105 protein-coding genes, 1 other RNA gene, 1 riboswitch and 1 other annotated feature (2 of these 108 cut by a window edge) are annotated in these 115,343 nt (G+C 41.8%); of the genes, 74 read left to right on the top strand and 32 right to left on the bottom strand.

Annotated elements, in window-relative coordinates; genetic code table 11:
- The 13 genes from MHB50_RS06210 to MHB50_RS06270 all read left to right on the top strand — a co-directional run.
- A protein-coding gene (locus tag MHB50_RS06210) for an InlB B-repeat-containing protein (protein WP_340085042.1) crosses the window boundary here: on the top strand, positions 1–1,405 show its final stretch. The gene continues 2,006 nt to the left of window position 1, outside the view; only the last 1,405 of its 3,411 coding nucleotides appear in the window; the start codon falls outside the window, past its left edge; the stop codon is at positions 1,403–1,405.
- A 93-nt stretch (positions 1,406–1,498) separates the two neighbouring features.
- Entirely contained in the window at positions 1,499–2,590 is a 1,092-nt protein-coding gene (locus tag MHB50_RS06215) for a DUF4430 domain-containing protein (RefSeq protein ID WP_340085043.1), read from the top strand.
- Positions 2,591–2,752: 162 nt separating this feature from the next.
- Positions 2,753–4,873, top strand: coding sequence for a DUF4430 domain-containing protein (locus MHB50_RS06220; RefSeq protein ID WP_340085044.1), 2,121 nt, complete (start codon positions 2,753–2,755; stop codon positions 4,871–4,873).
- 29 nt (positions 4,874–4,902) lie between these two features.
- Positions 4,903–6,825 carry a prenyltransferase/squalene oxidase repeat-containing protein gene (locus MHB50_RS06225; protein ID WP_205179834.1) on the top strand — a complete coding sequence of 641 codons (1,923 nt, stop codon included), beginning with the start codon at positions 4,903–4,905 and terminating at the stop codon, positions 6,823–6,825.
- 15 nt (positions 6,826–6,840) lie between these two features.
- Positions 6,841–7,413, top strand: coding sequence for a DUF4430 domain-containing protein (locus tag MHB50_RS06230; protein WP_205179833.1), 573 nt, complete (start codon positions 6,841–6,843; stop codon positions 7,411–7,413).
- Entirely contained in the window at positions 7,410–8,324 is a 915-nt protein-coding gene (locus tag MHB50_RS06235) for an energy-coupling factor transporter transmembrane component T (RefSeq protein WP_340085045.1), read from the top strand. The genes MHB50_RS06230 and MHB50_RS06235 overlap by 4 nt, the downstream gene beginning before the upstream one ends.
- Positions 8,264–9,958 (top strand): ABC transporter ATP-binding protein, encoded by a 1,695-nt coding sequence (locus MHB50_RS06240; protein ID WP_205179830.1) that lies wholly within the window; start codon positions 8,264–8,266, stop codon positions 9,956–9,958. Before MHB50_RS06235 ends, MHB50_RS06240 begins: the two co-directional genes overlap by 61 nt.
- Positions 9,951–10,634 carry an ECF transporter S component gene (locus tag MHB50_RS06245; RefSeq protein ID WP_205179826.1) on the top strand — a complete coding sequence of 228 codons (684 nt, stop codon included), beginning with the start codon at positions 9,951–9,953 and terminating at the stop codon, positions 10,632–10,634. Before MHB50_RS06240 ends, MHB50_RS06245 begins: the two co-directional genes overlap by 8 nt.
- Positions 10,635–10,670: 36 nt before the next feature.
- On the top strand, positions 10,671–11,618 hold the full coding sequence (locus tag MHB50_RS06250) for a MoxR family ATPase (protein WP_205179825.1): 948 nt from the start codon (positions 10,671–10,673) through the stop codon (positions 11,616–11,618).
- Positions 11,619–11,724: 106 nt separating this feature from the next.
- Entirely contained in the window at positions 11,725–12,900 is a 1,176-nt protein-coding gene (locus MHB50_RS06255; RefSeq protein WP_205179824.1) for a DUF58 domain-containing protein, read from the top strand.
- Positions 12,901–12,913: 13 nt separating this feature from the next.
- On the top strand, positions 12,914–15,343 hold the full coding sequence (locus MHB50_RS06260; RefSeq protein ID WP_340085046.1) for a transglutaminase-like domain-containing protein: 2,430 nt from the start codon (positions 12,914–12,916) through the stop codon (positions 15,341–15,343).
- A 493-nt stretch (positions 15,344–15,836) separates the two neighbouring features.
- Positions 15,837–16,124, top strand: coding sequence for a hypothetical protein (locus tag MHB50_RS06265; RefSeq protein WP_205179821.1), 288 nt, complete (start codon positions 15,837–15,839; stop codon positions 16,122–16,124).
- Positions 16,087–16,458, top strand: a complete 372-nt coding sequence (locus MHB50_RS06270) for a multidrug efflux SMR transporter (RefSeq protein WP_205179819.1) — start codon at positions 16,087–16,089, stop codon at positions 16,456–16,458. Before MHB50_RS06265 ends, MHB50_RS06270 begins: the two co-directional genes overlap by 38 nt.
- Before the next feature lie 120 nt (positions 16,459–16,578).
- On the opposite strand, the gene fabZ is transcribed toward MHB50_RS06270, so the two are convergent.
- From fabZ to MHB50_RS06285, 3 genes are all read right to left on the bottom strand, one after another.
- Positions 16,579–17,010, bottom strand: coding sequence for a 3-hydroxyacyl-ACP dehydratase FabZ (fabZ, locus tag MHB50_RS06275; protein ID WP_205179817.1), 432 nt, complete (start codon positions 17,008–17,010; stop codon positions 16,579–16,581).
- On the bottom strand, positions 16,976–17,992 hold the full coding sequence (locus MHB50_RS06280; RefSeq protein WP_328799806.1) for a ketoacyl-ACP synthase III: 1,017 nt from the start codon (positions 17,990–17,992) through the stop codon (positions 16,976–16,978). The genes fabZ and MHB50_RS06280 overlap by 35 nt, the downstream gene beginning before the upstream one ends.
- Positions 17,993–18,062: 70 nt before the next feature.
- A complete protein-coding gene (locus MHB50_RS06285; protein WP_077114186.1) occupies positions 18,063–18,650 on the bottom strand; it encodes a lysophospholipid acyltransferase family protein in 588 nt (195 codons plus the stop codon).
- A 138-nt stretch (positions 18,651–18,788) separates the two neighbouring features.
- Here MHB50_RS06285 and MHB50_RS06290 point away from each other — a divergent pair, with 138 nt between their 5' ends.
- Positions 18,789–19,265: a DUF523 domain-containing protein gene (locus tag MHB50_RS06290; protein WP_077114184.1), complete on the top strand. Its 477-nt coding sequence runs from the start codon at positions 18,789–18,791 to the stop codon at positions 19,263–19,265.
- Between the two features lie 254 nt (positions 19,266–19,519).
- On the opposite strand, the gene MHB50_RS06295 is transcribed toward MHB50_RS06290, so the two are convergent.
- From MHB50_RS06295 to MHB50_RS06315, 5 genes are all read right to left on the bottom strand, one after another.
- Positions 19,520–20,743 carry an MFS transporter gene (locus tag MHB50_RS06295; protein WP_205179813.1) on the bottom strand — a complete coding sequence of 408 codons (1,224 nt, stop codon included), beginning with the start codon at positions 20,741–20,743 and terminating at the stop codon, positions 19,520–19,522.
- Positions 20,744–21,722: 979 nt separating this feature from the next.
- A complete protein-coding gene (locus tag MHB50_RS06300) occupies positions 21,723–22,646 on the bottom strand; it encodes a YafY family protein (RefSeq protein WP_205179811.1) in 924 nt (307 codons plus the stop codon).
- Positions 22,643–22,819, bottom strand: a complete 177-nt coding sequence (locus tag MHB50_RS06305) for a hypothetical protein (protein WP_205179809.1) — start codon at positions 22,817–22,819, stop codon at positions 22,643–22,645. The genes MHB50_RS06300 and MHB50_RS06305 overlap by 4 nt, the downstream gene beginning before the upstream one ends.
- A gap of 34 nt (positions 22,820–22,853) precedes the next feature.
- On the bottom strand, positions 22,854–22,949 hold the full coding sequence (locus MHB50_RS06310) for a hypothetical protein (protein WP_205179807.1): 96 nt from the start codon (positions 22,947–22,949) through the stop codon (positions 22,854–22,856).
- 909 nt (positions 22,950–23,858) lie between these two features.
- Entirely contained in the window at positions 23,859–24,461 is a 603-nt protein-coding gene (locus MHB50_RS06315; RefSeq protein WP_205179804.1) for a LysE/ArgO family amino acid transporter, read from the bottom strand.
- A 219-nt stretch (positions 24,462–24,680) separates the two neighbouring features.
- Between MHB50_RS06315 and MHB50_RS06320 the strand changes: the two genes are divergently transcribed.
- The 8 genes from MHB50_RS06320 (at position 24,681) to MHB50_RS06355 (ending at position 35,569) form a co-directional block, all read left to right on the top strand.
- Positions 24,681–26,099: a PLP-dependent aminotransferase family protein gene (locus tag MHB50_RS06320; protein ID WP_340085047.1), complete on the top strand. Its 1,419-nt coding sequence runs from the start codon at positions 24,681–24,683 to the stop codon at positions 26,097–26,099.
- A gap of 550 nt (positions 26,100–26,649) precedes the next feature.
- The gene (locus tag MHB50_RS06325) at positions 26,650–27,375 is read left to right on the top strand and encodes an MOSC N-terminal beta barrel domain-containing protein (RefSeq protein WP_077114172.1); all 726 of its coding nucleotides are present in this window, start codon (positions 26,650–26,652) and stop codon (positions 27,373–27,375) included.
- Positions 27,376–27,427: 52 nt separating this feature from the next.
- A complete protein-coding gene (locus tag MHB50_RS06330) occupies positions 27,428–27,661 on the top strand; it encodes a hypothetical protein (RefSeq protein WP_077114170.1) in 234 nt (77 codons plus the stop codon).
- A 341-nt stretch (positions 27,662–28,002) separates the two neighbouring features.
- Positions 28,003–29,400, top strand: a complete 1,398-nt coding sequence (locus MHB50_RS06335; protein WP_340085048.1) for a S8 family peptidase — start codon at positions 28,003–28,005, stop codon at positions 29,398–29,400.
- Between the two features lie 311 nt (positions 29,401–29,711).
- The gene (locus tag MHB50_RS06340) at positions 29,712–29,993 is read left to right on the top strand and encodes a hypothetical protein (protein ID WP_236017126.1); all 282 of its coding nucleotides are present in this window, start codon (positions 29,712–29,714) and stop codon (positions 29,991–29,993) included.
- An 80-nt stretch (positions 29,994–30,073) separates the two neighbouring features.
- Positions 30,074–32,035: a putative thiazole-containing bacteriocin maturation protein gene (locus MHB50_RS06345; RefSeq protein ID WP_340085049.1), complete on the top strand. Its 1,962-nt coding sequence runs from the start codon at positions 30,074–30,076 to the stop codon at positions 32,033–32,035.
- Complete coding sequence (locus tag MHB50_RS06350; RefSeq protein WP_077114160.1) at positions 32,032–33,975, top strand: TOMM precursor leader peptide-binding protein; 1,944 nt, start codon at positions 32,032–32,034, stop codon at positions 33,973–33,975. The genes MHB50_RS06345 and MHB50_RS06350 overlap by 4 nt, the downstream gene beginning before the upstream one ends.
- A gap of 22 nt (positions 33,976–33,997) precedes the next feature.
- Positions 33,998–35,569, top strand: a complete 1,572-nt coding sequence (locus MHB50_RS06355) for a SagB family peptide dehydrogenase (protein ID WP_340085051.1) — start codon at positions 33,998–34,000, stop codon at positions 35,567–35,569.
- 475 nt (positions 35,570–36,044) lie between these two features.
- Here MHB50_RS06355 and MHB50_RS06360 read toward each other — a convergent pair whose 3' ends face one another.
- Complete coding sequence (locus MHB50_RS06360; protein ID WP_340085052.1) at positions 36,045–36,917, bottom strand: GNAT family N-acetyltransferase; 873 nt, start codon at positions 36,915–36,917, stop codon at positions 36,045–36,047.
- A gap of 328 nt (positions 36,918–37,245) precedes the next feature.
- On the opposite strand from MHB50_RS06360, the gene MHB50_RS06365 reads away from it, so the two are divergent.
- From MHB50_RS06365 to MHB50_RS06390, 6 genes are all read left to right on the top strand, one after another.
- Positions 37,246–37,503, top strand: coding sequence for a hypothetical protein (locus tag MHB50_RS06365; RefSeq protein ID WP_339162716.1), 258 nt, complete (start codon positions 37,246–37,248; stop codon positions 37,501–37,503).
- Positions 37,504–38,829: 1,326 nt separating this feature from the next.
- Complete coding sequence (locus MHB50_RS06370; protein ID WP_077110433.1) at positions 38,830–39,666, top strand: deoxyribonuclease IV; 837 nt, start codon at positions 38,830–38,832, stop codon at positions 39,664–39,666.
- Positions 39,667–39,790: 124 nt separating this feature from the next.
- Positions 39,791–40,033 carry a hypothetical protein gene (locus MHB50_RS06375; RefSeq protein WP_139345586.1) on the top strand — a complete coding sequence of 81 codons (243 nt, stop codon included), beginning with the start codon at positions 39,791–39,793 and terminating at the stop codon, positions 40,031–40,033.
- A 431-nt stretch (positions 40,034–40,464) separates the two neighbouring features.
- Entirely contained in the window at positions 40,465–41,040 is a 576-nt protein-coding gene (locus MHB50_RS06380; RefSeq protein ID WP_253191863.1) for an HXXEE domain-containing protein, read from the top strand.
- A gap of 43 nt (positions 41,041–41,083) precedes the next feature.
- Positions 41,084–42,097, top strand: a complete 1,014-nt coding sequence (locus MHB50_RS06385; protein ID WP_077110437.1) for a DUF1835 domain-containing protein — start codon at positions 41,084–41,086, stop codon at positions 42,095–42,097.
- Positions 42,098–42,428: 331 nt separating this feature from the next.
- Complete coding sequence (locus MHB50_RS06390) at positions 42,429–43,994, top strand: Vga family ABC-F type ribosomal protection protein (protein ID WP_077110439.1); 1,566 nt, start codon at positions 42,429–42,431, stop codon at positions 43,992–43,994.
- Between the two features lie 142 nt (positions 43,995–44,136).
- Here MHB50_RS06390 and MHB50_RS06395 read toward each other — a convergent pair whose 3' ends face one another.
- The gene (locus MHB50_RS06395; protein WP_339162723.1) at positions 44,137–44,622 is read right to left on the bottom strand and encodes a GNAT family N-acetyltransferase; all 486 of its coding nucleotides are present in this window, start codon (positions 44,620–44,622) and stop codon (positions 44,137–44,139) included.
- A gap of 836 nt (positions 44,623–45,458) precedes the next feature.
- Between MHB50_RS06395 and MHB50_RS06400 the strand changes: the two genes are divergently transcribed.
- The 4 genes from MHB50_RS06400 (at position 45,459) to MHB50_RS06415 (ending at position 50,032) form a co-directional block, all read left to right on the top strand.
- Positions 45,459–47,201: an ABC transporter ATP-binding protein gene (locus MHB50_RS06400; protein ID WP_339162725.1), complete on the top strand. Its 1,743-nt coding sequence runs from the start codon at positions 45,459–45,461 to the stop codon at positions 47,199–47,201.
- Positions 47,198–48,946 carry an ABC transporter ATP-binding protein gene (locus MHB50_RS06405; RefSeq protein ID WP_339162727.1) on the top strand — a complete coding sequence of 583 codons (1,749 nt, stop codon included), beginning with the start codon at positions 47,198–47,200 and terminating at the stop codon, positions 48,944–48,946. Before MHB50_RS06400 ends, MHB50_RS06405 begins: the two co-directional genes overlap by 4 nt.
- A gap of 345 nt (positions 48,947–49,291) precedes the next feature.
- On the top strand, positions 49,292–49,690 hold the full coding sequence (locus MHB50_RS06410) for a MarR family transcriptional regulator (RefSeq protein ID WP_077110446.1): 399 nt from the start codon (positions 49,292–49,294) through the stop codon (positions 49,688–49,690).
- Positions 49,691–50,032, top strand: coding sequence for a DUF3147 family protein (locus MHB50_RS06415; protein ID WP_077110448.1), 342 nt, complete (start codon positions 49,691–49,693; stop codon positions 50,030–50,032).
- 49 nt (positions 50,033–50,081) lie between these two features.
- Here MHB50_RS06415 and MHB50_RS06420 read toward each other — a convergent pair whose 3' ends face one another.
- On the bottom strand, positions 50,082–51,488 hold the full coding sequence (locus tag MHB50_RS06420; RefSeq protein WP_077110450.1) for a dipeptidase: 1,407 nt from the start codon (positions 51,486–51,488) through the stop codon (positions 50,082–50,084).
- Positions 51,489–51,638: 150 nt separating this feature from the next.
- On the opposite strand from MHB50_RS06420, the gene MHB50_RS06425 reads away from it, so the two are divergent.
- The 6 genes from MHB50_RS06425 to fosM all read left to right on the top strand — a co-directional run bounded on the left by MHB50_RS06425 (position 51,639) and on the right by fosM (position 57,933).
- Positions 51,639–52,007, top strand: a complete 369-nt coding sequence (locus MHB50_RS06425) for a hypothetical protein (RefSeq protein ID WP_321189661.1) — start codon at positions 51,639–51,641, stop codon at positions 52,005–52,007.
- Between the two features lie 143 nt (positions 52,008–52,150).
- Positions 52,151–52,402: a hypothetical protein gene (locus tag MHB50_RS06430; protein WP_339162733.1), complete on the top strand. Its 252-nt coding sequence runs from the start codon at positions 52,151–52,153 to the stop codon at positions 52,400–52,402.
- A gap of 408 nt (positions 52,403–52,810) precedes the next feature.
- Positions 52,811–52,919, top strand: a riboswitch (SAM riboswitch).
- 167 nt (positions 52,920–53,086) lie between these two features.
- On the top strand, positions 53,087–54,280 hold the full coding sequence (locus MHB50_RS06435) for an acyl-CoA dehydrogenase family protein (RefSeq protein WP_077110453.1): 1,194 nt from the start codon (positions 53,087–53,089) through the stop codon (positions 54,278–54,280).
- Positions 54,277–55,662, top strand: a complete 1,386-nt coding sequence (locus tag MHB50_RS06440; RefSeq protein ID WP_077110455.1) for an LLM class flavin-dependent oxidoreductase — start codon at positions 54,277–54,279, stop codon at positions 55,660–55,662. The genes MHB50_RS06435 and MHB50_RS06440 overlap by 4 nt, the downstream gene beginning before the upstream one ends.
- A 466-nt stretch (positions 55,663–56,128) precedes the next feature.
- Positions 56,129–57,010 carry an aminoglycoside 6-adenylyltransferase gene (locus MHB50_RS06445; protein ID WP_077110457.1) on the top strand — a complete coding sequence of 294 codons (882 nt, stop codon included), beginning with the start codon at positions 56,129–56,131 and terminating at the stop codon, positions 57,008–57,010.
- 500 nt (positions 57,011–57,510) lie between these two features.
- On the top strand, positions 57,511–57,933 hold the full coding sequence (fosM, locus tag MHB50_RS06450) for a FosM family fosfomycin resistance protein (RefSeq protein ID WP_077110458.1): 423 nt from the start codon (positions 57,511–57,513) through the stop codon (positions 57,931–57,933).
- Positions 57,934–58,119: 186 nt separating this feature from the next.
- Here the strand turns inward: fosM and MHB50_RS06455 are convergent, their stop codons facing one another.
- From MHB50_RS06455 to MHB50_RS06490, 8 genes are all read right to left on the bottom strand, one after another.
- Complete coding sequence (locus tag MHB50_RS06455) at positions 58,120–59,313, bottom strand: chromate transporter (RefSeq protein ID WP_077110460.1); 1,194 nt, start codon at positions 59,311–59,313, stop codon at positions 58,120–58,122.
- Positions 59,314–60,027: 714 nt separating this feature from the next.
- Positions 60,028–60,525: a hypothetical protein gene (locus MHB50_RS06460; protein WP_077110462.1), complete on the bottom strand. Its 498-nt coding sequence runs from the start codon at positions 60,523–60,525 to the stop codon at positions 60,028–60,030.
- 12 nt (positions 60,526–60,537) lie between these two features.
- On the bottom strand, positions 60,538–61,188 hold the full coding sequence (locus tag MHB50_RS06465; protein WP_139345588.1) for an ATP-binding cassette domain-containing protein: 651 nt from the start codon (positions 61,186–61,188) through the stop codon (positions 60,538–60,540).
- A 17-nt stretch (positions 61,189–61,205) separates the two neighbouring features.
- Positions 61,206–62,006, bottom strand: coding sequence for a hypothetical protein (locus MHB50_RS06470; protein ID WP_171973843.1), 801 nt, complete (start codon positions 62,004–62,006; stop codon positions 61,206–61,208).
- Positions 61,957–62,622 carry a hypothetical protein gene (locus MHB50_RS06475; protein ID WP_339162740.1) on the bottom strand — a complete coding sequence of 222 codons (666 nt, stop codon included), beginning with the start codon at positions 62,620–62,622 and terminating at the stop codon, positions 61,957–61,959. Before MHB50_RS06475 ends, MHB50_RS06470 begins: the two co-directional genes overlap by 50 nt.
- A 145-nt stretch (positions 62,623–62,767) precedes the next feature.
- Positions 62,768–63,556, bottom strand: a complete 789-nt coding sequence (locus MHB50_RS06480; RefSeq protein ID WP_339162742.1) for a hypothetical protein — start codon at positions 63,554–63,556, stop codon at positions 62,768–62,770.
- Positions 63,557–63,637: 81 nt separating this feature from the next.
- The gene (locus MHB50_RS06485; RefSeq protein ID WP_077110471.1) at positions 63,638–64,054 is read right to left on the bottom strand and encodes a DUF2712 domain-containing protein; all 417 of its coding nucleotides are present in this window, start codon (positions 64,052–64,054) and stop codon (positions 63,638–63,640) included.
- A 1,120-nt stretch (positions 64,055–65,174) separates the two neighbouring features.
- Complete coding sequence (locus MHB50_RS06490) at positions 65,175–66,764, bottom strand: long-chain-fatty-acid--CoA ligase (protein WP_077110710.1); 1,590 nt, start codon at positions 66,762–66,764, stop codon at positions 65,175–65,177.
- 191 nt (positions 66,765–66,955) lie between these two features.
- Here MHB50_RS06490 and MHB50_RS06495 point away from each other — a divergent pair, with 191 nt between their 5' ends.
- From MHB50_RS06495 to MHB50_RS06510, 4 genes are read left to right on the top strand one after another with little or no spacing between them, the layout of a single operon-like run.
- Positions 66,956–67,213 (top strand): hypothetical protein, encoded by a 258-nt coding sequence (locus MHB50_RS06495; RefSeq protein WP_077110473.1) that lies wholly within the window; start codon positions 66,956–66,958, stop codon positions 67,211–67,213.
- Complete coding sequence (locus MHB50_RS06500; protein WP_205179936.1) at positions 67,210–68,661, top strand: hypothetical protein; 1,452 nt, start codon at positions 67,210–67,212, stop codon at positions 68,659–68,661. Before MHB50_RS06495 ends, MHB50_RS06500 begins: the two co-directional genes overlap by 4 nt.
- Positions 68,662–68,715: 54 nt before the next feature.
- On the top strand, positions 68,716–69,417 hold the full coding sequence (locus MHB50_RS06505; protein ID WP_077110477.1) for an RluA family pseudouridine synthase: 702 nt from the start codon (positions 68,716–68,718) through the stop codon (positions 69,415–69,417).
- A 1-nt stretch (position 69,418) separates the two neighbouring features.
- Positions 69,419–70,258, top strand: a complete 840-nt coding sequence (locus MHB50_RS06510) for an SDR family oxidoreductase (RefSeq protein WP_077110479.1) — start codon at positions 69,419–69,421, stop codon at positions 70,256–70,258.
- Positions 70,259–70,702: 444 nt separating this feature from the next.
- Here MHB50_RS06510 and MHB50_RS06515 read toward each other — a convergent pair whose 3' ends face one another.
- A complete protein-coding gene (locus MHB50_RS06515) occupies positions 70,703–71,872 on the bottom strand; it encodes an alanine--glyoxylate aminotransferase family protein (RefSeq protein ID WP_077110483.1) in 1,170 nt (389 codons plus the stop codon).
- Positions 71,873–72,087: 215 nt separating this feature from the next.
- Here MHB50_RS06515 and MHB50_RS06520 point away from each other — a divergent pair, with 215 nt between their 5' ends.
- The 3 genes from MHB50_RS06520 to MHB50_RS06530 all read left to right on the top strand — a co-directional run bounded on the left by MHB50_RS06520 (position 72,088) and on the right by MHB50_RS06530 (position 74,532).
- Positions 72,088–72,519, top strand: coding sequence for an acyl-CoA thioesterase (locus MHB50_RS06520; RefSeq protein ID WP_077110485.1), 432 nt, complete (start codon positions 72,088–72,090; stop codon positions 72,517–72,519).
- 375 nt (positions 72,520–72,894) lie between these two features.
- Positions 72,895–73,977, top strand: a complete 1,083-nt coding sequence (locus MHB50_RS06525) for an NCS2 family permease (RefSeq protein WP_339162753.1) — start codon at positions 72,895–72,897, stop codon at positions 73,975–73,977.
- On the top strand, positions 73,978–74,532 hold the full coding sequence (locus tag MHB50_RS06530; RefSeq protein ID WP_077110489.1) for a phosphoribosyltransferase family protein: 555 nt from the start codon (positions 73,978–73,980) through the stop codon (positions 74,530–74,532).
- A gap of 374 nt (positions 74,533–74,906) precedes the next feature.
- On the opposite strand, the gene MHB50_RS06535 is transcribed toward MHB50_RS06530, so the two are convergent.
- On the bottom strand, positions 74,907–75,134 hold the full coding sequence (locus MHB50_RS06535) for a hypothetical protein (RefSeq protein WP_077110493.1): 228 nt from the start codon (positions 75,132–75,134) through the stop codon (positions 74,907–74,909).
- Between the two features lie 4 nt (positions 75,135–75,138).
- Complete coding sequence (locus MHB50_RS06540) at positions 75,139–75,459, bottom strand: YbjQ family protein (protein WP_077110495.1); 321 nt, start codon at positions 75,457–75,459, stop codon at positions 75,139–75,141.
- Positions 75,460–75,884: 425 nt separating this feature from the next.
- On the opposite strand from MHB50_RS06540, the gene MHB50_RS06545 reads away from it, so the two are divergent.
- The 3 genes from MHB50_RS06545 to MHB50_RS06555 all read left to right on the top strand — a co-directional run bounded on the left by MHB50_RS06545 (position 75,885) and on the right by MHB50_RS06555 (position 78,860).
- Entirely contained in the window at positions 75,885–77,849 is a 1,965-nt protein-coding gene (locus MHB50_RS06545; RefSeq protein ID WP_077110497.1) for an aconitate hydratase, read from the top strand.
- 146 nt (positions 77,850–77,995) lie between these two features.
- Positions 77,996–78,169, top strand: a complete 174-nt coding sequence (locus MHB50_RS06550; RefSeq protein ID WP_171973844.1) for a hypothetical protein — start codon at positions 77,996–77,998, stop codon at positions 78,167–78,169.
- Positions 78,170–78,257: 88 nt separating this feature from the next.
- Positions 78,258–78,860 (top strand): phosphatase PAP2 family protein, encoded by a 603-nt coding sequence (locus MHB50_RS06555; RefSeq protein WP_077110499.1) that lies wholly within the window; start codon positions 78,258–78,260, stop codon positions 78,858–78,860.
- A gap of 22 nt (positions 78,861–78,882) precedes the next feature.
- On the opposite strand, the gene MHB50_RS06560 is transcribed toward MHB50_RS06555, so the two are convergent.
- The 3 genes from MHB50_RS06560 to MHB50_RS06570 form a co-directional block, all read right to left on the bottom strand.
- Positions 78,883–79,158 carry a YqhV family protein gene (locus tag MHB50_RS06560; RefSeq protein WP_077110501.1) on the bottom strand — a complete coding sequence of 92 codons (276 nt, stop codon included), beginning with the start codon at positions 79,156–79,158 and terminating at the stop codon, positions 78,883–78,885.
- Between the two features lie 433 nt (positions 79,159–79,591).
- Positions 79,592–80,440, bottom strand: coding sequence for an MBL fold metallo-hydrolase (locus tag MHB50_RS06565; protein WP_077110505.1), 849 nt, complete (start codon positions 80,438–80,440; stop codon positions 79,592–79,594).
- Between the two features lie 41 nt (positions 80,441–80,481).
- Positions 80,482–80,868 (bottom strand): DUF2512 family protein, encoded by a 387-nt coding sequence (locus tag MHB50_RS06570; RefSeq protein WP_077110507.1) that lies wholly within the window; start codon positions 80,866–80,868, stop codon positions 80,482–80,484.
- A gap of 175 nt (positions 80,869–81,043) precedes the next feature.
- On the opposite strand from MHB50_RS06570, the gene MHB50_RS06575 reads away from it, so the two are divergent.
- Positions 81,044–81,217, top strand: a complete 174-nt coding sequence (locus MHB50_RS06575; RefSeq protein WP_171973845.1) for a hypothetical protein — start codon at positions 81,044–81,046, stop codon at positions 81,215–81,217.
- A gap of 60 nt (positions 81,218–81,277) precedes the next feature.
- On the opposite strand, the gene MHB50_RS06580 is transcribed toward MHB50_RS06575, so the two are convergent.
- Entirely contained in the window at positions 81,278–81,373 is a 96-nt protein-coding gene (locus MHB50_RS06580; RefSeq protein WP_077110509.1) for a YjcZ family sporulation protein, read from the bottom strand.
- Between the two features lie 203 nt (positions 81,374–81,576).
- Between MHB50_RS06580 and MHB50_RS06585 the strand changes: the two genes are divergently transcribed.
- A complete protein-coding gene (locus MHB50_RS06585) occupies positions 81,577–82,077 on the top strand; it encodes a spore coat protein (protein WP_077110511.1) in 501 nt (166 codons plus the stop codon).
- 303 nt (positions 82,078–82,380) lie between these two features.
- Complete coding sequence (locus MHB50_RS06590) at positions 82,381–83,181, top strand: ABC transporter ATP-binding protein (protein ID WP_077110712.1); 801 nt, start codon at positions 82,381–82,383, stop codon at positions 83,179–83,181.
- A gap of 77 nt (positions 83,182–83,258) precedes the next feature.
- Here MHB50_RS06590 and MHB50_RS06595 read toward each other — a convergent pair whose 3' ends face one another.
- Both MHB50_RS06595 and MHB50_RS06600 read right to left on the bottom strand, forming a co-directional pair.
- Positions 83,259–83,876, bottom strand: a complete 618-nt coding sequence (locus MHB50_RS06595; protein ID WP_077110513.1) for a DUF1054 domain-containing protein — start codon at positions 83,874–83,876, stop codon at positions 83,259–83,261.
- A gap of 569 nt (positions 83,877–84,445) precedes the next feature.
- The gene (locus MHB50_RS06600; RefSeq protein ID WP_077110516.1) at positions 84,446–84,853 is read right to left on the bottom strand and encodes a hypothetical protein; all 408 of its coding nucleotides are present in this window, start codon (positions 84,851–84,853) and stop codon (positions 84,446–84,448) included.
- A 276-nt stretch (positions 84,854–85,129) separates the two neighbouring features.
- On the opposite strand from MHB50_RS06600, the gene ruvA reads away from it, so the two are divergent.
- From ruvA to yajC, 6 genes are read left to right on the top strand one after another with little or no spacing between them, the layout of a single operon-like run.
- On the top strand, positions 85,130–85,750 hold the full coding sequence (ruvA, locus tag MHB50_RS06605) for a Holliday junction branch migration protein RuvA (RefSeq protein WP_077110518.1): 621 nt from the start codon (positions 85,130–85,132) through the stop codon (positions 85,748–85,750).
- Positions 85,751–85,772: 22 nt separating this feature from the next.
- Complete coding sequence (ruvB, locus tag MHB50_RS06610; RefSeq protein ID WP_077110520.1) at positions 85,773–86,774, top strand: Holliday junction branch migration DNA helicase RuvB; 1,002 nt, start codon at positions 85,773–85,775, stop codon at positions 86,772–86,774.
- On the top strand, positions 86,771–86,977 hold the full coding sequence (locus tag MHB50_RS06615; protein ID WP_077110522.1) for a DUF2905 domain-containing protein: 207 nt from the start codon (positions 86,771–86,773) through the stop codon (positions 86,975–86,977). The genes ruvB and MHB50_RS06615 overlap by 4 nt, the downstream gene beginning before the upstream one ends.
- Before the next feature lie 3 nt (positions 86,978–86,980).
- Positions 86,981–88,009, top strand: a complete 1,029-nt coding sequence (gene queA, locus MHB50_RS06620; RefSeq protein WP_077110524.1) for a tRNA preQ1(34) S-adenosylmethionine ribosyltransferase-isomerase QueA — start codon at positions 86,981–86,983, stop codon at positions 88,007–88,009.
- A gap of 29 nt (positions 88,010–88,038) precedes the next feature.
- Positions 88,039–89,178 (top strand): tRNA guanosine(34) transglycosylase Tgt, encoded by a 1,140-nt coding sequence (tgt, locus tag MHB50_RS06625; protein WP_339162766.1) that lies wholly within the window; start codon positions 88,039–88,041, stop codon positions 89,176–89,178.
- Between the two features lie 31 nt (positions 89,179–89,209).
- Positions 89,210–89,470 carry a preprotein translocase subunit YajC gene (gene yajC / locus MHB50_RS06630; protein WP_339162768.1) on the top strand — a complete coding sequence of 87 codons (261 nt, stop codon included), beginning with the start codon at positions 89,210–89,212 and terminating at the stop codon, positions 89,468–89,470.
- Between the two features lie 67 nt (positions 89,471–89,537).
- On the opposite strand, the gene MHB50_RS06635 is transcribed toward yajC, so the two are convergent.
- Positions 89,538–89,930 carry a TIGR04086 family membrane protein gene (locus tag MHB50_RS06635; RefSeq protein WP_077110529.1) on the bottom strand — a complete coding sequence of 131 codons (393 nt, stop codon included), beginning with the start codon at positions 89,928–89,930 and terminating at the stop codon, positions 89,538–89,540.
- Positions 89,931–90,820: 890 nt separating this feature from the next.
- Between MHB50_RS06635 and MHB50_RS06640 the strand changes: the two genes are divergently transcribed.
- Positions 90,821–91,483: a DUF421 domain-containing protein gene (locus MHB50_RS06640; RefSeq protein WP_339165623.1), complete on the top strand. Its 663-nt coding sequence runs from the start codon at positions 90,821–90,823 to the stop codon at positions 91,481–91,483.
- A gap of 445 nt (positions 91,484–91,928) precedes the next feature.
- Here the strand turns inward: MHB50_RS06640 and spoVB are convergent, their stop codons facing one another.
- A complete protein-coding gene (gene spoVB / locus MHB50_RS06645; protein WP_077110531.1) occupies positions 91,929–93,473 on the bottom strand; it encodes a stage V sporulation protein B in 1,545 nt (514 codons plus the stop codon).
- Positions 93,474–93,590: 117 nt separating this feature from the next.
- Here spoVB and MHB50_RS06650 point away from each other — a divergent pair, with 117 nt between their 5' ends.
- The 7 genes from MHB50_RS06650 to dtd all read left to right on the top strand — a co-directional run bounded on the left by MHB50_RS06650 (position 93,591) and on the right by dtd (position 103,350).
- Positions 93,591–93,905, top strand: a complete 315-nt coding sequence (locus tag MHB50_RS06650; protein WP_339162772.1) for a post-transcriptional regulator — start codon at positions 93,591–93,593, stop codon at positions 93,903–93,905.
- A 91-nt stretch (positions 93,906–93,996) separates the two neighbouring features.
- Positions 93,997–96,264: a protein translocase subunit SecDF gene (gene secDF, locus MHB50_RS06655; RefSeq protein WP_339162774.1), complete on the top strand. Its 2,268-nt coding sequence runs from the start codon at positions 93,997–93,999 to the stop codon at positions 96,262–96,264.
- Between the two features lie 87 nt (positions 96,265–96,351).
- Positions 96,352–97,269, top strand: coding sequence for a cation diffusion facilitator family transporter (locus tag MHB50_RS06660; protein ID WP_339162777.1), 918 nt, complete (start codon positions 96,352–96,354; stop codon positions 97,267–97,269).
- 77 nt (positions 97,270–97,346) lie between these two features.
- Positions 97,347–99,713: a single-stranded-DNA-specific exonuclease RecJ gene (recJ, locus tag MHB50_RS06665; protein ID WP_339162778.1), complete on the top strand. Its 2,367-nt coding sequence runs from the start codon at positions 97,347–97,349 to the stop codon at positions 99,711–99,713.
- Positions 99,704–100,216, top strand: a complete 513-nt coding sequence (locus MHB50_RS06670) for an adenine phosphoribosyltransferase (RefSeq protein WP_077110540.1) — start codon at positions 99,704–99,706, stop codon at positions 100,214–100,216. The genes recJ and MHB50_RS06670 overlap by 10 nt, the downstream gene beginning before the upstream one ends.
- A gap of 472 nt (positions 100,217–100,688) precedes the next feature.
- Complete coding sequence (locus tag MHB50_RS06675; RefSeq protein WP_077110542.1) at positions 100,689–102,878, top strand: bifunctional (p)ppGpp synthetase/guanosine-3',5'-bis(diphosphate) 3'-pyrophosphohydrolase; 2,190 nt, start codon at positions 100,689–100,691, stop codon at positions 102,876–102,878.
- A gap of 16 nt (positions 102,879–102,894) precedes the next feature.
- The gene (dtd, locus tag MHB50_RS06680) at positions 102,895–103,350 is read left to right on the top strand and encodes a D-aminoacyl-tRNA deacylase (RefSeq protein WP_077110544.1); all 456 of its coding nucleotides are present in this window, start codon (positions 102,895–102,897) and stop codon (positions 103,348–103,350) included.
- A gap of 765 nt (positions 103,351–104,115) precedes the next feature.
- Here dtd and MHB50_RS06685 read toward each other — a convergent pair.
- Entirely contained in the window at positions 104,116–105,381 is a 1,266-nt protein-coding gene (locus MHB50_RS06685; RefSeq protein ID WP_083717377.1) for an N-acetylmuramoyl-L-alanine amidase, read from the bottom strand.
- 160 nt (positions 105,382–105,541) lie between these two features.
- Between MHB50_RS06685 and MHB50_RS06690 the strand changes: the two genes are divergently transcribed.
- From MHB50_RS06690 to MHB50_RS06710, 5 genes are all read left to right on the top strand, one after another.
- Entirely contained in the window at positions 105,542–105,715 is a 174-nt protein-coding gene (locus MHB50_RS06690; RefSeq protein WP_171973848.1) for a hypothetical protein, read from the top strand.
- A 55-nt stretch (positions 105,716–105,770) separates the two neighbouring features.
- Positions 105,771–105,999 (top strand) — a binding site (T-box leader).
- A gap of 77 nt (positions 106,000–106,076) precedes the next feature.
- Positions 106,077–107,345 (top strand): histidine--tRNA ligase, encoded by a 1,269-nt coding sequence (gene hisS / locus MHB50_RS06695; protein ID WP_077110546.1) that lies wholly within the window; start codon positions 106,077–106,079, stop codon positions 107,343–107,345.
- 17 nt (positions 107,346–107,362) lie between these two features.
- Positions 107,363–109,192, top strand: coding sequence for an aspartate--tRNA ligase (aspS, locus tag MHB50_RS06700; RefSeq protein WP_339162781.1), 1,830 nt, complete (start codon positions 107,363–107,365; stop codon positions 109,190–109,192).
- A gap of 106 nt (positions 109,193–109,298) precedes the next feature.
- A non-coding RNA gene (gene ssrS, locus MHB50_RS06705) (6S RNA) lies at positions 109,299–109,485 on the top strand.
- Between the two features lie 289 nt (positions 109,486–109,774).
- Entirely contained in the window at positions 109,775–110,539 is a 765-nt protein-coding gene (locus tag MHB50_RS06710; RefSeq protein WP_077110550.1) for a tRNA threonylcarbamoyladenosine dehydratase, read from the top strand.
- Between the two features lie 42 nt (positions 110,540–110,581).
- On the opposite strand, the gene MHB50_RS06715 is transcribed toward MHB50_RS06710, so the two are convergent.
- Positions 110,582–111,850 carry a replication-associated recombination protein A gene (locus MHB50_RS06715; RefSeq protein ID WP_077110718.1) on the bottom strand — a complete coding sequence of 423 codons (1,269 nt, stop codon included), beginning with the start codon at positions 111,848–111,850 and terminating at the stop codon, positions 110,582–110,584.
- 119 nt (positions 111,851–111,969) lie between these two features.
- On the opposite strand from MHB50_RS06715, the gene MHB50_RS06720 reads away from it, so the two are divergent.
- The 4 genes in view from MHB50_RS06720 to mnmA are tightly spaced (at most 21 nt apart) and all read left to right on the top strand, a layout consistent with a single transcriptional unit that may run on beyond the window.
- Positions 111,970–112,638, top strand: a complete 669-nt coding sequence (locus MHB50_RS06720) for a hypothetical protein (protein WP_077110552.1) — start codon at positions 111,970–111,972, stop codon at positions 112,636–112,638.
- Entirely contained in the window at positions 112,635–113,054 is a 420-nt protein-coding gene (locus MHB50_RS06725; RefSeq protein WP_077110554.1) for an Rrf2 family transcriptional regulator, read from the top strand. Before MHB50_RS06720 ends, MHB50_RS06725 begins: the two co-directional genes overlap by 4 nt.
- A 21-nt stretch (positions 113,055–113,075) precedes the next feature.
- Positions 113,076–114,224, top strand: coding sequence for a cysteine desulfurase family protein (locus tag MHB50_RS06730; RefSeq protein ID WP_077110556.1), 1,149 nt, complete (start codon positions 113,076–113,078; stop codon positions 114,222–114,224).
- 14 nt (positions 114,225–114,238) lie between these two features.
- Positions 114,239–115,343: the 5' portion of a tRNA 2-thiouridine(34) synthase MnmA gene (mnmA, locus tag MHB50_RS06735; protein ID WP_077110558.1), read on the top strand. The gene runs 11 nt beyond the window's last position; only the first 1,105 of its 1,116 coding nucleotides appear in the window; the start codon lies at positions 114,239–114,241; its stop codon lies off the right edge, out of view.

Genomic DNA, 115,343 nt, shown 5'->3' on the forward strand with positions numbered 1-115,343 from the left:
AAATGCCCGTTTGGCTTATGACAGTTTAACAGAAGTACAACAAAGTCTTGTCACCAATGTAGAAAAGCTTGTTGAGACAGAGGCAAAGCTGAAAGTATTGCAAGAAGCAGCAGATAAAGAAGCGGCACAAGCTGTCGAACAAATCATTGCTGAATTGCCTGAAGTCGAAGAATTGACATTAGACCATAAAACAATCGTTGAAAATGCGAGAACAGCGTTTTATCGTTTAACAGCATCACAGCAAGATTTAGTGGCCAATAAAGCAAAACTCGACGAAATTGAAGAAAAAATGTTTGAATTGGAACAAATCGAGGCGGATAAGGCCGCTGCCGATATCGTTGAACAGATGATCGCCGGGCTTCCAAATGAATCGGAAATCCGTCTAGATGATAAAGCGTCTGTTGTCAAAATAAGACAAGCCTATGATGGCTTAACAGAGGCCCAACAAAAGTTAGTGCCGAATATTGAAAAACTCACATCACTTGAAACGAAATTAAGTCAATTGGAACAGGAAGCACTGGACAAACAAGCGGCCAAAAAAGTGGAAACGATGATTGACATGCTCCCTGAAGTGTCGCAACTATCACTAAACCAGAAGGCGCTGGTCGCGGAAGCGCGCAAGGCATATGATCAATTAACGCAGGTCCAACAAACATTAGTGGCTAATACCAATAAGCTCGTTGCACTAGAGGCGAAACTCAAAGAATTACAAATAGCGGCCGAATTAGCAGATAAAGAAGCTGCTAAAAAGGTGGAGGACATGATTCATAGGCTTCCGAAAGAAGCCGATATCAATTTATCGGATAAAGAATCGGTCATAACAGTACGGCAAGCTTATAATCGTCTTACAGAAACGCAGAAAAAACTAGTTTCAAATGTAGCGCAATTATCTGCATTGGAGTCTAAAATAATCATTTTGGAACAAGAAGCCAAAAACAAGGAAGCAGCTGAAATCGTTGAAAATATGATCCAAGAACTTCCCGACCTGGACAAATTGACTGTCGCGCATAAGGAAGCAGTAGCCGCCGCCCGAGAAGCATATGATCACTTAACGGCAGAGCAAAGGCAGTATGTTTCAAATATGAGTAAGCTTGAAGCGCTGGAGGAAAAATTAACCGAACTAGAAAAGGAGAATCAAGCACAAGATCCGGAAAATGAGGGCATTGTTGGTTCACCCGCAATTAAAACGGCCGAAGATGAAAATAAAGATAAAAAACGAGAGCGTCCTTCTGGTGATCATGCAAATGCCAAACAGAACCAAGAATATGGAAAGAAAAAAGCTTCCAACGGCGCCAAAAAATTGCCAAACACAGCGACCAATATGTTTAATTTGCTGATCATTGGTCTAGTTTTCATCATCGCAGGTATAGCCATTTACTTCGTCCGTAAAAAAAGATCAGTTTAAATGGAAGTCCAGCTCTAAAATCGTGAGGTTGCTCACGGTTTTAGAGCGCCCACTTTGTAGTACGTCCATTAATAAAAGAAATGAGGCGAAGGTGTGAATACACTAAAGAAACGTTGTTCTTTATTATTCATTTTGTTCATCCTTTTAATGCCTTTTATGACATCAGCGGCAAGTGCCAACTCGGTAGTTGACGGCATTAACACAATAGAATCAACCGAAGTGACGATTACAACTAGTTTGGAAGATCGTGTAACGACGAAAGCGGATAAACTTACGTTTGATCTATGGGCAAAAGACAGTGACGGTAATAAGATCGAAGCTTCACATGTAAAAGTAACGAATAACGGTAACCCGGTAGCGGTTAATTGGGATGATTCGGAAAAGACGAGCTATACATTACAGCTCGAGGTCGGGGAAAACAAAGTTGAAATTGTTGTTGATTATAATGGGAAAACGTATTCCGCACAATATACGTTAATTCGTGAAGAAGCGGAAGATGGCGATGTAATTGGCAGTTTCACGTTCAGTTTAGAGGCGTTCACCATCGGTCTCGGTTATGTCATTGAACCTGTACAAGTGGATATTACGAAAGGAAGACGGGCATCACACGAATTAGACGCTTTAATAAAAAAGTACGGGTACGATTACGACCATACAGGAACACTTGAGAATAGTTTCTATCTTTCCTATTTGTTGGATGGAACTAACAATATTTATAAGTCACCTCCTGCCATTCCCCAGGTTTTGAAAGAGGCATTGAATGGTCACTATGACGAGGAAAACTATCATGATGGGGCATTGGGAGAATTTAATTTTAATAGTTTATCGGGTTGGATGTATTCAGTAAATAACATCTTTCCCAATGTCGGCTTCGCTGATTATTATCTGAGTGACGGCGATGTGATGCGTGTGCAATATACAATCGCTTTGGGTAGGGATATTGGAGGCGGTTGGGATTACAACTTTTTTGAGTTGGTCAATAAAGATGCACTAACGAAAAAGATAGCGGAAATTAATAGCAGTAGTGAGAAAGAAGAATATTTATCTGTAAAAGAATTGAAAGAGGCCTATGATCATGCGTTAAATGTTCTTCAAACAGTCGATGCCACTCAAGCAAATATAGATGAGGCTCTTCGTCAAATAGAATTGGCGGAAGAAGAACTGACTGCTCAGAAAGCCGCCTAACAAGCAGCAACATATCGTTGTAAAAGCTTATATTTTCCGGCTTTTACAACGATTCATTTCAAGCCGTTCCTTTTCTTGTAGTGACCGAAGGAGGACAATACTCTTGACTGCTTCGATGAGTACAGGAATGAAACAATGGTAGTAAAAGGCAGGCGTATTTTTATGGGAAAAATAATGAATAAACTGAAAAGGGCTTTTCCAAAGCGACAAACAATGTTTAAAGTGTTAACCGCATTTCTCATTGTAAGTTTTTTCATGACGTATGTCGGTTACGCTCTAAGTCATCAAAAGACCGTGCTTCCTGATAATCCTCTTAAAGATACGTCAGACAACAGTTCGCGTGTTCCTTTAGTAAGCGACCATAAACATTTAGTCCATGCGGAAGAGACAAGAGACAGTCAAAGTGAACGAGAGAATAAAGAAAATATAGACCGCAAAGAAAACGAGGAAGAAAAAAACGATCAGCAAGAGTTCCAACACGCTAAAAAAGAAAAGCAGAGTAAAGAGGGACAAGCAAATCAACAACATGGCCATAACAGTGACGGATACACAAAAGGTGAGAATGCTGAAGGCCAGGGAACTGGTGAAGATACTGGACATTCGGGTGAAGGCGATCAAGTGGACAACGATTCCCCGCATATTGAAATCAAAGATCCTGATCATGTAACCGATGGAAATGGCTTAAAAGACAACGACTATTTTACAACGACCATTGTGAATGGCGAAGTTGTAACAGATGAAGAATATTCGTTTCGCATTAAGCAAAAAGAACATGACTACATCGTGAAACAGACAGAGGTCTTTGTGAATGAGCAATTAGAAGAAAAGTTCAAAGGCTCGGTTACTTTGGCCGAAGGTCAAAATACAATCACCGTGAAAGTAACGTATGAAGATAAAGACGGCAAGATCTTTTCTGTCTCTAAAACATATACCGTTATTTTAAAAGTAAAAGAAATCATCATTTATTCTGATCTGGAAGATAAAGCTGAAGTCAATAAACAAGAACTATCATTTAAAGCGAGAGCTGAAGTCGATGGTGAAGAGATACTGCTAACGGTCCTTGTAAATGATGGCCCATTGAAAGAAGCAAGCACGCATCAATACGAAGCGGTTTTACATGCCGGGGAGAATCACATTGTTATTTCCGCAGAACATGAAGGAAAAAAAGCGGAAAAAGCATATAGCGTTATATATCAGCAACCAGAAACGGAATCAGAATTAACCATAGACACTAATTTAGAGGATCAAGAGGTCACTCACGCCGCATTTTCCTTTTTTGCGGTTGCTAAAGATGGAGACGAAAAAGCGGATTTATCTGTGACACTCAATGATGAATCGATTGAGGATGATGGAAAAGGAAACTATTCCGTAACGCTGTCAGAAGGCACAAACTTCTTCACACTAACAGCCAAAAGTGGTGAAAAAACACTTACCCAAGACTATACCGTTACTTACGCAATACCTCAAAGCGGTGAAGCAGAAGAGGAAGATGGCGATGAAGCGGAAAATATTCTGAAGATCATCGTACCGGATCTTGAAGACGGGCAAACGTTAAGAAACCCGAGACAAACCTTCCATGTCAAGGTGGTCGATGATAATGGCAAGCAGCTGCAAAGTAATCATATAGCGATTACCGTTACAAACAATGGGAAAAGGGTTCCTTATAATCATAGTAATGGGACACTAGTTAGTTATTCTCTCAATGTGCAAAATGGACCTAACCATATTGAAATAACAGCCATAGACCAAAAAAGCGGGAGTATCGGGACATACGAACTGACGGTATATGGGGAAATTGCCAACGAAGACGAAAAGATTGGGTCGATAACGTTTAGTCTTGAAGCGTCTACGATCGGACTGGGCTATATCATTCCGCCACAAGAAGTTGATCTTTATCCAAACGAACCCGGATCTAGGACGATTGACCGGGTGTTTAAAGAATATGGCATTGAGTATGACTATACCGGAAAACATGAAAACTCATTCTACTTAGAAGCCATTTATAAACCGGGTTTAGTGACGAATCCGGTCATTCCTGCAGACTTAGCTGAGCTCGTTGAACGAGATTTTGAATTAAATGATTACTATTCAGACTTCTTAGGTGAGTTTGATTTTTCGAGTGGGGCGGGGTGGATGTATAGTGTGAACGGCCATTACCCGAACGTCGGTTTTGCCGATTATTATTTTAAAGATGGTCAAGTCGTTCGAATTCGCTTTACGCTGGCATTGGGCGCTGATATTGGCGGAGGAAGTCCGGGAACGAATTATCATAAGGAATGGTAAAGTAGGATTTCGATAGTGAGGATGTAAGCATGCAGAATAATTATGTATCACGAATTGTGACAGTGTTCATCATATCGGTCGTTACTGTCGTCACGATGGCCGCTTCGGCAGATGCGGAAACTCCGCCCGTGGAACCGGAAGCTCTATTAGAAGATATAGAGAGGGTTATCAATTGGAAAAAGGGCAGTATCGGCTTGAGCGCGGGAGATCCATTACTGAACAATCCATTTTTGGAAAATGCCGGGGATACCACGGGAGACTGGTATCCGATCGGCATTGGCAGAATTGGCTATCCTGACGATTATGAAGCCTATTTGGCGGTCATTGGCGATACGGTTACACAACGTTATCAACAAAAAAATAAGTTGAGTGATTCAAAAGCGACGGAATGGCATCGGATCTCATTAGCGATTTTAGCGATGGGCGGCGACCCGACACAAATCGGAAAAGATGAGAAGGGACAGCCGATCAACCTCATTGCAGATGGTACGTATGATCGCGGCAAGACGAAATCGCTCGGCAAGCAAGGGATAAACGGTTGGATTTGGGGATTGATCACGCTTGACAGTATGCGTTATAAAGTGCCAAAGGATGCGTCTGCTGATCGAAATGATATGATACAAGCAATTTTACGCATGCAATTGCCTGATGGCGGCTTTTCCTTACATGGCCCCCAAACCGATCCGGATATGACGGCAATGGCTTTGCAAGCATTGGCGCCTTACTATAATAGCGAACAAGTGTATACGTATGAACAAAAGGCGGCAGAAGAAAAAGTAACAAAAACAGTGCGTCAAGCGGTTGATGAAGCGATTGAGACGTTGTCCACATTGCAATTGGATGATGGGGGCTATGCGAGCCAGGAAGCGGAAAATGTAGAAAGCATTGCGCAAGTGGTCGTCGCCTTAACAGCACTCGGGATAGACCCACTACAAGATGAAAGATTTATAAAAAATGGCAATACGTTACTTGATGGATTGAAGAAATATCAAATGAATGATGGCGGGTTTATTCATTCAGAGACATATGATCCCGAAAACCCGTCGTCTTTGCCGAATGAATCGAATCCGATGGCAAGTGAACAAGCGTTATATGCTCTTGTCGCACTATATCGCTACTATGGCGACTATCGAACACTTTATGATTTTCGCAGTGAAATGGATGCCCCTTTAAAAAAACAAATACATTCGCTTCAACATGCGATTGAGAATTTGCCAGAGCCCGTGTCAAATAAAGATCGTGAAAAAGTGAAGGAGATTTTTTCGTCCTATTTGAAGATTCCGATCGCTGAAAGGTCTTACGTATTTAATTACGCCAAACTGGCGGATGCGATGAATTCTTTACAGATAGAAAATACGTCAGAACGGATTGCTGAAAACATCGGCGAAACAAAAAGTGGAAATGGTACGATTACGCCTTTATTTAATCAAAACGCAGAAGTCTTTTCACCTGCTATTTTTACAAAAGAAGATGAAGATCAGGCCAAAAAATTACCGCAAAAGTTGACTACAGAACATTACGTAGAGGTCGTTAAACTGCTTGAGAAATTAGAAGCGGCAGAAAATCGCAACGAATATGAGCATCTTTTAGATGATTTACATGACAAGAAAGCGGCCATAGAAAAAATCAAGGCCGAAATCGAAGCCTTAAACAAGGATATTTTGGATAAGTTGTATCCTTTTCATCAGCTTTCGATCAAAGATAAGGATCATGTCGAGGATATTGTTGCCCGTTATGAACAATTGAGTACCTATGACAAACAGAAAATATTAAGTTATGAAGATGTTGAAAAGTCAAAAACACAAATCGATAATCTCATTCGCGCGCGCATGATCTCTATCGCCATTGGTATCATCCTTGTTGTAGCGACAATGGTATTCATATGGAGACGAAGAAAAAGGAAGCTGGAAAAGTTAAAACAGAAAATGCTTGTCACCGACGAGAATATGTAGCGAGGGGGAGTGACGTTGCGAAAAGATCTGTTACTGCTCGCTTTTATCGCTCTCCTCGTGGCAGTCTTAATCTCCGGGACAAAGATTCAATCTGTCGATGAGTATTACTTAACGCATATTGATGACATAAGAGAAGACTCAGAAACGGTTACGATCAGTATCCGGGCTGATACGATTTTACAGAACTGGGATAAATTATCTCCTGAACTAAGATCTGAAAAATATGTTCCGAAAGACGGTGTCATTTTAAAAGAAACAGAATATGTGCTGCGGCCAGGGGATACAGTTTTTGATATTTTGCACCGGACAGTTCGCCATAATCGCATCCATATGGAGTTTCAAGGTGCGGATGAAAATGCGTTTGGAAGTGTTTATATCAAAGGGATTCATCATCTCTATGAATTTTCCTGCGGTCCTTTAAGTGGTTGGATGTACGCGGTAAATGGGACATTTCCCGATTATGGTGTGAGTAAATATGTGTTGGAAGATGGAGATGTGATCGAGTTTCACTATACGTGTGATCTGGGGAGAGATGTAGGCCATGAATTTAAACGAAACATGAACGAAAACGAGGTGAAAGTAAAATGAAGAGCTTTTCCTCGTTTCATCCAGCCGTTTTATTTTTTTATTACGTGTTCGTTCTATTTATTACGATGTTTACGTTAAATCCCGTCGTTTTAGCTTGTTCTCTGATCGGGAGTTTGCTTTTTTTCGCGATGATGACACCATTGAAAACCTTTTGTAAGGATATCGGCTTTTATTTGCTCGTGTTTTTATTAATTGCGATAACCAATCCACTATTTAGCCATAATGGTGAAACGATTCTCTTTTTTATGAATGATAATCCTGTGACTTTTGAAGCGATCATCTATGGCGTGGCGATTGCAACAATGCTAGTGGCCATTATTTTTTGGAGCAAATCGTATAGTGAGCTTGTGACGGCCGATAAATTTCTTTATTTGTTTGGAAAAGCGGTTCCGAAATTGGCTTTAGTTGTTTCTATGGCTTTACGATTTATTCCGCTATTTAAATGGCAAATAAAAAAAGTGCACCAGGCGCAAAAAACACTGGGCTTATATACGAGTGAAAGTGTAACGGATAAAATGTTGAGCGGTATGCGCGTTTTCAATAGTATGTTGACTTGGTCTTTGGAAAATGCGATCCACCAGGCAGATGCGATGAAGGCAAGGGGGTATGGACTGAAAGGACGGACGAATTTTTCGTTGTTTAAAGTGGAGGCAAGGGATCGCTGGATGTTTGGCATTCTGGTATTACTGCTCATTTTGATCGTGATCGGCTTTCACAAAGGAGATTTTGCGTTTCATTATTATCCGTTCATATCTCCATTCGCCATCACTTCAGCAAACCTGATCCATTATATCAGTATTTTTTTACTCATGTTTTTTCCTTGTATTATGGAAGCGAAGGAGAATATCCAGTGGAGATTATTAAGGTCGAAAATGTCGGTTTCACCTATCCGCAGCAAAAGGAAAGTGTGATTCAAAATATACATTTTAATGTTCGACAAGGAGAATTTATTGTTCTGTTTGGTGAATCCGGCTCAGGCAAAACGACACTATTACGATTGCTAAAAAGGGAGCTGTCTCCTCATGGAAAACGGCAAGGGGATATTTATTACAAAGGGGTCAACATTGACGAATTGGACGAACGAACGGCGGCAAGTGATATCGGCTTTGTGATGCAAAATCCGGAACACCAAATCGTAACCGATAAAGTATGGCACGAATTGGCGTTTGGTTTGGAAAACATCGGTGTTCCTACATCTATCATTCGCCGCCGAGTCGGAGAAATGGCGAATTTTTTCGGCATTCACGGCTGGTTTCGAAAAAAAACAACGGAATTATCGGGTGGGCAAAAGCAGTTGTTAAACTTGGCTTCGATTATGGTGATGCAACCGCAAGTGCTGATTTTGGATGAGCCGACATCTCAGTTAGATCCCATTGCGGCATCAGAATTTATTGGCACATTACAAAAAATAAATCGAGATTTAGGTGTAACCATTTTGTTGGCAGAGCATCGCTTGGAAGAAGTCTTGCCGATCGCCGATCAAGTCATTGTATTGGAAAAAGGCAATCTCATCCTCAATGAACGCCCGGAATCGGTCGGGCAGCAATTAAAGAAAATCGACGCAACTCATAACATGTTGCAAGCTTTACCGAGCGCTGTCCGCATTTTTTATGGGGTAGGTGGGGAAGGGCAAAGTCCTTTGACGGTTCGTGAAGGCAGAGCTTTTTTACAGCATTTTCACAACGATATTGTCCGAGTAGATTGTGAAAACAGGGATCATGATAGCGAAGTAGAAACTGTCTTGCAGCTGAAAAATATTTGGTTTCGCTATGAAAGACATTTACCGGATGTATTAGCCGGAGTCTCTCTTGAAGTAAAAAAAGGAGAGATTGTTAGCATTCTTGGAGGAAACGGCTCGGGAAAAACAACGTTACTAAGCGTCATAGCCGGTCAAAATAGAGCATATCGCGGGGATGTTTTCATTCAGGGGAAAAATATAAAAAAATATAAAGGAAAGGAGCTGTATAAGCATCTTTTAGCGTTATTGCCCCAAGACCCGCAGACGGTTTTTTTGAAAGCGACTGTGAGCGAAGATTATCAGGAAATCGGCAAAGTAATGGATTATACAAAAGAATTGGTTGAAAAATATACAAACGAAGTTGCCGAAATGCTCTCGATTACGCATGTATTAGACAAGCATCCTTATGACTTAAGCGGCGGGGAGCAACAAAAAGTAGCACTCGGAAAAATACTTTTATTAAAACCGAAGATTATTTTATTAGATGAGCCGACAAAAGGAATTGATGCCTTTTCCAAGCTTGTTTTACGCGATATTTTACTGGATTTAAAAAAGCAGGGAGTGACGATGATTGTTGTCACACACGATGTTGAATTCGCCGCGTTAATTTCCGATCGCTGCGGTTTGTTTTTTGACCAGGAAATTGTGTCGATCGACAAGCCGGGACCCTTTTTTTCCAATAATCATTTTTATACGACGGCGGCGAATCGGATATCGCGGCATCGTTATGAGAATGCGATCACTTGTGAAGATGTGATTGAAATATGCCGGTTAAATGGTGTGAGAAAAGAGTATGCACATGTATAAAAAACAAACAACCTATTTGATGATCTTATTTCTCATTCCTCTTTTGATCGCGTTAGGTGTTATTCCTTTTCGTGATCGGAGTTATATGGTTATTTCTATTTTCATTGCCATTTTATCATTTGTCCCGATTTTTTTTACCTTTGAGCGCGGGAAAACGAATACGAGAAAAATGGTCATGTTAGCTGTCATGATTGCGATGTCGGTAGTGGGACGGTTTATTTTCGCGGCCCTTCCGGGGTTTAAGCCTGTTACTGCGATTGTTGTGATTACGGCGATGTTTTTTGGCGCGGAGGCGGGTTTTTTAGTCGGGGCTTTATCTGCTCTTCTTTCCAATTTTTACTTCGGACAAGGACCGTGGACACCTTTTCAGATGTTTTCATGGGGAATGATTGGTTTTATCGCAGGATTGCCATATATAAGTGAGCAGTTGAAAAGTCGGCGATTGCTTCTTATTTTATATGGGATCTTTGCGGGTATTGTCTTTTCTTTACTGATGGATATATGGACTGTGATGGCGTTGGATGGTACGTTTCATTTTTCTCGCTACGTGGCAACCGTGGCGCTTTCATTGCCTTTTATGGCGGTTTATGCGGTGTCCAATGTGATCTTTTTATTGTTGACGATTAAGCCAATCGGTGAAAAATTAGAAAGAATAAGAGTGAAATATGGCATGTAACCGTATTTGACTTAAAAAACGAGGGAGAATTTAGTGATGAACCATAAATCTCAAGAAGTGATCGATGAAATAAAGAAAGTGATGAAAGGGAAGGATGACGTTATCAAAAAAGCCTTTATGGCCATTTTAGCACAAGGCCATATTTTGCTTGAAGATATTCCAGGGGTAGGAAAAACAACACTTGCCCTCGCTTTTAGCAAGGTGATGGGGTTAGATTTTAATCGCATTCAATTTACACCCGATGTGGTTGCTTCAGATGTCACCGGCTTTACGATGTATGAGAAAGAGCAGGGGACATTTATTTTTCGACATGGGGCTGTTATGTGCAATTTGCTTTTGGCGGATGAAATAAACCGGACATCCAGTCGTACGCAGGCGGCCTTGTTGGAAGTAATGGAAGAAAAAAAAGTAACTGTTGATGGAAAGACATATCCTTTACCAGTACCTTTTCATGTCATTGCAACTCAAAATCCAGTCGGCTCGTATGGAACACAATTACTGCCTCAATCTCAATTGGATCGTTTCATGATAAAAATGAGCATCGGCTATCCAGATTTTCAAAGTCAGGTAGAAATTTTAAAAGATCGCCAGATTGAACAGCCGCTTGATCTCGTACGCGAAGTGATTTCCAGGGAAGAGCTCATTGAGATGCAGCAAGAAGTGAGCCGGATTCATGTATCAGACGCCATTTTAGAATATATTACGCACTTAACAGAGGCGACAAGAGAGCACCCGTTGATTGTCCAAGGGATAAGCCCGCGGGGAGCGTTGGCCATAAGTAAAATTGCGAAGGCAAATGCTTTTGTCACAGGTAGGGATTATGTGATTCCTGAAGATGTGATTGATCTGTTTATTGATACTTGTAATCATCGAATTATTTTAGACCAAAAGTCGAAAATCACCTATGAACGTTCACATCATGTATTAGAAGAAATTTTAGCAGAAATAAAAACGCCGGATATTCAAGGGATGGCCATGAATTAATATATGAATCCGGTCATGCGGCGAGGCACGCTCAATGGAAAGAACGGCAATAAGCGCATGAATGAACATGAACAGCCGCGGAGCATGTTGGTCGAGGGGGAAAAGGATGCTGCAATCAAGAATACAAATGGTTCTCTTGCTTTTATTTGTTCTTTTATTCTATGTATTTTCTGATTCTTATTTTGCGCTATTTTTACTCGTTGCTTCAATTGTGATCGTCCTTTTTTTAGGAATGAGCATTCTCATGATAAAAAATAGATTGGTGATCTCCATTGAAACAGTTGGAACTGTTCATAAACATGAAGAAGGTGCTATCTATTTGCGAGCAAAAAACCATTCCTTTTTGCCCATTGCAAAAGTAAAATGCACTTTATCGGTTCGCAATCTTTTGACCGGTGAAAACGAAAACCGGAAACAGCATGTATTTTTCGCGATCAATGCGAAGGCGCGGGAACGGATCGATTTAGAAATGGTTAGTGCTTATAGCGGTTGCATAGAACTGAGGATCGAACAAGTCACTTGTTACGATTTTATGGGTGTGTTTTCAACAAGAAGCGAGCCGAAGTCGATGGCCCGGCTGTTTGTTTTGCCAAACACTTTTTTGGCGGCGATCGATCTAAGTGAAGCGAATGTAGAACATCGAGATGGCGTCATGTCGGCCGCTGTAAAAAAAGGGAGCGATTCCAGTGAAATATTCGGCATAAAGGAGTATGTTCCCGGTGACAATGTGAAACAAATTCATTGGAAATTAACCAGTAAGTTCGATGATGTGATTGTAAAGGAACTAAGCGAAACGGTCGATCATTCGTTTCTCATTTTACTGGAAACTTCGATTTCTCCGGGGCGTAAAAGAGAAGCGCCCGCAGTAACAGATGCGATGATGGAAGCTTTTGTTTCGATTTCAAACTCATTGTTGCAATATGAACATGTGATTTCAATCGGTTGGTTTGATCATGAATCGAATCACTTATGTATAGAGGAAGTCTATTCTGTTGATCATTTCATTGGTTTATACAGCAGATTCCTACAGATACAAATGTTGGAAAGTGAACAATCTGTCATGAGGCATTATTTGAATATGGGAGAAGAGATATGTTCTCATATCGTCTATATCACTTCGGAACAGGCTGGTGGATTCGCCGAAGATTGGCCGAGTGAATTAGAAATAACGGTATTAAAGTGCGTAGAATCTTTACCGGATGATAGAGAACGGCTGACAGCGGAAGGAACGATCTTTACGCCAAACAATGTAGAAGAGGAATTACGCCAGCTTAGTATATAAGGGGTATGTAGCAATGAATGATCATTTGCAAGCGGTGGGCAGCCACATTCACATTTTGAACAGAAAAGCGGAAAGCGGCCAGGGAGCAACTCACTGGCGGTTTATGGGGAATGTGTTGATTTCGGGCTTATTATATACAGCACTTGTATTAAATATATTATCAATGTTTCGTCTGGAAGATGTGTCCTTTTTAGCCGTCATTCCCGGCTTCTTCCTGATTGCCTTTTTGAATAACGTTTTTGGGCGATCTACATTACGCTTCGCATTGCTTGCGTCTTTCCTGTTTCTGCTGATCATATTTTTGGTCATACAACATAAGCTGATGATCGCCGGCTTGTTGTTAATCAATAACCAAATAGCGGAAACGATAGGAATTCATACCGGATTTATGATGAAGCAGTATGCGATTTCGATTGACGCGGATCAATATCGGCTGGCCGCCAGTTCTTTTTGGAATTATGTTTCGGTCATGCTCGCATTCGGATGTCATGTCATCGTTCGATATCGTAAAGCTCTTTTGATGTGGATCGTTATTTTGCCCCTCTTTGTTTTTCAAATATATACGGGAATGACGCCCAGTATTTATCATCATGTTCTTTTGTTTTTTAGCGCATTATTCGTTGTCAACGACTCGTTTATACATCGAACAGACCGGGGGCCCTTATTCGGAAATCGTAAAAATGGCGTCGTTCTTTCCGTTTCATTGATTGTGCTTGTGTTATGTAGCAGTACTTTTCTTATATTGAATATGATTGAACCGATTTCGGGTTATTCAAAAAATGAAACAATTGCTGATTTACAATATGCATTAACGAATAAAGTGGCTGAATTTCGTTATGAAAAAGAGAAAACGAACACTTTTACTCAAGGAGACTTCAGAAACCTTGGCGAGCTTAAACTGTTGGATGTTCCTGCTCTTGAAGTCATTATGGATCAGCCGACATCGCTTTATTTAAGAGGCTATGTGGGTTCTGTTTATACTAAGGAACGCTGGACGGACTTGGATCAGCGTGTTTATTATGATTCACATGGATTATTTTATTGGCTGAACAAATCGCATTTTCATGCGCTTAATCAGTTAAATACTGTGTCCGATATGACAACTGTCGCTTCAAAAAAAAATCAAAATATCCAAATTACTATTCATAATGTAAATGCCAATAGCAAATATCTTTATGTGCCCTATGAACTGGCAACGAGAAAAGATCAGTTTGACAAAGTAAAAACGTTCGCTGATAGTAAGGTGATGTCTACCGCGTTTTTCGGTGAACGCTTTTATAAGTATCAATCTAAAGTTAATTTAGTAACAAAATATCCTGCGTTGGCAAGTCAATTGTATGAGGCAAAAAATCATGTGGCAGTGGATGAGTATTTAAAGAATGAAAGCCATTATAATGCGTTTGTTTATGAAAACTATACATCCATTCCGCGCGAAACAAGATTGTTGCTTCAGAACCATCTCGGGATGATCAAAGAGGAACAAGAGACTCGGCGATCATATGAGCAAGCGATTGAAGAAGTAAGAAGTTATTTAAGAAAGAATTTGACATACAACATGAATGTGGAGCCCGTTCAGAAAGACAAAGATTTTCTCATGCATTTTTTAGAAGATACAAAGGAAGGATATGCCACGCATTTTGCGACAGCGGCGACGGTCATGTTCCGCTACTTAGGTATTCCTTCACGATATGTGGAAGGTTACTTGATTACACCAAAGGACGTCAAAGGAACTTCACCATTTGAAAAAATGACGATAAATGGCACGAATGCCCATGCTTGGACAGAAATTTATATTGATGAAATTGGCTGGATTCCGATCGAGGTCACTCCGCCTTACTATCATATGATGGAGAAAACAGATCTATCCAATTATCCAACGGGAGCTGCGGCACCCGATCATCATCAGTCAGTGGCTCCATCTTCCAGTAACGCACCTTCCGGAAAACAAGAAGTGATAGATCGAGAACACAAAAAGACGAAAAAACAAAAACCGAAAGAAAAAATGTCTTTATTGGAAAAATGGACAATCGCCATCATCATTGTGATAGGGCTGCTCCTTGCAGGTTATATGTTATATTTAATGAAAAAAAGAAGAGACGTCCGAAAAAGAAAGGAAAGTTTTGAAGGGACAAATTATAAGGAACTCATTCCCAACCTATTTGCATATATCATGCTCTTGTTACATTATGACGGGATTCCCAAAAAGGGGGGCTCAACGTTTTCTTATGTGGAGGCCTTGGAAAAGAAGTATTCGAAAGAATATATACAACAGTTTGAACAAGTAGTGAAAATCAATCAAAAATCTATTTATAGTCATCATGAAATCACGGAAGAACAATATATCCAGGTGAAACATTTTATGAATCAAACCTTGTCTGATCTGGTGAAATCGAAAAATATGTTGCAGCGTGTAAAGATGAAATTCTATGACTTTATTTATTAATGAAAAAAACATTTATGGGGGATAGGCAAGGGTGTTCAATGCTTTGGATGCTATGCATGCGGAAGAACAGATGTCGGCCCCGCCATGGTTGAGCGGCCGATTTTGAAGGCTCGGTGTATAGGCTTCCTTGCAGAATTGGATGAAACCGGGATTTTCAATAGCGATATGATCGAAAAGAGATGAATGGAGACAGTACGAACTAACACCTTTTTGAGGAAAACGTGGGAAAATACGGCTTAGCCATCAAATAAGATGGCTGTTTTTTTTTGAATTTTATTCGCGCGTTCCATTGACGAATGTGGTATCTGAATAGTATAATCCAAACGCCAATAACCGTATTGGAGAACGTTTATGTTTGATCCCCGTTTTTAAAATCGTAGGTTAAAAGGTTGAACTGGCAATGGAATGATGTCGTGCGGAACAAGGGAACAGCAAAAGAACGATTATCGAAGCAACATGTGTTTTAGGCAATTGTAGGAGTGAAAGTTTTACAATGAAAGCAATGGCGGACTGCTTGATTGTTCCCAAAGCAGAGTTCAGAGCAAATGAACGGTTGGCTTCAGAGAGAATAAACAAAATGAACCACTTTGAATGGCTTACGACCCAACAGCTTCTGAAGCTTGGGATGGAAAGTGGAGAATTACGCTCACTGCCATTATTTTTATGCCCAGTCAATGAACTCACTAGAAGAAAATGTAGCAATGATGGTGGATGTGCCATCATTAACGACAAGGAGGAAGAATATGTCTTGGTTTTATTTGGCAGTCGCAATCTTATTTGAAATAGCAGGAACCGTCTCGATGAAGTTGTCCGAAGGGTTTACCAAAGTGACTCCTTCCATCTCCATGATTGTCTTTTACATACTTGCTTTTGCCAGTCTTACTTTTTCCTTGAAAACCATTCCGGTAAGTGTTGCCTACGCGATTTGGTCAGGGGTGGGCACGGCAGCTATTGCCATTATCGGATATCTTGTTTTCAAGGAGACATTAACGGTGACAAAGGGTTTTGCTATTTTATTCATTATCGTCGGGGTCGTCTTGCTCAATGTCAATTCGGAATCAAGCGATTCAAGCAAGACTCAAATGAATGCGGAAAAATATAAAATGGAAGTGTAAGGTGAAAGTCATTCAAACAGTGTCGCAGGTAATGGTAATGACACGCGAAATAGGAGAAAATGATCAGGGAAGCTTTACATTCTTTCAGGAAAGGGGAGGGGCGACTCCCCAGGCTGATTTTTACGGTTGATCACTAAATGCAATAATGAGTTCCAATTGGCAAACTAATTCCCCATCAACGGCAGCAATTCCTTTTCTCTTGCCAATAGAACCTTTTACTCGCATAATTTCAACTTCGAGCCGGAGCTGATCTCCTGGTTTTACCTGCTTTTTAAAACGGCATTTATCTATTCCTGCCAATAACCCAATGTTTCCCTTGTTTTCATCTTTAGATAGCATGACAATTGCACTTACTTGAGCCAATGCTTCTACAACTAATACACCCGGCATGACTGGATGATCAGGGAAATGACCATTAAAAAAGTGTTCATTTATGCTTACATTTTTGATTCCAATTGCTCTTTTTCCTTCTTCCAGCTCTATAACCTTATCAACCAATAGAAATGGATGGCGATGTCTAATTATATCCTTCACTTTTTGGGTGTCCAACATGATCAGCACCCCACTTCATAATCAGTCCTGCATGTGTAAGACCTCCGCCAAATCCATAAACTAACAGGGTATCCCCGGTTTTCAATTTGCCCTCATTGATCCCAATTTGTAATGCCAATGGGATAGAAACCGAAGATGTATTTCCCATATATTCAACGCTTGTCAATGTTTGATCCAAGGATAAGCCCGATCTTTCACATATAGATTCGACCATTCTCAAGTTGGCACTGTGGGGAACAAACCAGTCGATGTCATCCATTTGCATCCCTGCTTGTTTCAGCAACTCGTTTATACCCGATGGAAGTGTACGTGAAGCCCACTTATATATTTCTCTTCCATTTTGGACAATTTTCCCAATTTTACTGAGGCCATTTCCATGCATTTGCTTGGATAAGTTTGTTCGATATAAATGTATCCCGCCTGCTCCATGGGTCCCCATATGGCTTGCGATGAAACTTGGCAGTTCCTCATCTTTTTCCACTAAAACTGCTGCTGCGCCGTCTCCAAATAAGACGCATGTCGTCCTGTCTGTATAGTCCGTGATCTTGGATAAGGTTTCTGAAGCGACGAATAAGACTTTACGATGAAGGCCGGATGTAATGAGCCCATTGGCCACATGCAATCCGTACGTAAATCCGGCGCAAGCCGCATTCAGATCCATTGCGCCTGCTTGCTGAATGCGAAAATGCTCTTGAATTTGGCTAGCTACACTTGGAAATGTAAAGTCAGGTGTTGTGGTTGATACGAGGATACAATCCACATCAGAAAGATCTTTGTTGTATTGTTGAATTAAATGTTCTATCGCTTTGAATGCCAATGTGGATGTAAATTCGTTTTCATTGGCAATCCTTCTTTCCTTCATGCCTGTTCTTTGTACAATCCACTCATCGCTCGTATCTACCATTTGTTCTAAATCATCATTTGTCAGTATTTTTTCTGGCACATAAGTTCCTAATGCGGTTATTCTTGCTTTGGATGGGATGTTATTCATATAATCGCTCCTTTAGATCAGTAGATATTATGACCTGGTAACATTCTCAACCATATAAAACTCAATTTTGTTTGCTTATTTGGCTTTGCAAAAAATGTGTTTTTTCGGATAGAAGATTAGTAAAAGCATTCAACTCATCTTTACTATTTGTATTGACATGGAAGGGTTCTCCAAAAATGACTGTAGCTTTTCGCGCTTTTACGAGTTCTTTTAAAGTAGCAGGCCCTTCGTATGCTGCGGGAACGACTGGAACCTTCGCCAAATTGGCGATCGTAACGGCTCCTCGCTTTAAGGAAACATCTTCTACCGTCCTTGTTCCCCCGGGGAATATTCCGACAACTTCTCCGGATTTTAATTGTTTAACAGGTATCTTGATGCTGCTGGGTGAAGGGGTTTCGCGGTTGACCGGAAAGGCATTGATCGCAAAAAGAAAACGGGCAATCAACTTGTTTTGGAACAGTTCTTGTTTTGCCATAAAGTGGATCGGGCGTGGCGTGCAAATGGCTAGAACGACAACATCCAGCCATCCTTTATGAGTACAAGTTAAAACATAGCCCCCTTTACGAGGGAGTGTTTGTTTATTTTGAACTTCCACTTTACCAAGAGTTCGAATTATGATCGTTGCCAAGATTAAAACGAATGAATACATAAAATCACCCTTATTTGTCACCAAGTTTTAGTACCTGGTTCTAATTATATAGAAAGTGTAAAAAATATTCAATGAGAAATCATAAGTATCTTACATATAGTAAAATAGGTAGAGAATCAAGAAAAAGGGGGCAGTTGAATGATCTTGGTCAGTTCATGTCTGGCAGGACTTGAAGTTAGATATAATGGAACACATTGTTTAAATAAACAAATCCATAGATTGGTGGCGGAAAAGAAGGCGGCCATGATCTGCCCTGAATTATGCGGTGGGTTGCCGATTCCAAGAGAACCAGCGGAAATTTTAGCCGGTAATGGTTTTGATGTCTTGGATGGCAAGGCAAAAGTCCTGACAAAATCAGGCGCGGATGTAACGGATTTTTACATAAAAGGGGCTTACGCCATTTTGGAAAAAGCGAAGGAAATCAATGCGTCCATTGTTATTCTGAAAGAAAACAGCCCTTCTTGCGGAAGTTCCATGATCTATGACGGAGAGTTCAAAGGTAATCAAGTTGTTGGGGACGGAGTTACTTCCGCATTATTAAAAAGAAACGGATTTCGGGTCATTTCTGAGGAGCAACTGGATGAGGAATTGATTGATTCATTGATGAACATGTAACTAAATAAAGTGGGATAAACGGTAAGACCATAGGCGATAACAAAAAAAGGGCGTGAAGTGGTAGACTTATGTTCGCAAGAGGATGCAGCGGGAGATGGTTACTATTTATTATTTCGGGGAGCGATCAAGATATGAAGGGAATATCCAAAACAATTCCTTTGGTTTGTGATCAATGTTGAGACCGACCTTCAAATAAAAAAAACGCTTATTTTCATCTTAAAAATGGATAAGCGTTTTTCATTTTCGTCTAAAGATTAAGCTGTTTTTCCCTTTACTTGCTTTATTCCCGTTTGTAGCAACAAATAGGCGATAACAAATGTAAGAGCGGCAGTGTAAAATAATGCTGGATGTCCGAATAAGTCCATTGTTAAACCGAGTGTCGCGGGTGCAATGACAGATGCTGACATAGAGAACAAGTAATACATTCCAGTAAAAAAGCCAATTTTTGTCAGTCCTCCCAGATCGGCAACGAGCGGATAGGCCTGCACGTTAATGAACGCCCAAGCGATTCCGCCAATAAATAGGATTATTTTCAGAACGAACATGGAACTGAGCCAAGGCATGATTAAAAATACAATAGGTAAGAAAACCAACCCGAGTAACATCGTCTTTCCTTTGCCAAGCCGTGTTCCAATGATACCCGCAGGAATTGCAAACACGACAAATGATAAACTAAAAAAACCAAGTGTCAACCCCGCATCTCCGGGACTTGCTTGTAAATGTTCAGTGGCGTACACAGTAAATTGCGCTTCTAGCCCACTATAGCCTATAAAGTATAAAAAGATTGCTAGTAAAATAAATAAATGCCCTCGAAAATCTGTATGGAATAATTTAGAAGCACTTTCCTTTAATGCTTGTAACGCCTTCACCTCTTCGTTTTCTTCTTGATGGACAGCAGCATACTTTGGATTTCGTTCAACAACAAAAAATAAGAGAACGGCAGCTAGAAATAATAATATACCACCTATGGAAAATGGATAATAAATTGATTGATCATAAAGTGGGGCTAAAATGAAAAGAGCGATTAAAGCGCCGATCCCGCCCATGAAATTGATATAACCGTTTGCTTTTGAACGATCGTCCTTTGGAGTGTGATCGGGCATTAACGCAATGACTGGCGCACGGAAAATAGTCATCGCCAATAAAAAGATGATATCAACAATAAGCAAGATGAGAAGAGTCGTTTGACTGGAAAAAGGAAGAATAATAAAAAATAAGGCTGCTAATGGCATTCCAACGAGTAAAAATGGTAATCGTCCGCCAAGTGGCGTTTTCAGTCGGTCCGACCAAGCCCCAATGATGGGAATCAACAAGACGGCCAGTAAATTGTCTAGTCCCATAATGGAACCGCGGATTGCTCGACTTTCAATAAAGTCTCCCAAGATGATCGGCATATATGCGTTATATACTGTCCAAACGAGTGTTAAAGCAAAAAATCCGCTTCCAATACTTGTATATATAAAAGTAGGTTTCCTCATATTCACACTCCTCAATAAAAATTACTTATTCTTGACGAGAATCTATTCGCACTCGAGAAATAAATCAAACGAAAGGCCATACAAAATGGATTGATTTAGGCTTTTTGAAAAATTACTAACGATTTGTATTCCCCCTTTACTTTTAGGGCTGGTGCGCCTCTTTGCAGTGAAAGAAGAGCGCTGGTTCTATGTTATGCTAAAACCAACTCGATTTATATGAATATTTCATAATTTTTATAATGCCGTTTCATATTAAGCTTCAACATTTGCATGACGAGCTTGCTATTTGTGACGATTCAACGATGTTTTCTGGATTTCTTCCATGAGGATATTAATAATAGCTGTACCCTTTATCCCTGGAATTTTAAAAGAAGTGAATGGCATTTCTGGCTTGGACAGTGACATCCGCTATCGTGTAAGACATACGGGACTGATTCGTTCATATTTCGTATCAAAATAACCGATATGAGGTCCCTTTTTCTAAATCATATCATATGAAAACACAAACCCACACTATAAATAGGGAATATGTGAAACCTGTCTTAAGGGCTTCGGAAAAACGCAATTCATTTTCGGAAGAGGAGATAGCTGTTGGAGTCATAAAAAAAGTAGTATAGGGCTTGCTCTATAAATGGAAGCGATTGAGCTGCAATTGCTGGCAAAAGAATGAGCATTTTAAGTGCTCTTCTCCCGATATTTCAGATGGTCCAAGGAGATAAAGCAAGTCAGTTTTGAAAGAGACAGAACTGTTTTTCATATTGCTATGAAATGTAGACTGATGAAGGTGGAGAGTAGGATCGCTAAAAACCGATGATCCTACTGTTTGTCTTTGGTCCCGCCCTGATTCATTGATATGAGAGAGGACCGTCCATTAATTGGGAATTTCATATTGGTTGTTCAGCCGTCTGTCAATCTAGTTAAGGAAAAATGTATAATGTTATGGCATGAAGGTTTCTTGGTTTTCCATTTCATGGCGATTTTATTCTTTATATATGTTTTTCATGTCATCTAAACAAGTTATAAACTTGTGAATCAATTCTTTCGGATGCAAGATACGGACTTTGTTTCTATAACTGATAATGTGGGTAAGGGCTTGATCAATGGTGTAATATTCTTTCGTTACACTTATTGTCCCATCTGGATGATTCATTATTTCGTCTTCCCTGAAATTATCCAGCACTTGTGCTCTCGCCTCTTGACTAAACTGGAGGCGCACTGTGAATGGGATTGCGTTGTTTTCCGATTTCCCATTCTTCTTTGCGTCTATATCCTCCATTGTATAAGGACGTCTCGTAAAATAGCGATCTGTGTTAAGTGTTTCGATGATACGTGTGAGTTTGAATACCCGAAGCTCATGTCGCAATAAACAATAAGCCCAAGTGTACCAGTTGTAATCTTTTAAAAAAATAGCCATAGGTTCAATATATCGCTCTGTTTCATTGCCGTTATAGTCAACATATCGTATTCTGATCACTCTGCTATGTTGAATCGAGTGATAAATGACTTGAATATGATGCTGCGTAAGATCACTTGACTGCGAAATTTGAAAATGGACACAATGATCCTGTATTGATTCTGGATCAATTAACTGGTTGACTTTTGCAAGCAAAGACTCAATATCTTTTAAGCCGGTTGCGTTTTCTACGCTTTTCAATGCCCATTGTATAGAAAGCAGATCGTCTAACGTCAGGTATTTTTTATCTAATCGAAATCCCTCCATTAATTCATAACCGCCCTCTTGGCCGGGAAGTGACAGGATGGGAATCCCTGCACGGCTTAGAGAATTGATATCTCTGTAGATCGTTCTCTCCGATACTTCAAAGTACCTGGATAGCTCTGCCGCTTTCATTCTTTTTCGATGGATTAGCAAGACAGTGATTCCAAATAGACGCTCGATTTTCAATGTTCATCCCTCTGTTGAAAATCTTTTCTTATATATTGTGCGGTTAGGGAGTTGCTCTTTGTTGTGAAATCATATGGTGTACCAGCAAACATGATTTCTCCTCCTTTCTTTCCGCCACCGGGTCCAAGGTCAATGATCCAACCCGCTTGTTTGATCATATCTATTGTGTTCAATGGCAATAACTACTTCCATTATCAATCAAACGATTCAAGATAGCTCGATATCGGACATATGAAGTCCAGTTGTCGGCTCGTCAAGCACGTAGATGTTTCCGGTTCGATGCAACGCGCTTGCCAGTTTCACTCCCTGACACTTTCCACCAGATAGTGTATTAAGCGGCTGGCTTAATTCGCTAGGAATCTTTCTTCACCCGGAGAATGCCCTCTCCACCAGATAGTGTGTCAAGTGGCTGGTCCAATGTCATGTCGTCTAGGCCCACTTCCGATAATGTTTTTAAATTGCCAACGATCTCTTTACTCCGAAAAAAATGCACATGCATTCATCACTGTCAGATCTAAAACATTCTATATGGATTTGCCATTTAATGTATACTGGAGAACTGCTTCTTTAAACCGTTTGCCATGACATCTCTCATAAGGAGCTCTAACACTTTCGGGGAATGCGAGATCGATATAAATAAATCCGTTCCCCTGACATTCGGGGCAAGCTCCTTTTGAGTTGAAACTAAAAAGCTTGGGCAAAGGAATCTCTTATCGTATCCATTATACCTGTATAGGTTGCCGAGGGCGACCGTCCCTTTTGGATGATTGAATGAGAAAACATCGGATTCTTCCATGCGGGAAAATAATAATCGTAAGAATGAATCAATATCTGTGATTGTACCGAGCGCTGAACGACATTTCCTCCTAATGACTACCGCAGGGGAAAGATTCTCGATGGACAATGTGTTTGGTTGACTGGGCGTCGGCAATCTATTTTAAATATATGTCGTAAAAGTTTGATTCAACTGACCCTTACTGATTGTATCGAACTGCCTGATCCGGAAACGCCGGTGAACACCGTAAGCTTCTTCTTTGGAATCGTGAGTGACACATTTTTTACATGATTTTCTTGCAAACCAACCAATCGCATCATTTGATATTCAGCCATAACGGTTCGTTCCTGCAGTCAATATATAAAAGACTATACAGCAACTCCTTGACAGCATTATGTCAGGGATGCAAAAAATTATTTTCAGCTTGAAGGGGCTGTTCAAATAAAGTCAAGCATGAGATAAAGCGCAGTTCCCCATATAAACAGCGCTGAGCACTTGTTGAAGATGTTCATTAATTTTCCTCCGCCATCCAGTTGCTTCATGATCCGGCCCGCCGCTGTTAATCCAAAGAACCAAATCCAGGACACTGAAATGCAGGAAATTGTAAAAAGAATTTGTTCCCATCCGGTATATTTTAAAGCGCTTGTCCCAATGACGCCGATGATATCCAAGATAGCATGGGGATTTAATAAAGAGACGGACAAGGCAAAAATGATTTGCTGGCGGATTGGCAATGCTTTATTCGTCTCAGTTGTTGCGGGTTTTGCCCTCCAAATTACGTACCCCATGTAAAGTAAAAATAAAATGCCTGCAGCCATGAGGCCCATCCGCAGCCATTCAAATTGCAACACAATGGCGGATACTCCTAAGATGGCCAAAAGAATCAACAATGTATCGCATAGACCGGCTGTAATAGCCGCAGGCAGGGACCAAATCCATTTTGGCTGGGTGGCCCCTTGTGAAAATATAAATACATTCTGCACACCTAAAGGCAAAATGAGGCCGAATGCCAAGATGATTCCGTGTAGAATGCTTTCCAAAACGATCAGCTTCCTTTCTAATTCTAGCGCACTATGTTACAACTAAAAGAAAACGGCCAATTGGATGGTTTTTAGCCCAACCATTTAGGGATGGTGAGGCGAATGGGAAACCGAATCGGCCTACTCTTTTTTTCTTTCTAATTCTAGCGTACTATGTTACATCTAAAAGAAAACAGCCAATTGGATGGTTTTCTATCCATCCAATTTAGGGGTGATAGGATGAGTTGGAAACCGAATCGACACTCTCATTTGACGATTCATGAACAAATTGTTGAATGGATCAAGTCCAGAATTGAGAGAGGGGATTGGACAGTTGGTACGAAACTTCCGACACAGCGTCAGCTTGCGGCACAGTGTGAAGTGAATCGCAGTACGGTGCAGCTCGCTCTTGATGAATTACGGGCGGATGGGTGGCTGGAATCGAAGGTCGGATCAGGCGTATACGTGGCGAATAATGTTTGGAACATGCATTTGAGAAAAGCCCAGCCGAATTGGAAGAAGCATATTGAATCAAGTATCTATAAACCGAACTATCATACGATTCAACTGATCAATGAGTTTGAACAAAATGATCGGATCATCCGGCTTGGAACAGGTGAATTATCACCTGAATTGCTGCCAACAAAACTGCTGGAGCAGTCTTTACAAGAAATATCACTTGAACAAAAGGCAATCGGTTATTCCTCGCCGCAAGGAAGCGAAAAGTTGCGCGGCATTTTATGTAAGTATTTAAAAGCCAGGGGAATCGAAACCGCTCCGGAAAACATACTGATTGTTTCCGGTGCGCTTCAAGCGCTTCAATTAATTGCCATGGGCCTATTAGAACAGGGCTCGATTGTATTCCAGGAACAGCCCTCATATTTACATTCCGTCCATCCTTTTCAATCAGCCGGCATGCGTATGATATCTGTTTTACGAAATAGTCGCTTGGCTGGCCATTTGCGAAAAATTAAGAGAAACAGGCAATCTTTATTTTATTGTGTGCCGACATTAAACAATCCGACGGGGCATAGTTGGTCTTTGGAGGAAAAGAAACATTTGTATGAAGTGTGCAAAGAGCTGCAAATTCCCATTATTGAAGATGATGTATACCATGAATTATTATTTCAGCGGCCATCTCCTCCTATCAAGTCGTTTGACACATCAGGACAAGTGCTATATATCGGCAGTGTTTCCAAGACACTAAGCCCGGGTTTAAGGATTGGTTGGGTAGTTGCGCCTGAACCTGTTGTGAAAAGATTAGCAGATATTAAGATGCAAACAGATTATGGTTCAAGCGCCTTTTCCCAAGAAATTGTTGCTCACTGGATATCGACCGGTTTATACGACATTCACTTGGAAAATCTCCGTACTCAATTGAAGAGAAGAGCGGCATTTGTAGAAGGATTATTAGAACAGCACTTTCAGAAGGTGGCCAGTTGGAAAAACTCGGAGGGCGGTTTTTACATATGGCTCAGGTTCCATGAACCGGTCGTCAACAAGGCTCTTTTTTTAAAATTGCTTCACTATCATGTCTTAATTAATCCGGGCTACATTTATGAAACAAGGGATTTACATCATATTCGCCTTTCATACGCCTATGCGTCGTTGGAAGAATTAAAAGAAGGGTTGCTTATTTTATTGGAGCTTATAAAGTGAAACTTCATTCAGTAGACGTTTTCTTCCCTCTCCTACTGAATGTTAGTTTGTTTTCTCCCACTTAGACCTTTTGTATCAACTCAGGTCTTGAAGTGGTGTATATGGCACCTTACATGCGGGATAAAGTGAAACTTCATTCAGTAGGCGTTTTCTTCCCTCTTCTACTGAATGTTAGTTGAACGAATCGGGCATTTAGGTGCCGTTATCTCCCACTTGGACCTTTTGTATTCACCCAAAATTTTGAAGTGGTAGTCTTACGGCACCTTACATGCTGGATAAAACAATAAGTTGGCAGAGGAAAGATATACATATTTTTCAATTTGATATAAAAAGCCGGGATTCCTTCCCGGGAAATCACCGCCTAGCAAAAGTTCAGAAAGTTCACTAACTAGAATGTACAAACGTATTTTCATTCGGTGCGATCACTTTTACCAGGCTGCTATTTTCTTCATTTTCAAGGATTTATCTTATCAGCGGAAAATTAGTAATATAGTGTTGAAGCTGTTACCGGCATGTTACCATTGAATAAAACAGATGCGGGAGGAATACAATGCTGATCGGCCATATCAAGGAAATTGTTCGTCATCCTGTAAAATCTTTTCACGGAGAGAGCGTTAATAAGACAAAAGTAATGGCGTATGGCTTATACGGTGATCGAAGCCACGCCTTTTTAGATAAAAAGCGCCCCGGGAAGTTTTTAACCATTACTCAATTTCCGGGAATGGTCCGCTATAAAGCGAGATTTGCGGGAGAGGAATCGATGACGCGGTATCCTAGAGTGGAAATAACGACCCCAGCTGGAAAAGTGTTTAACTGGGGAGATGAAGATCTGATAAAGGATATTGAAAATAGAGCAAACAGGGAAGTAGCGTCAATTGTTTATACACCCGAGCAAGTTCCTCTCGGGGCTATAGAAGAGGAGCATATTCAACTTGTAACGGATGCCTCCGTCGAAAAACTGCAAGAAATATGGGGGAAATCGGTCAATTATCGACGTTTTCGTCCCAATCTATTGATTTCTTTAAAAGATAAAATCCCTTTTATCGAAGAGGAATGGTTTGGCCAAAAAATAAAAATAGGCAAGCAAGTTGAAATAGAGCTAAAAAGACATTGTGAAAGATGCATGATCATCACGGTCGACCCCAATCATGCGGAACGGGACCCCAGCTTGCTCAAAACAGTTGTTAAAGAAAGGAATAATCATTTTGGTGTTTATGCTTCTGTCATAAAAACCGGTGACATCCAGGTGGGAGATGAAGTATTTCTTATGGATTGATCTGCGTTAAAACGATTATAATAGAAGAATGAACATGATAGGGGGCATGCTGATGAATCCAGGACAACAGAAATTCAAGTCGTTTATTTTGGAAAGAGTAAAAGAGGGCGAGCAGGACAAAGCCGAAGTGTTACTTTCCGAAAGCTTTCAGAAACTGGATGAAAGAAGTTTTGACCAAAGCTATCTCAAGAGCTTTATGCCCAGAATGAAAAGCTTGTTAAAACCGGAACATGTTGAAGAGGTTGAAGCGATCATGAAAGAATTCGGCGCGAAGTTTTCCGGATAATGTGCAAGGACAGGGGGAGAAAGCCTGTCCTTGTTTTTTTTTCGAAAAAAGCTTTCCAGTTTTTAATGGGAATATGATTAGAATGAAACAGCCAAAAACCAAAAAAAGCCAGACGGCCACCTCCCAAGTAAGGAAGGGAAAACCGAATATCTGCTTTGTCAGGGCTGATTTTTATAAAAATTTGGCTCCTTTTATCTTGATCCCTGAGTTGATGGTTTATCCGTCAACTCATTTTTTTATGGGCTGAATTTGCCCATTATAAAATAATTCATGTTGGACAGGATATACGGTAAACAGGGATCATTTGCTCCCATTTTCATGTCACAATTTGAGGTGCAACTATGCGAAGAAAGGCCATTATCATTACTTTATTCTTTATTTTGGGGTTTGCGGCTATTATGGGAGTGAATTTTCAAAGGCAGGCGGAACAAGAGCCTTTTCACTCCAACGAAGAGCAGAGTGTCAGAAATTTACAAGTGAATAACTTACAGCAAGAAAGTTCCCGTATTCAAAAAGTAGATATGCTTTCTGTCGGCAACAATATAAAAATGAAATTGAACAGCAACCCCTCTATCAAAATCATCCGCCATAATGAGAAGGATCAAAGTCATTACTACGATAAAGAAGCCGTTGTGGATTTTAAAGGTCCTCCTACTGAAGCGGAAATCCATAAAATAGTCCGGGAAATTGACGGGGAACTGAAGAAAAAACTCGATTCCGTCTATATTTTTCAATCAAATAGCCAATCCACGGCTGAATTGATACAATATTTTACCCAAAACGATCAAGTTGCGTTTGCTGAACCGCATTATATTTATTTGCAAAATGAAGTGAACGATACTTTTTTTCGCAATTATCAATGGAATCTGCCGGCGATCGGAACAGAAAGAGGATGGAATGTCACGCGGGGTTCGGAAGATGTAAAAATTGCCGTAGTTGACACAGGTGTGGATTTGGATCACCCTGATTTATCCGGCCGGTTGGCAGAGGGGTATAATGTTCTTGCTCAAAATGACAATCCGGATGACGATAATGGACATGGCACTCATGTAGCCGGGATTATCGCGGCGGTGACGAATAATGCCGAAGGGGTGGCGGGAATTACATGGTATAACCCGATTATGCCGGTAAAAGTGATGAATGCCGAAGGAATTGGCGGTTCCTTTGATGTGGCTGAGGGCATTCGCTGGGCGGCCGATCATGGGGCTAACGTCATCAACCTGAGCTTGGGGAATTATCAGCCCTCTGTCATTTTAAAGGACGCCATTCGTTACGCATTGGAAAAAGATATCATTGTCATCGCAGCGGCCGGAAATGATAATACAATTCAGCCGAGCTTCCCGGCAGCCCTGCCGGGGGTCATCAGTGTAGCTGCGGTCGATTGGGAAGGAAAGCGGGCTCATTTCTCCAACTTTGGGGATCATATTGACATAGCGGCGCCTGGAGTTTATATTCCCAGCACTTTTACGGACGGGCAGTATGCAAGTCTCAGCGGCACATCTATGGCTGCTCCCCATGTCAGCGCTTTGGCTGGCCTCATCCGTTCTGTAAATCCGGATATGAAGAACACGGAAGTGCTGGATATCATCACACAAACAACACAAAATATTGGAAGGAACGGCCCAGACATTTACTACGGGAACGGGATTATAGATAATACGAAAGCATTGCGGGTAGCCTATAATAGAACAAGGCCTTTTGGACGGGCCCGAGAGTGGTTTAATCAATTTGGCGGCTGACAGCTGATTCGAGTGTTTGCTCAGCCGCCTTTAGAGCTGATGATTGATCTTCTTGCTATATGAACAGTTGTACGAATACTCATAAAAAATAGGCATTGGAATCAGTAACAATACCCACCCATCGTTCATAATTTGTGAGTATTGAAGTACAGGTGGACTTAAAATCAGCAGTTACACATTTGTAATTCCATTTGGTTTTGTTCACCTTTCCATACTTCTGGAAGATCTTTTCATTACATTTTCGGAGGCGGCAAAAATGAACGATTTCCAAAACGAACTACAAATGTTAAATGTGGGTGATTTCCAAGCAAGTGAGGCAATTCCTTGGGACTATAGCCAGTACAATTTGGATTCCTCTCGACAATTCGGCGTTTTTGGCGGCTATGGCGGTTGTTTTCGATGTTATAGTTGTTTTAATTGTTTCAATTGTTCTAACTGCTATAGTTGTTTTAGTTGTTACCGTTGCTATAGTTGTGGTGGCGGCTGTGGTGGTCGTTGTGGCGGTCGATGCGGCGGCCGTTGCGGTGGTCGATGCGGTGGTTAAAAAAAATACCAAAGGTCCCTGTATAAGTTGTGCGGGGACTTTTTTTTAAAAGATTAACATAAGAAACAAGTTCCTTTACATAACATTATATTGATAATGATGATTCAGTTAAGGGTAAGGAGGAGCGGAATGCCAAATGTGACCCCTGATATGCGCTTGAAGGTGAAAAGAGATACGTTTTTTCTCCCTGATTCAAACAATAGTGTGTATTTCCGAAATAACGTCAGTTCTTTCCGCATGGAAGGAAGCGCAATCGATCAGTGGATTGAAAAGTTATTGCCGATGTTTAACGGTGAGTACACGCTGGAAGATTTAACGGAGGAATTACCAGGTTCATACCGGGATCGTATCTATGAAATTGCTGAAGTACTGTACCGGAATGGATATGTTCGGGATGTGAGCCAAGATCTTCCGCATCAGTTGATGGATCAGGTTGTTAAAGAATATGCTTCTCAAATTGAGTTTTTAGATAGTCTGGGAGGTTCTGGTGCGAACCGATTTCAAACCTATCGTCAGTCCAAAGTGTTGGCAGTCGGCTCTGGTCCTTTTTTCGTCTCGTTGGTATCCTCGTTGCTTCAATCCGGTTTGCCAAAGTTCCAAATGTTAATGATGGATACTGTACCGACCAATAGACAGCGATTGAAGGAGATTGTGGCACACTCTTGTAAAACAGACAGCGAAGTGGAGGTAGAAGAGATCCGCTTTCAGAAGGAGGGGATAAGTGCTTGGCGAGAGGTTGTTCAACCGTTTGATTTCATATTGTATGTATCTCAAGAGGGAGATATAGAGGAATTGAGAGTTCTTCATACGATTTGCAGGGAAGAGAAGAAGACTTTTTTCCCAGCTATTTGCCAACAGCATGTGGGACTGGCAGGTCCGTTGGTGCGTCCGGACTCTAAGGGGTGTTGGGAGTCTGCGTGGAGGCGCGTGCATAGAACTGTATTTTCTGGCGAACAGCAGGCTCCCGGTTTCTCTGCTACAGCATGCGCAATGTTGGCTAATGTAATGGTGTTTGATTTGTTTAAAGAGATTACAAGAGTGGCCGGAACTGAACCGAACAACCAATTCTACCTGCTTGATCTGAATACATTGGAAGGGAACTGGTATTCTTTTTTTCCCCATCCGTTGGTGGCAGGCCGACGTTTATCTGCTGAATGGGTAAGAGATTTAGAATTGCGTCGCGAACGAAAACCAGACATAGATGTTCAACCGGATGAATTACTTCTTTATTTCGATCAGTTAACATCAGAGGAATCCGGGATTTTCCATATTTGGGATGAGGGGGATTTGAAGCAACTGCCTTTAGCTCAGTGCCGGGTTCAGGTAGCCGACATATTGTCTGAGGGACCTGCGGAGGTGTTGCCGGAAATCGTTTGTACCGGTCTGACGCATGAGGAAGCACGCAGGGAAGCTGGTCTGGCCGGAATTGAAGCATATGTTTCGCAAGCAGTCGATTTGCTTGATATGACTCCTTCATTTCACGAAGTAGAGGAAAGCGCGGCAGTACAGGAATTCATTGGCGTTGGTGCGGGTGAAACGTTTGTTGAAGGTGTTTGCCGGGGATTGCAAAGGTGTTTAGATGAGGAACTGAACAAGCAGCGGTTCCATAAGAAAATGACTTTTACCCGATTGCAGTTGGCTAAGATAGAGGATGAACGCTGCCGGTTTTATCTGGAATCACTGGCCACCATGCAGGGAATGCCAATTATTGGTTTAGGAGAGGAAGTGGCCGGTTTCCCTTTGGTATGGGTCGGTACGAAGGACAACTGGTTTGGCAGTGTAGATTTGAATATCACAATGGCATTAAGAAAAGCTTTACAACAAGTGCTTATGAAGGCCCAAAACAAAGAAGCTTCACTCACGTTGAAAACATTGAAGGCTTCGTCCATCTTAATGGAAGAAAAGATTCCCTTAAGACTTGAAATCCCGGCTTGTGAAAAGATAACTGGACCAGATATTCGTTCCGCTATGCAAGTTTTGGAGCGTAACAACAAGAGGCTCTTAGTCTTTGATTTGGCCTTGGAACCATTTTTGAAAGAAGGAATCGCAGGCGTATTTGGTGTGCTGTTGCGGGAGGAGGGATCACGATGAGTGCTGTAGTGGCGGTTGTAGGAGAAGGGTTGCTTGCAGACATTATGTCAAAAGAACTGTGCGCTCAAGACATAGTAGTTCGCCGTATCAATCTTGAGGCGGGGGTACCGGAAACAGCTGATCTTGTTCTAGTATTACATGATATGTGGCATCCTTCCATTCATAAAAAGGCGGAAGAAGTGTTGCGGACAAGCGGGATCCCGTGGCTGCGAGGCTTTGTTTCATTTGGAGAGGGTGTGATTGGACCGCTTGTACGTCCTGGTACACCAGGATGTTCCAATTGTGCCGATAAGCGACGCTTTATGGCTGGGCGAGACCGCAATGAAATGTGGGAAATAGAGAAGGGACTGGAAGCGTACGGAGAAGTGCCGCGTGACGCATGGGCATCGCGCACGGGACTATCACAGCTGGCCTGCCTTCTTGAGGCGGAGGCAAGGAAAGTATTGGAGGGCGCTCAGGCTTACTCGGAAGGCCGCTTATTTTTAGTGAATCTGAAAACGTTGAAGGGTTCGTGGCATTCGTTTCTTCCCGACCCATCATGCCCGTTTTGCGGCCATTTACCCAATGATTCACCTGCAGGGGCCAGCATTTCTCTGCAGCCCAGTCTTAAGATCCATAGCGACAGTTACCGCTGCCGTTCGATGGATGAGCTGAAAAATGTACTAATCAAAGACTATCTCGATCATCGGACTGGTTTATTAAATGCTAAAACGTATGAGCTTGTTCTGCCATTTGCCGATGTAAGTGTCAATCTGCCATTGTTCAGCGGGGACGAAGGAGTGGCTGGCAGGACTCATTCATATATGATTAGTGAGTGCACAGCTATTTTGGAAGGATTGGAGAGGCATTGTGGTCTGTCTCCCCTTGGAAAACGAACAGTCATTCATGACAGTTTTCGTCATTTGGAAGACCGGGCACTCAATCCCATCAAAGTAGGCGTTCACTCTCAAGAACAGTATGCACAGTCCGATTTTCCTTTTAAAGCATTTCATCCCGATCAACCTATTAATTGGGTGTGGGGCTATTCATTTTTGCTCGAACGACCTATTTTGGTTCCAGAGTTGCTTGCTTATTACAGCTTGGGCTGCGGAGGGGGTTTTGTCTATGAAACTTCCAATGGATGTGCAGTAGGCGGAAGTTTAGAGGAGGCCATTTTTTACGGTATTATGGAAGTCGTTGAGCGTGATTCGTTTCTGATAACTTGGTATGCCGAGCTGACACTCCCGCGCATAGACCCTTTCTCCACTGATGACCAAGAGTTAAAGCTGATGATTGAACGTGTGCGGACAGTGGGTGGATATGATCTGTATTTTTTTAACTCAACGATGGAAAACGGAATTCCAAGTGTTTTGGTGTTGGCGAAAAACAGAAAAAAAGAGGGGCTAAATATCATCAGTGCTGCTGGTGCTCATCTGGATCCGATAAGAGCTGCGAAGAGCGCGGTTCATGAGTTGGCTGGCATGATGCTGATACTCGATGAGCATTTTGAGACTAATAAGCAGGAGTATATGCGAATGTTGCAAAACTCTTCCCTTGTGCGGAAGATGGATGATCATGGCATGTTGTATGGGTTGCCGGAAGCGGAAGAACGCTTGCATTTTTTGCTGGCAAATAATCGTCCATTGCGAACGTTTGGAGATGAATTCAAATGCAGGGAAGGGCATGCAGATCTTACTGATGAACTGCGGGATGTTCTTAAGGTGTTTAGCCGATTGAACCTGGATGTAATAGTAGTCGATCAAACGACACCGGAAATCAGACGAAACGGACTGTTTTGTGTGAAAGTACTGATTCCAGGGATGTTGCCGATGACATTCGGGCAACATCTTACCCGCTTAACAGGGCTGGATAGAGTGCTCAAGGTACCAATGGAACTCGGTTATGAGAGACAACCGCTCACATTGGAACAACTCAATCCATATCCACATCCATTCCCGTAACCGATGGCTAGGAGGCAGGAGGATGAGTTTAGAGGAATTTTTATACAATCTCCATTTTAACATTGATAAGGCAGTCCCAGCAGAATGGGAAGTAGATTGGGACGATGCGCCGCTTTCGTATAAGCTCTACCTTGGTTTGCCTGCGATTCCGCTTTCATTGGAAGTGCCGCTGACGCTTGAAGGCAGAGAAGCATTTTCAAAGCTTGACTTATATGGAATTGGTCATTTTCTTTGGTATGTCTTCGGTATTACTCAATTCTGCGAATCGGTTAATTCCTTGGATGCCGAAATGGATTTCATGCAGTCGCATCGGCGTTTTGTACCTTCCGGTGGCGCATTGTATCCCAATGAATTGTATATTTATCTAAAGTTGGAGAATGTTCCTGCGGGTGTTTACCATTATGATGTGGCACATCACCGATTGGTGTTACTGCGGGAAGGAAACTTCGATTCATATATATCGCGCGCTCTTTGTAATCAATGTCATATATCCGATTGTTTTGGTACTGTTTTTGTGTCGACAATGTTTTGGAAAAATTACTTTAAGTACAATGATTTTTCCTATCGTCTGCAAGGATTGGATGCCGGTGTGTTGATTGGACAGTTACTGGAAGTGGCAAAGCGCTTTGGCCTCGCTTCTGGGGTATACTTTCAGTTTCTTGATCGAGCCATCAACCACCTGCTTGGGCTTTCTGAACAGGAGGAGAGCGTTTATGCGGTTATCCCGCTATCAGTTGAGCCAACAAGCAACTTTGCGGATGAGATCGACACAGACGCAGCTTTCTCTAGCACTGACTTGTGTCAAGAGTTGCCGGCGATTCAACCTGTTCACGATGCACAGTCCCGAAGTGTTTTAGAGTATCAGGCGTTAACCAAAATGAATGAAGCATCCATGATGGAAACAACTAGATCGTTTCGGCAAATCAAAGTTGAGGGCAATTTTGAATGTGAAGGCGAAGCAGTTGCTTTGCCCCACGTGAAGCGAATGTCATATGATTTAGCGGAAGTCTGCAGAAAGCGATTTTCGCCAGATATAGATTTCGTTTTGGGAAAGGTAAGTCAGTTGCAGTTGGCTACTTTGCTGAAGGAGGCAATGGATTCTTTTTCATACAGAAATGATTTGGATGGACTTGACCAAAAAGAGCATGAGCCACGCGTCTCACTTTACTGTTGCTTGTATCATATCGAGGGTATTCCGGATGGTGCTTATCGTTATGACCGCTCAGCTCACGCATTACGCCGGATACAATCTGGAGATTTTCGATTACTGTTACAATCCGGATTGTCGGGAAGTAATGTAAATATGTTTCAGATACCGCTCTGCCTGCATGTAGGAGGGAGCAAAGATTACTTCAAAACGGAACTGGGGTACAGAGGATATCGTATCCAACAAATGGAAGCGGGCATGCTTGTACAACGAATACTATTGGCAGCATCGGCACTCGACATGGGGGGACATCCACTTCTGGGATTTGCTCCGAAATTGTGTGATGAGATTTACAACATGGGGCGACAAGGAAAAACCAGCCTCATTCAAATCCCGATTGGCCCGTATCGACAGCGACCTTGGTTAAGGGGAAATCTGCATAGTTAGGGAAGAAAAGAATGAAAAACGTAGATTTTGCTACTTTGTATAACTTACAATGAATGTTGGTCTGAAATAAAAACATTCCGTCCCTCGTTTGGATAGTGTGTAAATAACTCTCTTAAAATTCTAAACCAGTTATTATTTCGTTCACAAGCAAAACAAAATGCAATGAAAGCTGGAGGTAACTGATTCTATTAATAATGTGGATGAAGAGCGATGATGATGATGTAAAAAGAGTTGATGATTTTTTCATTGACTCTTATTTTAGTGCGCCCAGTGTGGGCATAGTTGATAAGGGGCAAGTTCCCAAAGATGTAAAGTGCCTTCAAGAGCTATCTGGTTGGTTGATTTTAGTCGTCAAGTATGAGAAATCATAAAAAATCCCCCATGAATCTTAAAAGGAGAGGGTGCCATGTTGTCTGCTTATTATCAAGATTTTTTAAAGACCCGCATATTATTTTTAAGTCGATGTTTTTACAAATTACCCAAAAACTTGGGCGGCAATTCCGACTAATGTATTGTTTCTGGAAGGCATATTAACAGCATTCATAACCATTATGGGCGGTTGATTTACATTAACAAATCCACTTTTTTCCAATAACATCATAAATTCATTATTACCTGATGGGACATCAATTCTTAATTTTCCTTGATGCTTAGAAGATAATTTATCTATTAAAACTATTGCTGTTTGGTAGTCTGGTGCTACAATGGGACCCAATATGAGATTTATTGGCCCTGAAATGGAAAGTCCATATCCCACAATTAATCCATTATTATCTTTAACAACCAAGCATTTTTCACATTGTTTTATTCGAGCCATGAGAAAACGGCTTCTTTTGTCTCCAAAAGCATCCTCATCAAGTTTCAGTAATTCATCAATATCAACTTCACTAAACTCTTCAATGATAATCTCACTGTTATTCAACGGTTTAGTATTAGCTATATAATGATCACATATATATTTATGGACAAAATCAACAGTATTGAAGCCCATTTTTTCATACAGGGGTTTTCCTTCTTCTGTTGCAATGAGCATAATGACAGTTTCCTTAGAAACACTTTCTATACATTTTTTAGTAGCCTCTTTCCCTAATCCCATACCTCTAAAATTTTTATGAACGATAACCATACCGATGGAAGCTAAAAAAGTATCATAAGGAATGATTGCAGCACTAGACACAATTTCCCCCTCGGCATTTTTATGTCCAAATATTTTACCTGACGACAGAACAGTTCCAATTTCTTTTTTATCATAATCCCATCCAACTGATGCAGACAGCTCGATTAAACCTGGAACATCAGATTTATCAAATGGCACTAATGTTAATATTTGTTTATTGGATGTGACCATTATGATTTCTCCTTTTTTAGGACATATTTTATAAATACTCCATCTTTAGGACGTTATTTTATAAGTACGCCATTTTTGATATTTTTCCTCCAGTAAATGGCCCATTTGCTAGAGCTGTCGCCATTCTCTCGTTAACTTAATTGTATAATCAGAGAAAAATTTCAAAGTTTGGTATTACACAAGGAAAAAAATAGCGATGAAATCAGGTAATGTCATAAAGTATCAATGCAATGTACAATGACGCCCGTAAAAAAAACATTTCATTGAAAAACGAAACTATTTGAGTTGTAAATCGTAGAAAAAATAGAATGTGGAGGTGACACATAAATTGATACCGATTATTTTAACTGCAATTCTGCTAATCGCTCTCATATTTTCCATATATGTTGTGATAAAAAAGAGAAAAAAAGCTGGAGTAACAGGGATAAAAAGCGCTTTAACCTCAATTTGTTTTTATCTAATCGCTATAACAAACGTATTAGCTTATTGGCTTGATTTTATAGGATTATTTAGTTGGTCTATCACTATGATTTTATTGATTTTAGGAGCTTATTTTACAAGATATATGTTTGTATCCCAAAAGTGATTTTAAAGCTAATGATGTTTCTCTTTTAAAATGGAGGGTGAAGCCTTGACATTATTGTAGTTGATATCGTCAGTCGTGTTGTTATTTCTTAAATGGAAAAGCGAGAGTAAAAATAAGATTTTTTCTTCAACATTAGCTGTGTTAAAAGGCGATTGTTTAAGTCTGTATGAGTTGATAATAAAAAAATGAGCACTATATTTTGCATCAATCGTACCGAAATGAAATTTGTTTTGGCTATCAATTATATTCTTCCTTTGCGCAAATGAATGTTCGCAATCGAGATCATTCCAATTGAAAGAAAAACAGACCTGAAAAGCAAATCAAATTGGCTGTTGAAAAGTTTCTCCGGACTGTTGCCGATTGAAGCTATCTTTTGCCATCAAGAAAAGGGAACCATCCTAAGGCCTTTTGGGAGATCAGCCGTGCACCTATTTGAAAATCGTGCCGCTACACTCAAGTAGCAAATCATAAAGAATGAGCCCGCCATTTGATAATCTGACTGCTGTCAATTTAGGTCAACCTCATGGCCCCTTTCCAAATTGGGCCGCCTTTTCTTCCGGGGTTCATTTCAGCTGCAGAACTATTTCACACCATATTGCACACATGTTTTTTAAAAAAGCATTGTCCACTACCTTTTATGGGTGCGTGACATCGGCTCTCGCTGAACTCCATTTCCGTCGCACTCTATATGGGGGGCGTGAATTGAAATTACCGTCAATCTGTAGCCCGTCCAAGTCATTTCTGTCGTCGCACTCTATTCCATTATATCATTTTAGAGCACCACTATATCATACCTCTATATGGATCTCATCATTTTCTCATATTAAGGAATACTGAACATATCAGTTCCCAAACAATGGAGGAAGAACAATGCCCGAATCACCGGAGATGGAAACGTATAAAGTGAAACTTCATTCAGTAGGGCTCCTACTGAATGTTAGTTGAACCAATCGGGCATTTAGGTGCCGTTTTCTCCCACTTGAACCTTTTGTATTCACACAAGATTTTGAAGTGGGAGTCTTACGGCACCTTATGTGCGGGATAAAGTGAAACCTTCATTCAGTAGGCGTTTTCTTCCCTCTCCTACTGAATGTTAGTTGAACCAATCGGGCATTTAGGTGCCGTTTACTCCCACATGCACCTTTTGTATTCACTCAAGATTTTGAAGTGGGAGTCTTACGGCACCTTACATGCGGGATAAAATCTTACTGGAGCAATTGATTTTGAATAAAACCATTACAGGAGTAGCGATCAACCGGGACAAATCCATTAATGTCCAGTGGAACATTTTAAAAGTTGTCAGCATGAACGATAAGGAGAATCTATATGAAATTTGGCTGCCATCTGTCTATACGAGACGGCTACCTAGGAGCTGCAAAACGAGCGTACGCAATGAATGCCGGCGCTTTTCAATACTTTCCGAAAAACCCCCGAAGTTTATCTGTAAAAGACTATCCCAAGGAAGATGCGGCATTATGTAACAACTTTTGCAAGGAAAATGGCCTATTATCCGTCAGCCACTCTCCTTATCCCACCAGCTTAACTCCGAACAATGAAAATAAACGTGAGCAAGTAACGGATTCATTATTAAATGACCTGGAAATTTCAGAGGCTTGCGGTTCAATTGGAGTTGTCGTTCATTTTGGCAAACCGGTTCCTCATCTGACCTTGCTTGAAAGCTATCAACTTATGATTGAAGTGCTGAATGATATTCTGAGCCGGTGGGATGGAACTGCCAAAATCCTGCTGGAAAACAACGCGGGCTTGCCTGGAACGATGGGAACTACGATAGAAGAGCACGTCCAAGTCCGAAAATTATGTGAGTATCCGGAAAAAATCGGGTTTTGTTTTGATACATGCCATGCGTTTTCCAGTGGATTGTGGGATGGAGAAAATTGGGATGACGTCTTGGAAAAAGGGCAGGAGCTTGGTTATTTCGACGAGTTGCAAGTCATTCATTTTAATAATTCCAAGTATGCCACTCGTGAAGGAAAAGACCGTCACGCTTCTATATTTGGGACTGGTTTCATAAAAGAGAATCAATTTGCCCAAATCGTAAAGACTCCGCAGTTGGCGGACATCCCCTTTATTTTGGAAACCCCTAAAGAGGAGATGTCACATGAAAAAGAAATAGAGTTATTACAAGACAAATGGGGTGATTGAAAAGCAAATTTTTCATTGTCACGGACAGACATTCATCATATGATTGAATGATGAAATAGAAAAAGGAGAAAGAAATGGACCGCGATTTTTTTCATGTCATCATGATTTTGCGGGAAACCTCCAATTGGTTGATGACATGATGATTGTAAGTTCAAAGTGGGGAATATACGCTTTTATCCTTACAGTCGTTCTAATTGCCGTTTTTAAAAAGCAGCGCTTGTACGGGGGTTACGGCATCATAGCGCTTGTTGCAGCCTTATTGATTAGCCGGATTTTAAAATATACGGCGAACCGAGAAAGACCTTTTATAGCGGAGGACGTACATATACTGTTTGAAAAATCCGCCCCTCCGTCGTCCCCCGAGTGACCAAGGGATTATTTGTGTTTGCCGCATTATGATGGATTGTTGCTCCCGAATGGAGAGGGCTCACGTTGAGCATGGCGTTATGAGTGGCTGTTTCCCGAGTTTAGGTGGGACATCATGATCCGTCGGACGTAGCGACGGGACTGATCATTGGCGGTATTTGCTTCTTTGTCATGTATCGTTGGAACCCATGGGACAAGCATAAAGTGAAACTTCATTCAGTAGGCGTTTTCTTCCATCTCTTACTGACTGTTAATTGAACGAATCGGGCATTTAGCTGCCGTTATCTCCCACTTAGACCTTTTTTGGATCAACTCAGGTCTTGAAGTGGTGGATATGGCACCTTACATGCGGGATAAAAAAGATTGATATTCACAATCACATATGAAGTTAAAAATCTCCAGCACCTAGTAGAGTAAGAGATTGTCTGTTTGGTGGGGAAATTGGCCGGAAAGGAGGCAGGTAAATTGATTTCCTTGCTTGATTCCGCAATCAGTATACACTCATTGATTTGGCTATTTCTTGTTGCTTTCATGCTTCATGATTTCGAAGAAATCATCCGGATCGAACCTTGGATGCGAAAATATTACGATCAGATTGAGCTTAAGATTCCTGAAAAGTTCCGTAAAGATGTTCAGTCGTTTTCACAAATCACTTCATCGCAGTTTGCGGTTGCCGTATGTATTGAGTTTATTGTGTTTGTTCCCTTTACCTTCATGGCGGCTGAAAAAGGACAGTATTTATTTTTCTTGGGTTTCAATACGGTGCTGTTGCTCCATGTATTCATGCATGTTGGGCAGGCGTTATATGTAAAAATGCTTGTCCCGGGTGTTGTTACGGCTGTCGGCATCACTTTACCCTATTCCGTTTATTTATTTTATCGATTACTTCATGAAAATGTCATTTCATTTACGGATATTTTGATCAGTTTTCCAATCGGATTGACATTAATGCCAATTGTCCTTATTGGGCACAAAGTGGGAAAGCGGCTCATTCCAGCGACTAAGTGAATTCCATCTCTTTATGAAGACGAGAAAGGAGAATCAGCTTACTATGAAAGACTTATCTCGAATCATTGATCAATTACCTGGGAGTGAGGCAAAGAACATATTGGTAAACATCATGTACCGGTTGGACCTGATGAAGGAATCTCCGGAAATTCAAGATGAAATGATCAAAGAGCTTTACTCCTTGTACGATGAGATTGTGGACGGATGTCAAAATGATTCGTACTTGGAGCGGGAATATGAAGCTGTCCATATTGCATGTGGAGAAGCTGCCGCAGGTTCGCTACGAGTAGGCTTAGACCACAAAAACAAAGTGATCGGCTTTCCTGATTTCTTTGCTGTGGGGCCGATATGGCAGCTTCATCGTGACGTCGGCCGTCAACACCGTTATGAGTGGCTGAAGAACCATATCCATATAGAGATGGATTATATGGAAGAAGAGTATAAGCAAAAATTTCTAAAAGCTCTCGAAGAAATCAAAGTTATCCCGGATCGTCTCCCCATTGTATTGTGGACGGCTGAAAATGCGGATGAACAAACGGGCATGCGGTACATCCTGTACTTATTGAAGGAAAAAGCAAATCCCGTTTTTCTCATCCATTCAACGCTAGCCTATAAGGAGCTATATGATACAGAGGAATATCAAAGTTTTCGTCTGCACACGGGAGAAATTGAACCGGAAAAACTGAAAGCCATTGATCACAAGATGCGGTCAAATGCGCTGAATGCGGAAAAAAGAAAAAGGTATGAAGGGGAATGGATGGCCCTTGCAGATACAAAAGAAGTATTGCGAATTTGGGAAAAGGGGCAAATAAAATCTGTAAGCGAACATTATTTTGATGCCTTTATAATAGAGTGTGCCCAAAAACTGCAAGCTGATCACGATCATTATGACTCTATATTATCAACGAGAGTGATCGGTGAAGTGCTGGGGAATTTGGATCAGAGCATAGGAGATGCTTTTTTGGAATACAGGCTCAGAACGCTTATTTACAAAGGGGTTTTTGAGATAAAAGAAGTCCCGAAAAGCATGAGGTTTTATAGTGTGAAATTAAGATGAAAGACCAAACAGTGTGAAAACCATTTGACAATGGTGGAAATCCGCTATAAAGTGAAAGTATATTAAATGATCGGAAGGGTGAACCAACTGAATGCTGAACTAATCCTATTTACGAAAACCTTTAATGGAAGGCGATTTTTAAACAGATGTATATCTCGTTTATTTATGTTGCCTTTAACAGCGTTTTCAGAATAGGATTGGTTTTTCTTAGTTGGGCCCAACAAGGGATTCATGTCTTTTTTTGTTGTCCGCCTATACTTTATGCCTCCTATTCTGAATTCGAATAGGGGGCGTTTTTTGTCCCCTGATCTTAGAGATTGGGGATGGTTACATGGCTTTATTAGAAGCACTCAATGTAAAGCATTATATCAAGGATCGTTTATTGCTGGATATAAAGCGGCTGGAAATTCAGGAGAATGATCGGATTGGCCTCGTTGGACGAAATGGCAGCGGAAAGACCACTCTATTGAACGTGTTGTCGGGAAAACTGGTTCCGGATCAAGGGACAGTGATCCGGCATGTGACGAGTGAACTGTTACCGCAGCTAAAACGAACAGATACTACGAAAAGCGGGGGAGAAGTGACGCAGGAATATATTCAAGAAACGCTAATCAAGGGACCTAACATCTTATTTGCTGATGAACCGACAACAAATCTTGATACGGAGCATATCGAATGGGTTGAAAAAAAACTGGCTGAATGGCCGGGCGCTTTTGTGATTGTATCCCATGACCGGGCATTTTTGGATGCGCTTTGCACGACCATATGGGAAATCAATGAGGGGCAGATCAAAGAATATACCGGTCATTATTCTGATTATGAAAAGCAAAAAGAATGGGAGCATCGTCAACATAAGCTCGCTTATGAAAAATATGAAGAAAAGAAAAAGCAGTTGGAAGAAGCGTTGAAAGCCAAAGAAAGAAAAGCCGAAAAAGCAACGAAAGCACCAAAAAAGGTCAGCAAATCAGAGGCGAAAATAACGGGCGCGAAACCATATTTTGCCAAAAAACAAAAGAAGCTGCAAAAGACGGCAAAGGCCATTACAACGAGGTTGGAAAAGCTTGAAAAAGTCGAGAAAATGAGAGAGCTTCCTCCACTTAAAATGGGTTTGCCCAATGAAGAGTCATTCAAAGACCGGATTATGATTCGGGTAGAGAATGTAACAGGTACCATAGATGACCGCCTTCTTTGGAACAAAGCGAGCTTTCATATTCGCGGTGGAGATAAGGTCGCGATTATCGGTCCCAACGGCAGTGGAAAAACCACTTTTGTGAAAAAGTTGATCCATCAAGAAAAGGGGATCACTGTTTCTCCAGCCGTGAAGATCGGCTATTTCAGCCAGAACTTACATATATTGAATGTTGATAACTCGATATTGGAAAACGTTAGTTCCACTTCCAATCAGGATGAAACATTTATTCGGACCGTATTGGCAAGATTGCATTTTTTTCGGGAGGATGTTCATAAGCCGGTTGCAGCTTTGAGTGGTGGAGAGCGTGTCAAGGCAGCGCTCGCCAAAATATTTGTGAGCGCCAGCAATACATTGGTATTGGATGAACCGACAAACTTTCTCGATATCGAAGCCGTCGGCGCGTTAGAATCGCTGTTACAAGAATATGAGGGAACCGTCATTTTTGTCTCTCATGACCGCCGGCTGATTGAAAAGGTCGCCACTCGGATAATGGTGATTCGCGATGGAAAGCTTGACATGTTTGAGGGAACGTATAGACAATATGCAGCGGATAAACGTGAAAAAACACGAGATGCAAAGGCCGATCGGCTTCTCGTACTGGAAACGAAAATATCAGAAGTGCTTAGTCGTTTGAGCGTTGAACCGAATGAAGAGTTGGAAAAAGAATTCCAAAAGCTTGTAAAAGAAAAAAGAACATTAGAGTAATCATTCAACAAACAGAATCCATTTCGAAAAAGGCCAAATGGATTCTGTTTGTTATTTTACATTCAACGTAGAAATTTCATCTCAATCTGCCAATCGTATTACTCATAAGGTGGCGCCCAGCGGAGTGTTTTCATACATTATCTTACAGCTTCAAGACCATTCTCACTGTCTTTAAAATATGTCCGTCAAACTTCTCAGCGAATTCTGTGACAGTCGTAAATCCTTTTGCTTTGTAAAATGCTATTCCGGAATCGTTCTCCTTTTCAACGTTTACAAATATGTTTTGCGCATCGTTTAAGTGTTTAATCCCTTCGTTGAGCAAGGCTGTTCCCAGCCCATTGCTTTGGTGAGCAGGATCAATATATATTGCTGTAAGTTCCGCATGGCCATTTTCTTGTACAGGAGAAAAGCCGGCAAAACCAACTATTTTTTCGCCAACTTCCGAAACGAACATCATGGATCTTGCCAACCGTTTATTCAGCATCGCATCACTATATGCGAACTCCAAGAACCTTTCTTGTATTTCTGATGGTATGATTCCTTCGTATGTATGATTCCAGCTTGTTTTGGCGACTTGCCGGACTTGCGGTATATCGCTTTTTTGCATTTTCCGGACATAAAATGGCAATTAGATCACTCTTTCGAGTTTGAATTGTAAAATAGTCGGAAAAAACGCCGCTCGATCAGAATGTAGAAGTTTCTATGGACAATATAGCATATTTTTTCATGAGCGGGGAGCTTGTTATATAAAACTCGCATGCCGGATAGGAGCTATATGTAATGGAGGAAGAAGTCGAGCAATTTAGCTGTATTGAAAGGAAGTCTGACTGATTTTCGAAACAGTTGTTTTTGGCGCAGAGGTGATTATTGGTCGATTGATGGAAACGCTCGTAATGACTACAGCAAATATCAGTATTGAGAGGAGGGTTTATGAAATTAGTTGACGGGCTTTTTCAACATCTTGGAACAAGCTTTTTACAGTAAAGACAAAGGCCTTCTTCCGGAAGAATTTTTAGAGCGAAGGACAATATAAGAAATGGGAGGGGCAAAAACCGAAATAAAAATATACTTAACTGTTGAAATATATTAAAAACGGTGATATTATTCAAGAACTACATATTTTTGCAGAAAAATAAGGGCGCTCTAAACAGGAAAGAACGTTATGAAGGAGGAATGGACAATGTTTGTACGTGCTGAAAACTTTGAAGCAGCTAATTCCATATATTGTCCATACTTGTTTTCTGCATTACTGTAATTTTCACCAACACAAACGGTATGGAAAAATTCTATACCCATTTGGAGATGCATACTCTGTTAGGGTATGCGTTTTTTTGTTGCCATTTAAAAATATCTTGAAAAAGGAGTAGATGGAAATGTTCTGCAAACAAAAAAGGTTGAGATATGAAAAGTTGTTGCTTGATAGCGGTTAGCCATAGGTACTGAAACGGAAAGAAGGGTTTATATATGTTTGGTGTATTAGGAAAATTGGGATGGTTCTTTCAACGGTATTGGGTGCAGTATTCGATCGCTATTGTACTCCTCATTATTACGAGTGCACTAGAAGTCATTCCACCGTATTTACTTGGTAACATCATCGACATTTTAACGGCCGGAGAAATGACGAAAGCGATATTGGGTAAATATATGCTGATATTCGCTGTGATCATTATCGGTGGTTACGTTTTGAATTTTGTTTGGGAATATGGGTTATTTGAGGGCGCCATCAATTTGGAAAAGATCATGCGCCGCAAATTAATGATTCATTTTTTAAGAATGTCTCCGCCTTTTTACGAAAAATACCGAACCGGTGACTTGATGGCACGCGCGACAAATGATTTGAATGCTGTATCTTTAACAGCAGGTTTTGGAATTATGACTCTGATAGACGCCACTATTTATTTGGGTGCGATTATTTTGGCGATGGGTTTCATGATTTCATGGAAATTAACGTTATTTGCAATGCTGCCGGTGCCTGTTATGGCCATATTCATCCAATATTTTGGCCGGCTTATACATGAACGGTATATAGAAGCACAGGATGCGTTTGGGGAAATGAATGACAGCGTTTTGGAATCCGTGGCGGGTGTGCGTGTGATTCGTGCCTATGTGCAAGAGAAAAACGATGAAACAAGATTTGGCAATATGAGTGAAAAGGTATACGAAAAAAATATGCAAGCCGCCAAAATCAATGCTTTATTCGGTCCCATAACGAGGTTGGGAACAGGGGTCAGCTATATCATTTCGCTTGGATACGGTGCATTCTTAATAGCAAATGGTGAAATGACGGTTGGGCAGCTTGTCACATTTAACGTATATTTGGGGCTTGCCGTGTGGCCTATATTCGCCTTCGCCGAATTGGTCAATGTGATGCAACAAGGAAATGCTTCGCTTGATCGTGTGAACGCCATCCTTGACTATAAAGCAGACATTCAAAATCGGAGAAATCCTATACGGGTGACGGAACCCCATACGATTCGTTTTGATGAGTTGGCGTTTCAGTATCCGACGAGCCAAGTGAAAAATTTGCAGGAAATTACCATGTCTCTAAAAAAAGGAGAGACACTTGGCATTGTCGGAAAAACAGGTGCCGGGAAAACAACTTTACTCAGGCAGCTGCTGCGGGAATATCCTTTTGGCGATGGACAATTATCAATTAATGGAGTAGAGATAACGGCACAACGAAAAGAGCAGATTCTGGATTGGATCGGGTATGTGCCGCAGGATCATGTGTTGTTTTCACGCACTATCCGGGAAAATATTTTATTCGGCAAAGAAGATGCAACAGAAGCCGATTTGCAAAAAGCTATTCGTCTAGCTTCCTTTGAAAAGGATTTGGAACAGCTTCCGATGGGTCTTGAAACGCTTGTAGGAGAAAAAGGGATTTCGTTGTCAGGGGGGCAAAAGCAGCGTGTGTCTATTGCTCGCGCCTTGATTAAAGATCCGGAAATATTGATTCTCGATGATTCGCTTTCGGCTGTTGATGCCAATACAGAAGCTGGCATTATCAAAAACATTCAAAATGAACGCAAAGGCAAGACAACCATCATTACGACACATCGTCTATCAAGCATACAACATGCCAATCATATTATCGTCCTTGATGAAGGGCGGATCATCGAGCAAGGGTCTCATGATGAGTTGATTCAGCAAGAAGGCTGGTATCAAGATCAATTTGTCCGCCAGCAGCTGGAAGGAGGCGGCTCATGAGTACGAGTAAACGATTGACAACATATGCCATGCAATATAAGCGACCTATTTTTCTGGGGCTGCTTTTCTTGACGGCAGCCGTTTTTACAGAACTGTCCGGCCCATTTATCGCAAAGTATATCATTGATGAACATATGACGATGGGAACCATTGCCATAGAGCCGATTGCTTGGCTGCTTTGTCTCTATTTGTTATTGTCTATCGCCACAGCGGTTTTGCGTTACTTTATGTTTGTTTTTTTGCAAAAGGGAGCCAATCGTGTTGTACAAAAGCTGCGTCAAGATGTGTTTGGACATATGCAAACATTGCCGATTCAATATTTTGATCATCTTCCTGCCGGTAAAATAGTGGCGCGTGTGACAAATGATACAGAGGCAGTCAGAAACTTATATGTCCAGGTTCTTTCCAATTTTGTGACAGGGCTCATTTCGATCGCCGGTGTGTATGTGGCCTTGTTTATTTTAAATTGGAAAATGGCGATGATTGCTTTGACGTTGGTCCCGATCATCTACCTATGGATGATTTTATATAGAAGATATGCTGCGGGATATAACAAGGTGATTCGCTCAAAAATTGCCGATCTGAATGCGATGATGAATGAATCTATACAAGGAATGGCCATTATCCAAGCCTTTCGGCGAGAAAAACAAATGACAAGCGAATTTGATGAGATGAACGAGGAACATTATGCGTATCAGCGAAAATTATTGGTTTTGGATTCGGCTACGTCTTTTAACTTGGTAGGTGCGATCCGTTTGCTCATGTTTGCGATTTTCATTTTTTACTTTGGAACTCAATCAATTACGACAGGGGCAGTCGTCACGGCAGGCACTTTATATGCTTTTGTGGATTATTTAACAAAGTTATTTAATCCCATTACGAATATCGTCAATCAATTCTCACAGCTTGAACGCTCCCTCGTTGCCGCAAGCCGTGTATTTGAAGTATTGGACATAAACGGGGAAGAAGTCTCGCGGGAAACCGTGCCAAGATACGAAGGGCGTGTCACTTTTAAAGATGTTTCATTTGCATATAAAGACGATGAATACGTTTTGAAAAATATTTCTTTCGAAGCAGACCGTGGCGAAACTGTGGCATTTGTGGGCCATACAGGATCCGGAAAAAGTTCGATTATGAATCTGTTGCTTCGTTTTTACGATCCGTCGAAAGGGAAAATTAGTATTGACGGGATAGACATCACAACAGTCCCGAGACAGGCGATACGGAAGCATATGGCTATTGTTTTGCAAGATCCATACTTATTTACAGGGACTGTATACTCTAATATCAGCTTACATGACCCGCGAATCACTCGGGAAAAAGCGGCAGAAGCGTTGAGAGCAGTCGGCGGCGAACGTGTACTTGGCCATCTAAAAAAAGGGCTGGATGAACCAGTGGTGGAAAAAGGAAGTACGCTATCTTCCGGGCAGCGCCAACTCATTTCATTTGCCCGGGCGCTTGCTTTTGATCCGGCGATTTTAATATTGGATGAGGCAACATCCAATATTGATACGGAGACAGAAGAAGTCATCCAACACGCGATGGAAGTTCTAAAGAAAGGACGGACAACATTCATGATTGCCCACCGTCTTTCCACCATTAAAAATGCCGACCGTATTCTTGTGTTGGAACGTGGCAGCATGAAAGAACAGGGAACGCACGAGGAACTACTGAGGTTGGGCGGTATTTACAATCAAATGTATCAAATGCAGGCGAAATCGCTGAAAGGAAAAATAAGTGTGTAAATGAGATTACTTTGGTCGTTTAACCATCAGATTCTAATAACTGTTTCTTCCAAGAAACATAACATTGAAGAGCGCTGAAGCAAGCTTAACTAAAGCGAACGTTTGAATGCCTCCATGACCTATCATAAAGCGGACTGATATTGACAGTAAAAAGTTCAATTTAGCCTAAATGCATGAAATATAAAGCCCAAGATTGTTGATTTTACAGCATTCTTGGGTTTGTTTTTAAAATTATTACTTTTAGGATATCCTCTTTTTCTTTCTAATATAAGGAAAACATGCACTTCATTTATATCGATAAATACGATATAATCTGAATGAGCGATATAGTGAGGAGGGTTTTGTATGTTGGAAGAACTAAACCGATACTTTACCGATATTTATTTCCATTTACATGCTGCGCATGAAGAAACGATTTCTCACCAAAGTATTCGGATTTTACAATTCGCGCAGAAAAAGCAATCCGTCATGATTCGTGATATTGCCGAGTATTTATCGATATCACATAATACAGCTTCTGAACATGTCAAAAAATTAGTAAGCAATGGCTGGTTGTATAAAGAGAGAGCGGAGCAAGATCAGCGAAAGGTATACATACATTTAACAGATCGCGGTTCTTCCATATTAAAAAAGAATACAGAATTGGATGAGGTAAAACTTCAGGCTGCGCTAAGCCGCTTATCCGTCTTTGAAAGAAAAAAGGTGGTTGAAGCATTTCGGATATTAAGCGAGGTCTCAAAATAAATGTTTTTCGTGATAAAAATAATCAGTTCGGCAGTTATTATCGGCATTGTAACAGAGCTGGCTAGACGATTCCCGTTATACGGCGGAATGCTTGCTGCCCTTCCCTTAATCAGTCTGTTAAGTATCATTTGGTTGAAAATCGAAGGGGAGTCTCTTCAGGGCATTTCCAAGTTTACTCTTGGGGTTCTAGCAGGTTTTCCGGCGACAATTATAATGTTATGCGTGGTATTTGGTCTCTTAAAGCAGTCCCTTCATTTAGGTATAGCAATTGGGGTGGGAATGATTGCTTGGGCGCTATGTTTAATCGTTCAAGATTTTATTGTAAAAGGGTTTATTTCATAAGCTTTTTAAAAAAGAACAGGATGGCGTAAATCACCCTGTTCTTTGACTTTTAATCATTTATATAAAAGATCCTTGTTTCCCTTGTGACTTTGCCAGCCTTGTTTGCTGCTTCAAAGGTCACAACGTGGAATCTTTCTTTCAAAGCCTCATGTAGCTGCAGTGACATGGTAGAATGTTGCCGATCAAAAACAGGTTTGTAAGGAATACCGTCAACAATAACGCGAAAGCTGCTTTCATCTGCTTTGGCCCCTTTTTCTGCTGTCACTTTTGCAGAAAGAAGCGGTGTTCTCTCCTGGATGATTTCACCCATTTCGTATTCTGGTGTAATGGTAAGCCCTCTCCCAACTTTTGCGGGGTCATGATCGGCAGTTTTTTCTACTACCTTTAACACACGAAGCATATTTTTGCCAAGAATTTTTTCTATGTCTTGCTTCGTATAACCTCTTTTTACTAATTCCTCTGTTAGCTTTGGCAGTTGGGATGAATCTTGGAGGTCTTCCGGCAGAGAAGCACCGTCAAAATCAGATCCAAGACCGACATGATCCACTCCGATTACATTCACGACATGATCAATATGATCAACGATATCTTTTACATAAGCCTGCGAATTGTTGGTCAAAAATACCGGATAAAATACGATATTAATGACTCCGCCATTTTTTTTCAACGCCCGTAATTGATGATCCGAAAGGTTCCGCTGGTGATCTTTTAATGCTTTCACACCCGAATGAGAGGCGATTATAGGCGCTTTGGAAACTTTGATGACATCCCAGAAAGTACTTTCAGCCATATGGGAAACATCAATCAACATCCCTAAGCGGTTCATTTCCCGGGCAACGTCCGACCCGAGTTCTGTTAGTCCTCCTTCGGAGGGCGTTTTGTCCGGATCATTGTATTCCCTGTTGGCTCCTTCACCCAAATCATTGGAATAATTCCATGTAAATCCGATCGCTTTGATACCCAAATCATCATATTGACGCAAAAGTTCGATCGCATTATTCTTATCCATGGAATAAGCGCCCTCTATCGTTGGGACGGCTGCGATGTTGTTATCGCGAACCGCTTTCATGATTTCTTTATACGTTGAAGAAATTTGAAATGTGTCCGGATTGTTTTTCTCCGTCCAATACAATGCATTGATCAGGGCGAGCGTTCTGCTGATACTGCGAGGAGTGTTATTGTAATAGCCGGATGTATATGCCGCAAAAAATGGAACATGGAGGCCTCCTGTCTGAAGCTTTGGTATATCTACCTCAAAAGGTGTATTCTGTCCAATATTCACGCTCGGAAGCCATGTTTCCGGGTCGATGACCTTACTCATTGTATCGCTATGGCCATCAGTAATGATAGAATCAAAATGAATATCGTGCGGTGAATCGGACTTCGCCAAAGCTACGGGAGCCTGAAAGAGGACAAGAAGAACTGTTGCTACGAGGTAAAGCAGCTTTTTTTTCAAAATAAACCCTCCTTTTAAGAATTATTCTACTATTCTAAAATATATATGGGAATAGGACGAAGGATTGGTTTTAGAGCGCCAAAAAAGCCTGGCGGGTCAAAAGGAACCTTTCTAATGATTATTCGTAGAAATAGATAAAGATTCGAAAGGGTGATTGCTTTGCTATGTGGATGTGATCATGGAAAAACAACTGAATTAAAAATAGAAGGAGATATAGGCGCAGATCCGGTATGGTGCCATCATTGTGGGATGAATTTGGAGTTAACAAAGATCCCGATTTCGCAAGAATTGGCCGGGCAACTGTCGGATTGGTGCGCCACTTATGGAGAATGGATTGACTGGGAGAAGGACCGTTTGAAGTGTAATGGTATCGAGCTTGAGGAAGCGCATAATCGAAAAGGGGCTTTATTAACAGAAAAAGTGAAACAGGAAGTCGGTAATGAGTATGTAGTCATATTTTCACCATCAACAAGTGCGCAGCTGTACAAAAGTATCATGGGCGGGCAGCGTGAAACATAAATGGTCGTGAACGATGCTTGAAAGCATAGCCGGCCACGGCTTCCGAATCAGGTTGTCCAGGTGTCATTGCATACATTTTATTCAAATAGTTTCAATAAGTTTATGAAGAATGGATCAGATGAAAATAACGGGGTTTTGAGGAATTGAAAAGAAAGATTCACCGATCGGAAAAAGTGCTTATAACGGGATCGGGTTTCATATTACTTTTTATGATATTTCATGACTGGTTGCCACTCGGGCCACTCAATGATGTTCAAGCAGTTGCCGCGACTCGTTCTACTGGAGAGTTGGTGATCATTACTTTATTCTGGACAGCCCAAATTATGCTGCTTATGGGAATCATATTATGTTTCATCGGCAAAACATATCCTTTTTCTGGGCCAAGTTATGGCTGATGATCCAGCGATCGCTGATCATGGCGGGGGTTCTCCTAGATTGGTGGATTCCTTATTTTTTTGGAATAGGTTCGGCAGATAGAGTAGAAAGCTATCAAGTCATGTTTGGTGAGACACATACTTTTTTGCCTGTTATGAATGGATCGTTCCTAATACCATCCATGTACTTTTTAACTCGACTTTGCTGATTTGTCTTATTTTGACTGTGTAAATCAGCTTTACCAATCAGAATAAATCGGCCATTCAAGCCGCACGCTACATACACAAGCAATAAGCCTTCAGTGCTGGTCCATCCTGTTATTTTGTTCGCGATTGTCAGACCAATGAGGATAGATGTTATTCTTCATTTCAAAAAGTGTTGACTATTTTTGAAATATTGATTATACTCTACACAAGTTAATAATTATTTTCTTATCGAGAGAGATGGAGGGACTGACCCGATGATATCTCAGCAACCAGCAATACGATTGCCCGGTGCTAATTTCAGAAGAATACGGAAGTATTCTAAAGATGAGAATGGATGGAAAAACATGCCCTTCTCTCATCTTTTTTGAGGAAGGGCTTTTTCAATTGAAAAATAGGATTTGGCCTACTAGTCAACTAGCGGCTCTCACTTTAAGGATTCCCTTAGTGAGAGCTTTTTTAATGGGCTAAACCAATATGTAGGAAAAGGGGATAGTTGGTATGGCACTTCATGTTCAAAAGAAAGAAACATATGGCGCAATTAGAGAACAATTAAGTGAAATCATTGATCGTGTTATTCGACCAAATGCTGATCGTCTCGATCGGGAAGGGGCTTTTCCGCTTGAAAATTTAAAAGTGCTGGGCCAAGAGGGTTGGAGCAGTATTTTTCTTCCAAAAGAGCTGGGCGGATTGGAGCTTGATTATGAGGCATTTGGCCTCATTGTTCAAGAAATTGCACAAGCATGTCCATCTACCGCGCTCGTCTATACGATGAACGTTGGAGCGGCCGCTATTATTTATCATTATGGCAACGAAGATCAATGGCATCGTTGGTTGAAGCCATTGCGTAAAGGAAAGTTCGGGACGATTGCCAATAGTGAAAGGGCATCAGGCGGCCAATACTGGCTCAGTCATAGCAGGGCCGAATGTAAGGGGGATGGGTATCTGCTGAATGCGGAAAAATCTTTTGTCACCAGCAGTGGTTATGCTGATTTTTATGTGTTGCTAACGAGGTCTCCTCATGCGGAAGTGTCTTATGACCTTTGTTACTTTATTGTGGATGCGAAACAGGACGGAATTGAAGCGGGTGTGTGGGATGCGCTTGGTGTGCGTGGAAATCATAGTTCTCCCGTTCGTTTTGATCAAATTTTTGTGCATAAACGTGACCGAATCGGTGAAGAAGGCACTGGAAAAACAATAGTCGAGAATAGCCATGTCTATTTATTTGGTTTGGGTGCTGCTTGGGTGGGCACAGCCATTGGCATTTTTCATGAGGCTGCTGCGCATGCGAAAAAATCTTCGGCAAAATATCAAACGATAAGAAATCAGCTTGCCTCGGCAAAGATATTGATCAACAGTTTATCCGCTTGGCAAAAGGATATTGCCGCCCGATTGAATGAATGGATTCAATTAGGCGCACCTCTTCCGAATGAATTACGGACACTGTTGTATCAGTTTAAAGTCCATGCTTCCGAGACGGCCAATCAAGTTGCGCAAATCTCCATGGATGTAGCCGGCGGATTTGGATATAAAAAAGGAACGTTGGAACGTCTATACCGGGATTCGCGTGCGGGCATTGTGATGGGCCCTTCTAACAATCTGGCAAAAGAATTAATCGGCAAGCAAATTGTCGGAGTGGAAACATCCCTTTGGCCTGAATATAACAATCAACAGCAAGGAGAGCGTAGAAAATGACCAGTAAAAAAATGTTATTAAATGCTTTTGTCATGAATTGCCCGGGAAATCAGTCTCCTGGATTGTGGCGGCATCCAGATGATCAATCCCATCGTTATACTGATTTGGAACAGTGGATAGAGTTGGCGAAAACGTTGGAAAAAGCCAAATTTGATGCTGTTTTTATAGCGGATGTGCTCGGTCACTATGATGTCTACGAAGGAACCAGGGATGCGGCGCTTCGGCAAGCCGTGCAATCACCCATCAATGACCCGCTTTTGATTATACCGGCCATGGCATCTGTCACAGAATATCTTGGATTTGGCGTAACCGCTTCGGTGACACATGAGAACCCGTATCCATTTGCCCGCCGGATGTCGACTTTGGATCATTTGACAAAAGGAAGAGTCGGCTGGAATATTGTCACTTCTTATTTGAAGAGTGCTTCATTGAACATTGGCTTGAAGAAACAGATTAAACATGATGAACGCTATGATATTGCCGAGGAATATTTGGAAGTATGTTACAAGTTATGGGAAGGCAGTTGGGAAGATGGTGCTGTTGTAAGGGATAGGGAAAGAAAAATGTTTGTCGATCCAGCCAAGGTTCATGATATTGATCATGATGGCCGTTACTTTCATATACCCGGCGCCCATTTATGTGAACCGTCACCACAGCGAACTCCCGTCATTTATCAGGCAGGCTTATCTCCGAGAGGAAGTGCCTTCGCCGCCAAGCATGCGGAAGGAGTATATATATCAGCTCCCGTCATTTCGATCGCCAAAAAATATGTTAATACGATTCGGAAGCAAGCGGAGCATTATGGAAGAAAAGGTGATGAAATCAAAATATTCAGCTTGTTTACGCCCATTGTTGGCAAAACACAAGTGGAAGCGGAAGCTAAATACAAAGATTATAAAAGTCACATTAGCCGGGAGGGGGCATTGAGTTTATTCAGCGGCTGGACCGGTATAGATCTTTCACAATACGATCCCGACGAACACCTGCAATTCATTGAAAATGACGCAATGCGTTCCAGGGTGGAGATTTTTACGAAAGCGGATCCTGATAAGCAATGGACTATAAATGAAATTGCTGAATTTGTAGGTATTGGCGGAATTGGTCCCGTTGTTGCAGGAACACCGGAAACGATTGCCGATGAGATGGAAAAGTGGGTAAATGAGGCTGGTGTGGATGGCTTTAATATCACATACACCGTCATGCCTGGTTCTTTCGAGGAATTTTCAGAGCTTGTTATACCTGTGTTGCAAGAGCGAGGATTGGTAAAAAAAGAATACGAACAGAAAACATTGCGCGGCCATTTATTTGGCTTTGACCAGTTGGCAAATCATCATCCGGGAAAACAATACTCATGGAAACACTTGTCCACACATCGCTCTTAAGAAAGTTGACTGGACGACTGGAGCCTCTTATGAAAACGAGTAAGAGGCTTTTTCTATTGTGACTTTATTCAATGATGAAGAGGCGGCAAATTGAATGAAACAATAAAGCATATATTTCATGTTTTTTTCTCGCATCATATAGTTGGGGAAAAACAAGAAATCAATATAGGAGCAACTGCTGTAGATTTCAAATAAATTTTACTGTTTAAAAAAGTTGCGCCGATTTGAAAAAGTTACTCATAGATAAAAAAGAAGGGGTTTCGGCTTACCTTATGGAACTAACAGGATAGCAGAGTGAATCTGCGAATAAATGTGGAAATGGTGATGAAAAAAAGCTGGCTCCAAATAGGGAGGAAGGTTAGATAAAAAAATGTTAAATAAATGATAATTTGGTTTATATCATCCACGAGCCCTCCATTTTGAATTTTCCATGTAAAGCCAACTATATATATCCGAGGGAAATGAAATGAGAAATGAACAAGAAATGATGGGGCTTATCATAAACATCGCCAAAGAAGATGAACGTATTCGGGCCGTCTATATGAACGGTTCAAGAACAAATCCGAATGTGCCAAAGGATATTTTCCAGGATTACGATGTTGTTTATGTTGTGACAGAAACAGTATCTTTTGTAAAAGATAAGACATGGGTAAATGCTTTTGGGGATTTAATCATGATGCAAGAACCTGACAAAAATGATTTCGGCGAGGAAATAGATTTTGATTTTACGAGCTCTTACGGATTTTTAATGCTCTTTACAGATGGAAATCGCATAGATCTCCGCATCCAAACAAAAGAAGTTGTATTTGAAGAGTATGGAAAAGATAAGCTCACTCTTCCCTTAATGGATAAAGATCATCTTTTACCGGCAATCCCTTATCCCACTGATATAGATTACCATGTCAAAAAGCCATCCCAAAGTGAATACGATAGTTATACAAACAATTTTTGGTGGTGTTTACAAAACGTTGCAAAAGGAATTTGGCGTGATGAGCTTCCGTATGCAAAGCATATGTTTGAATATACGATAAGAGAATCTTTGGATAAAATGGTTACTTGGTGGATTGGGACACAAGAAGATTTTCAAGTTTCAACAGGTAAATTTGGTACATATTTTAAAATATACCTTCCAGAATCATATTGGGAAATGTACCAAAAAACGTATGCTGATTCTGAATATACAAATATGTGGGAATCAATATTTGTTACTTGTGAATTGTTTAGAATCTTATCTAAAGATGTCGCTAAACACTTTCAATTCACTTATCCAATGAATGATGATAGAAACATGATTCAATATCTTAAACATGTTAGAGATTTACCTTCTGACGCAAAAGAAATATTTTAAGAAAACGGACGCACCCTGTTAATTATGGGGTGCTTACTCAATGAACGGGCGCTTACCATATCTCATGATCCGATTTTTGAGTGCTTGCTCAATATTGAATCGGCGCTTTGTCGACAAGGATGTCAAAAATGCTCACACTTTTTTATAAAGTGAAACATCATTCAGTAGGGCTTTTACTGAATGTTAGTTGAGCGAATCGGGCATGTAGGTGCCGTTTTCTCCCACTTAGACCTTTTGTATTCACTCAAGATTTTGAAGTGGTGTATATGCACCTTACATGCGGGATAAATAAGTAAATGTGTTACAATCATTAGAGCAGAATTGAACAATCTTGTCCTATTTCTCAAACAAGTTATTAGGAATTTGAATCAAACTTACTTCTAAAGCTACAGCTATAAGGAATTGATTTTTTGCGGTAACTGGGTTTTGTCCCATTTCCGGAGGTACAATTCTGGCCGATAAAACGATCTATAGTAGAGATCATGTTTGGGGGGATAATGGTGTCCATCAAAGGTCTTAATCATTTGTTATTTTCTGTTTCTGATCTGGAAAGAGCGATTACGTTTTACCAAAATGTATTTAACGCCCGATTGCTTGTTAAGGGCAGAACGACAGCCTACTTTGATTTGAACGGCATGTGGCTTGCGTTAAATGAAGAAAAAGATATACCCCGCAATGAAATAAGCAAATCTTATACACATATCGCTTTTTCCATTGATGAAACGGAATTTGAAAAAATGTATAAGAAACTGCAAAAGTTGCATGTCAACATATTACCAAGCCGTCCAAGGGATGAAAGGGATAAAAAGTCGATCTATTTTACCGACCCTGATGGACATAAATTTGAGTTTCACACTGGTACGCTGCAAGATAGATTGGATTATTATCGTGAAACCAAATCACATATGACGTTTTTTGAATAAGCGAGATCGAAAAAGCCGGCTCTCCCTTTACGGGGCAGCCGGCTTATTTTATAAAGTGAAACTTCATTCAGTAGGCGTTTTCTACCATCTCCTACTGACTGTTAGTTGAGCGAATCGGGCATGTAGGTGCCGTTTTCTCCCGCTTAGACCTTTTAACTCAAGTCTTGAAGTGGTGTATATGGCACCTTACATGCGGGATAAAAGGGAGATGATGAACCCGCCCGCAGCACCGGTAAAGACGACCAGCCATGGCGGCCATTTCCAATAAACAAGCATACTGAATAAGATGGCGGCGAGAGAAAAGTCCAATGGCGATGAAATGGAGCTGGTCCAGATCGGATGATAGAGCGCGGCAATTAAAATGCCGACAACTGAAGCGTTCACTCCCATAAGGGCACTCGCCACTTTCGGGTTACCACGCAGAACATCCCAAAAAGGGAGAACGCCTAAAATGAGCAGAAAAGCAGGCAAAAAAATGGCCGCTGTTCCCAACAATCCCCCTGGCCACCCACCAACCACAGTGCCAATATAGGCGGCAAAAGTAAAGAGGGGGCCCGGCACAGCCTGTGCCACTCCGTATCCGGCCAAAAATTGCTGCTCGTTCAACCAGCCGCCGGGAACAAATTCACGTTCCAATAACGGCAAAACAACATGTCCCCCGCCAAATACGAGGGAACCAGAACGGTAAAAGCTGTCAAAAAGAGCAATCCAATCGGCAGTGCTCCACCCTCTTAACAGCGGTAGCAGGACAAGCAATCCAAAGAAAAGGGATAAACATATAAATCCAGTAGTTCGGGAAACGGGGAATTTGCTTGTGACCGCTTTTTCCAATTCTGTTTTTTGACCGTACAAGATCAATCCGATGATGCCTGCCGCCAGGATGACACCTACTTGTGTATAGGTGGCGGGCCATACAAGCGTCACGATAAGTGCAAATAAGGCAATCGATTTTCTTTTCGCATCCGGAGTCAAGCTTTTGGCCATCCCCATAATCGCATGGGCGACAACGGCTACGGCCACGATTTTGAGACCCCTGATCCAACCGGTCTCGTCTACTTGAAATGTATGTAAAAGGGAAGCGAAAATCATGAGCACGATAACGGAGGGAAGCGTAAAGCCGATAAAAGAAACGATTCCGCCCAAGATACCGCCACGCATGACCCCAATTCCAATGCCAACTTGACTGCTGGCAGGTCCGGGTAAAAATTGGCACAAGGCAACCAAATCCGCATAACTTTTTTCGTCCATCCACTTTCTTCTGCGAACGTACTCTTCATGAAAATAACCTAGATGAGCAACTGGACCGCCAAAAGAAGTGAGCCCTAACCTTGTGGAAACGAGTAAAATTTCCCACAGTCGTTTTAACAGATGCTGATTCATGTAAACCACCTTCTTTCAGCTAAAGAAAAAACATCGGTAGGATGAAGCATGGTCAATTCGGTGTTCGAAATGTGATGGGTTGACATTGAAAACCTCCAAATCGTTACTTTTTAAAAGTATTATAGCATCGGGAAGGAGCCCTGATGTTTAAGAAAATACATTTTTACAAAAACGTAACAACCGCTTGTTGATGAAAAGAGGGGAAAATGCCCTCTTTCAGCGTTTCTGAAATGACAAGTTCAACAGTCTTCCTTATCATAACATTTCAAAAACGGATAAACATTCCTTTTCTTATTTTCGGCCATCTGAAACGTGGGACATGCTTGACCATCGCTTTAAAAATGATTCCCCATGGGTGCTCTGATAAACTGCCAACTGGAATAGCACTGTTTATGCGCATATTTCTCTTTAAGTGTTTCAGTTGGGGGACGGTAAATATTCCTCTTGTTCTATAAATTGTCCAGCTGTTCTTTTTTTTATTTCGGCATAGTGAATCGTTATCCGTAAACTTTTTGGGCCCGGTCCACCTGGTAATATCGCCCCCTGTTTGCTCATAGGAATCAATTAAAGAGGAAAAGAATAAGCAGAAAAAAGCAGCAACGACCATATAGTAAGCAATGATATAATACGATTTTGTTAGTAGTGCATGATCCTTACTAAGATAAGAAATGAGCCTCCAAACCTAGAAATTGTTTTGGAGGCCCTCATTGTCTATTATATTTCAAATTCTACGAGATCTCGTTTATCTTCATTCCATACCCCTGGAGGAACAGCTAAATAAATCTTTTCATTTGAATGAAGAATGTTCTTGGGAACAACAAATTTTAAAACATAATCTGTTTCACTATCTTTTTGTATTAACTCTCTACTTGCATAAGTCACATAGATTCCTTTATTTAATTGGAATTCACTCATCATAAGTCTGTCATCTGAACTTCCATTATTTTCAACATTCAGTTCAACTGCCAAAATAGTATCCGAATCTTCCATATAAAATGTAGGATCCATTTCTTTTTGTAACTTTATTTCCTCTTCCGTCATTTCATAAGCCTTCTTCACCATGATGGTAAATTCTTTTACTTGAAAGGGTTCTTTTAATGGGTGAAGAGTATCCTTAAATGCAAAAGCATTTGTATTCACTTGAGAAATTCGGATGATACTAGTCGCTATAACAACAAGCAGCATGATTAATAAAAGTATTTTTTTATTCATGTAGACGGCCCCCTAATGTACCATTGAGCTTTGTTTAGACAAAGCCCCATTCTCCATTTCATATATCTCATCTGATAAATGGAGAATTTCTTGATCATTATGGCTTGCAATCAAAATCGTTTTACCTCGCTCTTTTAATTGGAACATTAGATTTTGGAACATTTTACAACCAGATCGATCTAAAGCATTGGTTGGTTCATCAAAGATAAGCAGATCCGGGTCTTCCATAATGGCTTGCGCTATTCCCAGACGTTGTTTCATCCCTAATGAATATTTCTTTGTTTTAATATCCGCACTTTCTTTCAAACCAACTAGATCAAGCACATTATAAATATCTGAACTTGTAATTTTATGATGGATAGAGGCTAGATACTCTAAGTTTTTAAATCCGGTATATTGTGGAATAAACCCAGGATTTTCCAAAATTATTCCAGTGTTTTTAGGAAAGGAAATATCCTTGCCAACTTTTTCACCATTGATATGTATTTGGCCTTCCGTTAATTTTATAAAGCCGCAAATAGCGCGAAATAGCATGGTTTTCCCAGAGCCGTTGTGGCCTACAAAACCATAGATCTTCCCTTTTTCTAAACTTAGATTTATGTTATTTAGTATTTTCTTTTTGTGAATTACTTTTGTGGCATTTTCTATTACAAGGTAGTTCACCATAAATTCCTTCTTTCCTATTTTCTATAAAGCAAATCCACTTTTTTATAGTAATGGCTCCCTAGCAATATTAACACTGTGGTGAGTAATAGATGGAAGGTAAATCCTAACATAAATTGAAGTTCACCATCCATAATGGAATAGGCTAAAACATCTGAAATATGCCCCGGGAAAAAGAATGTATTAAAATATAAATTTACAACACATAGAATGACAACTAGAATAATCCCTAGCATAGGTGTGAACATAATCGATAATATAGCTTGCAGCATCAGTAATGTGAAAGTTCCCACTAGGAAAGAAACAGTGAGACCAAGCAGATGATCGGAAAGTTCTATATAAATTATTTGACTTTCAGACCAAGTTGAAACATGAAAGAAAAAACCCATTATTTCTACGAAAACAAAAATAAGCAAGTAATACAGTAAGGTAATTACTGCCAATATAAAAACTTTTGAAAACCATAATAATCTCCTGCTTCTAATACGCAATAATATAAACGGGCCTGATTGGAATAGATCTTCATAAACGTATGTTCCTACTAAAAAGATGGGTAATAATTGAATGGTCAGCCAATTAATATTTGATGTAAGAGGGTTGCCTCCATCGGCCGGGACTTGCAGCATACCATACACGATATCCAATAAAGTTCCATTCTCGCTATTTACAAAGAGTACACCCAGCAACAAAAATAAAACAATTGATATAAAAATGAGCCGGAATTTAATATAGTTCCACAGCGTCCAACATTCTCGGATGATCACCTTTTTAAAAAGCTCCATATCGATTACCTTTCTTACTTGTAAATAAAAAATCATGACGATTCATCAGCTTTTTACCGATAAATGAAAAACATAAGATGACACTAAAGGTGATTAAAGCATTGCCCAAAATAGAAAAAGGGTTCAAAAAACCCAATTTATCTAACATCAGGTAAGGAGATAATATGCCAAGTTGGCTGGAATAACTATCTATCATGATAATAACCACAAGCAAGACAAATACCAATGGTGTGTTTTTTATCAAAAGCTTCATAACTGCAAAAACAAAGCCAATACAACACAATCCTAATGTCATATAGACTACATAAATCAATAGGACACTAGGGCTTGTATATAGAAAGGATTGAACGGATAAATGTGAGCTGTTTTCAGCTAAAATTGCGGCGAGTTCCCCAGAAGGATCTTGCCAATGGTTTACAAAGCTTTTGATCATCAATCCGCCTAAGATATAGGTCGCCGTTACACTCAGAAAAGAAAAAATAAAGGCTGATAATCCAAAAGCTAACATTTCATTATTCCATAGGGAACTGCGGCTATGTATGCGAATTAAAACAAACTCACTCTTGATCACATTAAAGCTATTTGCAAAGAATAAATAACCTGGAATCATAATAAGGGAAATTGTATCTCCTTGCATCATATCAGCTACCAAATCAAGGGGACCAACCTTTGATATTTGTCCAGTTTGTTTATACGATTGAATAAACAGATAGGTGCGCCAAATAAGAATAATGAATATGAAAACAATCAACCATATTCTTATTTTCTTATTTTATTTATTTGCTTGAATCATCCACTTAAACGAATTCATTTTTACACTTTCCTATCATAATGGTTAAACATAAAATGATTGACACAATAAGTTGAAATAAAATCACAGATAATGAGATCGTTGTGTATCCTTGTGCCGGCGTCAAAAATCCAAATGGAGACCATTCTGGATACCCAAAAAGCGAAAGGATCACCCATAAGCCATAGTAGACGCAAAACGGCATTAACAGAACAAGATATTTATTATTTGTAAATAAGGATGTTAAAAAACCAATCCATGCATATACCCCGCCATACATAAATCCAAATAATAAAAAGATAAGCCAATAGAGAAGGGGAGTATGGATAAACAATGAAGCAAATAAATCTCCATATTCAACTAGAGAGATTTGCAAAAATATATCGGGACTATCAGCCGGATAGAACATCAATAACCCCCACATTTCAATAACCAAAGGAAAAGCAAAAGCAAGCCCGCCAAGTATAAAGGAAAGAGTGATCTTTACTGTAAAATAATTCTTTTTAGACACTCTTGACCTTGTAATATAATAGATACCCGATCTATCATCTTCCCCAAATAAATCGGAGCCAGCCAAAGCCACCATAATAGGAAATAATAAGTAATATAGTTGGGTTAACATATAGTTATCATCAAACCCGGTTGCAAACATATAAGCACTGCCGCTGCCATAAGCAATAAAGCGATCAACGAAAATTTGATGGATCATCACTATGACAAAACCTATTATAATTGCACCAATAAATGATTTGCTACTTAATCCTCTTTTAAACTCTATTTTAAAATATGATCCCATATGTACGGATATCTCCTTAGAAATCAAAACCTCTAAAAAGCTTTCATCTTTTAGAGGTTTTGATGAAATAAATAAACTTATTTAAATACTGTCTGGACTCCAGACTCCGGAAGCTGCTACTTTGACTATCTGAGCTTTTTCAGTTTCACCCGCTAATTTAACATTTACTTTGCCATAATCTTCATATGCATAGTTAGTAATAAATTTTGCTTGACCTTGTTTAACCGTAACTTTTTTCGCTCTCACACTGGCACCATTGGACTTCACAATCCATGCTTTCATTTTGCCTTTCCCAATTGAGTTAAGCTTTACATAGGCGGAAGTAGCATCCCTTTTTTCCCTCGCTTTAGAATAAGAGTTTCTTTTTATTGGTTTTAAAGTAAAACTAAACTTCTTGTCTTTATAATTCCCGGCTGCTTCAACGTCCGAGGTATTAATCCCCACACCTACTGTAAAGCAAAGAGCAGCAACAATTGGAACGATTAATTTTTTTCTCATTTTCTCTTTCCTCCTAAAAATGCTTTTCCATATACAGTATTTTCTCTAAAAATCAATAGGTATCAAAATTCTATTTTATTAACAATATATGTTCGTAGTTCAGGAATTCATTGAATCTCCTCATCACCTATTAAATAAGCTTCTTTCAACAAATATTTCATACGACAGCAACTCTCTTGTTTAACGCCCCCTTTTTTTTAATAGCTAGCCTCTATCCATGGCTATCTCAACCAGTTCTGTTTGGTAAAATCAATATGACCTCCTTCTCATATGTAAAATGTGATTCCCAATACATTATAATTCACTTTTTCACGAATTTACCGCAAAACCACATTGTGGGTTTCCACAAAACCCGTTGCGGTTTTCAGTAAGGGTAGTTTGAATTAGGAGAAATTCAGCTAATATCTCTTGCGCTTTAACGACTTCTGTTTCTTCAAACGGTTAGATTATGCAAGAGCTTGAGAATAGTCTAATCTCGCTTTTTTAATATTTGCTATCTGAATCCTGGAACATGCTCGACCAATGTTTCAAATCTGAATCTCTATTATTTTGATAAAATTGGAACCAGTATTGTTTGAAGACCCATCCTTATTCACTTATGGGTATGAAAAGCCATCAACAAATAAACCCGCCTATTGTTTAACAAAGGAAGGAAAATAAGGCAAAAAGAAAGAAAGGCAGAACAATCCGCCTTTCTAGACATTACATATTTAGCATATGACATGAAGATTATTAAAAAAGGACAGACTTATCCCGTTTACTCTGTGTACACAAAACAGAGCCTTTGAACTACTGGTTCAAAGTAGGGAAACGAAATCTTAAAGAATGCGTCCTTTTTGTCATCAAACACTTTATCTCTTTTAGAAAAGAACGCCAGGTAAAAATGTAACAAGGGTGGTACTTCGGCGCGCTCAAGCAAAGCTGTTAGGTCGGAAAAAGAGCGGCGTATTCGTGTTAAACGACTTTCTATAAAACCTGTGATCACTAAGAGGCTTTGAACCGTTGTACGGGAAGTGGGGAGTGGCCCATCTTCCAGAAAGTGACGGCAGCCCGCAAGCGAACAATCAGGCGGAGGAGAATGATTGTCCGCCTGATCGATTGAGCGTACCAAACTGAATGTCTAGTTGACGAGCTTGCTTTTGCTTTGCCAATATTCTTTTCGCAAATTCACTTTTAGAATTTTTCCCGAAGCAGTCTTGGGTAATTCTTTTACGAAACTGACAGATGTAGGCGCTTTAAAATGGGCAAGCCTTTCTCTGGCGAAGGTAATGATTTCGGTTTCCGTTACGGTTTGGCCATCGCGAACAACGACAATAGCATGTGGGGTTTCGCCCCATTTTTCATGAGGAATCGCAATGACGGCAGCCTCAACAATTGCTGGATGTTCATATAAAACTCCTTCCACTTCTATGGAAGAAATATTTTCGCCTCCGCTGATGATGACATCTTTTTTCCGATCGACAATTTCAATATTGCCGTTATAATCGACAATGCCCATGTCACCAGTATGAAACCAACCGTTTTTGATGACGGCATTCGTAGCTTCTTCATTTTTCCAATAACCTTCCATCACACCGTTCGTTCTGACGATGATTTCGCCGATTTCCATGCCGTTATGTTTCACTTCTTCACCTTGCTCATTCACCACTTTCACATCAGTGCACATCATTTGGTAACCGGCTTTGGATTTCATTCGATATTGAACTTCTTTTGGCTCATCCAAATGTTGAGCACGAATGATGGAGGTGGTGAGCAAGGGCGATGTTTCCGTCAATCCGTAGACATGGATAAATTCCCAGCCCAAGTCTTCCTCAACGCGGGTGACAAACGAAGGCGGCGGGGCTGACCCGGCAATGACAACCCTTACATCTTGTCCGATCTCCACTTTATTTTCATCATAATAATGCAGAAGAGAGTTTAGTACCGTGGGCGCCATATGCATCACATTCACGCCATGCTTTTGCAATTTTTCGTAAATGACGTCCGGTCGTGTCTTTCTTAACATCACTTGAGTAGCTCCGTTTGCTGTGTAATAAAATGGTGATCCCCATCCATTAACATGGAACATGGGCAATACGTGGAGCAATACGTCTCGGTCACTTACCCGCAAATGATGCATGACTTGAAGGGCATGTATGTAATTGCTGCGATGGGTGAGCATAACACCTTTTGGATTGCCGGTCGTTCCGCTCGTGTACAGAAGGCTGGCGATGTCTTTTTCATCTATATCTTCACGTGGAAACGGCTCTGCCGGAAATTGGCCGACCCACTCATCATAATCTAGATCATTTTCTTCGAGTTTGATCTTGTTGCCGCCATGGACAATAATTTGTTCCAGATTCAGTTGACTACGGACCGAACCGATGAGCCCATACAACTCCCAGTCAACAAATAATACCTTGCTTTCACTATGGTTTAAAATAAACAAATAATCATCCGGCTTAAGCCGAATGTTCAGGGGGACGGTAATCGCACCAAGTTGGAACACACCATAGAAGCCTTCGAGCATTTCCAGGGTGTTTGGTGCAAGGTAGGCAACCTTGTCGCCCTTTTCCACACCCAGATCTTTTAGCCCGTGAGAAAGGCGGTTTATCCTTTCATTCAACTCGGAGTAAGTGAAAACCCGTTCATCATCAATCACTGCTGTTTTACTGCCATATAGTTTTACGGCGCGGTCTAAAAATTGTGTTAAAAGTAGCGGAACATACACGATGAAGCCCTCCCAATTCAACAAATTTTCAAATATATTGGTATTATAGCACATATTTAATATTTTCAACTTGTTATATAACATTTTTTCAAACAATTCGATCAGTAAAAATCCGGTGATATACATATTTACGAGAGAGCTCTATCGTTTATAATAAATGATGTATCGCATTTTTGTGTGAGCTGGACACCATGTTTCTCCCTGAAGACTTTACAGCAAAAATGAAACGGCTTTTAAAGGATGATGAATATCATCAGTTTATGAATAGCTATAATGAGTCAAAGACTCATGGGCTGCGTGACAACACTCTAAAGGTGGAAATTGATCATTTTTTCCAGAGCAGCCCGTTTCATTTGGAGAGAATCCCCTGGGTTGAAAGCGGGTTTTATTATGTCCCGGAAGACCGCCCCGCGCTGGAAAAAATAAAGATATTGCCAGGAGGCTTATGATGGAAAAGATAGTTGCGAAATTGCGGCCCTATATAGTAGCGAATAAAGAAGAAAGCCTGGTTGCAAAACCTACAGAATATGATCAAAACACATACAAATTAATATTTGTGGACAGTCAACAAGTTGCGGGTGAGGTCGTATTGACTGAAGACGGATGTTTAAAAATGTTTTCGGAATTTGATTTTGAAGAAGAGGACATTCCGGAAGCATCTATGTCTAAGGAAGAGATTCGGAAGCTTATTGAGAGATTTTCGCATGATTTTTTTCCTGAATCCTTCTCACTCTTACATTTGTCCTCGATCTTCGACCTTGACATTTTTTACTTATTTGATTATGTCCGTAAAGATGAACGATTTGGACTTGAACTGCCTAATTCGGGTATATCATTTTCGGTTTATAAAAATGGCGTCATCATGGATATGGTAAATGAAATGGATGAATTCTTGATCGTTTATCCCGATCGAGTGCTGTCAGAAGAGGTTGCGCGTGAACGGTTTTTAACCAATATTCAACCATTATTAAAGATCATGCGCTTTGACGAAAAAGTTTATGTGGATGGTGACGGGGAATTTAAGCTTGTTTATGACTTTCTTCATACAACGGGAATTGATGTGAAGATGGATGGCAACCAAACGACATTGGCTGATTTTGGCGATGTTTGTTTTCCATTTCAATCCCTCCCGCAAATGCCACCAGTACAATCCTCGATATATGCCATGGCAGGCGTTGAAACGATGGATAAAATAACAGAAAGTGATACGCCTGAAGGGAAATTGGAAGTATGGAGCGATTTTCCCAAGGAGCATTTTTTACGAGAATATGAGTTTGATGAGTTAATGGATCTTGATACAGTGGTAGAAGGCGCGGTAAAGCTTATAACTGATTCTAACGGCATGCTTAAACAAATGATCACAAGCGATAGAGAAAATGGTGTGAGGATTACGGAAGAGGAAGCTTTTCAATCTGCTCTCAAGCTTTTGTACAGCCAATATCCGGATGCGCAACATATGTTTAAACTCAGGGGGGAGGATCATGTCCTGATTGAATTCGACGAGGAAGGTGAAGAGTTGCCGCCGCATGCGTATTGTTTTACTTTTGATCGTTTTGAAAAAGATGTTCAGGTAGAAGGGGAGTATCTTACCATTATTGTGAGCGCATATTCGGGAAAGTTATGCGAATGGTTTGCGACGGATTATCTACATGATCGTTTCACCCACTTAGTTGAAAACATTCCCGATCATTTTGGCAAGGCCTTACAACGATATCAGGATTCTTTTGTGATGAAGCTGAATTGGACAAAGGAGGAGGTCGATGAAGAAGGGAAGCCTCATTACGAATTAGTATACATGCCCGAATTTAAAGGAACAGGCGGGCATGTTCATTGTGTAGAAGTAGCAGCGTTGAAGCCATGGATTGTCAATGTTACCGGATTGGAGGAGTTTCGATAAGCATTAAACTGCGATACAATGAACATATCATTTTACTGAAGGGTATCGGATAATATGGAAATACCAATTTTATATGAGGACAACCATCTGCTTGTTGTGGAGAAGCCGGTGAATGTCCCTGTACAGGAAGATGCAAGCGGGGATCCGGATGTATTGTCACTTTTAAAAAAAGATCTTAAAATTCGTTATCAAAAACCGGGAAATGTCTATCTTGGCTTGGTTCATCGACTAGACCGGCCTGTAGGGGGCGTGATGGTGTTTGCCAAGACGTCGAAGTCCGCATCCAGGCTGGCGGATTCCTTGCGAAAGAATGAGATAGAGAGAAAGTATATAGCTGTTGTCCGGGGAACTCCCCGAAAAAAAGCGGCATTATTGGAACATTATTTATCCAAAAACAACCGCAAGAACGTCGTTCAAACGGTCTCTCAGGATCATAAAAGCGGCAAGAAAGCCGTGTTGGAATATCAAACGGTGGCCCAGCGGGACAAATTAAGCCTATTGTCTGTCAAGCTCCACACGGGCCGCTCCCATCAGATTCGCGTCCAGCTTTCCGCTTCAGGCTTTCCCCTTTATGGAGATCAGAAATATGGGTCGCAGGTGAACAGGCCGGGACAGCAAATTGCTTTATGGGCTTATTCCTTGAAATTTGTACATCCCGTAAAAAAAGAAGTGATGCGGTTAGAGAGCTTTCCTCCTCACACATATCCGTGGACTGTGTGGGGATCTATTCAAGACATGTTGCAAATGGAGAAATGACATGGAAAAACAAACAGTGTTTATTACCGGTTCCGCCAGCGGGTTTGGAATGCTCGCGGCTGTTGAACTGGCAAAACGGGGATGCCAAGTCATCGCATCCATGAGAAATTTGGAGAAAGCGGAGAAGCTGAAAAGTTTATGCAGCATGCATCAAATGGAAGACCGGGTAAACATCGTTCAATTGGACGTAACCCGTCCGAATGGCTTTCCTGATTTATTGAACGATCTGCCCCCTGTTGACATTCTTATTAATAACGCGGGTTTTGCAATGGGGGGATTTTGCGAGGAAGTGAGTTTGGAAGAATACAAAGAGCAATTTGAAACGAATTTTTTTGGTCTCATTGCCGTTACCCAAGCCTTTCTTCCAGCGATGAGAGCTCGGAAGAAGGGAACCATCATCAATATAAGCAGCATTTCGGGTAAAGTCGGTTTTCCGGGGCTTTCACCGTATGTGGCATCCAAGCATGCATTAGAAGGATGGACAGAATGTTTGCGCATGGAGGTAAAGCCGTTTGGCATTGATGTGTTCCTGATTGAACCAGGATCATTCAAAACCTCGATCTGGTCAACGGGTAAAACAATTGCCCGAAATTCGCTAGTGGAATCGTCGCCTTATTCATTTTTTAAGAAGGCGATTTTACATGAACTGGAAAAAGGGGAAGCCAAGTATGAAGATCCGCAAATCGTCGCTTCTCTCATTGCCGATCTTTGTATGAGCAAGGAGGCCGGCAGGCTTAGGTATCCTGTCGGCAAAGGGGTAAAAACGACTCTCTTTTTAAAAAACATGATTCCGTGGAAAAAGTGGGAACAGATTTTCCTGAAAAAATTGTTGGGGAAATAGGGCAGGGACACAACACGGTAAAAATGAAATGAACCGCATGGAATCAAGGTTAGAACCTGGTGGTTACCCCTTGATTTCACGCGGTTTTATTCTCACGATTTGTACGAATATGAATCAGCTTTCAACTTATGTTCCAGCCCCTCCTTTTCTATCCGGGTATTTTCGCGGGGGATCGGGCCGGCCAGACAAGAAAAAACTCCGGAAATGCCACAACCGCAATGTTTTCAAGGATAAATCACTAAGGAGCTGCGACGTACAGGAAGTATGATTGCAAGTAAAGCAGCAAGACAAGGAAATCCTCGCAAGTACCGCAAATTTCAAGGAGATTGCAACGAGGCCTTTGTCTTGTTTTCTTAACAATGGGGCAGACGAAGAACGTACATATGTGGTGGCGCTTGCGCGTCCTTGTCTGGTAAGCCTCGTCCCACTGATTGAAGATTTACTTTAGATTTTCACTTGAATATCCGCCTTTGTTGCAGAAAGGGTATCAGCCGCTGCTTTGACGCCTGCTCCCATTTCAAACGGATATGAAAGCTCTTTTAAACCGGCTTCCATAAGGGAAACAGCTTCTAAAACATCCGCAGGGAAGCAATATCCCATATGGCCAAACCGGAAGATCTGTCCTTGCAAGCTTCCCAAGCCGCCGGCAAAATCCAAGTGATATTTTTGTTTGAGCAATTGTAAAAATTGCTCCAAATCCAAATATTTTGGTGTGCGGATTGCCGTAACCGTTGGCGACATAAATGGTTCGCTTGCCAACAGGTCTATATCAAGAGCATTCATCGCTTCTTTCACCATCTTTTTCATTAATTCATGCCTTTCGACCGTTCTGGCGAACGTTTCTTCCTCGATTAAGTCGCATACAGCTGACAAACCGTAAATAAGGGTAACGGCTGATGTATTCGGGGTCATTCCCTGTTCAAACCAATCACGGTACGTTAATAGGTTCAGATAATAGACAGGGGTTTGATTGTTTTCAATCGCTTTCCACGCTTGCTCGCTTACCGAAATTAAGGCCAGTCCGGGTGGCAGCATGAGGGCTTTTTGTGATCCGGTTGCCAAAATATCAATTCCCCATTCATCCATTTTGGCGGGAACAGCGCCGATACAGCTCACTCCGTCCACAATAAATAAGGCATCCGTGTTTTTCTTCACGATTTTTGCCAAATCTTCGATTGGATTCAATACGCCTGTCGATGTTTCGCAGTATGTAGCAAAAACAGCCTTAATATTGTTTAACGGTTTTAGAAAAGCTTCCAACTCTTCCGGCGTACAAGCCTCGCCCCATGTTTTTTGCAGCTTATGCACATCGAATCCGTATTTCTCACAGATAGCAGCAAAGTAATCACCAAATGCGCCAATGGAAATGACAACAACCTTTTCACCTGGTGAAACAGCATTGACAGCTGCGGCTTCCAAAGCGGCCGTGCCGCTGGCGGCAAGAAGTAAAACGTCCTGTTCTGTTCCAAATAGCGGTTTGATGCGTGCTGTTGTTTCCCGAAATAGTTTGATGAATTCCGGGCTTCGGTGGCTAATGATATCCTGGCTCATCGCCATATTCACTTTTTTTGGAATCGGAGTCGGTCCTGGATGTCTTAAAATAAGTTTATACATTCCATTCCCTCCATAAATATTTGATATTTTCACAATTTTATTATCTCTTTTATTGGAACATATGACAAGAAAAAGGCATTGCATCATGATCGCTTATGGAGGTTGTCAGATGCACGATCGTGTACTATGATTTAAAAGGTTCATGAGAAAAAATCATGAAACCTTGCTTTACAGAGCAAACTAGCCAAAATGATCAACGGGAAGGAGAAGTTCTTATGCAAAAAGAAATTTCTTCAAATGTATCAAGGACGATTCAGACAAAGCTTGTCCTTCCGCCTGATACGAACCATATGGGCACCATTTTCGGAGGAACCGTCCTGGCGTATATTGATGAAATCGCTGCGATTGCTGCAATGAAACATTCCAAAAAAGCAGTTGTCACCGCGTCCATTAACACGGTAAACTTTTTGTCTTCGGCAAAAGTGGGGGACATATTGACGTTGGAAGCTTTTGTTCTTTCAGTGGGAACTACTTCAATGAAAGTGTATGTAAAAGTGGAATGCCTCCATTTGGAAACAGATGAAAGGCGGTTGACGACGACCTCTACGATCACGATGGTCGCCATTGACGAAAATGGAAGGCCAACTCCGGTTCCAAAAGTGAGACTTGAATCGGAGTGGGAAAGGAGCCTGCTCTCAGAAGTTTAAAGGGGCTATGGTGGATGTAAGTACCTTCTATAGATAGTAAGAGGGCCAGCTTGTAGAGAAAGTAGGTGTTTTTCTCTACAAGCTTTTTTATTTATTTTTAAAAAAAGACGGAGTGCAATCCACACTGGATAGGACACTTCGCATTTTTCAAGGAAGGTCAGAAGAGTCTCTTTTTGTTTAGACGCATATAGATTTTCTTCAGTTTGTTCCAATTTTAAACAAAAAACTAAATGTTGAAACTTCGAATAAAACACTTGAAATTTCTCGATAAACACGTACAATAATTAATGTTAATTAGATAATGTTCGTGTTTAAGGGGATTTTTTATAAAAAAATCAGCGAATGATTCATTCGTTGTTAGAAACGGAGTGTAGAATGGACATACTTAAAGACATCTTGGCCGCACTTAGCGTAGTACTAAATGGACTTCCTCAGGGGCTTCTCGCCATGACTTTTGGGTTTGCTTCTGTTCCAACGGCGCTGGCTTTTGTCGTCGGAGCCGGAGGAAACGCAATCATGGGCTCGGTTCCGGTGATTTCTTACCAGGCTGAAACGATAACATTGGCTGGGACAATGGGCAGAAATATGCGGGAACGGCTATCGATGGTGTTTTTCGGAGCGCTGATCATGGTTCCCATTGGATTATTTGGCTTGCTTGAAAAAATTATAGATTGGATTGGTCCGGTTATTACGGCAGGGATGATGGCAGGTGTTGGGATCATGCTATCAAAAGTCGCATGGGAAATGGCCAGAAATGATAAAATGGTTGGGATTACATCTTTTGCCAGTGCGCTCATTGTATACATGGCAACAAAAGACCTCGTTTATACGATCACCATATCGGTCATTCTCTCAAGTATTGTCTATCTTTTTCTTCCGAAAGATGGTAAGGAAGGTATCCAGGCCGTTTTGGAGGAAAAAATTACGCGCCAAAAACTGGTGATCAATCCAATGGTCATACGCGGCGCTTTGGCTATGGTTTGTTTAAATATTGGGGCGAATATCGCATTTGGCAAGATTAACGGGGAGATTGCCCAAACCGATGTAAACGTCGATGTGTTAACTGTTATAAGCAGCTTGGCCGACATGGCTTCTGCTTTCTTTGGCGGAGCGCCAGTTGAAGTAGTTATTTCCGCCACTGCAAGCGCGCCGCATCCGGTTGGGTCAGGTGTATTGATGATGTCACTCATGGCCATCATTTTATTTGCCGGACTTCTTCCCAAGATCGGTAAATTTGTTCCAAGTTCTTCAATTGCCGGATTTTTGTTCGTGTTGGGTGCGATTGTCACATTTCCCGGCAATGCCGGCACAGCTTTTTCAACAGGTGAGCCTGCTTCAGGATTAATTGGCGGAATCACGATGGTTGTCACAGCGATCACGGATCCTTTTCTTGGCATGCTTGCCGGTTTGATCATTCAATTTCTCATTGGATTATTCGGTTTTTTAAGGGGGATGTAAATGGAAACTTATACATTGGTGATTGGCGCTATCCAAAGAGAACTGCCGATCGTTTCGATTTCAGATGAGCTGAGCATTGCCAGTTTTGTCATTTTGGGCGACACGGAGCTGGTCGCTTATACCGCGCCTTTACTAGCGGACAAGCTCCCCGAAGTAGACGTGCTTGTCACAGCGGAGGCAAAGGGGATACCGCTTGTATATGAGGTATCTAAACAACTTGGCATGAAGCAATATGTTGTTGCGCGAAAAAGCATCAAGCCGTATATGGAAACTCCTTTGGTCAATGAGGTGGTATCCATTACAACCCAGAAAAAGCAAGTCTTATGTCTCGACACCAATGATGTCGAGCACATAAAAAATAAGCGGGTAGCCATTATTGATGATGTCATCAGTACCGGGCAGTCTATTCGTGGCCTGGAGGAGCTGGTTGAAAAGGCTGGCGGCCAAGTTGTGGCCAGAGCGGCAATTTTGGCGGAAGGTAATGCAGCTACTCGTGATGACATTATTTATTTGAAAAAGCTGCCACTTTTTAGGAATAAACGGTCAAAAAAATAGACTTTTAAAAGGCGTGAACGGAAAGATACCTGTTCATGCTTTATTATGATGAAATAATTCCGCATACTATAAGGATATCAATTGCAAATCTTCCGGCTGCCGGGCTGCCGATTAGGCAGGGTGAAAAATATTCATTGTACGGAATGAATGGTCGGAATGATTCAAAGCTGACTAGCTCCCCTCTAAAACATTCATTAATCCCAAGTTATAACATTGTTGGGGGGAGCACATACTGGATTTTTTCAAGGCGCCCGAAAGAAATTCTGGAATGACAAAAACAGTCCAATAAAGAGTCATATGAGGCCCCAAGCCCGGTGGAAGCGCCGATCAGGGGCAGTTTCCTCCAGAAGTATCGGTAACACTGCGCCGGTTTGTTAATCTTCCTCTTTATAAAAGCGCTCGCCAGTATCAGGATTGTAATAAACAATTAATTTTTTCTTGGTAGTCGGATCGATGTTTACCTCATTCGTTGGAATAAAGCCTTTAGGAACTTCCCGCCCGTGTTTACGTTTGAAACGTTTATCCCAAATGAGCCAAGAAATGATTATTATCGCGATAAATAGCAATATTTGAATGCCGTAAAATCCAATAATCCACTTCACGAGACTAAGCCTTTTCTATAACTACTGCTGTACCATATGCAATGATTTCACTCATGTTTTGGCCGATTTCTCCCGAATCAAAGCGCATCATCGTTACAGCATTGGCTTCCATGGCTTTGGCGTTTTCTACCATTCGGTCTATGGCCTGTTTTCTTGCGTCTTCAAGCATTTCTGTATACTGGCTGATTTCTCCTCCTAATAAACCCTTAAATGATGCAACAATGTCTTTTCCAATTCCCCTTGCCCTTACTGTTATGCCAAATACAGGACCTTTCATTTCAACAATTTTATAGTTGGCTATATTTTCTGTCGTCACGATTATCATGTTGCTATCATCCTTTCTAATTAAAGTTGCTACACTACTACGTAATCGCATCATGTAAGGTTTCAAACTTTTAAAATAAAGATCAAGAGGAATGAAAAGTCAGAAACTGAAAAGAATGGGACACTGTCACTGCCATTGCCGCATCTGGCGGAACATACACGTTTGTTCTTTTACCAAAGTATGCTGTTGAGAGAAGTGATCAGGGAAAAGTATTATGAGCTATTCTCCCCTTTTTATTTCGGTTTCATCCAATTTTGTTCGGCTCCTTTTTGAAGAAAGAGATTCCTGGAGAATCAAAGAGACAGGGCTTTTTCCTTAAATGATTGTATATCGCTTCATCATCAGGATTGGTGTATATTTCCTTGCTGAATTAACAAACATAAATGGAAAGCATGGATTTTAAGCTTTGTACAGGAGGAAAATAGATGCCATTAAATATTACCCAGAAATTAATTCAATCACATCTTGTATCCGGTGAAATGGTTCCGGGCACAGAAATCGGCTTGAAGATTGATCAAACCCTTACTCAAGATGCGACTGGTACGATGGTGATGCTGGAGCTTGAGGCAATGGGACTCGATCGGGCAAAAACGGAAGCATCCGCCCAGTATGTCGATCATAACGTCATACAGGTTGATAACAAAAATGCCGATGACCATTTATTTTTGCAAAGCGCCACTCGTCGATTTGGTCTGTATTATAGCCGGCCGGGCAACGGGGTAAGCCATCCTGTTCATATGCAACGTTTGGCCAAGCCGGGAAAAACGTTGCTCGGTTCGGATAGTCACACTTGTGCCAATGGGTGCATGGGAATGCTTGCTATGGGAGCGGGTGGAATGGATGTTGCTCTTGCAATAGCCGGAGAACCTTTTTACGTAAAAATGCCTCAAGTGTGGGGTATCAAGTTGACTGGAAAATTACCGGATTGGGTCAGCGCGAAGGATGTGATTCTTGAATTGCTTCGCCGGCATGACGTAAAAGGGGGAGTTGGCAAGGTCATTGAATATTACGGTCCGGGCTTGGATGAGTTAAGTGCGATGGACCGGCATGTTATAGCGAATATGGGGGCGGAATTAGGGGCGACCTCTACCGTTTTTCCATCCGACCAGGAAATCAGGCGTTTCTTGACAGAGCAGGGAAGGGAAGATGATTGGATAGAACTAAAAGCGGATAAAGGAGCAACGTACGATTTGGAAGAAGAAATCAATTTATCCGAGTTGGAGCCGCTTATTGCCAAACCTTCCAGCCCAGGCAATGTAGTTCCTGTATCAGAAGTTGCCGGAACACCGATTTATCAGTCTTATATCGGCTCATCGGCTAATCCGGGTTTCCGTGATTTTGCCATTGCGGCAGAAATTGTAAAAGGGAAAAAGGTCGCGGCAGGCGTCTCATTCGATATTAATCCGACTTCCAGGCAAATGCTGACTGATTTGGTGAAGGAGAGTCATATAGCAAGCCTTCTTCAAGCCGGTGCCCGGTTACATCAAGCAGGGTGCAATGGCTGTATCGGCATGGGTCAGGCTCCTGCTACAGGAAGAAACAGCCTGCGTACGACCCCGAGAAACTTTCCTGGGCGATCCGGTACTCAGGAGGATAGTGTGTTCTTATGCAGCCCGGAAACAGCCGCGATTTCCGCCTTGACGGGGGAAATTACTGATCCAAGAACATTTGAAATGACTTATCCAAAAGTGAAAGAACCGAAAAATCCAACAATTGATGACACACTGCTCGATGCCCCCCTCCCATTTGAAGAAGCAAAAAAGGTTGCGCTATATAAAGGACCGAACGTTGCGTCTATCCCGGCTATGGATGAGCTTCCGGATCAGATGGAAATACCTGTATTGCTAAAGATGGGCGACAACATCTCGACAGACGAAATTTTAGCCGGGGGAGCCCGTGTGCTCCCTTATAGAAGCAATCTGCCTGAAATCAGCAAATTTGCATTTGAAATCATTGACCATACGTATTATCCGCGAGCAATGGAATCCGTCGTTAAAGGCGGGCATGCTATTGTGGGCGGTATTAACTATGGACAAGGCTCCAGCCGGGAGCACGCTGCGCTCGCACCTAGATATTTAGGACTTCGAGTGGCATTAGTGAAGGATTTTGCACGCATTCACTGGCAAAATCTCGTGAACTTTGGCATCCTCCCGTTAACGTTTAAGCATCAGGAAGATTATGAACATCTGGACCAAGGAGATGTCCTTCAATTGGAGAATGTGAGAACGAGCATTAAACAAGGTAATGAACTGACTATCCGTGTCAAAAACAAAAACCTCACTATTGAAGTAAACCATGCGTTATCTCAACGCCAGGTTGATGTGTTATTAAAAGGCGGGATGATTAACTGGGTAAAGGAGCGGCAAAAAAGAGGTTCATCCAAACACTAGAACGGGTAAATAAAAAGGGAGGATGGGCCAGACCTTGCAAAAAATTCATCCTATATCCGTTTTAAGGCGAAATTGAAATAGTCATGACATTTTAAGATTAGGTGAGAATTCAAGAGATTATGTACCTTTAAGGAAGGAGGATTTTTATGACAGTAGACCGTGAAAACATATGCAGGGCTTGTGGAGGAACAGGGATGCTCGCAGATGATGAAGGCTGGCAATATAATTGCAGTGTTTGCCGTGGGGCCGGTTTGATCTCCGGCGAACATCCAAATGCAAAAGTGATGGAAGTGGATGAAAACAATCGGTTATTGGATTAAACATGCCGGGCAGTTAACGCTGCCCGTTTTTATATCCGAATTTGATCACATAGTAGTAAAGCAACAAAAAATAATGGAATGATGAAAAATGAAATGGTTACTTTTTGGCGCGATATTTCTTTTACTTACATGGATTGTAGAGATCGAATTGCTGGCAAATTTCGATCAAAAGATCGTTCTGCAATTTGAACAAATCCGCAGTGAATCTGTAACAGATGCATTTCTGTTTATTTCGGATGTTGGCTCCATTAAAGGGCTGCTGTTTATTACTGCGCTACTTACCGTTTACCTGATATATAAAAAGCGCTTTACCGATGTTCTTTTTCTCATGTTTGTCTTTTGGGGATCAAGAGGATCAAACTATTTATTGAAAAATTGGATTGAAAGAGACAGGCCGGAAATAAACCCCATCATTCATTCGGCCGGCTTTAGCTTCCCTAGCGGCCATACTATGAATTCAACCGCGGTGCTAGGATTTATATGCTTTCTTTTATTGATTCATTTTAAAAGCAAAGCATTTAGGAAGGCGATCATCGGTGTGACAGTCCTTCTTGTTGCTTTGATTGGAGTTAGCCGGATTTACTTGGGTGTACATTATGTAACAGATATTATTGGCGGGTTTGTTGCGGGAATCATTTGGATGCTGATATTTGTTTCTTTATACAAACACTGGGATATTGGCAAGAGTTGATGGCTTTAGTTGGTTACATCCCCTAATTGCTCTTTACACCGTATAAAATACAGGCTACGCCGAGAAAAATCCAAATAAATTTACCAAAGGAAATTTTGTCGGCCAGTCCGAAAACACCAATTGTTGTGGTGATAATCAAAACCATGGGACCGATGAGTGCAAGGGAGCTGTTGATGATCAGCGCTTTTTCCACTTCATTGAAGCGAATCATCAAAAATGCCGCGAAAATTTCAATCCCACCAGATAATAGTCGTAAAAGCGCCATGCCGATAACAGCCTTTTCTAATAAAGTAATCATTTCTTGCCTCCTAAGCCGTTCTTTCTTCATTATATGAAGCAACTGATGCACATAAGTACAAGTTCCCCAAAAATGTAAGTCCCAAAAGGATATATCCTTGCAAAATGTTCATATCACTACGCTTAAAAGAAGAGGAGGATGTCCAAAAGCTCACCTTCTGCTTGGGGGGGCGTTCAACTTGCAAGCTTTCGCGTCCTAAGGGCAAACGGGCTGAGGCGGTATAATTGGGCGTCAGGCACCACTGCTGACCTGGCATGGGCAGAGCCAGAGTCGGTCGGTTTTTGTTATTCGGTTCATCGTCCCAGTCCGCCTATCTCTGATAAAATTTTCAGGAATCCAACCAATTTCATAAAAGAAGCTCCTCCTAAGGACTTATAAACAGATTTTTTCATCTGTCGACCTTTAAGAGGAGCAAATTGCCTGCCTAATGCTTTTAATTTATATATTTTCCATAGTCTGGTATGGCGATTTGATCAAACTGTTGTGCGAGTTTGTTCAGATTAAGGGTCAAAGCTTCCCCTTTCATTGGAAGGCCATGACCGGTGATGGCAACGGTTGGCTTTAATGCTTGTAATTTCTTTACCGAGTCCCATGAAGCCTGCCAATCGGGAGTCAAGTAACGCGGCGGGCCGCTTATTTCCTGTTCTTGGGTAAAGACCCTGTAAAGATATTCCTGTTTTACTGTCACAAAAGCATCGCCTGCAATCAGAGCCCGATCTTGATCCCGAAAAAGAGATATATGTCCGGGCGTATGGCCTGGGGTATGGACCCACCGGAATCCCGGGAGGTCAGGAATGCTGCCATCTTCAGGCAGGGCTTGTACTTTGTTTCCCAAATCAATGGGCTCAACCGGAAACATCGGAGACATTTTTGCAATCATTCCGCCTTCAACGGAGGCATCCGGCGCCGGATAACTTTTTTCCCCAACCAGATACGGCAGCTCCAATTCATGAGCATAGACAGGAACATCCTTCCAATGAGCTAATAAATCGACGATCGCCCCGACATGATCAAAATGACCGTGGGTTAGAATAATTCCTTTCGGCTTTCGTCCAGTACCAAATCGTTCCTCTGTAATGGAAATGATTTTGTCAGCCGAATGCGGCATGCCCGCATCAATGAGTACGAAGTCTGCTGTTTTCGGTTTTCCGACAAAGCAAATATTGACGATTTGAATCGTATGATAATAAATGTCAGGCAATATTTCAGCGCCTGTTCCACTGCCCAATGAAGTGGCGGGAATATACTTATAGTCTGTTCCATATGAATATTGGCCTTCCATGATGATGACTCCTTTCGACAATGCTTGAAAGTTACATGCGATCAATATTGTCTTACATCGTCAGCATCAGCTTTGTTTCTGAATTGTGTTCTTTCCAGCCATAGATGATAAAAGTATTCTCCGATGGCGAGAACGATGGAAACAAACAACGCCTCCCCAAAAGCTTCCCGGTAACCCAACAGGACGAGTCCTCCCCAAATGACGATAAGCGAGAGTACAAAATCCCCTAGAGTCGCTGTCATATTACCCATTTTAGGCAAGACCATCATGTCGCCTATATAATAAGACAAGAGCAATAGAACAATTCCCAGTAGGGTGGAATGGAAAAAAGTGACGTCATTAAACAGTGACAATATTATCCATACAACTGGAAAAACCATGATTGCCTTCCATAGTAAAGCTCTGCCATGATTGACATTTTCATTCATTGTTGTTACCTCCTTTTAGTTCTTTTCCCTTTTATACTTTGGTGTTTCATTTTTTTTATACCCGGAAAATAGGGGGAGCAACTTTTTTGGACAAATTTACTTGTGTGATTTTCATGTCCATTACAAAATATAAAGATGCTCCAAACAGAGCAATAACTGAAAGCGGGTGAAAAACATGCGTAACAATATTCAAGTTTTGCCCATTATCGCTTCGATCGGGATTGGGGCGGCCGCATACAGCATGATGACAGGACGCGGAGGACAATTGTCAAACATGATTCCCCAGTTGTCAAATGTGGGAGGACAAGGCGCAAGTAGCGGTCAGCAAAAGCAAAAAGCTGGTCAATAAATAGAAAAAGAACCCGGGTGTTGCATACATCCGGGTTCTACATACTTTTGGAAGAGGGAATTAGTACCCGTAGAAGGCACCAACAATAACCAAGAGGATAAATAACACAAGGATCAAGGCAAAGTTGCTGCCGTATCCTCCACCATAACCGCCCATCTCTACACCCCCTTTACTCGTTCTAAAATATATTACGTAGACATCTCTGCCAGTGTTTGGACAAACAGCCAAGTATTGTAAAAAATATACGGAAGGACCAAGTTCATCTTTGATCATCAAGCCTATTTTTCCGGTTTTGGCTAACTGATGCACAGATAGATGAATATGGTAACTTGCAGAGAAAGTAATGAGGAGGGGTTAGGGTGTCTTTAGATGAACGAAGAACACTAGCTTGGCACGAAACGCTGGAAATACATGAGCTTGTTGCCAGCCAAGCAAATGCATTGATGAGGCTGAAAATGAGCATGAAAAAAATAGCTGATGCCCAATTGAGAAGTATCTATCACAACGCGATTCAGAACATGGAAATCAATTTGCAGGAGTTAATCCAATTTTATCCTTCTGCGCCCGTTCCACATCAACGGGAAGATGATGCGGATCGAGAAACATCCGCATTATTTGCCGGGGAATTGCTCGGATTAAGCAAGGCGTTGGTGAGAAATTATGCATTGGCGATCACTGAAACCGCAACGCCTGTTTTAAGAAAAACGTTGACAAATCATTTGTTAAGAGCCATAAAGGGCCATGAAGAGATCTATCGTTATATGTATTCCAAGGGAATGTACCCTTCCTACGACTTAGAACGATTGTTAAAAAATGATCTTCAAAATGCGCAAAAGGCTTTATCAATGAGGTACGAATAAACGTTTTTTTGAACATTCATCGAAAGTGAAGCGGCTTTTTTACTTTAGGAAGTAAATGGAAGAAGTTGATACAACATGTTCAATTTCCAAGTATACGCGCGACCAAGGACGCCTGCCTTCAAGTTTTGGGCTTCCTTGGTTTTTGTTATTTTTGCAAGTAATCCCCCCATTTTGAGTAAAGGGTGCCGAAAAATTGTATAATGTACAATAACATATAATGGCAGATAATGAGGTCTTCCCACCAAATCAAGAAAACGAAAAAATATTTATTTTCATTAAGGTGAGGTTGGTATGATGAAAAAGATGAAAACAATGATCACATTTCAGGACGTAGAATGGAAGAGAAGTGGAAAAGATATTTTAACCGGAATTAATTGGACGGTTCATGCTGGCGAGCATTGGGGCATTTTAGGGCTGAATGGCTCGGGGAAAACATCTTTGCTTAATATCATTACAGGATACCAGTATCCTTCTTCCGGTAAAGTAACAGTGCTCGGAAACCGCTTTGGAGAAACAAGCTTGCCGGAGCTGCGAAAAGAAATTGGGTTTGTCAGCAGCTCACTTGGGCGCTTTTCCCATATATTGGAGCATGAAACGATTGAAGAGATTATTGTAAGCGGAAAATTTGCTTCTTTTGGGCTGTATGAAGAGGTTTTGCCAGATGATTGGGATAAGGCGGATAAGTTAATGGAGCAATTTCGTTTACAGTACTTGAAAGGAAAGCCATATAACCTCTTATCGGAAGGGGAGAGAAGAAGGGTATTGATTGCCAGGGCCTTAATGAATGACCCAAAAATGCTCATTTTGGACGAACCATGCTCCGGCCTGGATATTCAGTCAAGGGAAGGGCTTCTGTCTTTAACCCAGGAGATTATGGGGAATGAACGTCTTGTCATTTATGTTACCCATCATATAGAAGAGCTTGTCGAAGGGATTACCCATGTACTGCTTTTAAACAGCGGGAAAATCGTTGCCGCAGGGCCAAAGAAAGAAGTGATTTCGGATTCCTTATTATCTCAAACATTTGAAATCCCGGTACATGTCCGCTGGGAAGATGAAAGGCCATGGCTTTCTGTTAAAAAAACAGTGAAAAATCCAATGTAATGCCCTCTATTCAATAGACAACAATTACACACCGGAGTCCATATGAGCATAGGACTCCGGTTGTTGAATGTCCATATTTATTTGTACGCTAATCTATAGATCGGAATGAGTGTATCAAATGTATTTTTCACCATTTTGATCAATCCTTCTCCATCTTTTAGGAGCGGATCGCCTTTTAAAATGTGTTTTCCTATGAGAAATTCAGCTTTTTTCACATCGCGGAAACGTTTGAGCGCTTTTTCCAAGTCAATCTCATCCATGGACGCAGCTTCTTTTTTCATATGGTCCATGGAAATAACGAAATCCTTTGGGGTTTTTTGTTTGATGTCATCGATATGCTGTAAAAATGTTTGGGCGATTTCTTGTTTGTTCGGCAGCTCGTAAATAAAAGCGAGCCAGATAAAGACAAAATCATCGAATAGGCCCACTTGAAAATGAGGGTGCTTTTTGTACCCGCGCTTATTGGCTGCTATCGCCAACCAAGTATCTTTGGGTGGATTGACGGTTCTTCGAGCATGTTTGGCAATATGTAAAAACATTTCCGTTCCTAATTTTGCCGATAGATCATCTGTAAGTTCTTGTCCCAATGCTCGAAATTTGGGCCTGATCCGCTCCTCTATCGCTTCCATTCGCTCATCCAAACCTTCAACTTGAAAGGTTTCAAAGTCACTGTCTACAAAACCGGTAAAACGCATCAAAGACAAACTTCCTTTCATTTTTTATGTTTAGTGTACCAAATTTGCCGGACGATATGATATAGGTTGATTTGAAATAAATGATGGTTCCATTTGTGGACTCAGTATGTTCGTTGAAGTTTCGCTTTAGATTTGTGGATTGCAGCACATATTCATGTAGAAGGAAAATCTATCGAATTACGTTTGACATGTATGACAAGTGGGATAATACTAGGAATATTCTTCTGCGTTTTTCAGGATAATCCTGAAACCATTTCCCCGCAAAACTCCCGCTATGCGCTTGTATTGTTCTTGAAAAAGATGCCAAAGCGGATGCGACTTCATTTACAAGGCGAAACCTATAAAGAGGCCATTCGCAAAACCTGGGGGACCTATATTTTTTCCGACCTCTGAAGAGCGGCTACAAATGGCTTCCATTTCAACCCAGTTTGTGAATAGTTAGGATTGTGAAATTCCTGCCTGTACAACCTAAAAGGGTGGCTCCAGTTATTAACAAAGGGCTCGATAGGGAATCCAATTTAAAAACCATAAAAACAAGGTTTGGAGCTGCTGCCAAACCTTGATCAGGCCTATCGGCCGCGCTTTTCAAACGGGTCCGTTTCTTCCTCATATTCTTTTCTCATCTCTTGGATTTGGCTGTCGTCCTTGTTTTTTTCAATTGGCTTTCCCGGAAGGCGGCGATCCCGGCTTTTTTGATGATCTGGTTGGAAGCTGGCTGCGGCTTGTCCATTGTCCACTTGTATCTTAGCGGTTTTAATCGGCCTCTTTTCTGTTGTTAGCATAACCGTTCTTCCCATATCGTGATCAACATCGACTAAAACGAATAGTCTTCTCGATTTGAATTCCCGGTAGTAGTGGTCCACTTCATCTTTTGTCCATCCCGATTCGTATAAATGTTTTTTCCGAAAGTCGTGTAAGCGGTTAATTCCGGTACTCTCCCTTACCTCCTTTGCTTTTTTATCATCCATCGTGATCATGTGGATATCGTCCTTCCCAATGCCGTTATGCATCAAGGACTGGATTTGTTGAACAGCTTCAAAACTGGAGACAAAGATACCCGCGACATTTTTTTTTCATGTATAATGGCCTCCTTTGATGAGTGATCAACCACAATGGGGATTGAATACTTTTTACCCTCTGCTTTTATGATTAAACCGCCGAGGATGAAATATTAGAACGTATGTTGTTTTTTTATAAAAGAAAAGAGATTTATATGTTACAATGATGGGTAGCATGAAAGAGGAGAGAATCGCTTGTACGCATATATTAAAGGAACAGTAGAGCTCGTTGGGCCGGAATATATAGTTGTAGAATGTAATGGAATCGGGTATCAAATATTAACACCGAATCCGTTCGTTTTCTCGGGTAAAAAGGGTAAAGAATTGACCATTTATACATATCAACATGTTCGCGAAGATTTAATCGCACTGTACGGTTTTGAAACACAATTGGAAAAGAAAATGTTTAAAAAGCTGATCAGCGTATCGGGGATCGGTCCTAAAGGGGCGATGGCCATTTTGGCTTTCGGAGAGCCCGAACAAGTCGTCCGTGCGATCGAAAATGAGGATGAGAAATTTTTGACGAAATTTCCCGGTGTCGGCAAAAAGACCGCCAGGCAAATGATTTTGGATTTAAAAGGAAAACTGGAAGACATCTTGCCGGAATCATTGGAAGCAGAGCCCGGACCGGTGAAAAAAAAGACGATAGCAGCGGAACAAGCTTATGGCGAAGAATTGGAAGAAGCGCTGCTGGCCTTGGCGGCCTTGGGATATTCGGAACGGGAATTGAGAAAAATCAGCACGCAACTCGGGAAAGAAAAAATGACTACCGATCAATACATTAAACGCGCACTGCAAATGCTCATGAAACAGTGAACCGGAAAGGAGCAAATGAGAGATGGAGGAGAGAGTGCTTTCCAGTGAAGCGATGGATCATGATATTTCTTTTGAGCAAAGTCTCCGACCACAAATGCTTTCCCAATATATCGGCCAAGACAAATTAAAGAATAATTTGGAAGTATTTATAAAAGCGGCTAAAATGAGAAAGGAAACGCTTGACCATGTATTGTTGTACGGCCCTCCGGGATTGGGAAAAACGACACTCGCAACCGTTATTGCAAACGAAATGGGTGTGGATATCAGAATGACTTCCGGACCGGCGATTGAACGTCCGGGAGACCTTGCGGCGATCCTGACCTCACTTGATCCTGGTGAAGTATTGTTTATTGATGAGATTCATCGTCTCCCTAGGGCGATAGAAGAAGTGTTATACCCCGCGATGGAAGATTATTGCCTCGATATCGTCATAGGAAAAGGCCCGGAAGCACGTTCCGTACGCCTCGATTTACCTCCATTTACACTTGTCGGTGCGACAACAAGGGCAGGGGCTGTATCCGCTCCATTGCGTGACCGGTTTGGCGTTTTATGCCGATTGGAATATTATACAATTGAGCAACTAACAGCTATTGTTATAAGAACTGCCGAAATTCTCGATACTGATATTGATGGGGATGGGGCTGTTGAGATTGCCAAGAGATCGAGGGGAACACCGAGGATTGCCAACCGCCTTCTTCGCAGGGTGCGTGATTTTGCGCAAGTCCGATCTAATGGTGTGATCACGTTTGCGTTGGCGGATGAAGCCCTAGAGCTTTTGCAGGTCGACAAATTGGGACTCGATCAAATTGATCATAAATTATTAAGAGGAATCATTGAAAAGTTCAGGGGAGGCCCCGTAGGCATTGATACGATTGCGGCCAGCATTGGAGAAGAGCCGACTACGATAGAAGATGTGTACGAGCCATATTTGCTTCAAATCGGTTTCTTACAAAGAACCCCGCGAGGGCGAATGGTGACCCATCAAGTATATGAACATTTTCAAATGGAGGTGCCTTGCGAGTGAGCGGGATGGCAAAGCTGTTAATGATTGCGGGGGCTAGCATTTTTATCATTGGCTTCCTGATCCAGTTTTTAAAGCTTGGCAAACTTCCAGGTGATATCGTCATTAAAAAGGGCAATACAACATTTTTTTTCCCATTAATGACCTCTATCATTATCAGCATTCTGTTATCTGCTATTTTTTATGTGATGGGGAGGCTTAAATAAGTTTTGAAGATTGATGAATTTGATTTTGAACTGCCCGAACGATTAATCGCCCAGGTTCCTCTGCAAAACAGGGATGAGAGCCGATTGATGGTGTTAAACAGGCAGACGGGAGAAGTGACGCATGATGCGTTTCGGCATATAACTGCCTATTTACAAAAAGGCGACTGCCTAGTTTTAAATGACACGAAAGTGCTCCCAGCAAGGCTTATGGGAGAAAAAACGGATACACGGGCGAATGTGGAAATTCTTTTATTAAAGCAGGTGGAAGGCGATTGCTGGGAAACGCTTGTCAAGCCTGCAAAGCGAGTGAAGATTGGCACTGAGATTGCCTTTGGCGGCGGGAAGTTAAAGGCCGTCTGTACGGGTATCCAGGATCACGGTGGGCGGTTGTTTGAATTCATTTATGAAGGAATTTTTTACGAGATATTGGATGAATTGGGTAAAATGCCTCTTCCGCCTTATATAAAAGAACAGTTGGATGATCAAAGCAGATACCAAACCGTGTATGCTCGTGAACAGGGTTCTGCGGCCGCCCCTACTGCGGGGCTCCATTTTACCGAAGAAATGTTGGAGGCCATCAAGGCGCTCGGCGTTCATGTTGTGTTTATTACGTTGCATGTCGGGCTCGGAACGTTTCGTCCCGTGAAAGTGGAGGATATTGAAAAGCATGATATGCACGCGGAATTTTATCGCATGAGCGAAGATGCGGCCGCCACTTTAAATCGTGTTCGAACAGAAGGGGGCAGAATTATCTCTGTTGGGACAACTTCTACACGAACGCTTGAAACGATTGCCGGGCAGAACGAGGGCCGTTTTGTGCCCGGGAGCGGTTGGACCGATATCTTTATTTATCCGGGGTACCACTTTCAGGCGGTTGATGGCATCATTACGAATTTTCATCTGCCCAAATCAACATTGATCATGCTGGTAAGCGCATTTGCCGGACGTGAGTCGGTGTTACGAGCTTACCGTTGCGCAGTTAAAGAAAAATACCGCTTTTTCAGTTTCGGCGATGCGATGCTGTTGATATAAATTCCATCATTAGAAAGGAGCAAGATTTTTTGCCTGCGATTACGTATGAATTAATAAAGACTTGCAAACAGACAGGCGCTCGACTCGGAAGGATACATACACCCCGCGGCTCATATGAAACACCCATGTTTATGCCGGTCGGAACGCTGGCGACGGTCAAAACAATGAGTCCGGAAGAACTGAAGGAAATGGGGGCCGGAATCATTCTGAGCAATACGTACCACCTTTGGCTGCGGCCGGGGCATGATATTGTGAAAGAAGCCGACGGTCTTCATCGGTTTATGAATTGGGATCAAGCGATCTTGACCGACTCGGGCGGATTTCAAGTTTTTAGCTTAAGCGAATTTAGAAAAATTGAAGAAGAAGGCGTGCATTTTCGGAATCATTTAAACGGCGACAGGCTGTTTCTTTCTCCGGAGAAGGCGATGGAAATTCAAAATGCGCTTGGATCAGATATTATGATGGCCTTTGATGAATGTCCTCCGTATCCGGCTACATATGAGTATATTCATAAATCGGTGGAGCGCACCTCTCGTTGGGCGGAAAGATGCCTAAATGCTCATAGGCGTCCAGAAGATCAGGGTTTGTTTGGCATCGTTCAAGGGGGAGAATTTGAAGACTTGCGAAAAATGAGTGCAAGGGATTTAGTATCCCTCGATTTTCCGGGATACGCGATAGGAGGTCTGTCTGTCGGGGAACCGAAGGATGTGATGAACCGGGTATTGGAGTTTACGACACCCCTTTTGCCGGATAATAAACCGCGCTATCTAATGGGAGTGGGCTCGCCTGATTCTCTCGTTGATGGAGCCATCAGGGGAATCGACATGTTTGACTGTGTGCTTCCGACGCGGATTGCGAGGAACGGTACCGTCATGACGAGTACTGGACGGCTTGTCATTAAAAATGCTGTCCATGCACGGGATTTTGGGCCTCTCGACCCCGATTGCGACTGCTATACATGCCGAAATTATTCGCGGGCTTACATCAGGCATTTAATAAAGTGCAATGAAACTTTCGGAATTAGGCTTACGACTTACCATAATCTCTATTTTCTGTTAAAATTGATGAAGCAAGTCAGAGATGCGATTCAAGATGACCGTCTCGGTGACTTCAAAGAAGATTTTTTTGAGCGTTACGGATTCAACCGTCCGGACGCAAAAAATTTCTAATATTGATGATAAAACGAAAGGGGGAAGATAAATGCAAACGCTCGTAAATGTATCACCGTTTATTTTGATGTTCGTTCTTTTTTATTTTTTGCTGATCAGACCGAACCAAAAACGGCAAAAAGCGATCCAAACAATGCAAACTAACCTGAAAAAAGGGGACAAAGTGATCACTATTGGCGGCCTTCATGGAACGATTGATGGAATCGATGAAGGAAAAGTCGTGATTTTATGCGGCGACGGAAGCCGGCTTACATATGATCGCAATGCTATCCGGGAAGTTGTGGATGCATAGAAGTCTAAAAAAAGAAGCGTGTCGGTGCACATAGACCATGCTTCTTTTTTTATGGCGCTATTTTGTTTCAATAATCCTGATGAGAACCTCCCATGAGATTGACGCCCAAAACGCCTCCCATCATGGCGGTCAATGTATAGCAAGTAAAATAAACAAGTTGTTCCAAAGAAAATATCGAGCCGTGTCCCAAATATTGGTATAAGAAAATGATGAGGCTGTACAAAAGGCCTGTTGCTCCTCCTAAAACCCACCCTTTATGCTTACCTTTGCCCCCGCAAATAAACCCTCCCGCAAACACACTAAAAAAAGAAATAATCGTTACCAACAATTTAATGGATTTTTCTTGGGTATCTGTAAAAGTTAAAATGAGAGAAAAAATCAAACTGAAAATAACAGCAAGCAAGAAGATCGTAAAGACCCCGTATATAACGGAAACGCCAAACTTTTTAATGTCGATCATTTCTCACTCCTTTCCTTTAAGCATGGGGAAATGACGCCTGTCCCTTTTTACAACATATTCAAGAAATGGTTTTTTAGAATGTTTTCCTGCATGTTGTCCCGCATTAACTGTCTGTAAGATCCCCATTATGAGAAATCACTGTAAGATGGAAATATCAAATAGGGGATCAACATCCAGTAAATGCCCGATTGGCTTAACTAACAATCATCGGCTAAAAGCATGCGCTGATTGAAGTTTCGCTATATCCCGCATTAACTGTCTGTAAGATCCCCATTATGAGAAATCACTGTAAGATGGAAATATCAAATAGGGGATCAACATCCAGTAAATGCCCGATTGGCTTAACTAACAATCATCGGCTAAAAGCCACCGCTGATTGAAGTTTCGCTATATCCCGCATTAACTGTCTGTAAGATCCCCATTATGAGAAATCACTGTAAGATGGAAATTTCAAATAGTGGATCAACATCCAGTAAATGCCCGATTGGCTTAACTAACAATCATCGGCTAAAAGCATGCGCTGATTGAAGTTTCGCTATATCCCGCATTAACTGTCTGTAAGATCCCCATTATGAGAAATCACTGTAAGATGGAAATATCAAATAGGGGTTCAACATCCAGTAAATGCCCGATTGGCTTAACTAACAATCATCGGCTAAAAGCCACCGCTGATTGAAGTTTCGCTATATCCCGCATTAACTGTCTGTAAGATCCCCATTATGGGAAATCACTGTAAGATGAAATATCAAATAGGGGATCAACATCCAGTAAACGCCCGATTGGCTTAACTAACAATCATCGGCTAAAAGCATGCGCTGATTGAAAGTTCCCTTTAATCCCCCCGTTGTTCAAATGATTCAAATAAGGTTTAAAAGGAGCGATAAAACTTGATGGACATTGCAGTTATTATCATGCGAACGATCATCTTGTACGGTCTCATTCTTGTCATTTTCCGCTTAATGGGCAAAAGGGAAATTGGGGAATTAAGTGTACTTGATTTGGTCGTTTTTATCATGATGGGTGAAATGGCCGTTATCGCGATTGAGCAACATGATGATCCCATTATGCATACGATTGTCCCTATGATCGTGTTGCTGCTCATCCAAATCGGTATGGCATATGGATCATTAAAAAGCCAAAAGTTTCGAAATTTGATTGATGGAAAGCCGTCCATCATTATTCAACACGGTAAAATTGACGAAAGAGAGATGAGAAAGCACCGCTATAACTTTGATGACCTACTCATGCAGCTTCGTTTAAAGGATATTCGTAACATCGAGGATGTGGAGTTTGCCATTTTAGAGACATCAGGGGAATTATCGGTATTTAAGAAAGGAAACAAGCAAAAGAAAAAGCATGGTTCATTTACCATTCCGCTGATCGTAGAAGGAAAAGTACAGCAGCAAGGACTACAAGAAACGAAGCAAACTGAACAATGGCTCAAAAGGGAATTAAGGAAAAGGGGACATGAAAACATCGAAGACATTCTTTTTTGCAGTTATCAAGATGGTCAATTTTTTGTAGATTATTTTGACGAAAAAAATAATAAATAATTCTATTTTGCTTTAACAGGAAGGGAATCACCATTTCAATAGTTTGAGGGAAGACGGGTATGGCCAGTGGAGAACAGTTAACAATTAGTAGGAGCATGCCTACTGATTGAAGTTCCCCTTTGTTACGGGGTATAACTTCCATCTCAATGAAGGTAGGTGGGAGCAATTGGCCATAAAGTCTAGATTGGTTTGAGTTGACAGGAAAAGAAAAACTTTGGTAGCGATACATCCCATGTGTTTCAAGGATGGCGCGACGTATGGTTGTATGAGTGCAAGCTGCTCCCAAGAGAAGGAAAGCTTTCCATAGCATCATCATCGTGCGTAGAAAAAGCGCAGGCTTCAAGGCCTCCGCTTCTGAGCTTGCCAACAGGGCGTTTGCCTTTGTCCTGTTGCTCTTCAATGGCATAACCCGCGTCTTTCAGTCCTAATCTCCACTGATGGCACTTTATTTGAAGATCGCTCCGATGATCGGAATCTTTTGCATATCGCTTTTTGTCGCCAGCTTTAAAAAAAATAATAGGGCGCAGTAGATGAGCGATGTCATGCTGATGCCGATACAAAGCTTTAACATCATGGGCTCGATTGTTAACAACTCATAACAAATTTTTCCGCTCCATCCTGATAAAATTGCTGCTAACAAAAACTTGAAATAATCATTTATATAAACTGTAAATTGGACTTTTTTCAGAGCTGTCGCGTAATGGAGGATCGTTACCAACACGGTTCCCGCGGCTATTCCCAACGCTGCCCCGTTAATGCCGAATTCCGGCCTTGTAGCTAAAACATAGATGACGGCGAGCTTGACGACGGCGCCGATCATACTATTGATCATGGCGGCTCTTGCCAAATCAAGTGCCTGCAAAATGGCTTGTAATGGTCCTTGATAATATTGAAAAATGAAGAAAGGAGCCATTAATTTAATAAAATAAGCTCCAGTGACAGACCCGTAAATCGTGGCCATTAATGGTTCGGCAAACGTAAATAACACAACTACAGACAATCCTCCGGTCAAAAGCGCAAAGCGCAATGCCTGCTGAAGTCGGTGTTCTACCAGTTTATAATTTCGTATAATATTCGCCTCACTGATGGCGGGGACCAGTGAAGTAGCCAAAGCAAAAGTGATAAAAGAGGGAAGTGTAAGCAAAGGAAGGGCATAACCTGTCAACAGACCGTATTGTTTTGTTGCCACTCCCGCCGCAATGCCGGCAATCAGCAAGCTTTGGGAAACAACAATCGGCTCAAAAAACCAGGATAACGAACCGATCATCCGGCTTCCGGTCGTCGGAATGGCGACACCCATCAGCTCGGATAATGTTTTTCTTCCGGCTTTTAGCCCTTCTAGAAAGTTTCGTCGCACCGGGAACTTCTTTTTTACTTTAAAGACGGTAAATAAATAACAAAGAGAAATCAATTCACCAATTACCGAAGCAACCATTGCCGCTGCGGCGGCATATTCGACGCCATGTGGAAGAAATGCTTTTGTCATTACTGCTATTAACGTAATTCTAGTAAGCTGTTCAATTACTTGGGAGACGGCAGAAGGCTTCATATTTTGTTTTCCCTGAAAATAGCCCCTGATGACCGAAGAAATGGCGATGATCGGAATGATAGGGGTAATGGCGACAAGCGGATAGTAAATTCTTTGGTCAGTGAATAACGTTTCTGACAACTGTGGAGCCAGCAAGATCAGGGCCGGAGTAAAAATAAGCGATAATGTTCCGGTCACTGACAGGGAAACGACAAGAATGTTTTTAATTTTTCTCTGATCTCCGCGCGCATCCGCCTCGGCAACCGCTTTTGAAATCGCTACCGGGAGCCCGAGCTGGGTAATGGTAATGACGAGTACAAGTGTGGGGTAAGCCATCATGTACAGGCCGACACCCTCTTCTCCGATCAGCCGCGCGATGACAATTCTATTAATAAAGCCTAGGAGCCTTGTAATCAACCCGGCAGCCATTAATATCATCGTACCCTTTAAAAACTTTGACATTTGTTTCCCTGCCTTCTCAAAAATGGTCAATTGGATTACAATAAAGTATATGCAAGATATGGGACAAAGCATGACAAGTTCTCGTCTTATCGCCTTGCAAAGAAAGGTGGCCAAAGAATGTCCAAAGATAAACATATATACGATGATTATTTCCATATATTAAGCCCGGCTTTGTCGAGTAAAGCGGAGGAATTTGAAATCCTCGGTTATGACAGGGTCAGTGAAGAAGATATTTGGCATTTTCTCAAACAAAAAAGATGGAAAAATCCAAAGGAAGGGATACGTATATACGAGCTTTTCTCCGATATCATGTCGGTAAAGCCGGGCGACTATATGAATTATGCAACTGTAGAAGCCTTTCGATCTCCTGATCTTCTGAAAGATTTGGACAACGAGGATTTGCAACAATTACTTGGAGACAAAGAGTCTTAATTGACAGTTGATTTTTCTTGATTCATAATTTAATTTGGAAGTTTTTTCATTTCTTGAAGGTTTTTATTCCCGAGGGAGGACTTATATTTAAATGGTAAAAAGAAGCAGGATTCTCGCCTTTTTTCTAATCATCATTTGCTTGGCGGGTGTTACCGGATCAACTACAAACAATATCATCAATGACATTAAGCTTGGCCTCGATCTCCAAGGCGGATTTGAAGTTCTATATGAAGTGGAACCTGCCAAAGAAGGCCAAAAAATTACCCGTGAAACGCTTGTCCATACTACGGATGCGTTGAATCGGCGTGTTAACGTGCTTGGGGTAAGCGAACCAAATATACAAATTGAGGGAAATGACCGTATCAGGGTTCAACTGGCAGGTGTGGAAGACCAAAATCAGGCGCGGGAAATTCTTGGCACCCAGGCTACTCTCACATTTCGTGATGTAAATGACAATGTGATGCTGGATGGGGCGGATCTTGTTGAAGGAGCCGCCAAGATGAGCTTTTCTCCTGATTCAAACCAGCCGATCGTTCTTGTGCAATTAAAAGATAAAAAGAAATTTAAAGAAGTCACCGAAAAAATCTTGAGCATGGCGCCGAACAACCAGCTTGCGATTTGGATGGACTTTGAAGAAGGCGTCGACTCTTATAAAGAGGCGTCCACAAATGGCAATCAGAAACTGTTGTCTGCCCCAAACGTCAACCAGGTGTTCAATCAGACGGATGTTTCGATTGAAGGAAGCTTTACAAAAGAAGAAGCTGAAAATCTTGCCAACTTGTTGAATGCAGGAGCTCTCCCTGTCAAATTAAATGAGGTGTATTCAACATCGGTAGGAGCCCAATTTGGTGAACAGGCAATGGATAAGACGGTTACCGCCGGCCTGATCGGGATTGCGATCATTTTCCTGTTCATGATATTTTATTACCGTTTTCCGGGTGTCATCGCGACGATTACGTTATCAATTTATATATATTTGATTTTACTTGTATTCTCATTAATGAACGGAGTGCTGACTCTTCCGGGAATCGCGGCATTAATTCTCGGAGTCGGAATGGCGGTGGATGCCAATATTTTGACGTATGAGCGATTGAAAGAAGAGATCAAACTGGGACGTTCACTTCGTTCCGCTTTTAAGGCAGGCAACAAACAGTCTTTTGTCGCCATTTTGGACGCAAATATAACGACCTTGTTGGCGGGAGCTGTACTCTTTTACTTTGGGAATAGCTCGGTAAAAGGATTTGCAACGATGCTTATTTTGAGCATCGTGATGAGTTTTCTGACGGCAGTTTATGGTTCCAGGCTTTTGCTTGGCCTTTGGGTTAACAGCAAATTTCTCAACAAAAAACCGGGCTGGTTTGGCGTAAAAAAATCAGAGATCCACGATTTGGCGGAAAACCTCACGGCATATGACTTAAAAACACCGTTTGACTTTTTTGATTTTGTTCAAAACAGAAAGAAATTTTACGGAGTGTCCATCGTATTGTTATTGGCGGGCGCGATCGTTCTCGGGATATTTAAATTGAACCTGGGAATTGATTTTTCAAGCGGAACCCGGATAGAATTTAATGCGGGCAAACCGCTAACGACGGAAGAAGTGAAGTCGGAATTGGCTTCTGCGGGTATTGAAACAGATGATATCGTCCTGTCGGGCGCCGATCAGGAAATAGGTGTTGCCCGCTATAAAGGTGTCATGACAAATGAAGAAATAGCCCAATTGAAAGATCACTTCAGTGATAAATACGGTTCCGAGCCAAATGTAAGTACCGTTTCTCCGACAGTTGGCAAGGAATTGGCCAAAAATGCGTTATTTGCCCTTGCGATTGCGGCCGTTGGCATCATTATTTATGTATCGCTCCGATTTGAGTTTTCGATGGGGTTGTCGGCAGTCCTTGGACTGGTCCACGATGCTTTTTTCATCATTGCGTTTTTCAGCTTGACGAGGTTTGAAGTGGATATTACTTTCATTGCCGCCGTCTTGACCATTGTAGGTTATTCGATCAATGATACGATTGTCACATTTGACCGGATCAGGGAAAATATGCGGGCGAAAAAACGACTCCGGACTGAGGAAGATATCGCGGAGGTCGTCAACACCGGACTCCGGCAAACATTAACGCGTTCGATCAACACTGTTTTAACGGTTATTGTGGCAGTTGTCGCGCTGCTTATTTTTGGTAGTGAATCCATCAGGGGCTTTTCACTCGCATTGCTGGTGGGACTGATTGCAGGAACCTATTCATCCATTTTTATCTCTGCACAGCTTTGGTATGACTTGAAAGTAAAAGAGTTAAAGAAAAAAGGACCGATCGTTACGGTAAAAGAAAAAAAGAAATGGTCGGATGAACCGCAAGTTTAATGTTTACTCGAAAAAAGCCGCTCATTGCGGCTTTTTTCGTTTAAAAGGGCAGAATAGTATGAGCAGGGTAAAAAAGGAGAATTGTGTATGGAAGTAAACCGGCGCTTTCAGCAGGCAGAGTTTGCCGCCTGGATTGGGATTATCGTCAATATATTGTTAACGATTGTAAAAGGGGTCATCGGGCTGCAGTCACAAAGCAAAGCCCTTATAGCCGACGCCGTTCACTCGGCATCAGACATTGTCGGTTCACTGGCGGTATATGTTGGGCTCCGTGCGGCGAAACAGCCGCCTGATGAGGAGCACCCCTACGGCCATGGCAAGGCCGAATCGATCGCCGCCATCATCGTTGCCATCCTATTGTTTCTTGTAGGGCTGCAAATTGGAAAATCATCATTATCTTCTTTTTTTAACCCCGTTGAAGCCCCCGGAGGGCTGGCGATTTATGCTGTTGTAATATCCATTGTTGTAAAGGAAGCCCTGTTCCGCTATAAATATCGCCTTGGCAAAAAACTGAATAGTGAAGCGCTCATTGTCAATGCATTTGAGCATCGTTCCGACGTTTATTCTTCGCTGGCGGCTTTGGTCGGGATTGGTGCCTCTCTGCTGGGAAAATACTTTCAAATAGACTGGCTCGTTTACGGCGACCCGGTGGCAGGCTTGGTTGTTTCCTTGATGGTCGTCTGGCTGGCGTGGAAACTCGGCTCTGAAGCAATATATAATACATTGGATCACGTGCTGGATGAAGAGGAAACGTTTGAATGGAGAAATATCATTTCGACTGTTCCCGAAGTGAAAAGAATTGATGAACTGTATGCGAGGAAATACGGTTATTACGTCATTATTGATTTAAAAATCGCGGTTGATCCGAACATGACTGTTGCGGACGGCCATCGTGTTGGAAAAAAGGTGAAGAAATTGCTTCTGGAGCACCCGGGTGTCCATAATGTCTTCATGCATATTAATCCGTTTTATGTTGCGGAGGATCGTAGCACAAAAGATCATTAGTCCTTTGAAGAAGCTGTTACTTTCCTTTGAAAGGCCGCTGTCTCTTCTGTATAATAGATGCTCTGAGGGGTGAAGAAATGTTACAAGCAAAAACCCGCTGGATCGTCCATGATACAAACAGAGACAAGGTTCAAAAACTGGCCAAACAGCTTGAAATTAGCACACTTGCCGCAACATTGCTTGTCAATCGTGGATTTGATTCTCCTGAAGAAGCAAGCATTTTTTTACATATGGAAGATAACCAATTTCATGATCCATTTTTAATGCCTGATATGGAAAAAGCGGTAGAACGAATTAAGAGGGCGGTTAACAACAAAGAACCGATCCTTGTATTTGGCGATTATGATGCGGACGGTGTTACCAGCACATCTTTATTGACAACTGTTTTACAGGAAATGGGAGCCGTAGTTGATTTTTACATACCAAACCGTTTTACAGAAGGCTACGGACCGAATGAAGCTGCTTTCCGAAAGGCTTTTGACGAAGGCGTTCAGTTAATCATTACAGTTGATACCGGCATTTCAGCCATACACGAAGCATTAGTGGCCAAAGAGCTTGGTATTGATTTAATTATTACGGATCACCATGAATTGCGAGACGAAATTCCGGAAGCCCATGCCATTATTCATCCCAAATTGAAGGAAGACGCCTATCCTTTTCCCTATCTGGCCGGAGTGGGTGTCGCCTTTAAGCTTGCTCATGCACTATACGGAAAAGTTCCGTATGACTTGCTGGATTTGGTGGCCATTGGCACGGTCTGTGATCTAGTGCCACTTATAGGTGAAAATCGCCTTATTGTCAAGAAAGGGTTGCTGATCCTCTCTTCCACAAAAAGGCCCGGGTTGCTTGCCCTTGGCAAAACGGCAGGCATTCAGTTTGCCGATCTGAGCGAAGAAACGCTTGGTTTTACAATTGGTCCCCGGCTGAATGCTGCGGGAAGGCTTGATAGTGCCGTTCCCGCGGCAAATTTGTTGATGGCGAAACATGCCGATGAGGCGGCTCTTTTGGCTGATGAAATTGAGATTTTAAATAAAGAACGGCAAACTCTCGTATCAGAAATGACAAAAGAAGCGGTTGACATGATCTCCATGTCTTATCCTCTTTCCGAAAACAAAGTACTTGTGATTGGCAAAGAAGGTTGGAATGCCGGCGTGATCGGCATTGTCGCTTCAAGGATTACCGAACAGTTTTACCGGCCAGCAATTGTATTAAGTTATGATTCGCATACTGGACAGGCAAAAGGCTCCGCTCGAAGTATTCGCGGGTTTGATTTGTTTGCCAATTTATTGGAGTGTGCCGATATCCTTCCTCATTTCGGCGGACACCCTATGGCAGCCGGTATGACACTTGATATGCAAGATGTCGATGAACTTCGAGAGCGGCTGAACCGGGCGGCGAACAACCAGCTCAGTGCCAAAGATTTAGTTCCCGTTACAGAGCTGGAAGCTTCCATTTCACTCGATGACATTACTTTGGACACGATCAAAGAAGTGGAGCGGCTTGCTCCTTTTGGAGTAGCCAACCCGAAGCCTGCATTCATGGTTAAAAATGCCGCTGTCAATCATGTCAGAAAAATAGGCGGAAATGATGCCCATTTAAAATTGACTTTAAGTCAAAACGATATGTTATTAGATGGGGTCGGCTTTCATCTCGGGAAGCTCGCCGATGATATATCGCCAGATGCCAAACTGTCGGTTATTGGAGAACTGTCCATCAATGAATGGAATAATAGGAGAAAGCCACAAATATTTATTAGGGATATGGCCATCAACGAATGGCAGTTGTTCGACTTTCGGGGCAACAAGCCGTTTAAAACCTGGGTGCCCCTCCTTCACGGCAAAGATGCGGAATTCATCGTCTTTCATGAAAAAACATTAAGTCGAGTTCCCGAATTGCGGAATGTGCGTACTGTGTTGATTCCAAGCGAAGAGCGAGCCCAAGAATATAGGATGGACGGCAAGAATGTCGTATTGGTTGATTTCCCTTTTGAAACAGCCATTATTGAAGGCTTGGTTAAAGGTAAAAAACCGGATCGGATCTACGTTCACTTTTTTCATGAACGAGAACATTTTTTTCATACAATTCCAACTCGCGATCATTTTAAATGGTATTATGCTTTTCTTGCAAAAAGGCGCACATTCAATGTGAAAAAATACGGGGAAGATTTGGCGGCATACCGGGGCTGGTCCAAGGAAACTGTCCAGTTTATGACACAAGTGTTTTTTGAACTTGATTTTGTTAAAATAGATGAAGGGATTATTTCTCTTAAACAGGCAAAAATGAAAAAAGATTTGGCGGATTCGCCTTCGTTTCAGAAAAAACAAGAGATGATCAAACTTGAAAACATCTTGTTATATTCATCTTATCCCGAATTAAAAAAATGGTTTGAGGAGAGAGTCGCGCACTCTATTCCACATGAGGAGGAAGTGGAAGCATGGACTTAAAAAAATATATTACAATCGTTCCGGATTGGCCGAAAGAAGGCGTGCTTTTTAAAGATATAACGACATTGATGGATAATGGGAAAGCATTTAAATACGCCACCGATTTGATTGTGCAATATGCCCGCGAAAAAAGAGTGGATATCGTTGTCGGCCCGGAAGCCCGGGGATTTATTATCGGTTGTCCCGTGGCCTATGCGCTCGGCGTCGGATTTGCCCCGGTCAGAAAGGAAGGCAAACTTCCAAGGGAGACGATTAAAGCGGACTATGGGAAAGAATACGGAAAAGATGCGTTAACGATCCATAAAGACGCGATCAAAAAGGGGCAAAGGGTTCTCATTACGGACGACTTGCTCGCCACCGGCGGAACGATCGAAGCCACCATTGAGCTCGTTGAACGGCTGGGAGGAATCGTTGTCGGAATTGCCTTTCTGATTGAGCTCACGTATTTAGACGGAAGGCGAAAACTTGAAGATTATGATTTATTATCGTTAATCAATTTTTAATACATCACACATGTGGCCAGGTTCCGAAAATAAACGATTGTCATGTCCATCCCGAATGGGAGAAAGCCTACAGTGCGCGGTGTCTGGATGATCAGGTCAAAATACTTGAATTCGAATGGGCTTACGGACAGTAAACATGAACGAAGGATCAAAATTCTTTGGTCAAAGCACTCATCCGAGTGCTTTTTTTCTAGAAAGCAATGTTGTGGGGAAATGATTGGATGTATGAACATACTCGTGCCCAAACATTGAGTTGAAAAACGGACATTTGTTTTCGACTTCCCGGCTAGAGGAGTGTTGGACCTGCCAACTTGCGTTTTTATTGGATGATGATCATTTTTTCATCAACATTCGCTATAATTAGATATAATTACTGGAAATGGGATCGTTGCACTTTACAAGATTCCAATCTATCACCATAATATATAGAAAATGACTACTCAATAAATTTTACATTAAAAAGGTGATCCTTGTGGCAAATGATAATGTCTTATCCGCAGATGACGTCATAGAACGTACACGTAAATATTTGAACGAGGAACATGAAATGCTTGTAAAAAAAGCATATGAGTTTGCTCGTTTGGCTCATAAGGATCAATATCGGAAATCGGGAGAACCATATATTGTGCATCCAATCCAGGTGGCAGGAATACTGGCTGATCTGGAAATGGACCCGGCTACAGTCGCAGCGGGGTTTCTTCATGATGTTGTTGAAGATACGCCAGTAACCATCCGACAACTGGCAGAAGAGTTTGATAGTGAAGTGGCGATGCTTGTCGATGGCGTTACAAAGCTTGGGAAAATCAAATATAAATCTCATGAAGAACAGCAAGCTGAAAATCACCGAAAAATGTTTGTGGCAATGGCAAAAGACATTCGAGTTATTTTGATAAAGCTGGCGGACAGGCTCCATAATATGCGAACGCTTAAGCACCTTCCTCCGGAAAAGCAAAGAAGAATTGCCAATGAGACACTCGAAATATTTGCTCCACTTGCCCACCGGCTCGGAATTTCCAAAATAAAATGGGAGCTGGAAGATACTTCTCTTCGATATTTAAATCCCCAACAATACTATCGAATTGTTAATCTGATGAAAAGAAAGAGGGCTGAGCGGGAAGAGTATCTTGACAATGTGATTAAAGAAATGCAAGAGCGGCTGGAAGAAGTGAATATTAAAGCCGAACTGTATGGACGACCGAAACATATTTATTCGATCTACAGGAAAATGAGCCTGCAGCATAAACAGTTCAATGAAATTTATGACTTGCTCGCTGTTAGAATTATCGTCAACAGCATCAAGGACTGTTACGCTGTCCTTGGCATCATTCATACTTGCTGGAAACCGATGCCCGGGCGATTTAAAGATTATATCGCCATGCCAAAACCGAACATGTATCAATCGCTTCATACTACCGTCATTGGGCCAGGCGGGGAGCCGCTCGAAGTACAAATCAGAACCTTTGAAATGCATCGAATCGCCGAGTACGGGGTTGCTGCCCATTGGGCTTATAAAGAAGGAAAATCCCCGCATCAGCAGGCTTCCTTTGATAAAAAACTGTCCTGGTTCAGGGAAATATTAGAGTTTCAAAACGAATCCGCTAACGCAGAAGAATTCATGGAATCGTTAAAAATTGATCTCTTTTCTGACATGGTATTCGTATTTACGCCAAAAGGCGATGTCATTGAGTTGCCTGCGGGATCGGTGCCTATTGATTTTGCCTACCGAATCCATTCGGAAATCGGCAATAAAACAATAGGCGCAAAAATCAACGGGAAAATGGTCACACTGGATTACAAGCTAAACACCGGTGATATTGTTGAGATTTTAACATCCAAGCATTCATATGGACCAAGCCAGGATTGGCTGAAGCTTGCCCAAACTTCCCAGGCGAAAAACAAAATTAAGCAATTTTTTAAACGGCAGCGAAAAGAAGAAAACATTATAAAAGGCCGGGAAATGATAGAAAAAGAAATCAGAGAACTGGACTTTGACTTAAAAGAGATCCTGACTCCCGAAAATATTGAAAGAACAGCCGACAAATTTAATTTTTCCACGGCGGAAGATATGTACGCAGCTGTTGGCTATAACGGCGTTTCGGCACAACAAGTGGCTAACCGCCTGACGGAAAAATGGAGAAAAAAACGGGACGAAGAAGAAGCGATCAAAGAGATTGTGACTGAAACGAAGACGACGGGCCGGCCGAGGAAACATGAAGCAGGCGTGAAAGTGGCAGGGGCTGACAATCTTTTAATTCGTCTGTCCCGCTGCTGCAATCCGGTTCCTGGGGATGAAATTATCGGCTTTATTACAAAAGGCAGAGGTGTTTCTGTCCATCGGCGCGATTGCCCGAATATGATAGCCAATCAAGATGAAAATCGCCTCATTCCGGTTGAGTGGGAAACAAATCGCAACTCCCGAAAAGAGTACAATGTCGATATTGAAATCCTTGGTTACGACCGGCATGGCCTGCTGAATGAAGTGTTACAAACGGTCAGTGGCACGAGGACAAATATAACAGCCATCAGTGGCCGTACCGACCGCAATAAGGTGGCAACGATCATGATGACGATCGCGATTCACAATATTAGCCACCTTCATAAAGTGGTGGATAAAATCAAACAAATTCCAGATATTTATGCGGTTCACAGAATCATGAATTAAAGGGGCATGACGGATTGTGAAAATTGTCTTGCAAAGATGCAAACAAGCAAAAGTAATGGTTGATGGTGAAGCGACAGGCAGGATTGGACAAGGTTTTGTACTGCTTGTCGGCATCACTCATGAAGATACAGAAAAAGAGGCAGAGTGGCTGGCTGATAAAATTGTCAATTTGCGTGTGTTTGAAGATGAGGCCGGTAAAATGAACCGCTCCCTAATGGATGTTGCCGGCGACATCTTATCTGTTTCCCAGTTTACGATTTATGCAGATTGCAGCAAGGGTAGGCGCCCGAGCTTTGGTGAGGCGGCCAGACCCGAATACGCAAAGGGACTATACGAGAAATTTAACGAAATGTTGCGAAACAAAGGTGTACGTGTAGAAACGGGGATTTTTGGAGCAATGATGGAAGTTGATTTGATCAACGATGGGCCAGTTACCTTGATTTTAGAAAAAAACCATCAGGAACCACTTTAAAATGAATGCAAAGAATGATCCATTGGAAAAAATGATAGCTTTGATCGACAAATCGCATATTTGTGTTGAGAATAACATGTTTCGATTTTATAGATAAAAATTTTTTTCAATCGTAAAAAGTAATGTCACATTGCTCGAGAGCTGATAATGATGAAAGGACTCTTGAGCTTCACACCGAGCAGCCTTGTATGTTTGTACATTTCTGTTAGAAATAATGAAGGGTGTGGCACCGCGAACCCAATCGTCCCGCAGGATGATTGGGTTTTTTATACCGGCACAAACAGAAAGTGAGCGACCCGTCAACAAGGGACTACACTTCGGTAACCAGGCATTTCAATCAAAAAATCGGCCATTAACAGTGGTCCAGACGCACGATTGCACGGATTGATCAAGAAAACAGTTATCGAAGCGTTTAGATCGCGCCCGTTTGCCGGGGAAATCGAGAATTGCTCATCCACGGGGCAGTCTATAATGTGTGAGCAGATGAAAAAATCAGAAAAGCGGCATTCGAATTGATAATATATTCCGAAAATAATATTCAAGAAGATGGGAGATCCGAACGGCCGAAAAATGATCATACAGCCGACGATAGCGGGCTAAGGCATCTGGGGGGCGATGTATCCGATTGGGTCTCATCAATCTGAAGCGATCGCTTTTTTCGGGACGGTGCTTTCAGGCGTTTGCACAGTTGAAAGGACCTTAGCCCATTGTTGTGGTGGCAAAGGTCCCCCTGTCAGTTCTTATTTTATCGTTTGATCGGCGCTTCTAGTTGGAAAAATAATCCTTCAAGCCGTCGGTAATTGCCGTTGTAACCGTATCACGGTATCGTTTGGAGTTAATGGTCTGCTCTTCGGAGGCGTTGCTCAAATAGCCCAGTTCAAGCAATATGGAGGGCTGGCTGTTCTCCCTGAGCACATAGTAGTTGCCAAATTTGGTGCCGCGGTCTTTCAAGCCGATCTCCTTGCCCAAATGTGAGTGAACAACATCGGCCAATTGTTTATCGTAAGCATAGTGATAGTAAGTTGTATGCCCGTTGGTAACAGGGTCATTTATGCTGTCGTAGTGCAGGCTGACAAAGGCATCCGCCCGGTTTTCAATGGCGGCGTTTGTCCTGTTATGCAGCGGAACATATCTGTCACGGCTTCTCGTCATAATCACATTGGCTCCCGCATTTTTCAACTTTTTTTCCAGCAGTCGAGCCGTTTCAAGAGTGAGTTTTTTTTCAATTACGCCAGAACTGCCGGTGGCTCCTTTATCCTCTCCTCCGTGTCCCGCATCGACGACGATCGTTTTTCCGGAAATCCCGTCTCCCGATTTATTATGTAATACTGGCCGGTTTGTTGATGATACAACCCAACTGGCGATAAAGCCGGTTTTCCCATTGGCTGCTTCAATTTTATACCAGTTATTTTTTTCCTCGATGACTTCATACACTTCTCCGGAATGTGCCGTGTCTACGATTGGAGATGCCAATTCCGGTTTTTTCCGAATGTTTGTCCCATCATGAAGAATGGATATATTGCGCCCTTCTGATTCGGGTGAACTGCTTTCGGATGTGGATTTTTCTATATATTGCGCATTTACCCATGCAGACCCGGATTTGTATGAGATTTCGTACCACCCGTTGCTTTCCTGAATCATTTTCACTTTTTCGCCACTATTTAATTTTCCTATAATTTCACTATTCGCGTTAGCGTCAGCACGAACATTTAAACTATCTACATTTACCGTACCTGACTGCATTTCCGAACTAGTCTGTTTTACTGCAAGCCAATTGGCAATCCAGCCCGTCTGTCCGGATGGCAGCTTGATTTCGTACCAATCACCCTGTTCTTTTTCAACAGTGTAAGATTCTCCTTTTCTAATTTGGGTAATTATTGAATAGGAAGTGCCTGGCTTTTCCCGTACATTGACGACATCACCGGTAATTTCAATAGTGATGGAGTCGGCAGTGATCCAGGAAGGAAGATTTACGATAACTGCAAGGAGGAGCAGCAGTAAAAAGATCATAAACAGCTTTTTTTTCCCCAAAATATGACCGCCTTTCTCTCTCGCCACATTATCTCATGAGGGAGGATTTTTAAAAAGGGGGGGTTTGCCCATCTTTCATTCAAAAAGAAATTCTCTATCAATTATAGAAAATGTTTCTGTAGGGAACAATAGAAATAATATCATTTTTGGAGGTTTTTGCATGAGGACAAACGAGAAAAGTCATCTCGCTTCCGTCAATATACCCCATTACATAGGGCTTGACTTTCAGAATTTGCTGGAAAATGACCGGGTGTTTGAAACGAAACAAGAGCAGGAAATGGGATTATCGCATTCAGAACGAAATGCTTTAAAAAGAAAGCTGGCCAAAGGGTAAACTTGTTGACAAAGTTTTTACGCATTCGTATGATTAAAGAAGTACATTCAAAAATAAAAAACCGATGATGGAGAGAGTAATCGGAACTTTATTTGAGCAGAGAGGAAATATCCCGGCTGAAAATATTTCCACAAATATCCCGATGAAAGACACTCCGTAGGAATCCGCTTCGAACGGCATTAATGCCCAGTAGGGGATGGACGCACAACAGGCGTTATATGTGAAAGTGAAAGCATTTTGCTTTTATAAGGGTGGCACCGCGGGAAACAACTCTCGTCCCTTGTTTCGTTCAAACAAGAGACCGAGGGTTTTTTATTTTTATTTAGGAAAAATCATGAACTTGTAAAAGGGGGATGTAAGCTTGGGTATTCAAATTCCGAGAGGAACTCAAGACATACTTCCGGGAGAAGTGGAAAAGTGGCAGTATATTGAGAAAACGGCAAGGGACATTTGCCAAAAGTATCAATACAAAGAAATTCGAACGCCTATTTTTGAACAGACTGAGCTGTTCCAAAGAAGTGTTGGGGATTCAACAGATATTGTGCAAAAAGAGATGTACACGTTCACGGACAGAGGAGGCCGGAGCTTGACATTGAGGCCGGAGGGAACAGCTGCCGTTGTCCGCTCTTATGCTGAAAATAAAATGTACGGGCAAACGATTCAACCTGTTAAATTGTATTATATTGGCCCGATGTTTCGGTATGAGCGACCACAAGCCGGACGTTACCGCCAGTTTGTCCAGTTTGGCATCGAGGCAATTGGCAGTGACGATCCTGCGATAGATGCCGAGGTAATTTCGCTTGCGATGGAGTTTTACAGGAATCTGGGCTTGAGAGAACTTCGTCTTGTGATCAATAGTCTAGGCGACCGTTCAAGCAGGTCGGCTCTTCGGGAAGCGCTCGTTGCTCATTTTCAACCGAATATCGGAGAATTTTGCGAAGACTGCCAGCAAAGGCTTAAAACGAATCCACTCCGGATTCTGGATTGTAAAAAAGACCGTGGCCACAAGTTGATGCAAACGGCGCCTTCCATTCTTGATTATTTGAATGAAGCTTCATCCGAATATTTCGAGAAAGTGAAAAAGCTGCTCAAAGGGATGGGAATTGACTTTGTCGTGGATCCCAACCTTGTTAGAGGATTGGATTATTATAACCATACGGCTTTTGAAATTATGAGTGAAGCGGAAGGGTTCGGTGCCATTACGACTTTATGCGGCGGCGGAAGATATGACGGGCTTGTAGAGGAAGTCGGGGGTCCTGACAAGCCGGGGATCGGTTTCGCTTTGAGTGTGGAGCGGCTTTTAAGTGCCTTGGATGCTGAAGGTGTTGCCCTCCCGCAAGAGGAGTCCATTGATTATTTTATCATCGCTCTCGGGGAAGAAGCGGAGGAGTATGCTGTCCCGCTTTTACAGCAATTACGCCGCGCTGGTTTTTCGGCAGAAAAAGATTATATGGGCCGAAAATTAAAAGCCCAATTTAAGGCGGCCGAGCGACTTCACGCCAAATATGCCGTCATTATTGGTGAAGATGAATTAAAAGAGGGAAAAGCGCTCCTGAAGCACTTGGAAACTGGTGAGCAAACAAGTGTGGAGCTTGAAAATATGGTTGAACAATTGAAATCTGGTATTTAACAAGGAGGATCATTGGTATGTATGGGAGAACGCATTATTGCGGGGAAATAGAAGAAAGCGCGATTGGAGAATCCGTTGTTTTAAAAGGATGGGTTCAAAGGCGCCGCGATTTGGGGGGACTCATTTTTATAGACCTGCGTGACCGGACGGGAATCGTACAAATCGTATTTAACCCGGAAACTTCAGAAGAAGCTTTACATATAGCTGAGACGATCCGCAATGAATATGTTATTGATGTAAAAGGGACGGTCGTAAAAAGGGAAGAAAGCACATTTAATCCTAAAATCAAGACAGGAACAATCGAGGTCATTGTCAAAGAAGTGACCATCATCAACAAGGCGAAGACCCCTCCGTTCATGATTGAAGACAATACGGAAGCTGCAGAAGATATTCGCCTGCGGTACCGCTATTTGGATTTGCGTCGTCCGGAAATGTTTGACGTACTTAAATTGCGCCATGATGTGACCAATACAATCCGCGGCTTTTTAAATGATGAAGGCTTCCTGGAAATCGAGACACCGTTGTTGACAAAAAGCACACCAGAAGGTGCAAGGGATTACCTTGTTCCAAGCAGAGTTCATCCAGGAGAATTTTATGCGCTGCCCCAGTCACCGCAAATCTTTAAACAACTGTTGATGGTAAGTGGATTTGATAAATATTATCAAATTGCCCGCTGTTTTCGGGATGAGGATTTAAGGGCAGATCGTCAGCCGGAGTTTACGCAGGTGGACATCGAAACAAGTTTTAAGGATCAGCATGAGATTATGGCCATGGTTGAAAAAATGATGGTCCAGGTAATGAAAAAGGCAAAGGGAATCGACGTTTCCACCCCATTTCCAACAATTTCGTATGACGACGCGATGGCGCGATTCGGTTCGGACAAACCGGATACACGGTTTGACATGGAGTTGACCGATGTCTCGGAGATCGTCAAACACTCCGATTTTAAAGTGTTTGCCGGTGCAGTGCAAAAAGGAGGACAAGTAAAAGCAATCGTCGTCAAAGGCGGTGCCGAAAAGTATTCCAGAAAAGATATTGATGCGCTCGGAGAATACGCAGGCAGATACGGGGCTAAAGGGCTCGCGTGGATGAAAGTGGAAGACGACGGGATAAAGGGTCCAATCGCCAAGTTTTTTGACGAAGATATTTCGGGACAATTGACGGCTGCGCTTCAAGCTGAAGTCGGAGATTTAATTCTGTATGTGGCGGATACACGCGACATTGTAGCTGATTCACTCGGTGCTCTTAGATTGAAATTGGGCAAAGAATTGAATCTCATTGATGAAACGAAATTCAATTTTCTATGGGTAACGGATTGGCCGCTCCTAGAGTATAACGAAGATGAAAAGCGTTATACAGCCGCACACCACCCGTTTACAATGCCTGTACGGGAAGATTTGCCTCTTTTGGAAACAGATCCAGCCCGAGTTCGCGCCCATGCTTATGACCTCGTATTAAACGGATATGAGCTGGGCGGAGGCTCTTTGCGGATTTTTGAACGGGATGTACAAGAAAAAATGTTCAAAGTGCTCGGTTTTACAGATGAAGAGGCAAAAGAGCAGTTTGGCTTTTTGTTGGAAGCATTTGAGTATGGAACACCCCCGCACGGTGGTGTTGCCCTTGGTCTTGACCGGATGGTAATGGTGCTTGCTAGTCGGGCCAGCCTTCGTGATACGATTGCTTTTCCAAAAACGGCCAGCGCCAGCGACTTGCTCATGAAAGCACCAGATGAGGTAAGCGGTGATCAGTTGGCAGAGTTGCATTTGCAGTTGGATCAGCATGCCATTCAAGAGCTTGAAACGAAAAGAGAACAGAACGCAATGAAGGGAATGTCCAGCCAGGATTGATTTTATGGCTTGTGAAAAAACAGGTTTCGGACTAGAAGATGACACATTTCCCATTTGTTTTTAATTGATATATTTAAAGCCCTGTGTTAGTATTTATTCAACAAGGAAAGTCCTGATGTGTTCGTCTCCATACCTTATCGTTTTGACCGACAAGTTTTAAATACGGGAGCCTGGCGTTTCCCGGCTGATGGCAAGCCTTTGTGAAAAGGAAGCTTGAAGCCTGGAACAGGGCACCCACCTGCCGAGAGCGGGTTCAAAACAAAGGATTCAAAGACGGCACGATTGGGACTTTTCGTTTTATATGGAAAAAGATCAGCAACCGGTAAGAAGCCTTGCCGGTTGTTTTTTATTGCAGAGAATAATAGGCAATTTCCCAGCCGCTAGCGGGGGCGGCATTCAGACGCGGGAAAGGGTTAAAGGAGATTAGTTTGGTTCAACAGATTTTTTGGAAATAATACATCTAGCCCATATAGACAGACGGGCTTTTTTGTTTTGAATCAATACCGTCTTCTCATTTTCTTGCCAGCAAACCGATTTTCCATTATTCTTATTCCGAGTTCTATACAATTGGAGTTGATGATGATGTTGCACCAGTTTTCCCGTAATGAATTGGCCATCGGCAAAGAGGGGCTTGATATTTTAAAAAACAGTTCCGTTGCCGTTTTGGGAATTGGCGGGGTAGGGTCTTTTTCAGCAGAAGCGTTGGCACGGTCCGGCGTGGGGAAATTAATTTTGGTTGATAAAGATGTTGTGGATATTACGAATGTAAACAGGCAAATTATTGCTCTTTTATCAACGGTGGGGCAGTCCAAGGCAGAATTAATGAAAGAGCGGATTAAAGATATCAATCCTGAATGTGAAGTTATCGCCTTAAATATGTTTTACACGGAAGAAACGTATGAAAAATTTTTTCAGCAGCCATTAGATTTTGTTGTAGATGCTTCAGATACAATTTCTTATAAAATCCATTTAATGAAAGAGTGCCTAAAGAGGAATGTGCCTATGATTTCCAGTATGGGTGCGGCGAATAAGATGGACCCAACAAGATTTATGATTAAGGATATTTCAGACACACATACGGACCCGATTGCAAAGGTCATTCGGACAAGGCTTAGAAAAGAAGGGATTCAAAAAGGGATCCCGGTCGTCTTTTCTGATGAAAGTCCCATCGTAGCACGGGAAGAGGTACTTGAGGAGGTAGGCAATGAGCAATCAGATATTCGAAAAGCTAAAATGCCCCCTTCTTCCAATGCGTTCGTACCGTCGACAGTAGGGTTAATCATGGCCAGTTACGTTGTCCGGCAATTATTAAAGGACATTCACATTCATCGGGTTCATGATGGGTAAAAATAAAAAAATGAAACGGGACGTCAAGCAACAGCGTCCCGTTTAGGCTTTATTAATTTTTTCATATATGGTCGCGAGAGTTTGTTCAAACTTTCCTGTCTTTTTTGGCTTATAGTATGTTTTATTCATTAGTTTGTCCGGCAAATATTGCTGTTTTACCCAGCCCGATTCGTAATCGTGCGGATATTTATAATCCAGACCCCGTCCCAAAGCTTTCGCCCCTTTATAATGGGCGTCTTTCAGGTGAAGCGGCACTTCACCGCTTTTTCCCGTCCGAATATCTTGCAAAGCTTCATCAATAGCTTTGTAGGCGGAATTTGATTTAGGGGATAGGCATAATTCAATTACTGCATTGGCGAGCGGGATTCTCGCCTCGGGGAAGCCGATTTTTTCGGCCGTCATAATAGCAGCCAATGTCCTCTGGCCCGCTTGGGGGCTGGCAAGGCCGATGTCCTCATAGGCAATGACAAGGAGCCTTCTGGAAATGCTCGGCAAATCACCCGCTTCGATCAATCTGCCCAAATAATGCAGGGCGGCATTTGTGTCACTTCCCCGAATTGATTTTTGCAAAGCACTTAAAACATCATAGTGAGCATCGCCATTTTTATCATGGGCAAGGCTTTTTTTCTGAAGGCATTCCTCAGCGATTTCGCGTGTGATATGGATGACGCCGTCGTTGGAAGGCTCCGTCGAAAGAACGGCAAGCTCGAGTGCATTCAAGGCACTTCTTGCATCACCGTTGCAGGCGGCGGCAAAGTGATTCAAGGCATCATCATTCACGGAAATATCATATTGGCCGAGTCCTCGCTCTTTGTCATGAAGCGCCTGATGCAATGCTTTCTTCATATCCTGTTCTGTTAAAGGAAAAAGCTCAAAGATTTGGCAACGGCTTCTGATGGCCGGATTAATCGCATGATATGGATTGCTTGTTGTTGCGCCAATTAGTATGATCATGCCATTTTCGAGATATGGCAAAAGAAAATCTTGTTTTGCTTTATCCAAGCGGTGCACTTCATCAAGAAGCAAAATGACTTTTCCGCTCATTTTCGCTTCGGCCGCAACGATTTCCATATCTTTTTTGTTATTTGTAACGGCGTTTAGGGATCGGAACGCATACTTGGTGCTTCCGGCAATCGCATTGGCAATTGATGTTTTACCGATCCCGGGCGGGCCATATAAAATCATGGAGGACAACTGTTTTGCCTTTACCATTCTGGCGATGATCTTTCCTTCGCCGACAAGATGTTCTTGTCCGATTACCTCTGTGATTTCACGAGGCCTCATTCGAAAGGCCAATGGCTGTGTACTCATATTATCCACTCCAAACTCCCGTTCTGTTTTCGATATTTCTATCATATCAAATCACCGCCAAATATGCATATTGAATATTGGTTATGATATAATGGAGCAATGCAAAGGGGTTTCGGTATATGCGTAAATCAGATCATCTGCTCGCCCGTTTTTTCATTTTTACGTTCGGACTTCTCATTATGTCGTTAGGGATCGTACTAATCATTGTGTCCGACTTTGGAGCTTCACCGTGGGACGTGCTTCATGTCGGCCTCTATTATCAATTGGGGCTTTCGATTGGAACGTGGAGCGTTATTGTGGGATTTGCGATTTTAGGAGCCTCTGGAATCATGATGCGTGAGTGGCCCAAGCTTGGGGCTTATTTAAATATGATTCTCGTTGGTCTTTATATTGATATGTTGATGATGCTTCCTTTTTTAACAGAGCCACAAGGCTGGATGGGAAAAATCATCATGTTCATTGTGGGAATGATCATTTACTCCTACGGGATGGGGATGTACTTATCTGCTGAACTCGGGGCTGGCCCAAGGGATAGTTTTATGCTCGCTCTTACGGCCAAAACGAAATGGAAAGTATCCAACGCGAGACGCTTTATGGAAGTCGTCGTTTTAATCATGGGCTGGCTGCTGGGTGGACCCGTGTTTATTGGTACGATCGTTTTCAGTTTGGCTGTCGGGACATTTATTGGTATTGCTTTGCCGCAATGTCGTACACTGACAAACAAATGGGTATATAAAAAATCAGAAATACAAATGATGGAAGAAATAAAACGAGGTGCAAGTTTATGAAAATATCGACAAAAGGGCGTTACGGATTAACGATTATGATCGAACTCGCCAAAAAATTCGGCCAAGGGCCGATTTCTTTAAAATCGATCGCCCAGGCCCATAATCTTTCAGAACACTATTTAGAACAGTTGGCGGGCCCGCTTCGGAATGCGGGACTGGTAAAGAGCGTCAGAGGAGCTTATGGAGGCTATATACTCGCCAAGGAACCGTCAGAAATAACGGCCGGAGACATTATCAGAGTGCTGGAGGGGCCTATCAGCCCGGTTGAAGGCATAGAGGATGAGGAGCCGGCCAAAAGAGAACTATGGATAAGGATCCGGGATGCGGTCAAAGATGTGCTTGACCACACAACGGTGGAAGATTTGGCAAATCATCGAGAAGATAACGATGTACAGCCTTATATGTTTTATATTTAATATTGAAACTGGTGAGAGCGAATGAATAAAATGATCTATTTGGACCATGCGGCAACGACGCCTGTCCATCCCGAAGCGGCAGAGAAGATGTTCACACTGATGAAAGATGTGTACGGAAATCCATCAAGCATCCATACACCGGGAAGGGAAGCGCGTCGTATTTTGGATGAAGCGAGAATGGTGATCGCGCAAACAATTAGCGCGAATGTGAAAGAAATCATCTTTACAAGCGGCGGTACAGAATCCGACAACTTGGCTGTTTTAGGTGCGGCATTGGCAAACCGGGAAAAAGGACAGCACATTATTACAACATCGTTTGAGCACCATGCTGTACTCGATGCCTGTAAGTTTTTGGAACGTGAAGGATTTGACGTCACTTATCTTGATCCCGATATAAACGGGATGATCCACCCTGAAGATGTTAAAAAAGCGCTTCGTGATGACACCATATTAGTCACGATCATGTTTGCCAATAACGAAGTGGGAACTATTCAGCCGATAAAAGAAATCGGAGCGATCCTTTCTGGCCATCAAGCATATTTTCATACGGATGCTGTACAGGCTTATGGGACGGAAAAGCTCAATGTAAACGAACTTCAAGTAGATTTTTTATCAGCATCTTCCCATAAAATCAACGGGCCGAAGGGCGTCGGTTTTCTGTATGTAAAATCGGGAAGCCGCTTGATTCCGAGGCAATATGGAGGAGAACAGGAGCAAAAAAAACGCCCTGGCACGGAAAATCTGGTTTCTATTGCCGGGTTTGCCGAGGCCGCTAAGATTGCTGGTCATTCTTTGAATGAAAGAATTGCTCATTACAGACATTTGAAGGACAGTTTTGTGGAAACCTTCAAAGTGAAAGGGATCGATTTTTTCATTAATGGATCTTTGGAACAGTCCGTACCACATGTTTTGAATGTCAGCTTTCCAGGAACGGATGTCGAGCCGCTTCTGGTAAATCTTGATTTAGCAGGCATCGCCGCTTCAAGTGGATCAGCGTGCACAGCCGGGACGCTTGACCCGTCCCATGTGCTTACAGCCATGTTTGGCAAGGAAAGTGATAGAGTCAATAATTCAGTTCGATTTAGTTTTGGACTGGGAAACACGGTAGAACAAGTGAAAGAAGCGGCCGAAAAAACAGCGGAAATCGTCCGCAAGCTTCTTTCTGATTGAAAGGAAGTATTAGAATGAATAAAGCGCCGGAAGATACACGCGTCGTCGTCGGTATGTCAGGTGGTGTCGACTCATCGGTAGCGGCGCTTTTGTTAAAAGAGCAAGGTTATGATGTCATTGGTGTTTTTATGAAGAATTGGGACGACACCGATGAATTTGGCGTATGTACCGCGACGGAGGATTACAACGACGTCATCAGGGTTGCCAATCAAATCGGCATCCCGTATTATGCAGTGAATTTTGAAAAACAATATTGGGATAAAGTATTTACTTATTTTCTTGATGAATATAAGGCGGGCCGGACACCTAATCCGGACGTCATGTGCAACAAGGAAATTAAATTTAAAGCCTTTTTGGATCACGCCCTGAAACTAGGGGCAGATTATTTGTCAACCGGACATTATGCCCGGGTAGAGCGCAGGGGCGATGAAGTCGTCATGCTTAGGGGAATTGACCAAAATAAAGATCAAACCTATTTTCTGAACCAGCTCAGCCAACAACAATTGCAAAAAGTCATGTTTCCACTAGGCGGGCTGAATAAAAAAGAAGTAAGAGAAATGGCCAAAAAAGCTGGTTTGGCCACCGCTGAAAAAAAAGACAGTACCGGCATCTGCTTTATCGGTGAGCGGAACTTTAAAGAATTCCTTAGCGGTTACCTCCCCGCTCAAAAAGGAAATATGGAAACATTGGATGGTAAAAAGGTCGGCACCCATGACGGTTTAATGTATTATACAATCGGGCAAAGACACGGATTAGGCATCGGAGGCGCGGGCGACCCATGGTTTGTCGTAGGTAAGGACTTAAAACGGAATGTGCTATACGTTGAACAAGGCTTTCATCATCCCGCATTATATTCGGATGCCATTTTGGCCGTTGATGTCAATTGGATATCCGACATTGAAAAGCCCGGGGAATTTTCTTGCACGGCTAAATTCCGTTACCGCCAGCCGGATGAACATGTAACCGTAGTCCGTTTGCCGGGCGAGGAGGCAAAAGTGCTATTTGAAAAACCGGTAAGGGCTGTAACTCCTGGACAGGCCGTCGTTTTTTATGATGGGGAAGTGTGTCTGGGCGGTGGAACGATTGATAAGATTTATCGGAACGATCGCCAGCTTACGT

The sequence above is a fragment of the Siminovitchia sp. FSL H7-0308 genome, assembly GCF_037980985.1.
Taxonomy (GTDB): Bacteria; Bacillota; Bacilli; order Bacillales; family Bacillaceae_C; genus Siminovitchia; species Siminovitchia thermophila.

Excerpts from the sequence above, each read along its gene's own strand:
- MHB50_RS06220 (WP_340085044.1), top strand. The coding sequence starts at position 2,753 with ATGGGAAAAATAATGAATAAACTGAAAAGGGCTTTTCCAAAGCGACAA.
- MHB50_RS06225 (WP_205179834.1), top strand. The coding sequence starts at position 4,903 with ATGCAGAATAATTATGTATCACGAATTGTGACAGTGTTCATCATATCG.
- MHB50_RS06235 (WP_340085045.1), top strand. The coding sequence starts at position 7,410 with ATGAAGAGCTTTTCCTCGTTTCATCCAGCCGTTTTATTTTTTTATTAC.
- MHB50_RS06245 (WP_205179826.1), top strand. The coding sequence starts at position 9,951 with ATGTATAAAAAACAAACAACCTATTTGATGATCTTATTTCTCATTCCT.
- MHB50_RS06250 (WP_205179825.1), top strand. The coding sequence starts at position 10,671 with ATGAACCATAAATCTCAAGAAGTGATCGATGAAATAAAGAAAGTGATG.
- MHB50_RS06255 (WP_205179824.1), top strand. The coding sequence starts at position 11,725 with ATGCTGCAATCAAGAATACAAATGGTTCTCTTGCTTTTATTTGTTCTT.
- MHB50_RS06260 (WP_340085046.1), top strand. The coding sequence starts at position 12,914 with ATGAATGATCATTTGCAAGCGGTGGGCAGCCACATTCACATTTTGAAC.
- MHB50_RS06265 (WP_205179821.1), top strand. The coding sequence starts at position 15,837 with ATGAAAGCAATGGCGGACTGCTTGATTGTTCCCAAAGCAGAGTTCAGA.
- MHB50_RS06270 (WP_205179819.1), top strand. The coding sequence starts at position 16,087 with ATGTCTTGGTTTTATTTGGCAGTCGCAATCTTATTTGAAATAGCAGGA.
- fabZ (WP_205179817.1), bottom strand. The coding sequence starts at position 17,010 with ATGTTGGACACCCAAAAAGTGAAGGATATAATTAGACATCGCCATCCA.
- MHB50_RS06285 (WP_077114186.1), bottom strand. The coding sequence starts at position 18,650 with ATGTATTCATTCGTTTTAATCTTGGCAACGATCATAATTCGAACTCTT.
- MHB50_RS06290 (WP_077114184.1), top strand. The coding sequence starts at position 18,789 with ATGATCTTGGTCAGTTCATGTCTGGCAGGACTTGAAGTTAGATATAAT.
- MHB50_RS06295 (WP_205179813.1), bottom strand. The coding sequence starts at position 20,743 with ATGAGGAAACCTACTTTTATATATACAAGTATTGGAAGCGGATTTTTT.
- MHB50_RS06320 (WP_340085047.1), top strand. The coding sequence starts at position 24,681 with ATGAGTTGGAAACCGAATCGACACTCTCATTTGACGATTCATGAACAA.
- MHB50_RS06325 (WP_077114172.1), top strand. The coding sequence starts at position 26,650 with ATGCTGATCGGCCATATCAAGGAAATTGTTCGTCATCCTGTAAAATCT.
- MHB50_RS06330 (WP_077114170.1), top strand. The coding sequence starts at position 27,428 with ATGAATCCAGGACAACAGAAATTCAAGTCGTTTATTTTGGAAAGAGTA.
- MHB50_RS06335 (WP_340085048.1), top strand. The coding sequence starts at position 28,003 with ATGCGAAGAAAGGCCATTATCATTACTTTATTCTTTATTTTGGGGTTT.
- MHB50_RS06345 (WP_340085049.1), top strand. The coding sequence starts at position 30,074 with ATGCCAAATGTGACCCCTGATATGCGCTTGAAGGTGAAAAGAGATACG.
- MHB50_RS06350 (WP_077114160.1), top strand. The coding sequence starts at position 32,032 with ATGAGTGCTGTAGTGGCGGTTGTAGGAGAAGGGTTGCTTGCAGACATT.
- MHB50_RS06355 (WP_340085051.1), top strand. The coding sequence starts at position 33,998 with ATGAGTTTAGAGGAATTTTTATACAATCTCCATTTTAACATTGATAAG.
- MHB50_RS06360 (WP_340085052.1), bottom strand. The coding sequence starts at position 36,917 with ATGGTCACATCCAATAAACAAATATTAACATTAGTGCCATTTGATAAA.
- MHB50_RS06370 (WP_077110433.1), top strand. The coding sequence starts at position 38,830 with ATGAAATTTGGCTGCCATCTGTCTATACGAGACGGCTACCTAGGAGCT.
- MHB50_RS06385 (WP_077110437.1), top strand. The coding sequence starts at position 41,084 with ATGAAAGACTTATCTCGAATCATTGATCAATTACCTGGGAGTGAGGCA.
- MHB50_RS06390 (WP_077110439.1), top strand. The coding sequence starts at position 42,429 with ATGGCTTTATTAGAAGCACTCAATGTAAAGCATTATATCAAGGATCGT.
- MHB50_RS06400 (WP_339162725.1), top strand. The coding sequence starts at position 45,459 with ATGTTTGGTGTATTAGGAAAATTGGGATGGTTCTTTCAACGGTATTGG.
- MHB50_RS06405 (WP_339162727.1), top strand. The coding sequence starts at position 47,198 with ATGAGTACGAGTAAACGATTGACAACATATGCCATGCAATATAAGCGA.
- MHB50_RS06410 (WP_077110446.1), top strand. The coding sequence starts at position 49,292 with ATGTTGGAAGAACTAAACCGATACTTTACCGATATTTATTTCCATTTA.
- MHB50_RS06415 (WP_077110448.1), top strand. The coding sequence starts at position 49,691 with ATGTTTTTCGTGATAAAAATAATCAGTTCGGCAGTTATTATCGGCATT.
- MHB50_RS06435 (WP_077110453.1), top strand. The coding sequence starts at position 53,087 with ATGGCACTTCATGTTCAAAAGAAAGAAACATATGGCGCAATTAGAGAA.
- MHB50_RS06440 (WP_077110455.1), top strand. The coding sequence starts at position 54,277 with ATGACCAGTAAAAAAATGTTATTAAATGCTTTTGTCATGAATTGCCCG.
- MHB50_RS06445 (WP_077110457.1), top strand. The coding sequence starts at position 56,129 with ATGAGAAATGAACAAGAAATGATGGGGCTTATCATAAACATCGCCAAA.
- MHB50_RS06455 (WP_077110460.1), bottom strand. The coding sequence starts at position 59,313 with ATGAATCAGCATCTGTTAAAACGACTGTGGGAAATTTTACTCGTTTCC.
- MHB50_RS06460 (WP_077110462.1), bottom strand. The coding sequence starts at position 60,525 with ATGAATAAAAAAATACTTTTATTAATCATGCTGCTTGTTGTTATAGCG.
- MHB50_RS06470 (WP_171973843.1), bottom strand. The coding sequence starts at position 62,006 with ATGATTTTTTATTTACAAGTAAGAAAGGTAATCGATATGGAGCTTTTT.
- MHB50_RS06480 (WP_339162742.1), bottom strand. The coding sequence starts at position 63,556 with ATGGGATCATATTTTAAAATAGAGTTTAAAAGAGGATTAAGTAGCAAA.
- MHB50_RS06485 (WP_077110471.1), bottom strand. The coding sequence starts at position 64,054 with ATGAGAAAAAAATTAATCGTTCCAATTGTTGCTGCTCTTTGCTTTACA.
- MHB50_RS06495 (WP_077110473.1), top strand. The coding sequence starts at position 66,956 with ATGTTTCTCCCTGAAGACTTTACAGCAAAAATGAAACGGCTTTTAAAG.
- MHB50_RS06500 (WP_205179936.1), top strand. The coding sequence starts at position 67,210 with ATGATGGAAAAGATAGTTGCGAAATTGCGGCCCTATATAGTAGCGAAT.
- MHB50_RS06505 (WP_077110477.1), top strand. The coding sequence starts at position 68,716 with ATGGAAATACCAATTTTATATGAGGACAACCATCTGCTTGTTGTGGAG.
- MHB50_RS06510 (WP_077110479.1), top strand. The coding sequence starts at position 69,419 with ATGGAAAAACAAACAGTGTTTATTACCGGTTCCGCCAGCGGGTTTGGA.
- MHB50_RS06515 (WP_077110483.1), bottom strand. The coding sequence starts at position 71,872 with ATGTATAAACTTATTTTAAGACATCCAGGACCGACTCCGATTCCAAAA.
- MHB50_RS06520 (WP_077110485.1), top strand. The coding sequence starts at position 72,088 with ATGCAAAAAGAAATTTCTTCAAATGTATCAAGGACGATTCAGACAAAG.
- MHB50_RS06525 (WP_339162753.1), top strand. The coding sequence starts at position 72,895 with ATGGACATACTTAAAGACATCTTGGCCGCACTTAGCGTAGTACTAAAT.
- MHB50_RS06530 (WP_077110489.1), top strand. The coding sequence starts at position 73,978 with ATGGAAACTTATACATTGGTGATTGGCGCTATCCAAAGAGAACTGCCG.
- MHB50_RS06540 (WP_077110495.1), bottom strand. The coding sequence starts at position 75,459 with ATGATAATCGTGACGACAGAAAATATAGCCAACTATAAAATTGTTGAA.
- MHB50_RS06545 (WP_077110497.1), top strand. The coding sequence starts at position 75,885 with ATGCCATTAAATATTACCCAGAAATTAATTCAATCACATCTTGTATCC.
- MHB50_RS06550 (WP_171973844.1), top strand. The coding sequence starts at position 77,996 with ATGACAGTAGACCGTGAAAACATATGCAGGGCTTGTGGAGGAACAGGG.
- MHB50_RS06555 (WP_077110499.1), top strand. The coding sequence starts at position 78,258 with ATGAAATGGTTACTTTTTGGCGCGATATTTCTTTTACTTACATGGATT.
- MHB50_RS06560 (WP_077110501.1), bottom strand. The coding sequence starts at position 79,158 with ATGATTACTTTATTAGAAAAGGCTGTTATCGGCATGGCGCTTTTACGA.
- MHB50_RS06565 (WP_077110505.1), bottom strand. The coding sequence starts at position 80,440 with ATGGAAGGCCAATATTCATATGGAACAGACTATAAGTATATTCCCGCC.
- MHB50_RS06570 (WP_077110507.1), bottom strand. The coding sequence starts at position 80,868 with ATGAATGAAAATGTCAATCATGGCAGAGCTTTACTATGGAAGGCAATC.
- MHB50_RS06575 (WP_171973845.1), top strand. The coding sequence starts at position 81,044 with ATGCGTAACAATATTCAAGTTTTGCCCATTATCGCTTCGATCGGGATT.
- MHB50_RS06580 (WP_077110509.1), bottom strand. The coding sequence starts at position 81,373 with ATGGGCGGTTATGGTGGAGGATACGGCAGCAACTTTGCCTTGATCCTT.
- MHB50_RS06590 (WP_077110712.1), top strand. The coding sequence starts at position 82,381 with ATGAAAACAATGATCACATTTCAGGACGTAGAATGGAAGAGAAGTGGA.
- MHB50_RS06595 (WP_077110513.1), bottom strand. The coding sequence starts at position 83,876 with ATGCGTTTTACCGGTTTTGTAGACAGTGACTTTGAAACCTTTCAAGTT.
- MHB50_RS06600 (WP_077110516.1), bottom strand. The coding sequence starts at position 84,853 with ATGATCACGATGGATGATAAAAAAGCAAAGGAGGTAAGGGAGAGTACC.
- ruvB (WP_077110520.1), top strand. The coding sequence starts at position 85,773 with ATGGAGGAGAGAGTGCTTTCCAGTGAAGCGATGGATCATGATATTTCT.
- yajC (WP_339162768.1), top strand. The coding sequence starts at position 89,210 with ATGCAAACGCTCGTAAATGTATCACCGTTTATTTTGATGTTCGTTCTT.
- MHB50_RS06635 (WP_077110529.1), bottom strand. The coding sequence starts at position 89,930 with ATGATCGACATTAAAAAGTTTGGCGTTTCCGTTATATACGGGGTCTTT.
- MHB50_RS06640 (WP_339165623.1), top strand. The coding sequence starts at position 90,821 with ATGGACATTGCAGTTATTATCATGCGAACGATCATCTTGTACGGTCTC.
- spoVB (WP_077110531.1), bottom strand. The coding sequence starts at position 93,473 with ATGTCAAAGTTTTTAAAGGGTACGATGATATTAATGGCTGCCGGGTTG.
- MHB50_RS06650 (WP_339162772.1), top strand. The coding sequence starts at position 93,591 with ATGTCCAAAGATAAACATATATACGATGATTATTTCCATATATTAAGC.
- secDF (WP_339162774.1), top strand. The coding sequence starts at position 93,997 with ATGGTAAAAAGAAGCAGGATTCTCGCCTTTTTTCTAATCATCATTTGC.
- MHB50_RS06660 (WP_339162777.1), top strand. The coding sequence starts at position 96,352 with ATGGAAGTAAACCGGCGCTTTCAGCAGGCAGAGTTTGCCGCCTGGATT.
- recJ (WP_339162778.1), top strand. The coding sequence starts at position 97,347 with ATGTTACAAGCAAAAACCCGCTGGATCGTCCATGATACAAACAGAGAC.
- MHB50_RS06670 (WP_077110540.1), top strand. The coding sequence starts at position 99,704 with ATGGACTTAAAAAAATATATTACAATCGTTCCGGATTGGCCGAAAGAA.
- MHB50_RS06690 (WP_171973848.1), top strand. The coding sequence starts at position 105,542 with ATGAGGACAAACGAGAAAAGTCATCTCGCTTCCGTCAATATACCCCAT.
- aspS (WP_339162781.1), top strand. The coding sequence starts at position 107,363 with ATGTATGGGAGAACGCATTATTGCGGGGAAATAGAAGAAAGCGCGATT.
- MHB50_RS06710 (WP_077110550.1), top strand. The coding sequence starts at position 109,775 with ATGTTGCACCAGTTTTCCCGTAATGAATTGGCCATCGGCAAAGAGGGG.
- MHB50_RS06715 (WP_077110718.1), bottom strand. The coding sequence starts at position 111,850 with ATGAGTACACAGCCATTGGCCTTTCGAATGAGGCCTCGTGAAATCACA.
- MHB50_RS06720 (WP_077110552.1), top strand. The coding sequence starts at position 111,970 with ATGCGTAAATCAGATCATCTGCTCGCCCGTTTTTTCATTTTTACGTTC.
- MHB50_RS06725 (WP_077110554.1), top strand. The coding sequence starts at position 112,635 with ATGAAAATATCGACAAAAGGGCGTTACGGATTAACGATTATGATCGAA.
- MHB50_RS06730 (WP_077110556.1), top strand. The coding sequence starts at position 113,076 with ATGAATAAAATGATCTATTTGGACCATGCGGCAACGACGCCTGTCCAT.